This is a genomic window from Nocardia sp. NPDC006044 (assembly GCF_042871115.1).
Classification (GTDB): Bacteria; Actinomycetota; Actinomycetes; order Mycobacteriales; family Mycobacteriaceae; genus Nocardia.
Genome location: NZ_JBIAID010000002.1, coordinates 1 through 115,343 on the forward strand (window position 1 = coordinate 1; position 115,343 = coordinate 115,343).

Below are 115,343 nucleotides of genomic sequence, written 5' to 3' on the forward strand. Positions count from 1 at the left end.
CGAGTCAAAAGGTCGCTTTGGGAGATCAACTCGCGACCTTTTGACTCGACTCGATGACGAGGCCACCAACCCGACCCGGGGTGCGCCGCACCCCACCCCAGTTCCACTGAGGGTGCGCAGCACCCGCCACCCTCCACACCCGCCCCCAACAACAATGCACAGCCCACCCCTTCCTCCCCCCTCCCGGACGGACGGACGGACGCGCCCGAACCTCACCCCAAATGTTCGCGCAGATACTTCAAATCGTCGGCCACTCCCTCGCCCGGCGTCTCCAAAATGACCGGAGCCCCTGCGGTCTTGCAGACCTCCGCGAGCAGTTCGGGATCGATGGTGCCGTCCGAGAAGTTGGCGTGCCGGTCAGCACCAGAATTGAACTCGTCTCGCGAGGAGTTCAAGTGCACCAGGTCGATTCGGCCGGTAATGGCTTTGATTCGATCGACGACGCCGATCAGTTCCTCACCCCCGGCCCAGGCGTGGCAGGTGTCCAGGCAAAAACCAGCATCGAAATCGCCTACCGCGTCCCACAATCGGGCGATCGAGTCGAAATGCCGGGCCATGGCATGGTTGCCGCCCGCGGTGTTCTCGATCAGGATCGGTACGGCGAAGCCGCCCTTGTCCTGCTGACGCTCGAACAGCTTGCGCCAGTTGTCGACTCCGGTCTCCAACTCCGCGTCGGAGCGCACGTGTCCGCCGTGCACGACCAGGCCGAACGCGCCGAGATCGGCGGCCGCCTTCGCCTGCTGGGCGACCGCGTTGCGCGAGGGCATCCGCAGCCGGTTGTTCAGGCTTGCCACGTTGATCTGGTAGGACGAGTGCACCACCACATCGATCGGGCTGGCCAGGATCTCCTCGGTGCGCGGGTGCGGAGTGGGCTTGTCCCAGCTCTGCGGGTCGACGACGAACATCTGGATGACGTCGGCGCCGAGTTGCTCGCCGAAACCGATCGGGTCGCCGTCCTGCCTGACGTGTGCTCCAATCTGCATGCGGCCAGCTTAACGACCACCACCGACAGCATTGCGCGGATTGCCGACGGGGGTTTGTTGCATCGCGCGGGCCCGGCGAGATACATCGGTAGTATCCGCGCGCTCGACCCGTAGACGGGGGTGAACACCATGTTGCAGACCGGTCAGGTCTTCGCCGGCTATGTCATCAAACGCGTCCTCGGCCACGGCGGCATGGGCACCGTCTACCTGGCGCAGCACCCGCGCCTGCCCCGGCTGACCGCGCTCAAACTGCTCAAACGCGAGCTGTACCGCGAAACGGAGATCCGCAGGCGGTTCGAGCGGGAAGCCGACCTGGTCGCCGGGCTCGACCATCCCAACATCGTCACCGTGTTCGATCGCGGTACCGAGGACGAGCAGCTGTGGATCTCCATGCAGTACGTGCCCGGCGCGGACGCCTCCTGCGCGGACGTGAACGTGCTCGCGCCGGGGCGGGCCGTCCAGATCATCAGCGACACCGCGATCGCCCTCGACTTCGCGCATGCCAATCAGGTGCTGCACCGGGACGTGAAACCGGCCAACATCCTGCTGGCCAAGGCCCCGATCGGGCAACCGGAGCGGGTGCTGCTCACCGACTTCGGCATCGCCGGCGTGCGCGGCAGCGACACCACGATCGGCTCGGCGGGTTCGATCACCGCCACCCTGGCCTTCGGCGCGCCGGAGCAGCTGATGGGGCAGCCGCTCGACGACCGGGCGGATCAGTACTCGCTCGCGTGCACATTGTTCTGGCTGCTGACCGGGGTCGCGCCCTATCCCGGCGCGAATCCGGCTGCCGTAGTAAACAGCCATCTCTACGCGCCGATACCCGTGCTGAGCCGGATGCGGCCGGGACTACCGCCCGAGCTGGACCGGGTGCTGGCGCGAGCGATGGCCAAGCGGCCCGCCGATCGGTTCGCCGACTGCGCCGAGTTCGCCGCCGCGGCACGGCACGCGCTCGCCGCCGGCACCCCGCGCCGTCCCGCCGGTCCCGTGCACAACGCACGGCCCGGACCGATACCGCCTACTCGCACATTCCTCCCGCCAAGCCATTCGACAGTTCCGCCGGGCCAGACCGGCAGGCTGGCACCTGCGCCGCACGAATCGGCAACGCCGCCAACCACATCCACGCCACCGCCGCCGAGATCCGTTCCGCCGGGCCAGACCGGAAGACGAGTACCTGCGCCGCACGAACCGGCAACGCCGCCAACCAGATCCGCACCACCGCCACCGAGTTCCGTCCCGCCGCCGACATCCGTTCCACCGCCGGGAAGCCCCGTTCCGCCACCGCCGAGATCGGTTCCGCCGGACCAGCCCGGCAGGCGGGCACCCGCGCAGCACGAATCGACCACGCCGCCAACCAGATCCACGCCACCCCCGCCGCGATCGGTTCCGCCGGCGACGTTTCTCCCGCCGCGCCGCCCGGTCCGGCGCGGCACGATCGAGCTGCCCGACCTGCCGATGCGCCCCGGTGCGACACCGCGGCGGCAGGCTCCGCCGCCGGACGCGCGGCCTCCACCGATAGCTATCGGCTATCGAATGTCACTGGCGTGACCCCGCTTTCGCTGGGCCGCCGCCGGTTCAGTGACAACTGCTATGGTTTCGATGTTTTCCGTGGTCCGGCCCGTGCCTGATCACGTGTTCTTATGCTGTGCGCCTGTTCGTCGGTGGGTCCCGGCGGGCGGCGGGAAGTGGAGCAGACATGCTGGCCAGCGGTGACGTTTTCGCCGGTTATGTCATCGAGCGGCAACTGGGTCGCGGTGGCATGGGTTCGGTCTACCTGGCGAAACATCCGCGACTGCCGCGGATGACCGCGCTGAAGCTGCTGAACCGGGAGATGTTCTTCGACAAGGAGGTGCGGGCGCGGTTCGAACGGGAGGCGGATCTGGTCGCCCAGCTCGATCACCCGAACATCGTCACGGTCTACGACCGCGGGCTCGAGGACGAGCAACTGTGGATCTCCATGCAGTTCATCGACGGCATCGACGCCGCCTCGGTGCAACCGCAGGCGCTGCCACCCGAGCGCGCCGTGCAGATCATCAAGGAAACCGCGGACGCCCTCGACTACGCGCACGGCATCGGCGTGCTGCATCGTGATGTGAAGCCCGCGAACATCCTGCTGGCCCGCTCCGGCAGCGGCCGCGGCGAGCGGGTGTACCTCACCGACTTCGGCATCGCCCGGTTCCGGGACGACACCGGCCATCTCACCCAGACCGGAACCTTCACCGCCACACTGGCTTACGCCTCCCCCGAACAACTGACCGGCTCCGCGCTGGACCACCGGTCGGATCAGTATTCGCTGGCCTGCTCGTTGTTCTGGTTGTTCACCGGCACCGGGCCGTTCTCCGCGACCAATCCCGCTGCGGTCATCCAGGGACATCTGCAAGGCGCGCCGCCCGCGCTGAGCAGCCACCGCCAGGGCCTGCCCTATGCCCTGGACAGCGTGCTGGCCAAGGCTATGGCGAAACGACCGGACGATCGCTACCCCAGCTGCGCCGACTTCGCCGCGGCCGCGCGGCATGCGCTCACCAATCCCAGCGTGCCGTCGATGCCGGTGGTCGGCGGGCCGCGCCCGTTCACCGCGCCGCCGACGCCGGTGAACGGACCGCGCCCGGCGACCGGGCCGCGGCCGACCACGGGTCCGCGCCCGACCGCCGGACCGCAGACCCCCACCACGGGTGCGCCCTACCAGGTATCGCACGGTCAGGGTCAACCGCAGAGTGGGCCGAATTACCTTGCGGGGCCGAACTTCCAGACACCGCCCCCGGCCACCGTGGTGGCCCAGCCGCGCGGGACCGGACCGACGCCGCAGGCCAACCCGTACCCGGGACCGCAGGGCGGGTACAACCACGGTCCGCAGTCGGGCTACAACTACACCCCGCCCCCGCCCATGTCCCCGGTCGGGGTCGCCGGACAGCGGCCACGGAAATCGAATGTCGGCCTCATCATCGGCATCTGCGTGGCCGTGGTGATCCTGCTGGTCGTGGTGCTCGCCATCATCGGCGCGGTCAGCGATTCGGGCTCGTCCGCCGGCAGCACCACGACCACCTCGGCCGGCACCGGGCCGGGCGCCACCGTGCCCGCGACCGCGGACTCGATCAGCGCCGAATTCCCGCGCATGGTGCCTGCCACCAAGACCGAGACGGTCGGCTACAACGGCGCGAAGTGCTGGGAGACCGACACCAGCTACACACCGTCGCCCAGCGACGGCGACCCCGAGTTCGGTGCCTGGCAGTGGCAGTGGCGCTGCTACGGCGGCGGCGACAACTCGGATCCGCTGTATCGCATCTACGTCTACAAGTCCGCCGCGGACGCGCAATCGGTGCTCAAGACGCTGCCGAGCAACACCAAGTCGACCGACTCCAACGGCGGAAAGTCCTACACCAACTACAAATTCGACGCCGGCGGCCCCAAGATCGTCACCGCCTTCACCGGCGACCCGGACCGCGCCCAGTACCTGATGTTCACCGACGGCATCAGCTCCATCGATCAGACCCTGCGCTGGTGGCGCTCGGCGCCGCTGAACTGACAGTGCTGCACCCCGGGCCCACCCGTCACCCGACCACCACCCCTGAGCGGATCGCTACGCGATGCTTGAAGAATTTGCCGGGTACACCATCGAACGCCTGCTCGGCCGAGGCGGCATGGGATCGGTGTACCTGGCGCGGCACCCACGCCTGCCGCGTTTGACCGCGATGAAACTGCTCAACCCGGAAGTGTTCCACGACAAGGAGATCCGCACCCGGTTCGAGCGGGAGGCCGACCTGGTGGCCCGGCTCGACCACCCGAACATCGTGACCGTGTTCGACCGCGGCGTCGAAGACGAGCGGCTGTGGATCTCGATGCAGTACATCGACGGCACCGATGCCGCCGCGGTGGACTCCTGGTCGCTGTCGCCGCAGCGGGCTGTGCAGATCATCGCGGAGACGGCGAAAGCGCTCGATTTCGCGCACAGCCGCGGCGTGCTGCATCGAGATGTGAAGCCCGCCAACATCTTGCTCGAGGGCGCCGGGGGCACGGCCGAGCGGGTGTTTCTCACCGACTTCGGCATCGCCCGCTTCCGGGACGAGACCGGGCGGCTCACCCAGACCGGAACGTTCACCGCCACACTGGCGTACGCGTCGCCGGAGCAGCTTTCCGGCGCCATTCTCGATCACCGCTCGGATCAATACTCGTTGGCCTGCACACTGTTCCGGCTACTGACCGGAACGGTGCCGTTCGAGGCCACCAACCCGGTCGCGGTGATCCAGGGCCATCTCCAGGCTCCACCGCCGCCGGTCAGTCGCCTGCGCCCCGGCCTGCCGGTGGCGCTGGACGCGGTGCTGGCCAAGGCGATGGCGAAGCGAGCCGAGCACCGGTTCGACTCCTGTGCCGAATTCGCCGATGCCGCATGGCATGCGCTCACCGCGCCACCGCAGTTCGCGCCGTTCCCGGCCGTGGACCAGCCGTCCATGGTGCGGCAGCCACCCACGGTGGCGCAGCACTGGGGGCGCGGCACCGAAACCCCCGCCCCCGTCGCGCCGCTCACCGGTGGCCCCGGTCGCTCGCGGTCCACCGTCATGATCGGGAGCGTGATCGGTGTCCTGCTGGTCGCCGGCCTGATCGCCTCGATCACCGTATTCTCACGCGGCGGAACAGGTTCCGCGAGCCCGACGTCCACCGCCCCGACCTCGGCGAGCACCGTCCCGACCACGACACGCACCAGCGCGAGGACCACCACACCGTCGACCTCGCCGCGACCGACGCCCGACCGCAGCCAGGTGAGCGCCGACGCCGCGGCAATGAGCAACGAGTTCTCCGCCATGCTGCCGGAAACCACACCGCGGCAATTAGTTCCGGCCGGAACGGGCTACAACAAGGCGGGCTGCTTCGCCTATGCCCCAGGGGCTGCGCCCTCGCTCGACAACGACGACCCCGCCCTCGGCGACTGGCTGGTGCTGTGGCGCTGCTTCGGCGGCCCGAACAAGGCGTCGTTCTCGTTCTATCTGTACAACTCCCCCGCCGACGCCCGCGCCGCGCTCGACGGGCTACCCGCCAACGACCGGAGCACGGCGGCCAACCACGGTCACGAGTACACCAACTACACCCTGCACGGCAGCGACGAGCGACGCCCGCGCATGATCACCGAGTTCACCGCGGACCCACAGCGCGCCGCGATGCTCATGTACAGCGCGGGTTTCATCGCCGACCAAGCCGAACTCATGCAATGGTGGACCGCCGCCCCGCTGAACTGAGTTCACCGCAGCGGCGGCGCGATACCAAGGCGGCTAACCGAATTCGTGGTGCACGAATTCGTGGGTGGGATGGAAGCCGATGGCCTGGTAGATCTTGCCCGCGGTGCGGTTGGCTCGGTCGGCGAAGAGGCAGACGTCCAGGCTGTCGGCGCGCAGGACCTGCGAGATGTGCGCGGTGACGGCACTGGCGTAGCCGTGGCCACGCTCCTGCGGCGGGGTGTAGACGAGGCCGATCCGGGCCCAGCCGTTCACCGGGATCTGGTGGGCGGCAAAACTTGTCGGCCGACCGTCACGCTCCCAGAACCAGACCATGCCCGCGGCGACCCGTTTGCCGATGGCGGCCTTGTCCAGCGCGGCCGCCGGTATCCCGGCGTCGTTGTGCATGGCCGCGGCCCATTCCAGGCACAGCGGCAGCTCGGATTCGGTTGCCCGGCGGGCCTTCCCGGGCACGTCGGGGACGCGCAGCGCGCCGAGCCGGTACAGCCGGGTGGTGTAGGACGGCTGGAATTCGAGGTCGAAGCGGGCGCTCCAGCGCTCGGCGAAGGCCGTCGCGTCGGCGACAAGACCTTCCACGCCTTTGCTTTCCGGGACCACCTCGGCCAGCGCGTCGGCCACCGCGGGCGCGCTGCCCGCGGGCAGTTCCCCGAGATACACGTCCCTGCCTTCGATCCGCATCGCGACGCCGGTCACGGTGGCGTCGTCGGCGTATAACGATAGGAACCGTGAGGATCCGTCGTCGGCGTGCAGGCCGGCGACCTGGTTGGCGATGCTCGTGGTGATCACGGTGTGCCGCAGCGGATCACGGAGCAGGAACGATTCGGTGCGCGAGCGGAACTCGGCCGCGTCCGTGGTGATCTCGATCCTCATGATCATCCACGGTAGGCGTCGAAAACGTTGCGCGCCCGTATTTTTGGGCGACCAGCACGGACGGCCGGGCAACCGACCGACCAGTAGCGCCGACGGCCATGGCGTTCAGTGGTCCGGCGTCACTCCGTTTCGCTGCCGCCGCTACCACCCGTGCGGAGTTTGAGCAGGATCAGTCCTGCGGTGCACGCGAGAATCAATCCGGCGACGGTGATTTCGACGTGTAAGCCGGCGATGCCGAGGACAGCCCCGACGATTCCACCGACGAAGAAGAGCCAGGCGAAGGTCCGCGAAATGATCGTGGACAGCGAGCGCGCTGACTTGTTCGACATGAGCTGCTGCGAAGTAGCCGAGACCGCATCCTTGGCGGCTGCGGACGACGACTCCCGCTGCGACGTTGTCGAGTAAGCTCCCATCATCTACTCCTCGATGACGCCGATCAGAGAACCAATGCCGCGTTCATCACACAACGCTTCTCTCATCTGGGTACAGGCGTCTCACGCGTAACTTTGCTCACACGCTACGACCTGCCGCGCCGGATAATGGCGACACGTGCCCACGACACGCCGAAGATATCAATTCGAGATCTGAATTACCGATGTTTAAAATCGTGCCTGGTCGGCGCACCGATGGCGACCGTTCGCCTGGCTGCGTGGGCCGCGCTCGAGTAAGGTGATCCCGACTCGAACCGCAGCAGGAGTGAATCACCGATGGAGAGCACCAGGACCAAGCTCGCAGGTCCGGCGATCGCCGCAGGCGCGATCTCGGTCGGGCTCATCCTCATCGGCGCCTGCGGAATCGGCAAGCAGGACACCTACGTGGCGCCCCCGCCGTTGCAGTCGGACCCCAATGTCGCGCCGGTAGCGCACGAGGGCCCGACCCTGACCGTGCCCAAGGTGGCCATTCCGCCGTCACCGACCTGGCAGATCGCGCCCTACCAGGCGCCGCACGCATCGCCGTTCACCGGGTTCAGCACCACGACGCCCGGCGAAACCCCACCCCCGGAGGAGGCGCCGGGCGCCCTGCCGAACGGGAACCCGCCGCACGAGCGCCCGTCCGAGGACGCCAGGCCGACAACCGAATCGCCGACCACGACCGAGGCCACCACGACGCGGCGGACCACTCCCCGCCCGACGACCGCCAGGCCGCGGCCCACGACGACTTCGGACGAGCCGTCCACCCATCCGAACGGCAGCCCGTCCACCGACGACGAGTGACCCCGCGGTGGTGCGCGGATAACGCACCACCGCAAGGATTTACAGCTCGGGCAGGGCGTACTCGCCGACCCGCGCGCTGAGCACCCGCAGATGCTCGAGCCCGCCGCCGAGCGTGCGCTCGATCGCGGTCAGCCGGGCCACGTAGTGCCCGACCGGGTACTCCGCGGTGACGCCGATGCCGCCGTGCATCTGGATGGCTTCCTGACCGATGTGCCGCGCGGACCGGCTCACCTGGAGCCGGGCCCGCGAGGCGACGTGCGGGTCGCTCGAACCATCCGCGACGGCCGCGGTGGCGTACAGGCTCATGCTGCGCGCCAGTTCCAGGGAGACGTACATGTCGGCCGCCCGGTGCGTGAGCGCCTGGAACTTCGACAGCGTGACCCCGAACTGCTTGCGCTGCTTCAGGTAATCGGTGGTCAGCCGCAGCGCCTCCTCCATCGCCCCGACGGATTCCGCGCACAGGCTCGCCTGCGCGAACACCAGCGCCGACTGAATCGCCGCTGCCGCGTCACCATCGCCGCCGAGCAGCTCCGCCGGAGCCTGCTCGAACTCGAGCTGCGCGCCACGCTGGCCGTCCACCGTGCGGTAGGACTTGCGGGTGACGCCGGCCGCCTCGGCGCCGACCAGGAACAGCCCGGTCCCGCCACCCGGCAACTGCGCGCTGACCACCAGCTCGTCGGCACAGTCGCCGTGCGCGACCGGGTTCTTGACGCCGGTCAACGCGTACGAGTCGCCTTGCGGCACAGCCGTGGTGGCCAGTTCGGTGGACGGCCAGCGCACGCCGGGCTCGGCATGGGCGAAGGCGAGCAGCTTGCTGCCCGCGGCCACCTCCGGCAGCACTCGCTGCCGCTGTTCGGCGCTGCCCGCGGCGGTGATCAGCGCACCGGGCACCAGCACCGCGTCCAGGATGGGCTCGGGTGCCAGCCTGCGGCCGACCTCGTGCAGCACGACCATCGTCTCCACCGGGCCGGCGCCGACGCCGCCGTCCTCCTCGGAGAAAGTCAGGCCGAGCACGCCGAGTTCGGCCAGCTGCCCCCACACCTCGCGGCTCCAGCCGAGTTCGGTGTCGGTCACCTTCAGCCGGGTCTCCGGGTCGTAGTTGCGGGCGAGCAGGTCGCGCACGGTGTCGCGGAGCATTTCCTGTTCATCGGTGAGATCGAAATCCATGGCGGCGCCTCACAATCCGAGGATCGTGGAGGCGATGATGGTGCGCTGCACCTCGCTGGAGCCTCCGTAGATGGTTGTCTTGCGATAGTTCAGGTAGCCGGGGCCACTGCGCTGCGCCCAACCGGGCGAAGCGATGCCCTCGGCGCCGACCGGCAGCGCGTCCGGGCCCGCGATGTCGACCAGCAGTTCGGTGGCGGCCTGCTGCAATTCCGAGCCGCGCAGCTTCAGCACCGAGGACGCCGGATTCGGCTTGCCGTCGGTGGAATTGGAGACCACGCGCAGCTGGGTGAGTTCCAGGGCGAGCAGCTCGTTCTCCAGCTCGGCGATCCGAGCCGCGAACAACGGATCGGACAGCAGCGTGCCGTCACCCGACTTCGTCTGCGCCGCATACTCTTTGGCGATACCGAGCTTCACCTTGGTGCGGCCGACGCCGGTGATGCCGGTGCGCTCGTTGCCGAGCAGGAACTTGGCGTAGGTCCAGCCCATGTTCTCCTCGCCGACCAGCTGATCGGCCGGGACGCGCACGTTCTCGAAAAACACCTCGTTGACCTCGTAACCGCCGTCGATCAGCTTGATCGGGCGGATGGTGACGCCGGGCGACTTCACGTCGAAGAGCAGGAACGAGATGCCCGCCTGCTTCTTCGGCGCGCTCGGGTCGGTCCGCACCAGGCAGAAGATCCAGTCCGCGTACTGGGCCAGGGTGGTCCAGATCTTCTGGCCGTTGACGATGTAGGAGTCGCCGTCGCGCACCGCGGTGGTGCGCAGCGAGGCCAGGTCCGACCCCGCGTCGGGCTCGGAAAAGCCTTGGCACCACCAGATGTCGAGCGCGGCGGTGGGTGGCAGGAAGCGCTCCTTGAGCTCCTGCGAGCCGAAGTGCGCGATCACCGGGCCGACCATCTGCGCGTTGAACGTGAGCGGCTCGGGCACCGAGGCCAGCTGCATCTCGTCCTGCCAGATGTGGCGCTGCATCGGGGTCCAGTCCTTGCCGCCCCACTCGACCGGCCAGTTCGGCACGGCAAGGCCGTGCTCGTTGAGGGTCTTGTGCGAGCGGACGATGTCGGCGCGGGACAGCTCCTGGCCGTACTTGGCGCGCTCACGGATGTCCGCGGGGATCTCGGTCCGATAGATGTTTCGCAGTTCGTCGCGGAAGGCGACATCATCGGGGGACAGGCTTATTTTCATACGCAGCTCCGTCTGTGTCTCGTACGTCCGAGTCCAACCTACCCTCCGGTAATCCTCTACTGTCGAGTGGATCACACCGGCAGGACACGCTCGCGGGCGTCAACACCGGGTGAACGGCAGCGCTACCCGGGCGGTATTGCGAGCGAACTGGTACGTTGCTGCACGTGGGTTGGGGACCCCGAGACTTTGCGTATCGAGGAGTTCGAGTGAACGGCAGGACCATCGCACGCGCCGCCACGGCCGTGACGGCTCTCGGCATCGGCGCGGCGCTGACCATGGGTGGCACGGCGGGCGCGGATCCCGAACCGGCACCGCTGGACGCCGCGCTGACCTACCTCAACGAGACCGCAGGCCCCGACCCGACCGCGCAGGCGGGCGTCGCCGCACTGACGCAGTACACCAAGCTCGCCGATGTCGCCGGTCTGCGCCACGTCACCAGCGCCTTCACCCCTTTCGCCTATGCCGCACCCACTTTCGGCTGTGGCAGCATCGGCCCGGTCACCACGATCATCGCGGCCGCGACCACCGACGGTGTCGGCAACAGCCAGGATCTCAATGTCGCGCCGGGCTCGCTGCGGTTCAGCGCGACCCCCGCGCACACCGGCACGCCGCTTGCCTCCGGCCTCGTGGTGGCCTGGCTGAACATCAACAACGGCGCCAGCGGCATCGATTCGCTCGACGACATCACCGAGTACGGCCTGCCGTCGTTGTCCAAGACGGTGAACAGCGGGCCCGGCACGGTGATCGCGTCGATGTGGGGCATCATCGACTACCCGTTCGCGCACTGCGTGATGACGCCGACCGTCGGCACCTTCATGGTGCCCGACCAGCCGGTGGCGCATCCGGCGCCGTCCAACACGAATGCTCCCGGCGGACTGGTCACGCCCGGACCGAACGGGACCGAGACCGGCCCGCTGCCCGCGCCCGCGCCGACCACCGAGCAGAAGCCCGCCCCGGCGCCGCCTCCCGCGCCGGCCCCGGTGGCTCCCCCGTCGCCTGAGCCCGCTCCGGCGCCTGCACCGGCACCGCCGCCCGCACCGTCCGCCCCTGGTGCGCCCGCGGGCGCCGCCGTGCACGGCGAGTTCACCAAGCCGGCCCCGGCCAACTGACCCGACGGCACCGCCGCGAACGGCGGTGCCGCACCGCTCGATTCAGCGCACCTTGGCGAAGAAGGCCCGGATGTCGGCGACGTGCATCCGCGGAAGTTCCATCGCGACGAAGTGATTGCCGGAATTGCCCTCCGGCCAGTGCACGATGTCGTTGTCGCGCTGGGCAAGTCGCAGCATCAGCGCCGAGCCGCCGGCGTAAACACCGGTCGGAACCAGCTTTTGGCCCTTCGGCCAGGCGAATCCGTTGTCGCCCAGGCCGTTGTACATCGGCCAGGACGAGGTGGCCGCGGTATTGGTGAACCAGTACAGGCTGATGTTGGTCAGCAGGTGGTCGCGGTCGATGACGTCCTCGGCCCGGTCGGCGAGCGGGGTGAATTCGTCGAACTTGTGCGTCAGCCAGCCGAGCAGGCCGACCGGAGAGTCGGTCCACGCGTGCGCGAAGGTCTGCGGCGCGGCATGCAGCAGGACGTGGTGGTTCACCCCGGTCATCCATTTCTGCATCTGATCCCATTCGGCCCGCTCCTCCGGCGTCATGGTCGGCACATCGGCCGCGCTCGGCATGCCGATACCGCCGTCGATGTGCGCGCCCAGCACCCGGTCCGGTGCGGCGATCGCCAGCTCGGGCACCACATACGCGCCGAGGTCGCCGCCTTGGGCACCGAATCGCCGGTAACCGAGCCGGTCCATCAGCACCAGCCACATCTCGGCCACCCGGCGCGGCGTCATCCCCATGTCCTGCGGCGCTGCCGAGAACGCGAACCCGGGCACCGACGGCACGACCACGTGGAAGGCTTGCGCCGGATCGAGGCCGTGCTTGCGTGGATCGGCGAGCAACTCGATGGTCTTGGTGAATTCGACGAAGGTGTTCGGCCAGCCGTGGGTCAGGATCAGCGGCACCGCGTCCGGCTCGGGCGAGCGCACATGCACGAAATGCACGTCGAGGCCGTCGATCTCGGTGCGGAACTGGGGGAACTCGTTGAGCGCCGCTTCCTGTGCGCGCCAGTCGAATTCGGTGCGCCAGTAGTCGGCGAGCTCGCGCAGATAGTCGACCGGAACGCCGCGGTCGCGGCCCGGGCCCGGCAGCTGCGGTGACCAGCGGGCGCGGCGCAACCGGTCGTGCAGGTCGTCCAGGTCCGCCTGCGGGATGTCGATGCGGAACGGCCGAACGGCGGTGCGGTGGTCGGTCATCGGTGGGGCTCCTTGCCTGTCTGTCTTGCGATCTGTGCACCACGCTAGAACCCATGTAGGACCATCTATGTCCTAGTTATCTGGAATTCTCGGATCCATGAACGACACACCGGCACGGCTGCTTCGGCTGCTGTCATTGCTCCAGACTCCGCGCGAATGGCCGGGTAGCGAACTGGCCGAACGGCTGGGCGTCACCGATCGGACGGTGCGCCGCGACGTCGACCGGCTGCGTGAGCTGGGCTACCCGGTCGAGGCGACGATGGGGGCGGCGGGCGGGTACCGGCTCGTCGCCGGGGCGGCGTTACCGCCGCTGCTGGTCGAGGACGACGAGGCGGTGGCCATCGCGGTCGGACTGCGCGCGGCCGCGGGGTACGCGGTCGCGGGCATCGAGGAGTCGTCCGTGCGGGCGCTGACCAAGCTGGAGCAGGTGCTGCCGGCCAAGCTGCGCCGCCGGGTACGGGTGCTCGGCACCGCGCTGGCCCTGCCGACCGATACCGGTCCGCTGGTGGATCCGGAGGTGCTGACGGCACTGGCCGCGGCCGTAACCAACCGGGAGCGAGTGCGTTTCGGGTATCGCGACGGTGACGGCAGGCAATCGCGCCGGCATGCCGAACCGGTCGGGCTCGCACCATCGCGGCACCGGTGGTATCTCGTCGGGTATGACCTCGACCGTGACGACTGGCGGATCTACCGGGTCGATCGGATCGAACGTCCGCAGCCGACAGCGGCGCGCTTCACTCCACGCGCACTGCCCGCCACCGATCCCGCGGCGTATGTGGCCGGTCGCCGGACCGACTGGGGTACGCCCACTTTCCGGCTTTCGGTCACTTTCCACGCGGCGGCGCGGCGGATCACCGGCCGGGTGGGTGACGAACCGGGTGACATTGTCGCGATCGACGAGGACACCTGCCGCCTGGACACCCTCCGCGACGACTCACCGGAGTGGTTGGCGCACAGGCTGATCGCGCTCGGCGTCGAGTTCACTGTGCACGAACCACCGGAGCTGATCCGCGCGCTGCGTACGGTATCCGCGCGAATCGAACGCGCCGTCGGCCCGGAAGCTCAGCGCGGCAACTGAACTCGCAGGACCGCGCCGCCCTCGGTGCCGGCCAGGAGCTCGTCAGGCCGGCCGGGCGTGGCGACGACCGAGGTCAACGGTTCACCGGACAGCACCGCACAGGCCACGCCGGTGGCCGGATCGACGCGGACCAGCTGGCCGGAAAGCGTGGTGACGTAAAGGATTCCGCCGGCATCGATGAGCAGGTCGTCGGCGAAATCCGGGACGCCGGGCAACGCCGAGGCGAGGTTCGCGACCACGGTCTGGTTGCCCGGATCATCGATCGAGACTCGGAGAATCTGGCCGAGCGGGCCGCCATTGGCCGTCACATACAGCGAACGCCCCTGCGCCACAATCCCATTGGCACCCAACTTCGCCGCCTTCTCGGTCCACGCGGTGTCGACGCTCCCGTCCCGGCGCACTCGGATCACGCCGACGGTGGACGCGACATAGAGATCGCCCGTCTCATCGAAGGCCGCGCCATTGGGAAACGTGAACCCGGAAACGAAGACCTCCGGTTTCGGGTTCACGGCGGCCGGATCGAAACGGACGACACCACCGGGACGAATCGCGCTGGTCGGTGAGTCGCCGTAGACGACGTAGAGCAGTCCGTCCGGTCCGCTGCGCACGGCGCCGGGGAATTCGACGGGAACCGTCGCGGTCAGTGCGCCCGAACGGTCGTATCGCTGCACCTCGTTGCGGTAGAGCCGGGACACCCACAGGTTGCCCTGGGCGTCATAGCCGACGTTCTCCGACCAGTCGAGCATCGGCACCCCGGCGGGCATCGCGGTGGCCGCGAACGCGGGCGCGCACGCGGCGATCGGCGGCGCGGCGACGATCGGGTCCGCCGTAGCAATAGGTGCGGTACACGCCAGCGCGACGAGTGCGGCGGGCCACAGCAGCGAACCTGGGCGACGGAGTGTTCTCAACGGGCACCTCGGTCTCGGGTAAGACGGCACGACGATCGGCTGGCAGTCTAGCCACCTGAACAGAAGCAGTCCGTTCTCACACCAGGCGTGGCCGGGGCGAAAACGTGCCGCGCCCGCTCGGGCGCCGCATGAAGTCCCCTGAGCGGCAAAATATTTGGCAAGATCGGGGAATGCCATTTTTCGACGGCGAGCGCGGCCGGATGCACTATCGGCGGTGGCCGGTCGAAAACAGCGTCGCGACCGTGCTGTTGCTCCCGGGATCCGGTCAGCACAGCGGTCACTATCACCGGTTCGCGCGCACGCTCCGGACCGCGGACATCGGGACGTGGGCGCTCGATACCTACGGGCAGGGCCTCAGCGAGGGCGAGCACGACAATCCGGGCACCTTGGCCGAGCTGGTCGCGGACGCGCGGATGCTGTTCGATCTCGTCCGGGCCACGGAGCCGGGACCGCCGCTGGTCCTGATGGGGCATTCGCTCGGCGCGGTCACCGTGCTCGGCCTGTTCGGCGCGGCGGAGCCGCAAGCGCGCGGGACGACCGCGGACGCCGCCGCGGTGGAACGCGCCTACCCGCTGCGACCGGCGATCCCGGCGGACGCGGTGCGCGGCCTGGTGCTGTCCGGCGTCTCGAAACGGGCGCTCGGCGGCGGTACCCCGGACGCGCTGGGAACACCACTGCCGCGCGGGCTTCCGATCCTCGCGGTGCACGGCGTCGAGGACCGGCGGGCGCCGATTGATGCGGTCAGGGTATGGACTCAGCGCCACGAGTCGGTACATTTACGCGAGTACACCGATGCCGGGCACGATCTGCTGCACGAGCCGGTGCACGCGCGGGTCGCCGCCGACATCGCGGACTGGATGCAGGGTGCCGTCGTGGGGTTGGCTCGGCGCCCGTGAACTGAGCCTGCTCAGAGATGAGGAAGGGGGACGTCAGATGCCAGCTGAGGAGAACGCCAACGGGGTCGGGAGCCCGGATCTTTCGGCTTTCGCGGCGCCCGGAGCCAGTGCCGCGGGGTTACACAGCGCGGTCGACGACGGGGACCTGTGGATCGACCGCGTGCTCGTGGCGGACGGAGTGCACGAACGCTGCGCGCGCCGCTACGAGCAACTCGCCAATCAGATCGAGGACCAGATCCGCACGCTCAGCGCCGCCTCGTCGCTGCCCGGGTTCGGCGGATTCGCCTCCGGTGACGCGTTGCGCGCCGGCTTCGAAACCAAGGCGCACGGCGCACTCACCCGGATGTGGGAATACGCCGAAGCCGCCAGGGAACTCGCGCTGACCTTCCGGGCTGCCGGCGCGGCCTACCACCGGGCCGACCACGTACTCGCCTCGGCCGTCGGCCGGATCGACGCGGAGGGGGCGGCGCATGCGTAAGTTGCCCCGCACGCCCGAGCGGTTGCTCGCCCGGCGCAACGATCCGGCGTACGCGCCGAATGTCGAGGTCTTCGACAACCTGACCCATCAGGAAATCCACGACAAGGTCCGACTGCTCGATCCAGCGGTGCTCAGCGGCGGTCAGCAGGCCTGGGGTGACGCGGCGGCGGGGCTGGCCGAGGCGATCTCGCAGGCGCACATCGAGATTCGGGCGGACATCGCCGACGGCTGGCGCGGCAGCGCGGCGCAGCAGGCGGTCGAGGCCGTGTACGGGTTCGAACAGACCGGCCAGGATCTCGCGGACGTGCTCGCGGTGGTCTCGCAGCGGCTCGGCCAGGCGGCCGACGCGGCGGAGGCGCTGCGGGCCGCGGTATCCGCACCGTCCGGGAAGGCGCCCGATCTGGGTGCCGCGCTGCTGGATCCGACCGCGGCGACCAGCAATGTCGCCGACCAGAAGACGACCGAGCACACGCGGCAGGACATCGTGCGCTCGATGAACGACATCTACGCCGGGGTGTTCATTCCGACCGGCAACAACGTGCCCGCGTTCCTGGACGAACAGTTCGGCGAGGCGCCGGCCGCGCCGAGCGGGACCCCCGCCGCGAAGGTCACCGGGGCCGGCGTCGACGCCGGAACGCCGGTCGCGCAACAGCTTCCGGCGCAGATGCCGGAGGCCGCGACACAACCGGTCGACGCACCCGCCGCCGCACCGACGTCCGGGCAAGCCACGCCCGCGGATGACCAGCCCGCGGCGACCCCACCCGCGACGGTGGCGGCGTCGAGCGCGGTCACCGATGCCGGAGGTCCCGCCGCCCCGGCGGCACCCAGGGTCACCGCGGCCGCGGCGGACACTCCGGTCTCCCTGGCCCCGGCCGCGACCCGGCTGCACACCGCGCCCGCCACCGCCGCGGCACCGAACACCACCACCGCCTCGACGGCCGCACCGATCAGCGTGCCCGGCGCCCCGGGCACCGTGGGCGCGGGCACCCCGGACGAACAACGCAAACGCGATGAACGCCGGACCAACTCCCCCAGCGGCAGCGACGCGGTCGCCGGGCTCGGCGCCGGTGCGATGGGCGGCCTGATGGGCGGCGCGATGGCCGTCGGTGACGCGCCGCGCCACGGCGCCAGCGTCGCCGCCAGCGCCGCGGCGAACGCGCGCGCCCCGCGCTTCGACGACGAGGACGAGGACGACTTCCACTTCGACGACCTGCCGACCTACCTCGAACCGGCCGACGACAACGGCGAGCTGATCGGTTCCATCGATCCGACCACGCCGCCGGTGCTCGGCGAGTGGACCGAGCTGGAGTGAATTGGACGCTGACGCCGGACCAGTTCGCGCTGGCCTGGGCGCGTACCGACGGTGATCGCATTCCGTACCCGCTGGCCGTTCGCTTGTCCGCACGCGACACCGTCGAGCGGGACGCGCAGCTGCCGGCCTTACAGAGTTGGTGTGATCGGGTGCTCGACCCCGATCTGGAGGCGGCGCTGCGCGTGCTCGGCGCGCCGGAACTGCGGATCGAGGTGTTCGGCGAGCGCACCGTCACGCCGAGTTCGGATACGCCGACCGGACGGGCACTCCACGCCGCGGCCGGCGATATCGGTGCGGGAGACTCCGAGGCGGGGATGGTCCGGCCGGTGCGGGTGCTGGGTGCCGCGGCAGGCAACGTCGCGGTGGTGGCCGCGCAGCGTCCCGGCGCCACTGCGGATCGCGGCGGGGATATCCGGCTGTTCGTAGGGAGTGTGAAAAGCCTGACCGCCCGGGTCGTTTCGATGCTGCCGGAGCGCACACCGGGCACCACCCCGCGCCTGACCGCGCCGCTGGCCCGGGTCGGCGAGGACAGTCGCGACCTGGTCACGGTGCCGGTCGCCGGGCCGACCGTGCCCAGCCGGATTCGCAGAATGTTGCGGCAGCCGCGCGACGGCATCGGCCAGATCGTGGTGTCCGCCCGGCGCGGCGCGGGCGAGCTGCGGCCGTTCGGGGTGCTCTGCTGGATCGATGTGGTCGACGACGGCCGCTATTCGGTGCGCACCGGCACGGACGTGGACATCATTCCGGTGACCGCACACGGATTCATCGCACAGCTGCGCCCGATGGTCACCGCCGCCGAGCGGGCCGGGGCCTACGCCGACCGCTGGTAGTCACGGATTGCGTGCGGTCGGTCCCCCAAACCGTCCCGGACCGCGGCGCGCTCCCGGCGTTACGGTGGTCGGATGCCCCTCTATGAATTCGAAGGCAAACGCCCGCAAGTCGATCCGACCGCGTTCATCGCGCCGACCGCGACCCTGATCGGCGACGTGCGGGTCGAGGCGGGCGCCTCGATCTGGTACGGCGCGGTGCTGCGCGCGGACCTGGCGCCGATCATCATCCGCGAGCGCGCCAACATCCAGGACAACGCGGTGCTGCACGTGCCGCCGGACGTGCCGATGGAGATCGGGGCGGGCGCGACGATCGCGCACAGCGTGGTGTTCCACGGCGCGTCGGTCGGCGCGGAAGCCATTGTGGGCAACGGAACCACGGTGCTGGATCTGGCGAAGATCGGCGCCGGTTCGATGATCGCCGCGCACTCGCTGGTGCAGCCCGGCACCGAAATCCCCGACGGCGTACTTGCCGCGGGCTCCCCCGCCGTAGTGAAGCGCCCCATTGAAGGCACCCAGGCCCAGATGTGGATCCAACTCAACCCCACCTTCTACGCCGAACTCGCACAACGCCACCGCAAGGGGATCACCGAGGTCTGACAGACGCAGAACTCAGGCGAGCAGGGTGGTGACCTCGTCGTCCTCGAGCTGGTGGAAGTCTTCGTAGGCGGTGCCGACGCCGCCGAGGGTCTCCGGGACCAGGGGGCAGACGATCTGGTCGGCTTCCGCGGCGACTCTGCGCAGGGCCTCGGCCGAGGAGACCGGGATCGCGACCACGACCTGGGCCGGCCGATGCAGGCGGGCGACCCGGCAGGCGACCACGACGGTCGCGCCGGTGGCCATTCCGTCGTCGACGATCACCACGGTGCGTCCGTCGAGCGGGATCGGCGCCGAGTCGCCCCGCCACACCATCCGGCGGCGATCCAGTTCCGCGCGCTCGAGGTCTTCGATCCCGGCGAACTCCCGCGGCGTTATCCCGATGTGCGACAACACATCCGGGTTGAGCACCCGGATCCCGCCCTCGCCGATCGCGCCCATCGCCAGCTCCGGCTGCCACGGCACGCCGAGCTTGCGGACCAGCAGGATGTCCAAGTCACCGCCGATGATCTCGCGCACTCCGGCGGCCACCGGGACCCCGCCGCGAGGCAGACCGAGCAGCAGCGGATCGGCCGCGCGCAAGTGGTCCAGATGCGTGGCGAGCGCGCGACCGGCGGCCGTCCGATCGGTGTAGATCATCCACTGAAACGCTACGCCGACCGGTCGCCCGATCTGTCCGCTTCGCGATACTGCGCCGCTCGCGCCGCCGGTCCGGGTCAGCCGCGTTCGGTGATCGCGAATCGGCGCAGGGAAAGACTCGGATTGGTGGTGCGGACCTCGGCCAGCCGGTCGAGGTCGACGCCCGCGGTCAACACGCCCGGATCGTCACCCAGTTCGGCGAGCACAGCGCCGGTCGGATCGATGATCATCGACGCGCCCGCGCCGAGCGGCGCGGCCTGATCGGCGGCGGCCACATAAACGGTGTTCTCGATGGCCCGGGCGCGCAGCAGCGTCGTCCACTGATCGACCTTGGCCGGACCGGGAATCCACTGGGCCGGCAGCACCAGCACCTGCGCGCCCGCGGCGGCCACCCGCCGGATGCCCTCCGGGAAGCGCAGATCGAAGCAGGTCTGCAAGCCGAATGTCACGTCCGCCACAGTGAAGGTGGCCGGCGGCTCGATCGCGCCGGCCTCGATCACCTCCGATTCCAGGTGCCCGAAGGCGTCGTAGAGATGGACCTTCCGATACTTCGTGACCAGATCTCCGTCCGGCCCGAGGACGACCAGGGTGTTGCGGATCCGGCTACTGTCCGGCGCGATCTGTTCGACCGTCCCGGCCACCAGATGAACCCCGAATTCACGGGCTATCTCGCCGAGTCCGGCGACGAACGGCCCGGTCAGAGGTTCGGCGGCGGCCACGACGCGGTCATCGAGGCGGGTGACGGCAAACATCGAGTATTCCGGCGCGACCACCACCGACGCGCCCCGATCACGCGCCGCGCGGACGTGCTCGCGCAGCGCGGAAAGGTTGGCCGACGGGTCGGTGCCGGGGGCGAACTGGACGACCGCGACGTCCAGCTGGTTCGGTGCTGTGGTCTGATTCGTTTCGGAGCTATCCAGTTGCATAGGTCTCACCGTATTGGGGCGGTGGCCGGGCAAGCCAGCACGAGGCAGTAAACTCCTGGTCAATGAGTACCAATCAGGTCGACAGCGTTCCTGGCGACAACGACAGGGACACCGACGGCCCGACCTTCGCCGATCTCGGGATCGATGACCGCATCCTCGCGGCCATCGCCGATGTGGGCTATGAGTCGCCGTCGCCGATCCAGGCTGCGACGATTCCGCCATTGCTCACCGGCGCCGATGTGGTCGGCCTCGCGCAGACCGGCACCGGCAAGACCGCCGCGTTCGCGATCCCGATCCTGATGGGTCTCGAAACCTCCGGCAAACTTCCGCAGTCCCTGGTGCTCGCGCCGACCCGCGAGCTCGCGATCCAGGTGGCCGAGGCGTTCGGCCGCTATGCCACGCACATCCCCGGGCTGCACGTGCTGCCGATCTACGGCGGCCAGGCCTACGGCGTGCAGCTGTCCGGCCTGCGCCGCGGCGCGCATGTCGTGGTCGGCACGCCCGGCCGGGTGATCGATCACCTGGAGAAGGGCACGCTCGATCTGTCCCAGCTGAAGTATCTGGTGCTGGACGAGGCCGACGAGATGCTGAAGATGGGCTTCCAGGAGGACGTCGAGCGCATCCTCAAGGACACGCCGTCGACCAAGCAGGTCGCGCTGTTCTCCGCCACGATGCCCGCGGCCATCCGCAAGATCTCCAAGCAGTACCTGAACAATCCGGTCGAGATCACGGTCAAGTCGAAGACCTCCACCGCCACCAACATCACCCAGCGCTGGGTGCAGGTCTCGCATCAGCGCAAGCTGGACGCGCTGACCAGGGTGCTCGAGGTCGAGTCGTTCGAGGCGATGATCATCTTCGTGCGCACCAAGCAGGCCACCGAGGAGCTGGCCGAAAAGCTGCGCGCCCGGGGCTTTTCCGCGGCGGCGATCAACGGTGACATCGCGCAGAACCAGCGGGAGCGCACCATCGGTCAGCTCAAGTCCGGTGCGCTGGACATCCTGGTCGCCACCGACGTGGCCGCGCGCGGCCTGGACGTGGACCGCATCTCGCACGTGGTCAACTACGACATCCCGCACGACACCGAGTCCTACGTGCACCGGATCGGCCGCACCGGCCGGGCCGGGCGCAGCGGCGAGGCTCTGCTGTTCGTCGCGCCGCGCGAGCGCCACCTGCTCAAGTCGATCGAGCGGGCCACCCGGCATTCGCTGGAAGAGATGCAGCTGCCCAGCGTCGACGACGTCAACGCGCAGCGCGTCGCCAAGTTCGGCGACAACATCACCGAGAGCCTGACCTCGTCGAACCTGGCGTTGTTCCGCAGGCTCATCGAGGATTACGAACGCGAGCACGACATTCCGCTGGTCGACATCGCCGCGGCGCTCGCCGTGCAGTCCCGCGACGGCGACAACTTCCTGATGCAGCCCGAGCCGCCGGAGCCGGTGCGCGAGCGGCGCGAACGCCCGGATCGCCCGCGCCGCTTCGAAGGCGACGACGACCGTTCCGGTTTCGGCCAGCACAGCCGGGCCAACGGCACCGAGCTGGCCACCTACCGGATCAGCGTCGGCAAGCGGCACCGCGTGGTGCCCGGCGCGATCGTCGGCGCCATCGCGAACGAGGGCGGCCTGCGCCGCAGCGACTTCGGGCACATCAGCATCCGGCCCGACCACAGCCTGGTCGAGTTGCCCGCGAATCTCCCCCCGGAGACCCTGGAGGCGTTGCGTCGCACCAGGATCAGCGGCGTGCTCATCCAGCTCACCCCCGATCAGGGTCCGCCGGGACAGCGTTCGTTCGCCCGCGGAGCGCGCCGCGAGGGCGCGCCGGCGAAGCGGCCGGAGCGGCGTAAGCCACGCTCCTGAGCCGGGGAGGCTTCCCCGAGGTCAGCGGCGCTAGCTACAGTGTTGCCGTCCGGGCGTAATTAGTGCCGACGGCAGCGGGTGTCCCGCGAAAACTCGAGACGTGATGAGCGACAATGGCGCAGCCTGCTCTGGGCGACAGTTGCGCAGCCCGCTCATCACCGATCGGGTGCGGGTGTCCCGCAAGACACAGGAGGGCCGCGTTTGTTCGTGTTCGGTGATCGTGTCGTCTGCTCCGCCGTCGACCTCGTGCGCGCGGCGCGCTGTGAATTCGCGCTGCTTCGCGCCCTCGACACCGAACTCGGCACGATCGCGGCCGATCCGGAGACCGCCGCCGAATGGGCGCCTAGGCGGCGCACCTGGTTCGATGATGCGCGCGACCGCAGGCTCAGCGACTTCCGCGACCGGTTCGGCAGCTCGATGGTGGAGATCCCACGCCCGCAGCACAACTCGGACAGTCCGAAAACACTGATCGCCGCGTTGACCGCCGCGCACGCGGAGACCGTCGCGGCGTTGCGCGCCGGGGTGCAGGTGATCCACGGCGCCACCTTCTTCGACGGAACCTTCGACTGCTCCGGCGATTTCCTGGTGCGCGCGGATCATCGGGTGCGCTACACCGTGCACGGCACCGCGCACAGCAAGGCCGACCGGGTCGGCGCCGCACTGGAACTCGCCGCCTGCGCCGACGCGGTGGACCACAGCGGATCGCTGACCGGTCCGCTGCTGCGGCTACACCTCGGCGAGGACAACACCGCGTACGCGCTGAGCGATCTGCTGCCGGTGTACCGGGCGCGCAGGCGCAGAGTCGAACGCATCGTGGACGAGAAACTCAGCGAGCTGCTACCCGTGCAGTGGGGCGATCCCCGTTACCTCGCCTGCGGGCGCTGCGGAACCTGCACGACGGCGTCGGCGGCCGCACGGGATCTGCTGCTGGTCGCGGGCATGCCGACCACGACCAGGGCCCGGCTCCGCGAAGCCGGCGTGAGCACCATCGATCGGCTGGTCAGCACCGAGAACACCGTCCGCGGCGTGCCGCCGCGCACCTTCACCGCGCTGCGCCGCCAAGCCGAAATCCAGCTGCGCCGGGAGGATTCGGGCCTGCCGACGCACAGCCTGATCGATCCGATCGCACTCGGCGCCCTACCTGCGCCCTCCCCCGGCGATCTCTCGCTCACCGTCGACGGCGGCGGACGCACCCCGCTGGCCGTGGATGTCGGCGGGCCGGGCACCGTGCATCTCAGCTTCCGCGGACCGTTCGGCGTCGAGGGCGAGCCGGGCAGCGAGGCAGCCGGGCAGCGGCGCGCGCTGGAGGAGGTGCTCGACTATCTCGTGCAGCGCCGGCGGATGTATCCGGATATGCACGTCTACCACTACACCTCCGCGGTGCGCTCGGCGTTGCTGCACTGCGCCGGCAGTTCCGGCGTCGGCGAGGAGATCGTGGACGAGCTGCTCTGCGACGGCGTGCTGGTGGACCTGTATCCGATCGTGCGCAACGCGCTGATCATCGGCGAACGGTCCTACCGGTTGAGCAGGCTGGCGCGACTACTGCCCGGCGCGGCGCATTCGCCTGCGGCGGAACGGGATTGCCTGACCGTGCTCCGGCTGCGGGACTGGCTGCTGGATCGGGCGGCCGAGCAGCGCATCGATCCGCGGGCGATCACGCTGGAGCGGGCCGGATCCTGGTGCCAGGTGGCCGGACCCGACGGGCTGGAACCGATCCCGCCGTCGCGGCCGTCCTCGTTCGAGGCGGCGCTCGCGGAATACGCCGCGGCGCAGGACGAACCGCGCCACACCGCCGCCATGCTGGCCGCGGCGCTCGGGTATCACCGGCGGGAACGGCAGCCGCTGTGGTGGGCGCACGTCGATCGGCTGAGTCATCCGGTCGACGAATGGGCCGACGCGCCAGGGGTTCTGGTCGCCGAGTGGGGCACCGTCGACACCAAGTGGCATCGCAGCCCGGACCGGCCGACCATGCGCCGGTATCTCACGCTGACCGGGCGGATCGGGTCGAGCTGGAGCGCGGGCGGGCCCGGGCCGGCGACCGTGCTGACGCCTGGTGCCACCGTCTACACGTTCTACGACCGGCCCGCCGCCGCGGGGATGGTCACCGCGGTCGGACGCCGGGCCACCGCCGTCGCGACCGTGCTGGGCTGCTCGGTGGACGCCGAATTCGACGACGCCGTCCGGCTGGAAGAACTGCTGCCCGACGGCTGCGAACCCTACGACGAACTACCCACCGCGATCGCCCCCGGCCTACCCGCATGGGACTGGAATGCCGAGACCGCGGTCGAATTCGCCGCCCAGCAGCTGCTCGTCGCGCTCCCGGAGATTCCCGAAAGCGCCGTGTTCGACCTGCTCGCCCGCCGCCCGCCGCGCCTGCGCAACGGTGCCGCGCTGCCCGAAGTGCACGGCGACCATGCCGCCGCGATCACCGCCGCGATGCGCGAACTAGACCACTCCTATCTCGCCGTGCAGGGCCCCTCCGGCACCGGCAAGACCTCCACCGCCGCCCGCGTGCTGGAACGCCTGGTGACCCGGCACAAGTGGCGGGTCGGCATTGTCGGACAGACGCATTCGACGGTGGAGAACCTCCTGGACGCGCTCGTGCGAGCGGGCGTGCTGCCGGAGCTCGTCGCGAAGAAGGACGTCGAGTCGGTGGCGCCGGAGTGGGTCGTCATCGACGCCTCCCGCTTCTCGCGCTTCCTCGACAACGCCATCAGCGGCTGCGTACTCGGCGGCACGCCAACGGATTTCGCGAACGAGGAGATGGTGCCGCGGGAGTCGCTCGACCTGCTGGTGATCGCGGACGCCGGGCGGTTCCCGCTGGCCGACGCGGTCGCGGTCGGGGTCAGCGCGCGAAATCTGTTGCTGCTCGGCGATCCGGTGCCGCCGGTCACGCACAGCGCGCACCCGGAGCCGGTCGGTGAATCGGTGCTCGGCTGGCTCGCCGAGGGGCGGCACACGCTGTCCAGCACGCGCGGTTACTTCCTGGACCGCACCTGGCGGATGCATCCGCGGGTGTGCGACCCGATCTCCCGGCTCTACTACGACGGACGGCTGCGGTCCAACGAAACCGTCACCCTCGCAAGGGAACTCGACGGCGAGGCACCCGGGGTGAACACCGTCCTGGTGCCGCATCACGGCAATGCCACCGAATCCGCGGCCGAGGCGCGCGAGGTGGTCCGCCGGGTGCGCGCGCTGCTCACGATGAACTGGACCATCGGCACGATGACCAGGCGGCTGCATCCGCACGACATCTTCGTGGTCGCGCCGTACGCGGCGCAGGTCGGACGGATTCGAACCCTGCTCGCCCGGGCCAAGATCGAGGATGTGCTGGTCGGCACGCCGGACCGGTTCCGCGGACGGGAGGCGGCGGTGGTGCTGCTCTCGATGACCACGTCCAGCCCGGCCGACGCGCCGTACGGGATGCCGTTCCTGTTGTCCCGCGCGCTGATTCACGCGGCGCTGTGCCGCGCGATGTGGAAGGCCGTCATCATTCGCTCACCGCTGCTGAGCGAGTACCTGCCCGCCTCGCCGGAGGAACTGCCCGACCTGGCCGGGTTCCTGCGCCTCTGACCGATCCCGGCTCAGCCGAAGCACTTTCCTTCGCCACGGTAGGTGGGAACGGTGGTCCGGGTGCCGTCGGAATCGACCAGGTGCACCTGGTCGAAACGCTCGCACAGCTCGCCGGCCTTGGCGTGCCGGAACCAAACCCGGTCGCCGATGCGCAGTTCCGACGCACCGGTCAGCGGTGTCTGTACCTCGCCCGCGCCCTCGGTGCCGATCAGGCCTAATCCCTTCGGCCACACCGGCTTCGGCACCCGCGAGGCTCCGGTCGGACCGGACGCGATGTAGCCACCCGCGAAAACCGTCGCGATGGACGGGGCCGGGCGGCGCAGCACCGGCGTCGCGAAAAACAGTGCGGGCCTTGGGGTGAAGGACCGGTAGTGATCGAACAGCGTGGGCACATACAACCCGGAACCCGCGGTGACCTCGGTGACATCCGGATCGGCGGTGCTGACCTCGATGGACCCCGATCCGCCGCTGTTGACGATCTCCAGCTTGCCGGTCACCGCCCGCACCGCGTCGAGCACGCGCTTACGGCGCTTGGTGATCTCGGCCGCCGACGCCCGCTTCATCAGGCGCAGCGCGACATTGCTGTCCGGCATGCCGGCGATCTGCGCCTCGTAGGTCATCACGCCGACCACATCGAACCTGCGCCGCAGCGCCTCACCGGCCAGCGCGGCCGCCTGCTCGGGCGTGCGGATCGGCGAGCGGCGCACGCCGAGGTGCAGCGGCCCGATGCGGAGGGAGGCGTCGACGTCGAGACACACCCGCGGGCGCACCCGGTCGGTGCCGACGGCGGCGCGGATGAGGGTCAACTGGTCGGCATCGTCGATCATCAGGGTGATCGACCGCAGTAGCGTCTCGTCGGCGGCCAGCTCGGCCAGTCCGGCGCGGTCGGCGGTCGGATAGCCGAGCAGAATGTCCCGGGCGCCGCAGCGGACCAGCCAGATGGCCTCGGCCAGGGAGTAGGACATGATGCCGGCGAAGCCGCCTGCGGCGGTCAGCTCGTCGCCGAGGACTGTTTCGAGGATGGCGCGACAGCGCACGGATTTGCTGGCGACCCGCACCGGGACGCCGTTCGCGCGGCGCACCAGATCGGCGGCGTTCGCGTGTAGCGCGGTCAGATCGAGGGCGGCCAGCGGCGGGTCGAGCTCGGCGGTGGCCGCGTGCAGGCCCGCAATGGGAGATGTGTCATCGGTTCGCTCGCTGCGCTCGCTCACCAGGCCAACTCAACCATCAAACTGGTCAAACGTCCAGTATTTGCGGATTCCTCTTTCCCGAGGTCACCGCGGCAGGCGTACCGGCTAGACCTCGGCGGCCCTGGTCGCCAGGCTGCTCACCAGATCGTCGAGTACGACCAGCATTGTCTCGTCATTGCAGTCGGCGAGCCAGCGCAACACGGTGCCCTGCAGCACCGAGACCGCGTAGGCGGCGATCGCCTCGACCGGCTCCAGCCACTGCGCGCCCGAACGATCGGCGCAGAGCTGCAGGAAGGCGGCGACTTCGGTGTCCATCTCCCGGTAGACGGCGGACGCGGCCGGGTCGGCTATGCAGTCGGTCTGCACCGCCCACCGCTCGCGCAGGGTCTGCACCGTCGCCTCGTAGGCCTGAACCTGCTTGGCCGGCGCGGCCTTGACCAACGGCCAGTACGCGCTCACGCCGGCGTGCAGTAGCACCCGTAGGGCGCGCACACCTCCATGGTCCAGTGACGCGGCCGCCTTCTCGACGGCCTCGCAGATGGTCGGCCGCAGCCGAACCACTGCGGTGTCTCCTCGTACGCTCAACGACGACTCCCTCGGCGAAAAGATCTCGCGCACCCTCGTCGGCGCGACTCGTCGAACATGGCGGGCAATTCGCTGGAAACCCCAGGCTGCCCGGTCCAACGTTCATCAATGGTAGAGGGTTTCCGGGGTTTGAGAACAGGTTCAATGGGTAATTCCAGACTGAAAGAATGTTTTGTTACCCAAACGGAATGGTGGGGGGACCACTCCGCCCTGCCCGGATTTCCCTCCCCCGAGGTCACTCTCAGCCCTGCCCGGCCGATAAGCAGACCGTTGTCCACTGTACGGGCGGGCTCGAACGTGCCCCGAATCCTGTGGCCGATCACACAGCTGAACCGCACAAATCGGTCACCTACCGGTGTGCGGTTCGATCCGCGAACGACACCCGCCCGATACCGACGGGCGGATAGCCTTGGTCGGTGACTCTCTCGCCGCCTGCCGACCAGTACTTCATCTCCGGCACCTTCAACTTCCGCGACCTGGGTGGACTGCGCACCGTCGACGGCGCGAAGATCCGCCCCGGCGTGCTGCTGCGCTCGGCGCAGCTGACCGGCCTCGACGAGGCGGGCCTGGCCGCCCTGCGCACACTGCGGGTCAGCGACGTGCACGACCTGCGCGGCGAACGCGAGATCGACCACATCGGCCACGACCGGGTGCCCGACGGCGTACGGGTGAACGTCACCCCGTTCGACGCGCGGATGGCCGAGGCGCCGCCGCATCACACCGACGCGCAGGGCGCGTTCACCCACATGCTCGAGGTCTACCGGATGTTCCCCGCGCTGCCCGAGGCGCACGCCGCGATCACCGCGCTCGCCGAATCGATCGCGCTCGGCGACGGCGCGGTGCTGGTGCACTGCGCGGCGGGCAAGGACCGCACCGGCTGGGCCATTGCCACGCTGCTGCGCGCGGTCGGGGTGACCGAGGCCGACGTGCGGGCCGACTACCTGGAGAGCAACGGCGCCGTCCCGGCGTTGCGCGCCATGATGACGACGAAACTGCTGGGCGGCGAAGAACTTTCGATCGACCTGCTCGGCGTGCGCGAGGAATACCTCGACACCGCCACCGCATCGATGCACGAGTTGCACGGTGACGTCGACGCCTATCTGACGGCCGCCGGGTTCACCCCGGAGCTGCGGGCCCGGCTGCGCGAGCGGATGCTGGAGTGAGACAGCATCATTCGTCCTGAGCAGGGCCCCGGCGGACCAGGCCGTCGGCATCGATGGTGACCTGGTCGCCGGTGTGGAACCAGGTTCCGGTGAACCGGGCGGCGGTGGTGGTCGGGTCGTTCCAGTAGCGCGGGCAGACGTTCGGGCCGCGGCACAGCAGTTCGCCGTGGCCGACCTGCGCCTGCGGCCCCCACAGGGCCAATTCCGTGCCGCCGAACGGGAATCCGAGCACGGTGTCGCCGTCGTCGGCCGGCTCCGCGTCGTCCACGGCGAGGCCGATGCCGCTGGTCTCGGTGGCGCCCCAGATCGACCACTGCCGTGCGGCGGGGAACATCTCGCGCAGTTCGGCGGCCAGGTCGGCGGGGGTCGCGGGCGCGGCGGCCCGTTCGCCGCGGTGCCCGGCCTTGCTGACCCGGGCGATGCTCTCGGTGCGCACACCGTCCGCGCGCAACGCGGCGAGCTCGGGCAGCAGTCCGGCGAAGATCCGCGGCGTCGCCGAGACCATGTCGATCCGTTCGGCCACAATGGCTTCCGCGAGTCCGCGGCGGTCCCGGGCCAGCACGACGGTGCCGCCGACGGCGAAGGTCGGCAGCAGCTGATCGACGCAGCCGCTGGCATGCGCGAGCGGCAGCAGCAGCAGGTTGCGCAGGCCGTCGGTCGGCAGATCGAGCGCCGAGACCACCGAACGTATTGCCGACAACAGGTTTTCGTTGGTCAGCTCCACGCCCTTCGGCGCGGTGGTGGCACTGAGCTGAGTGCCGCTGGTGTAGCTGAGCAACGCCAGATCGCCCAGTGCCGCACCGTCATCGATGAACGCCGCGCCATCGGGCAACTCGGCTCCGCGGGCGATCTCCCGGCCGAGCACGAAATCCGCTCTGCTGTCGGCGATCACGCGCTCGGCCACCGCGTCGGGCAGGCCGTCGTGCACGAGCACCGGCACCGCGCCGCTGAGCAGGGCGCCGAGAAACGCCTGCACCCAGCGGACACCGCCGGGCATGTGCACGGCGACCCGGTCGCCGTAACCGATGCCGTGCTCCTGCAATCCGCCCGCGATGCGCGAGGCGGAATGCCACAGCTCCCGATAGGTCAGCCGCGGGCCGCCGATCTCGACCACGGCCTCGCGCTGGGAGAAGGCGTGCACCTGTAGGTCGAGCAACTCGGTGAGCGCCGGGGTGAGGTTGCCGTAGCGCAGCACGCCGTCGGCCCCGCGCGCCAGCGGGTTGGCGCTGGCATACGGGCGGGTCAGGGGGTATTCGACGAGCAACTGCGACATTCGTCCTCCGCGCGCCTCGAGTCAGCAGGCTCTGCGACTATATGACGCGAGTCACATTTTAGCCGGGAGAGGCGGAGAACGTGTCCGGTCTGTCACCGCCCGGTATAAGTCGCCTTCCCCGGACCGACCTCGAGGAAGCTGCGCACCGCGCCCTTCAGGTCCGCGGTGTCGAACAACGCGCCGGACACCTCGGGTGTCACCGAATCCGCGTGTGCGACACCGCCGGAACGCCAGGCCTCGATGATCTGCTTGGTGGCGGCGTGCGCCAGCGTCGGGCCGTTCGCCAGGCGGTGTGCCAATTCCCTTGCCGCCGTGTCGACGTCGTCGTGCACGGCGTTCACCACACCCCAGTCCGCCATGGTGGACGCCGCGTACAGGTCGCCGGTCATCACGAATTCGCGGGCCCGGCCCGAGCCGGCGCGTTCGGCGAGTCGCTGCGGTCCGCCCATCGACGGCGTCAGCCCGACCACGGTCTCCACCAGGCCGAACTTCGCCTTGGGCGCGGCCAGGATGATGTCGCAGGCCAGGGCGATCTCGAACGCGGCGGTCAGGGTGAGACCGTGCGCGGCGAACACCACCGGGCACGGCAGCGCCTCGATCGGATGGATGATCTGCGCGAACAGAGTCCGCCACAGTTCGGCGCCCTGCTCGACCGACAAACCGTCGAAGACGTGCACGTCCACGCCGCCGGAGACCAGCTTGCCCTCGGCGCGCAGCAACACCGCGCGTGGCGGGTTCGCCGACAGCTCGGCGACGTCCTCGATGAGCGCGTCGAGCATCGCCCGGTCGAAGAGGTTCAGCGGCGGATGGGCGAGCGTCAGCGTCGCCACCTCGGCGCCGCCGTCGGTGGTTTCGCGTTCCAGGCGGGTGGCCTTCGTATCGGTCATTCGGTCAGACTAGGTGCTGCGTCTGCGAGACTGTCCAGGTGACCAAGTCGGTGGAAAGCGGCTCCTACGTCGAGCCCGGCGAGTTCAAGCGGGATACGAACTACATCACCACGCGAATCACGGCCGACGGCCGCGATGGCTACCCCGTCGAGCCGGGCCGCTACCGGTTGATCGCGGCGCGGGCCTGCCCGTGGGCGAATCGGACGCTGATCGTGCGGCGCCTGCTCGGGCTCGAGGGGGTGCTCTCGCTGGGATTGTGCGGGCCGACGCACGACAAGCTCAGCTGGACCTTCGATCTCGATCCCGGCGGCGTCGACCCGGTGCTCGGCATTCCGCGGCTGCGCGACGCGTACCTGGCCCGGTTCCCGGACTATCCGCGCGGCATCACCGTGCCCGCGGTGGTGGACGTGCCGACCGGGCAGGTGGTGACCAACGACTACGCGCAGATCACCCTGGATTTCTCCACCGAGTGGACCGAGTACCACCGCGAAGGCGCGCCGCAGCTGTATCCGGAAGCGCTGCGCGCGGAGATCGACGAGGTGAATCTCGCGGTGTTCCGCGACGTCAACAACGGCGTCTACCGCTGCGGTTTCGCCGGATCCCAAGACGCCTACGAGGCCGCCTACGACCGGCTGTTCAACCGCCTGGACTGGCTCACGGAACGGCTTGCGACGCAACGCTATCTGGTCGGCGACACGATCACCGAGGCCGATGTGCGGCTGTTCACCACGCTGGCCCGATTCGACCCGGTCTATCACGGCCACTTCAAGTGCAACCGGTCCAAGCTGAGCGAGATGCCGGTGCTGTGGGCGTACGCGCGTGACCTCTATCAAACCCCCGGTTTCGGCGACACGACCGACTTCGGGCAGATCAAGGAGCACTACTACGTGGTGCACCGGGACATCAACCCGACCGGAATCGTGCCCAAGGGACCGGACCTGGAGAACTGGCTGACCCCGCACGGCCGGGAAGCGTTGGGCGGGCGGCCATTCGGTGACGGCACGCCGCCCCCGCCGCCGGTGCTGGCCGAGCGGGTGCCCGCGCTGCGCCAACCGGACTGATGGAACCGATCAGGCTGGGTACATCGTTGTCATGACGAGCTGAGGCCATACAGTTCAACCAGCAGTCCGAAGAGGAGGGTGCCGCCGATGTTCAAAGGCGCGTTCGAGAAGACGGTGGTCCAGCTACTCGATACCGGGTCTCGCTTGCAGGGGCCCGCGGTCGCCAAATATGTCGACCGGATCCGGCGTTCCCACCCGTCGGAAAGTCCCGCGCAGATCATCGAGCGGCTGGAGAACCAGTACCTGCTCGCGGTGACCGGGAGCGGCGGCGCGGTCGGCGCGACCGCGGCGGTGCCCGGCGTCGGCACGGTCGCGGCCCTGGCCGCGGTCAGCGCGGAGACCACCTTCTTCATGGAGGCCTCGGCCGTGTTCACCCTGGCGGTGGCCGCGGTGCACGGCATCTCGCCGGAGGACCAGGAGCAGCGCCGGGCGCTGGTGCTGGCCGTCGTGCTCGGCGAGGGCGGCATGGACATCGTGCAGAAGACCGTCGGCACCTCGGCGAAGAACTGGGGCACGGTGTTCGCCAACCGGATTCCCGGGCTCTCCTCGATGAACGACTCGCTGCTCAAGCGATTCATCGTCCGCTTCATCACCCGGCGTGCCGCGTTGATGGCGGGCAAGGTCGTGCCCGCGGGCATCGGCGCCGTGATCGGTGGCGTGGGCAACCGGGCCATGGGCAAGACCACGATCAAGAACGCGCGCGAGGCGTTCGGGCCCGCGCCGGTGGTCTGGCCGGCCGACCGGCACCTCATCGTCGATGCCGATCCGCTCACCGCGATCGACCCGACGAAGCCGCAATCGCCCACCAAGCCGTCGTGAGCGCGGTGTCGTCGCTCGCCTTCTCCGTTCGCGGCCTGACCAAGCGCTACGGTCTGGTTTCCGCCATCGAGAACGTGAGTTTCACCGTTGCGTCCGGCAGCACCGCGGCGCTGGTCGGGCCGCACGGCGCGGGTAAGACCACGTTGGCGCGGACGTTGCTCGGGCTGCTCGTGCCGACCTCGGGGACGGCGTCGGTCGGCGGGCCCGGATCGAACCGGGCGCGCGGTGATGCCGATCGCGACGTCAGTTCCGCCCGGGTGGTCGGCGGGGTGCTCGCGCCCCGCGGACTGCACCCCCGCCGGACCGCGCGCGACCATCTGCGGGTTTACGCCGCGGCGGTCGGCGTGTCGGATGGGCGGGTCGAGGAGGTGCTCGAGCTGGTCGGGCTCGGCGAGGAAGCCGGATCGAAGGGCAGCGCGTTGTCGGCCGGCCAGCAGACGCGGCTGGCGTTGGCGACCGCCGTGCTCGGCGATCCGCCGCTGCTGGTCCTGGACGAGCCGATGAACGGCCTCGACGCCGCGGAACGTGGCTGGCTGCAAGACTTTCTGCGCAGGCACGCCAAGCGCGGTGGCAGCGCGCTGGTGACCAGCGAGAGCCTCGCCGCGGTGCTGCCGGGGGCGGACAGTGTGATCGTGCTGAGCGAGGGCGCGGTGGTCTATCAGGGCACGCCGGCTCGGTTGCGGCGCGGCCATCCCGATCGTCTGGTCGTCGCGGCGTCCACGCCGATCGCGCTGGCCACCACACTGGCCGCGCGCGGCTTCACCGACGCGGTGATCCGGCCGGACGGGCGGCTCGCGGTGGCCGAGGCGACCGAGTCCGATATCCGGGACGCGGCGACGGCGGCCCAGGTGCGGCTGGACAGCGTCATCCCCGACCTGATCCATCCCGACCGGGTGCTCGCGTCGTTGACCAAACCGCAGGCTCCGGCCCCCTCGCCCTACCCCGGGCTGTCCGGGGCCGCTCATCATCCGACGCCGATGCCCTACGGAATTCCACGATGATCACGATTGTGCCCCCGGACCTGGTGCCCGCCATCAACTCCGAGGTCCGCAAGGTCGCCACACTGCCGCTGAACCGGATCCTCGCGGGCGCGCCGCTGGTGGTCGCGCTGCTCGCGAGCGTGACCAGCGCGCTGCTGGCGGGCAAGGCCGATCCGCGAAGCGAGCCGGTCACCGGCACCGCGACGATCGGGCTCTACGCCGGCATCGTGGTGGTGGTGCTGGCGGCGGCCGTGTTCGGCGCGGTCGGCAGCGGTGGCGAGTACCGGCATCGGACCATGGCGGTGACCGCGTTGTTCACCGCGGACCGCGATCGGCTCACCGCGGCGAAGCTGGTGGTGACCGGCGTGTTCGCGGTGGCCGTCGCGCTCGCGGTCGAGGCGGTCGCCGTCGTGACGCTGCTGGCGTTCGGGCGCGGCAAGTTCGACGTCGACCTGGAACTGGCGGCGGTGCTCGGCGGCGGATTGTTCGCCGCGGTCTGCTGGTCGGTGATCGGCGCCGGACTCGGCTTGCTGCTGCGTTCGTCGTCGACCGCGATCGCGGTGCTGCTCGGCTGGCTGGTCATCGCCGAGCCGCTGCTCTGGCTGATCGCCGACGGCGTCGGCGCGACCGGTTTCGTCACCCTCTTCCCCGGCTCCGCCACGATCAGCACCGTCGCCGTCGGCTCCTACCCGGACAGCGACTTCCTCGCCCCCACGCCCGCCGCGGTCGTGGTCCTGCTGCTGTGGACCATCGGCATCGGGGGCGCGGGCTGGTGGAATCTGCGTCGCCTCGACCTCTGAGCCATAGCGCGGGAACAAAAGACGTGTCGGTGCGCGTCGTTACCGTGGATGGTTATGGGCGGGGTTGTCGAAGCCAGTGCACACACCGAGTCGCCTGAGCGCGAGCCGGACGGCCCCGGCTGGATTCGCCGGCTGTGGGCCGAAAGCCGTTCGCACCCGGGCACGCTGGCGGGTCTGGCGGCGGCCGTGCTGGCGGGTGCGGCGGTGGAGATCGCCGGGCCGCTGCTGACCAAGCGCGCCGTCGATGCCGCGGGCACCGGCGAGACCGCGGTGATCGGCGTGGTCGCCGGGCTGCTGCTGTTGCTCGCGCTCGGCAGATTCGCGGCCGGATTCGGGCGGCGGCTGCTCGCCGGCAAGCTCTCGCTGGACGTGCAGCATTCGCTGCGGGTGGACCTGCTCGGGTCGCTGCAACGGCTCGACGGGGCGGGGCAGGACGCGATCCGGACCGGGCAGGTGGTGTCGCGGTCGATCACCGATCTGCAGCTGGTGCAGGGCCTGCTCGCGATGGTGCCGCTGTCGACCATGGCGGTGCTGGAGTTCCTGCTCGCCGCGGCGGTGATGCTGTGGTTGTCGCCGCCGCTGGCGGTGCTGGCGCTGCTCGTCGTGCCCGCGATCGCGGTGGTGGTCTACCGGGTCCGGCCGAAGCTCTACGCGGCCACCTGGTCCGCGCAGCAGCGCGCCGCCGATGTCGCGCAGCACGTCGAGGAGACCGTCACCGGCGTTCGCGTGGTGAAGGGGTTCGGGCAGGAGGCCCGGATGGTGGACGTGCTCGAAAAGCACAGTCGCACCCTCTATTCCGAACGGATGCGCGCGGCCGCGGTCGACTCCCGGTTCGCGCCGACGGTGGCCGCGATCCCGCAGCTCGGCATGGTCGGGGTCATCGTGCTCGGCGGGTTGCTCGCGTTGCACGGGACGATCGGGATCGGCACCTTCGTCGCGTTCGCCGCGTACGTCGCGACGATGACCGGGACCGCGCGGATCATGGCCGGCGCGCTGGTGCTCGCCCAGCTGACCCGGGCCGCCGCCGAACGGGTGTATCAGGTGATCGATACCGCGCCGATCGTCACCGATCCACCGGAGCCGACGCCGCTGCCTTCGGGTCCGCTCGGCATCGATATCGACGCGGTGACTTTCGGATTCGACCCGCAGCAGCCGGTGCTGCGCGAGCTGGACCTGACCGTGCGGCCCGGCGAGACCGTCGCGATCATCGGGCCGGCCGGGTCCGGGAAGACCACGTTGTCCCTGCTGCTCCCCCGGTTCTATGCGCCGGACTCGGGCCACATTCGTCTGTTCGGCACCGATGACGATCGCGTCGACCTCGCGGATCTGCGCGGCGCCATCGGCGTCGTGTTCGACGACCCGTTCCTGTTCTCCGACACCATCGCGGCCAATATCGCCATCGGCCGGCCGGAGGCGACCGACGCCGAGATCCGGCAGGCCGCGACCTCCGCCGCGGCGGATGAGTTCATCAGTGAACTTCCCGACGGCTACGACACGGTCGTCGGCGAACGCGGGCTGACGCTGTCCGGCGGGCAACGTCAGCGCATCGCGCTGGCCAGGGCACTGCTGGCTCAGCCGCGCATTCTCGTGCTCGACGACGCGACCTCCGCCGTCGACGCGATCACCGAGGCCGCGATCTTCGGCACGCTGCCCGATCAGGCCGGGCGCACCACCTTGATCCTGGCGCACCGGGAATCGACGCTCGCGCATGCCGATCGGGTCATCCGGCTGCCCGCACCGCTGAGCGCGCACCTGCCCGCACACGGCGCGGCCGCCGCGATTCCCACGACCGTCGCCAACGGCAGCGCGGGCCGCACCTTCGCGGCCGCGGCCGCCGATCTCACCGAAACCCCCGAGCTGCGCCGGAATATCGCGCTGCTGCCGCCCGCCACCGAGCAGCCGCTGCTCGACGCGCGGCGGATGCGGCAGCCCGATCCCGAGTTCCGGCTGACCAGGTTGTTGCGCCCGGTTCGCGGGCTGGTGTGCGCCGCGATCGCACTGCTGCTGCTGGACGCGCTGGTCGGGGTCGCCTTCCCGCCGATCGTGCGGTTCGCCATCGACAGCGGGGTCAGCGGGGACGACGCCGCTGCCCTGGGTGTCGCCGCCGCACTCGGTCTGCTGCTGGTCGCCGCGGGCTGGCTGGTCGGCGCGGCGAACACGCTGATCACCGCGCGCACCGGCGAACGGGTGCTGTACGGCCTGCGCATCCGCAGCTACGCGCACCTGCAACGGCTCGGGCTCGACTACTACGAGCGGGAACTGTCCGGCCGGATCATGACGCGGATGACGACCGATCTCGACTCGCTGTCCACGTTCATGCAGACCGGACTGGCGACCACGCTGATCGGCGCGCTGACCTTCGCCGGGATCGCGGTCGCGCTGCTGGTGATCGACCTGTCGCTGGCATTGGTGGTGCTGGCCACGCTGCCGCCGCTGTTCGTGGCGACCGCGCTGTTCCGCCGGTTCGCGTCGACCGCGTACACCGTGTCCCGGGAGAACGTCTCGACGGTGAACGCCGACTTCCAGGAGAACGTCGCCGGACTGCGTGCGGTGCAGGCCAATCGGCACGAGCCGGTCGCGGCCCGGCGCTTCGCCGAATACTCCGATCGATACCGGCGCAGCCGGATGCGCGCGCAGGCCTCGATCGCGCTGTACTTCCCGTTCGTCACCGCGTGGTCGGGCGTATCGCTGGCCGCGGTGATCTTCGTCGGCGCGCGCGAGGTGGCGGCGGGTACGACGACGGCGGGCACGCTGATCGCTTTCGTGCTGTATCTGGATCTGCTGTTCATGCCGGTGCTCGCGCTGTCACAAGTGTTCGACGGATATCAGCAGGCGCGCGTGGGTCTGCGCCGGATCGGCGAGCTGTTGCGCACGCCCTCGGCGATCGCGACCGATCGGCCCGACTCGGTGCCGATCGAGCGGCGCCTGCGCGGCGAGGTCGTCCTCGACAACGTGCGCTTCCACTACCCCGGTGTCGAAGCGCTCGCCCTGGACGACGTCTCGCTGACCGTTCCGGCGGGCAGCACCCTCGCCCTCGTCGGGCCCACCGGCGCGGGCAAATCCACCATCGTCAAATTGCTGGCCCGGCTCTACGACCTTCCGGCCGACGGCACCGGCGCGATCCGGGTCGACGACACCGACATCCGTGATTACCGTCTCACCGACTATCGCGCCCGGCTCGGCATCGTCCCGCAGGAGGCGCACCTGTTCAGCGGTGACGTCGCGAGCAATATCGCCTTCGGGAAACCGTCCGCGACCGAGGCCGATATCGCCGAAGCCGCGGCCGCGGTCGGTGCGAGCGAGATGATCGCCGCCCTCCCGCACGGCATGCGGCAGCCGGTCGGCGAGCGCGGTCGCGGCCTGTCCGCGGGTCAGCGGCAGCTGATCGCGCTGGCCCGCGCCGAGCTGGTCCGCCCCGACCTGCTCCTGCTGGACGAGGCCACGGCTACCCTCGACCCGGACGCCGAGGCCTCGGTGCTTGCCGCGAGTCGATCGCTGACCCGCGGCCGGACCACCGTCCTCGTCGCACACCGGCTCGGTACGGCCGCACGGGCCGATCGGATCGCCGTCGTCGAGCACGGCCGGATCGCGGAAATCGGGACCCACGCCGAGCTGCTCGCCGCGGCCGGACCGTATGCCGCACTGTGGTCGGCGGCACGTGAGACCGGGGGAATATTCTTGGTTACGGACAAGTCGTCTTCTATGAGGTGAGGTTTGTCGGGTGGTCAGTCGCTCCGTCGGTTTGCTGCTGGGCCTATCCTCAGATAGGGCGCATCGGCGCGATTCCGCTGATCCCCGTGCCGGGCACGTCACAAACGTCGCAGCGCGAAGAACGAAATGAGGCGAACACCTGCTGTGAGCAGCTCAACTTCCCAGTTCGGACAGAACCAGTGGCTAGTCGATGAGATGTATCAGAAGTTCAAGCAAGATCCATCTTCGGTCGATGAGAGTTGGCACGAGTTCCTCGCCGATTACACGCCCGAAGCCACGGGTGATTCCGGTAACAGCTCGGCCGCTCCGGCCGCGGCCGCTCCCGCGCAGGCGCCGACCCCGGCTCCGGCACCCGCGCCGGTGAACTCGGCCCCCAAGGCGAACGCGGCGCCCAAGGCCGCCGCGCCCGCACCGGCCAAGCCCGCGGCCGCCGCGCAGGCGCCGGCGAAGGCCACCGCGCGCACACCGCAGACCACCCCGGCACCGACCTCCAACGCGGCGCCCACCTCCGGCGCCCCGAAGACCGAGACCGCGGCCGACGAGTCCAAGGTGCTGCGCGGCGCCGCGGCGGCGGTAGCCAAGAACATGTCCGCGTCGCTGACCATCCCGACCGCGACCAGTGTGCGCGCCATCCCGGCGAAGCTGATGATCGACAACCGGCTGGTCATCAACAACCACCTGGCCCGCACCCGCGGTGGCAAGATCTCGTTCACGCACCTGCTCGGTTTCGCGATCGTCAAGGCGGTCAACGCCTTCCCGAACATGAACCGGCACTTCGCCGAGATCGACGGCAAGCCGAACGCGGTCACCCCCGCCCACACCAACCTCGGCCTCGCCATCGACCTGCCCGGCAAGGACGGCAACCGGTCGCTGGTTGTCGCGGCGATCAAGGGCACCGAGGCGATGACCTTCGGTCAGTTCCACACCGCCTACGAGGACGTCATCCGCCGCGCCCGCGACGGCAAGCTGACCTCCGACGATTTCTCGGGCGTCACCATCTCGCTGACCAACCCGGGCACCATCGGCACCGTGCACTCGGTGCCCCGCCTCATGCCTGCCCAGGGCGCCATCATCGGCGCGGGCGCGATGGAGTACCCGGCCGAGTTCCAGGGTATGAGCGACGAGCGGATCGCCGATATCGGCGTCGGCAAGCTGATCACGCTCACCTCCACCTACGACCACCGCATCATCCAGGGCGCCGAGTCCGGTGACTTCCTGCGCACCATCCATCAGATGCTGATCTCCGACGAGTTCTACGACGAGATCTTCCACGGCCTGGGAGTGCCGTACGAGCCGGTGCGCTGGCGCAAGGACATTCGCGAACGCGGCGTCGACAAGAGCACCCGCGTGCTCGAGATGATCGCCGCCTACCGCAACCGCGGCCACCTGATGGCGGACACCGATCCGCTGCGGCTGGTCAAGGACAAGTTCCGCAGCCACCCCGACCTGGACGTCACCCAGCACGGCCTGACCCTGTGGGACCTGGACCGCACTTTCAACGTCGGCGGCTTCCACGGCCAGGAGCAGATGAAGCTGCGCGAGGTCCTCTCGGTCCTGCGCGACGCCTACTGCCGCCACGTCGGTGTGGAGTACACCCACATCCTGGAAACCGAGCAGCTGCAGTGGATCCAGGAGCGGGTCGAGCAGAAGCACGTCAAACCGACTGTCGCACAGCAGAAGTACATCCTGAACCGGCTGAACGCGGCGGAGGCCTTCGAGACCTTCCTGCAGACCAAGTACGTCGGGCAGAAGCGCTTCTCGCTCGAAGGCGCCGAGGCCGTCATCCCGATGATGGACGCGACCATCGACCAGTGCGCCGAGCACGGGCTCGACGAGGTCGTCATCGGCATGCCGCACCGCGGCCGGCTGAATGTGCTGGCCAACATCGTCGGCAAGCCCTACTCGAAGATCTTCACCGAGTTCGAGGGCAACATGAACCCGGCCGGCGCGCACGGCTCCGGCGACGTGAAGTACCACCTCGGCGCGCACGGCACCTACCTGCAGATGTTCGGCGACAACGAGATCGAGGTCTCGCTCACCGCCAACCCCTCGCACCTGGAGGCGGTCGACCCCGTGCTCGAGGGTCTGGTCCGGGCCAAGCAGGACCTGCTGGACAAGGGCGACGGCGCGGAGGGCTACTCCGTGATGCCGCTGATGCTGCACGGTGACGCCGCGTTCGCGGGTCAGGGTGTGGTCGCCGAGACGCTGAACCTGTCGGGTCTGCGCGGTTACCGCGTGGGCGGCACCATCCACATCGTGGTGAACAACCAGATCGGCTTCACCACGGCGCCGGAGAACAGCCGCTCCACCGAATACTCCACGGACATCGCGAAGTTCATCGGCGCGCCGATCTTCCACGTGAACGGCGACGACCCGGAGGCCTGCGACTGGGTGGCCCGCCTCGCGGTCGACTTCCGGCAGAAGTTCCGCAAGGACGTCGTGATCGACATGGTCTGCTACCGCCGCCGCGGCCACAACGAGGGCGACGACCCGTCGATGACCCAGCCGGCCATGTACGACGTGATCGACACCAAGCGTTCGGTGCGTAAGGCCTACACCGAGAGCCTGATCGGCCGTGGCGACATCTCGCTGAAGGAGGCCGAGGACGCGCTGCGGGACTACCAGGGTCAGCTGGAGCGGGTGTTCAACGAGGTCCGCGAGCTGGAGAAGTACACCCCGGAGCCGAGCGAGTCGGTCGAGGACGACCAGCGGGTGCCGACCACCGTGCAGACGGCCGTGGACAAGACCATCCTGCAGCGCATCGGCGACGCGTTCCTGAACGTGCCGGACGGGTTCAACGTGCACCCACGGGTCAAGCCGGTGCTGGAGAAGCGTCGCGAGATGGCCTACGAGGGCAAGGTCGACTGGGCCTTCGCCGAACTGCTGGCCTTCGGCACGCTGATCGACGAGGGCCGCGCGGTGCGCCTGACCGGTCAGGACTCGCGGCGCGGCACCTTCACCCAGCGGCACTCGGTGATCATCGACCGCAAGACGGGCGAGGAGTACACCCCGCTGCACAACATCGGCAGCAAGGATCCGGGCTGGTTCGCGGTGCACGACTCCGCGCTGAGCGAGTACGCCGCCGTCGGCTTCGAATACGGCTACTCGCTGGGCAACGAGAACGCACTCGTGTTGTGGGAGGCGCAGTTCGGCGACTTCGTCAACGGCGCGCAGTCCATCATCGACGAGTTCATCTCCTCCGGTGAGGCCAAGTGGGGCCAGCTCTCCGACGTCGTGCTGCTGCTGCCGCACGGCCACGAGGGCCAGGGTCCGGACCACACCTCCGGTCGTATCGAGCGGTTCCTGCAGCTGTGTGCCGAGGGCTCGATGACGGTCGCCGTGCCGTCCACCCCGGCGAACTACTTCCACCTGCTGCGCCGCCACGCGCTGGACGGCATCCGCCGCCCGATGATCGTCTTCACCCCGAAGTCGATGCTGCGCAACAAGGCCGTCGTGTCGGATCTGAAGGACTTCACCGAGAGCAAGTTCCGCTCGGTGTTCGACGAGCCCTCCTACGAGCAGGGCATCGGCGACCGCAGCAAGGTCAAGCGGGTCCTGCTGACCAGCGGCAAGCTCTACTACGAGCTGGCGGCCGAGAAGGCCAAGCAGAAGCGTGAAGACGTCGCGATCGTGCGGATCGAGCAGCTCTACCCGCTGCCCACCTACCGCCTGAACGAGTCGCTCGACCGCTACCCGAACGCGACCGACATCGCGTGGGTCCAGGAGGAACCGGCCAACCAGGGCGCCTGGCCCTTCTTCGGCCTCAACCTCCCCGAGTTGCTCCCCGAGCGCCTCGGCAAACTGCGCCGCATCTCCCGCCGCGCCATGTCCGCACCCTCCTCGGGTTCGAGCAAGGTGCACGCGGTGGAGCAGGCGGAGATCGTCGCCGAAGCCTTCGAACCGACCAACTAGGTAGCTGTGCCCGGACGCCGGGCCGACTCCGCTTTCCGAGCGGAGTCGGCCCGGCGTCCGGCGTTTCCCGGCATCGACACTGGTGGGCGCGGTCAGTAAACTTCGCCACCATGAGCGACGGGGGTACGCCGGTAACCGCCGGCCAGCAGGTTTCGGTCGTTCCCGAGCAGGTTCGTGACGTCGGGAAATACGTCTACGAGTTGGCCGAGGCGCTGCGTTCGGCCTTGGATTCCGCCGCGAAAGACGTGGACGCGCTGACCAACGGGAGCTGGACCGGCGACTCGGCCACCGAGTTCGCCAACGGGTGGACCGACGTCCACGACGGCGGCGTGCAGATCATGTCCGCCCTCACCGGCATGGCGGAGAAGCTCGGCGTCACCGCCGACACGTATCAAGCCCGCGACGCGAACAATGCCGCCGCGTTGAATACCTCCACCCTGGACCTGCCATGAGCTCGGAATTCTCGGTCGACCTCGAGCATCTCGACCAGATCGTCTCCCGCCTTTCCGGGTTGGCCGGCTTCGTCGCCGACCATCTCGACGAAATCGACGACCGGGTCGCCGCCCTGCACGACACCGGCTGGGAAAGCGTTGCCGCCCAGGCCTATGCCGACGCCCATCGCCAATGGGCCACTGGTGCGCGCGAATTCGTCGAGGGAGTGCGGGAGATGAGCGACGCGGCGAAACAAGCGCACGGACGCTACACCCGAGCGATCGAACTCAACAGCAAGATGCTGCAAGGGGGTTGAGCCGTGCGCATCGACTGGCAGATCTACTACGACGCCGCCAAGAAATGCCACGACCTCGCCGCCGATCTCCGTCGCGCGGACAAACCGGTGCACGACGCCGTCAAAGGTGAATGCGCGGGCATGGCCGGTGACGCGCCCGGGTGCAAGGAGTGGGGCGAGAAGTACGACACCGCCGCGCGCGACACGATGCAGTCGTGCACCGACCTCGCGGACGCTCTCACCAATTCGGTTATGTGCTGTACGCGGCCGGATACAACTACGGCATCAACAACAAGAGCAATCCACCACCCGATCGGCCCGTTGTGCACGAGGTGTCGAAATACCAGGTCACCATTCCGACCTCGGTGCGCAACAACGGGATCGGCATCGAACACCACGGTGGTGTTCAGGAACTCTTCGACCTGCTGATCGCAAAAATCATCGAGCAGTTCGGCAAGCTGCCCAATGGCGATATCGCAAAGCTCGCGAAAGCATCATCGACCTGGGCCACTTTCGCCAACCACGAAACGGTTACGGGAGCGGCAGGCCAGCTCACCTCCATCATCGGCCTGTTCGACACCATCGATGACAAAACGAACCTGCCGCCCCTCCTCGACCACCTCGAAACCCTGCGCAACGGCGCGACCCAGGTCGCCGCCGCAGCCCAGAACCTGGCCGGCCCCGTCGCCGAATACCACACCGGCACAGTCGATGTGCGCGCCAACTTCGAATCCTCGATCACCAAGGCCGAATGGGCCATCGGCCTCACCGTGGTCGCCGCCGCAGCCGCCGCCTTCTTCACCTTCGGCGGCAGCGCGGCCGCCGGGGCAGGCGGCGTAGGCGTCATCGCCACCAACACCGTCAACACAATCCGCACCGTCTACCAAGGCAGCAACCTCCTCAAAGCAGTAGGCCTGGCCACCGCCGCCGCCGGAGCCATCGGCGTAGTCAAATCCTTCGACAAAGTCCCCGACCTAACCACCACCCTCACCTCCCTAGCCACCATCATCGCCATGCGCGTGCTGATCGATAACGATGGTCAGCCGAGGCCAGGCGCAAACAATCCTGCGGAGGATCCCAATATCGGCCGGCTCAGCGAGTCCGAACGTGCATCACTCGAGCGGGCACAGCAATTGCACCCTGAACTCGAGCTTCGGGCCGCAGCCGAAGAACGCGACGGCGAATACGTCGACAAAGACGGCAAAACATACGACCAGATGGGTAACCCGAAAACCTCCGAGTACTGGAGCCCCAAAGTGGAACAACAGTTCAAGGATGCCCTCGATGCGCACTTGAATAAATCCATTGACCATACACTGGTAGACTTGACCGGCTTCAGCGAAGAATCGAGGAGATCGATCAAAGAATACGTGGATTCGCTGTCGCCCCAAAAGCGCGAAAAAATTGTACGGATTGGATTCTGATGAGCGTAATAATGTTCTCCCAAGAGGATTCATTCTACGTCCGCAAGGCAGTATTTCGAATGATCCTCGATCGAGCCAAGTCCGAACTCAGTGACCCCACTGACATCGAGGAGCTGGAAATCGCCGAACTAACTGAAGGCATCTCGATGTTCAGGTTGCCGAGCGATCAAGGCTCACGGATTGGCACTGCACTCTTGCACGGGATTCAAACCCTACGGTCCGAGGTCACCTCAGGTAGTCCTACCGAGGAGCCGGTTCGCGAGGGGATAGAAGGCGTCCTCGGTGAACTTATCGAGTTCATGCAAATACACCTGCCATCGAGCCGATAGCCACTGGGATTTATCGGATGAATGAAATCATCGAATACGAGGATCGGTGGCTGCTGTGGCCGTTGCGGGGTAGTCGGGGTGCGCGTATCGAGTGGGGCGCGGATGAATTCGAGCTCTCGATGGATTCGGGGTTTCGGATCGTTGCCGGGTATGGGACAGAGTTGTCACCGCGTTTTTACCGAGGTTTTCCCGACCGGCGCGTGATCACTCACTGGTCGAAGACTGAGGTCGAGCGGATTCTTAAGGCGCCGATAAAAGCTACGGCGTTTTTCAAGAATGGGTGCGTACGACTCGGATTCGGGAAAGGGTGGGTCATGCTTACATCGGAGCATTACCCGGACGTCCCCTTCGCGGTATACTCCGGCGAGGATCTGCTGTGGCGTCGGTCAGGCTTGGTCGAGCAGACGAAATATCCTGTCATTCAAGTTGATCCGTGGACGGGCACTCGAATTACGGCACCGCCGTGGCCGTCTCGTCCGGATGATCTGAACATTGTTTACGATTCGGATGATATCAACGGTTGAGTGAGGCTGGCGGCGGCCTGAGAGTTGCCGGGTGGGGTTGGACGAAAGTTCTTGCGGCAGGGCACTACACGGGGTACCTGCTGGCCTCGATCTGAAATCCTCACTTCTGGGCCTACACAGCGACATCACCAGATGGAAGCAACCATTTGCGGCTTCGGAAGCCCCTGGAAGTGGGGGCATTTTGGTGAATCAATGTGGCGCTCGTCACATTAGTTCTGGTTCTGGGGGATCGTCGGATATGAATATCCCTGTCGATCAATATCAACGCTTCGATTCGTCTGGGGGACAAGGCGTTCCATAGCGGTCGGGGGCGGGAGAGAAAGCCTAAATGTTCCAAAAGACTGTCATGCGCGCGGGCCGCAACATCCTCACGGTCGTTCTGCCCTTCGCGGTAGTGGCAACCCTCGCCAACGCGGGCACCGCGTCGGCGACCGAACTCGCGGACCAGCAGGCTCGGTGGGCCGACAGCCTGTCGGCGACCGGCGCCGAGCAAGGCGTCGAATACAAGACGACCACGTCTGCGGACCTGAAGTCCGTCTCCACCGTGCTGAACAGTGGCAAGTTCACCCTGACTGCGGATTCGTCGGCGGTGCGGGTGGAATCCGCCAGCGGCGCGAAGGTCACCGAGTTCCCGATGTCGATGAAGTCGGCCGCGGGCAACACGATCGCGCTGGCCCCGCAGATTTCCCCGGACGGGAAGACCCTGACCGTCACCCCGCAGGTGACCCAGGAAATCGCCGGTGAACTGAAGAACGTCGCCGCCGGCGACCTGAAGCCCATCGCGACCAACCCGGACGCGCAGAACCACGACCCGGTGGCCAACGGCCTCGCGGCCGGCGCCCTCACGGGCCTCGGCGTCGCCGCCATCCTGTGCATCCCGGCCATCCTGGTCTTCATCGTCGGCTACTTCGCCTGCATCATCGCCAGTGGCATCAGCTACGTCGTGTTCGCCGCGGTGATCGGCGCGATCCTGGGCGCCGTCGCACCCCAGGTCATCCCGCAGGTTCTGCCCTGATGATCACCTGACCGGGATATTTACCCCGGTCGCAAGTATCGGCTCCGCACAGGGCCGGCGCAGCATCCCGGACGCCGGGTCGACACCGCCGAAAAGCGATATCGACCCGGCGTTCGGCATCTCCGAGGTCGGCACCGGCGACCGCGTTCAGCCGCCGAGCGGCGCCCACCGTCGCCAGTACCCGAATTTTCTTATTTGCGAGGATGTCACGGTGCATCTGTTGTTGCGGGTGGCCGTTGTCGCCGCCGTGCTCACCTCGGCCGGTTGCTTGCCGGACAATTCGAAACCACAAGCGGCCGAGACGACTACAACCAGCAACCAGCCGGGGGACCGACAGCGCACCGGGGCGCTCGCCGAGGGAGCACGAATGGCGGAAGCGCTTGTGTTACCAGCGGAAGTCGACCCGGCGCTGGTCCGTCCGGGTGAGTCCGGAGTCTTGACCAGGGCGATGCTGTTGGTCAGCGTCGGGCACAACCCGGTGATTCGAGACGCCGCGACGAAGAACGGGCTGGTAACCGGGTTCATCACCTCGGGCTCGGACGCGTCCGGTGGGTCGTCCGAAAAGGTTCTGACACAGGGCATCATGCGGTTTCCAGACAGCTCGGCGGCGATTCGCGCCGCGGAGGATCTCGGCGACGCGGCGCTGTCGTCGCGAGGAATGTTGGAAACGGATGCACGCCGGGCAGTTTCGATTCCCGGATCCCCCGGTATCCGATTCAGCCTGTACAGCATGCACAACACTTCGAACGGGACCGATCGCGTCGACAGCATGGCGTTCACTCCGCATGCCGAGTACGTCATCTTCACTCGCGTGTCCGCGCGGTCCGATGAACAAGCGGCGGCGGCGACGATACGAGCCACTGAACTACAACGCCCGCTGCTCGATTCCTTCGCCCCTACGGACGACGCGAAGCTAGCCGACCTCACCGCGGACCCAGAGGGGATGTTCGCGCTCTCCGTAGGAAAGGGCTCCGCCGAGTCCGGCAGTTACGGCCCGCGTGGCGCCGCGCTTTTCGCATTTGACCAACTGGTCGCCCTGAAGGTGTTCCAGGACACCGGAATGACGGCGGCGGGCGTCCGCGGTACCTACGTGTACCGCACACGTGATCCGGAAGCGGCGAAACGGCTCGGGCAGGCACTGGCGGATTCCGCGATTCGCCTTCGCAAGATTCGGGACGCCGGCCTCGTCCCCGCGGCAAACCCACCGGATGCCGGTGCCGCGCGCTGCTGGTCGATCACCGATGGCGGTAACAACAGCTGGCATTGTGTTGTGCCCGAAGGGCGTTACGTCGGTGAGATTTGGGCCCGTGATGCGACCGAGGCGCACGATCTGACGACAAAACAGCAGCGCGCCTTTGCTGCGGCTCGGTAAACGACTGAACCGACGAGCGCAGACTCAGTCGCGCAACGCCGCCGCCAGCGCCGGGCTGAGGGCAAGTGCGGGAAGCGATTCCACCAGCAGGTCGATGAGTTGAACACGAGGGATGGGTTTTTCGCTCATCCAGGTGAGGATCGTTTCCTCGACGAAGGCGATCCAGCCGCGTAGGGCGAGGGTCAGGCGGGGCAGGTCCGGATCGTCAGGCGGGATCGATAGTTCGGCGAGCACGAGTTCGGCTATCGCACTGCGGGATTCGTTGACGTAGGTGACCATGCCGGGGTTGTAGCTGGACGGTCCGCGCAGGATCGCGTGGTACGCGGCGCGATTGTCTTCGACGTAGTCGACGTAGCGTTCGACCGAATCGCGCAGCATGTCGAACAGTCCGAGGCTGCGGTCCGGCGCGGTGGCGGTGAGGAACTCGGCGCTGACGTGCCGCGCGATCGCCTCGTGGAATTCGCCGACGGAGGCGAAGTAGTGGAACAGCAACCCGCGGGAGATGCCCGCTTCCTTGGCGATGTCGTCGACGGAGATGTCTTGGAGCGCGCGCTCGGCGAGCATTTCGGCCCCGAGGGTGATCAGTTGCAGGCGGCGTTCGTCCGGGCTGAGCCGGACACGCTTGGACTCTCCCGGACCGGAACGACTGATACTCACACCGACATCCTACTGAACGTGATTCAATACTGTTGACTGATGCTCAATAAGCCTCTACGCTCGGGTACATGAGTCGCAAGGTTACAGACAAAGCTGTCGGCGACCGGCCAGTCCGCCGCGTCAAGACGATCATCATCGGCGGCGGGTTCTCGGGCCTCGGTCTAGCCATCCGGCTGAGCCAGCAGGGACGCAACGACTTCCTGGTGCTCGAGCGCGGCGGCGATGTCGGCGGCACCTGGCGCGACAACACCTACCCCGGTGCGGCCTGCGACGTCCCCTCACACCTGTACTCGTACTCGTTCGCGCTCAACCCGGACTGGTCGCGCTCGTTCTCCCGGCAGGGCGAGATCCAGAAGTACATCCAGGGTGTGGCGAAGAAGTACCAGGTCTACGACAAGCACATCTTCGACTGCGACGTGACCAGCGCCCGCTGGAACAACGACACCTCCCGCTGGGAGGTCGAATCGACTCAGGGCAGCTTCGTCGCCGAGACCGTGGTCTCCGCGGTCGGCGCGCTGTGCGAGCCCGCGCTGCCGGATATCAAGGGCATCAACGACTTCCAGGGTGAGACCTTCCACTCCGCCCGCTGGAACCACGACGCGGACCTGACCGGCAAGCGGGTCGCGATCATCGGCACCGGCGCCTCGTCCATCCAGATCGTGCCCGCGATCGCGAACAAGGTCGCCCACCTCGACGTCTACCAGCGCACCGCCCCGTGGCTGCTGCCCCGCCTGGATCGCCCGTACACCACACTCGAGCGGCTCGCGTTCAAGCACGTGCCCGGCTTCCAGCGCCTGTCCCGCGCGGCCATCTACGCCGCGCGCGAGACCCAGGTCGTCGGGCTGGCCAAGATCCCCGCGCTGATGGGTGCGTTCGAGCTGATCGCCAAGGCCAAGCTGCGCGCCGAGGTGCGCGATCCCGAGCTGCGCGCCAAGGTCACGCCGAACTTCCGCATCGGCTGCAAGCGCATGCTGATCTCGAACAACTACTACCCCGCGATCAGCAGGGACAACGTGGACGTGGTCACCGACGGCATCGCCGAGGTGCGGGCGAACTCGATCGTCACCCAGGACGGCACCGAACGCGAGATCGACGCGCTCATCGTGGCGACCGGCTTCCACGTCACCGACTCGCCGACCTACGAGACCATCTCCGGTCGCGACGGGCGCACGCTGAGCGAGGTCTTCGACGAGATCGGCCAGCAGGCCTACAAGGGCGCGACCATCGCCAACTTTCCCAACATGTTCTTCCTGCTCGGCCCGAACGTCGGCCTCGGCCACACCTCGATGGTGTACATGATCGAATCGCAGCTGAACTACGTCGCCGACGCGCTCGCCACGGTCGACAAGCTCGGCCTGCGAACGGTGGAGGTACGCCGCGACGTGCAGGACGAGTTCAACCAGGACCTGCAGCGCAAGCTGAGCAAGAGCGTCTGGCTCAACGGCGGCTGCGCCAGCTGGTACCTGGACAAGCACGGCAACAACACCACGCTGTGGCCCGACTTCACCTTCGAATTCCGTAGGCTCACCCGGTCGTTCGATGTGGACGCCTACCAGACCACCATCCAGTCCGAAGCCGACCTGAAAGTAGGGGCACCCCAGTGAGCAAAGACGCTTACTTCGAGAACAAAGTCTGTGTGATCACGGGAGCCGGCTCCGGCATCGGTCGTGCGCTCGCGGAGAACCTGGCCAAGCGCGGCGCGAAGCTGGCGCTGTCCGACATCGACACCGAGGGCCTGGCCGAGACCGTGCGCCGCTGCGAAACCCTCGGCGCCGAGGTCAAATCCGATCGGATCAATGTCGCCGAGCGCGAGGCCGTGCTGCTCTACGCGGACGCGGTGAAGGCGCATTTCGGCAAGGTGCACCAGATCTACAACAACGCGGGCATCGCCTACCACGGCGACGTGATCAAGTCCGAGTTCAAGGACATCGAACGGATCATGGACGTCGACTTCTGGGGCGTGGTCAACGGCACCAAGGCGTTCCTGCCGTTCCTGATCGAGTCCGGCGACGGCCACGTGGTCAACGTGTCCAGCCTGTTCGGCCTGATCGCGGTTCCCGGCCAAAGTGCTTACAACGCGGCCAAATTCGCGGTGCGCGGGTTCACCGAGTCGCTGCGTCAGGAGATGCTGGTCGGCAAGCACAAGGTCAAGGTCACCTGTGTGCATCCCGGCGGCATCAAGACCGCCGTCGCGCGCAACGCCACCTGGGCCGAGGGCATCGACGGCGCGAAGGCGGCCTCGATGTTCGACGCGAAGCTGGCCATGCACACCCCGGAGATGGCCGCGCAGACCATCACCGAGGGCGTGCGCAAGGGCCACGGCCGGGTGCTGATCGGCTGGGAGGCCAAGCTGCTCGACGTGTTCGTCCGCGTCACCGCCTCCGGCTACCAGCGCATCGCCGCCGTCGTGAACCGTCCGTTCCTACCCTGATTCGAGTTCGAAAGATTATGCGGGACATCAATCTTCCGCTGCCCGTCGCCCGAGCGGTGCTGCGTCCGATCTTCCGCGCCACGCTGAACCAGCGGGCGCCGTGGCGGATGCAGCGCCTGCTGCTCGAAGTGGGCTCGGCAGCGCAACTGGTGCCCGCGGGCACCATCATCGATCAGATCCGGCTCGGCGGCAGGCCCGCCGAGAAGATCACCGCCACCAAGACGCCCCGCGGCGCGGTGCTCTATCTGCACGGCGGCGGTTACGCGGTCGGCTCGCCGGCCACGCACCGGTCGCTGGCCGCGCGGCTGGCGCACCAAACCGGTTCGACCGTGTACGTTCCCGACTACCGGCTGGCCCCGGAGCACCCCTTCCCGGCCGCGCTCGACGACGCCGAGGCGGCGTTCCTGGAGCTGGTACAGGGCTCGGGCTACCTGCCGGGCCAGATCGCCCTGTCCGGTGATTCGGCGGGCGGCGGTCTGTCCCTGGCTACCGCGCAGCGCTTGATCGCCCGGCACGGGTATACGCCGGCCGCGCTCGGCCTGATCGCGCCGTGGACCGACCCGAATCAGATTCCCGAGCGGGACAGCGATCTGGTGATCAACCGCCGGTGGTCGCGCGCCTGTGCCGCCGCCTATCTCGGCGACGGGGATTCCAGTGATCCTGGTTACGCGCCGCTCACCGGTGAATTGGTCGGCCTGCCGCCGACCTATGTGCAGGTCGACGTGGACGAACTGCTGCACGGGCAGTGCGGCGATCTGGTCGAGGCCCTGCGCAATGCGGGCGTGCCGGTCCGGTTCACCGAGAGCAAGGGCCTGTGGCACGTCGCGCAACTGCAAGCCGCGCTGGTCGCCCCGGCCGCCGCGGCGCTGAGCGAACTGGCGGCGTTCCTGCGGGAAGCGATTCAGCCGGCCGAATTGCGGGACTTAGGATAACTACGACACGGGTCCGTACTCGGCGGTTACGCACGGATCCGGTTCTGGTGGTCGACCTCACGGCCCTGACCAAGGTGTCGTAGATTACTGGCGAGTAAACCCACGTGGAAGGGCACTGATGCGAGAGTTCGAAGTCCCGGCTTCCTACACCATTCCGGAAGACGCGAACAATTCCGACAACGTCTTCCGGCATGCCGAACAGTCGCCGGACGCGGTGCTGTTCAACGTGCCGAACGGCAGTGGTGGCTGGCAGGACGTGACGGCCGCGCAGTTCGCGAAGACCGTCACCGGCGTGGCCAAGGGACTGATCGCCTCGGGCATCGAACTGGGCGACCGGGTCGCCATCATGGCCCCCACCCGGTACGAGTGGGCCGTGCTCGACTTCGCCATCTGGGCCGTCGGCGGCTGCACCGTCGCCATCTACGACAGCTCGGCCGCCGAGCAGGCCAAGTGGATCCTGCAGGACTCCTCGACCAAGCTGCTGTTCGTCGACAGCGACAAGCACCGCGCGATCATCGATGAGATCGAGCCCGCGGCGCTGACCGAGCTGAAGGAGACGCTGCAAATCGACAAGGGCGTCGTCGACGAGCTGACCGCCCGCGGCAAGGACCTGGACGACCAGGCCGTGCACGATCGGCGCAAGCAGGTGAACGCGGCCTCCCCCGCCACCCTGATCTACACCTCCGGCACCACCGGGCGGCCCAAGGGCGTCATGCTCTCGCACGCCAACCTGTACGCCGAGTCCCGCTCGGACGGGATCGCGCTCGGCACGTTCATCCGGCCGGGCAAGAAGACGCTGATGTTCCTGCCGCTGGCGCACGTGTTCGCCCGCGCGGTCGCGCTGGTCGCGTTCGACGCCAAGGTGACCGTCGCGCACACCTCCGACTGGTCCACCCTGGTCGACCAGTTCGGCAGCTACCAGCCGCACTTCATCCTCTCGGTGCCGCGGGTGTTCGAGAAGGTGTTCAACAGCGCGAAGCAGAAGGCGCACGACGGCGGCAAGGGCAAGATCTTCGACGCGGCCGCGGAAACCGCCATCGCGTGGAGCGAGTCGCTGGACAACGGCGGGCCCGGGCTGGTGCTCAAGCTCAAGCACGCGCTGTTCGACAAGCTGGTCTACAGCAAGCTGCGCACCGCGCTCGGCGGCCAGTGCGAGGCCGCGGTCTCCGGCGGCGGACCGCTCGGCGCGCGCCTCGGCCACTTCTTCCGCGGTGTCGGCGTCACCATCTACGAGGGTTACGGCCTCACCGAGACCACCGCGGCAATCACCGTGAACACCCCGGAGAACATCCGGGTCGGCTCGGTGGGCCAGCCGATCGAGGGCCACGGCGCGAAGATCGCCGAGGACGGCGAACTGCTGTTGCGCGGGTCGGTGGTGTTCGACGGCTACTGGGGCAACGAGGAAGCCACCAAGGAAGCCTTCCAGGACGGCTGGTTCAAGACCGGCGACCTCGGCGCCATCGACGCGGACGGGTTCATCACCATCACCGGCCGCAAGAAGGAACTGATCGTCACCGCGGGCGGCAAGAACGTGTCCCCCGCGCTGCTCGAGGACTCGCTGCGGGCCAACCCGCTGATCAGTCAGGTGATGGTGGTCGGCGACGGGCAGCCGTTCGTCGCCGCGCTGATCACCCTGGACCCGGAGGCGCTGCCGGGCTGGAAGAAGAACCACAACCTGCCCGAGGACACCCCGATCGAGAAGCTGATCGAGAACCCGGAGCTGATCGCGGATGTCGACGCCGCGGTCGCCGAGACCAACAAGAAGGTCTCGCATGCCGAGGGCATCAAGAAGGTCCGCATCCTGCCGATCGACTGGACGCAGGAGACCGGGGAGCTCACCCCGAAGCTGTCGCTCAAGCGCGCTGTGGTGATGAAGCAGCACGCCGACGATGTAGCCAAGATCTACAACTGAGTAGCAATCCTGCGGACCGTACGCGAGTTCCCTTCGCCTACAGCGATTTCGACTCGACCAGCCGGCTGATTTCGTGAGAACATGGGTAACTCGCCGGGTACCGGCTCACCCAGCCGGCTGGTCGACCGCCAGCCGCCAACGCCACTACCGCGGCACATGGTCTGGCCTGAAAACGCGGAGAGGCGGGGGAGCGATGACTGACGGCGCAAGGAAATTGCTCGATGAAATCCAGGCGGAGCTGGCGCCGCGCGAGGCGGACAACCGGCTTGTTCCACTGATCGCCTCGGGCAAGGCGGCGCGGGCGGTGTTCGCCGCGATCGCCACCGAGGAGTGGCGGATCACCGGGAGCGACTGGCGAAGTTTTCACGAGATGGCGGCGCGGGCGGCGGACACGCAGGCCCGCGCGTTCTTCGGCATGCTCGCGCCCGGTGAGCAGCAGGCGCAGGGGATGCTGGACGCGCTCTTCGCCGCGGCCGGCGCGGATCCGGGAACCGAACTGCCGCGGGCCGGATGTCAGGCGTACCCCGCGTATGTGGCGTGGCTGGCGGTGAACGGCGAATCGTCCTCGGTCGCCGCCGGGATCTACGCGAACTTCGCCACCTTCGGCGCGTACTGCCGCGACGTGGCCGCGGGCATGCGCGAGCACTACGGATTCGACGACGCGGCCTGCGCGTTCTTCGACTTCTACGCCACCGACGTGCCCGAAATCGAACAGCAGGCCATTCGTGCCATCCAGGCCGGGCTCGACTCCGGACGCCTCAAACGCGACGAAGCGCACCTCTACGCCCGCCTCTTCCAAAGCTACGAACTCATGTTCTGGAACACCCTCGCCGACGAGTTCGCCGCTTGACGCGGTCGACAAGCGTCATTGAATGGTCACATTCCTGGGCCTATCCCGGCAGTACGCTCGGATTCATGGCCGATCTGCGATCGCGGGTGGCGGCCGGGATCGTCTCGGCAGCTGCGACGCTCGGCGTCGCGGAGCTGCTCGCGGCGTTCTTCGGCCCCGACAGCGCGCCCCTCAACGCCCTCGGCGCGACCGTGGTGGACCACACGCCGGACGGGGTGCGCGAATGGGCGATCACCACGTTCGGTACGAGCGACAAGACCGTGCTGTATATCTGCATGGCGGTGGTCGCGGTAGTGGTCGCCGGACTGGCCGGAGCGCTCGAACGTACTTCGCGCACAGCGGGTTCGACGATTCTCGCGATCTTCGGTGTGGTGGCGGCGATTGTCGCGGCCGGGCGGACCGGTTTGTCCGGGGCGTTACCGACCATCGTCGGTGTGGCAGTCGGTATCTATGCGCTGCGCGTCCTGACCCGCCGGATCGACGCGGTTGCCGAAGCATCCGAACCGGCCGGAGAACAGAGCCCTGCGTCGGAGGCGCCTCCGACGGGTGAAACCGACAGCGCCGGAACGAGATCCGCAGCAGCGGCGGCGCGCCCGACAACCACCGACAGCCCGGCCGAGTCAGCAGTGCCCGCAGATTCGGCAACGGTCAATAAAGCCGCGCACACAGGGGACAGCGCTGCCTCCGATAACACCGCCGATTCGCCAACAGCCGCTAAAGCCGAGCCCACAGGAGGCACCGCTGCCTCCGCCGATTCGGCAACGGTCGATAAGGCCGCATCCGCGGGAGGCCCAGCTGCTATCGGCAGCACCGATGACTCGGCTGCGGCGGGTGCGACCGAGCCGGGGGCAGCCACCGCGACGTCGGACTCCGCCACAGCTGAGCGAGCAGCGGCGGGACCCGAACGGCGGCGGGTGCTGCAAGGTCTGGCCATCGTCGGCGGTCTTGCCGTGGCCACCGGCGTCGGCGGCAAAGTGCTCGGGTTGCGGCGGCGGGACGTGTCGGGTGAGCGGGCGGCGGTCGAATTGCCGCAGCCGGTCGCACCCGAGGTGCCGATCGCTCCGGGCGCGGATCTTCGAGTGCCGGGGCTGACTCCGTACCTCACCGCCAACTCCGACTTCTATCGCATCGACACCGCGCTGATCGTGCCGCAGTTGTCCAAGGACGACTGGTCGCTGCGTATTCACGGCATGGTGGATCGCGAGATCCGGCTCAGCTGGGCGGATTTGGCGAATCGTCCGGTGCTGGAGCGGCTGGTGACGCTGGCCTGCGTGTCGAATCCGGTCGGCGGCGATCTGATCGGCAACGCGCGCTGGCTCGGCTATCGTCTGGACGAATTGCTGGCCGAGGCCGGTCCGCACCCCGACGCGGACATGGTGCTCTCGCGCAGCGTCGACGGCTTCACCGCGGGCAGCCCGCTGTCCGTGCTCACCGACGGTCGCGACGCCATGCTCGCGGTCGGCATGAACGGCGAGCCGCTGCCCGTCGCGCACGGCTACCCCGCCCGGCTGGTGGTCCCCGGCCTCTACGGTTACGTCTCCGCCACCAAATGGGTGACCGAACTGGAGGTCACCCGATTCGACCGGGCCACCGCCTACTGGACCCGCCGCGGCTGGTCCGCGCTCGGCCCGATCAAGACCGGCACCCGCATCGACACCCCGCGCGGCCGCGGCCGAATCCAGCCGGGCCGCACCACCATTGCCGGCGTCGCCTGGGCCCAGCACCGCGGCATCCGCGCCGTCGAGGTCCAGATCGACAACGGCAACTGGCAACCCGCCCGCCTCGCCGACGAACAATCCGTCGACACCTGGCGCCAATGGACCTTCGACTGGGACGCCACCCCCGGCCCGCACACCCTCCGCGCCCGCAGCACCGACGGCCCCGGCGACGTCCAAACCGCCGCCCGCGCCGACGTAGTCCCCGACGGCGCCACCGGCTACCCCTCCGTCACCATCCAGGTCGGCTGAATCGCGGTTCGCACCGCGAAACTGTCCCGTGTATCTACCGGATAGGATCGGCGGGAATCCGTCCCCCGCCCGGAGGAGCGCCGCGTGTCTGCCGTATTCGATTGGGCCAAGGAAGAGAACCTGCAACCAGCACCGATTACGGTGGCGATCTGGAAAGAGCTTCCTGAAGCCTTCTGTCGCCTTGTCGAGATCGTGAACGGTGAAGCTGTCCGGGCCGAGTCACCAACACGCGCGCATCAGAAGGCCGCGAGACGGATCGCTGAGCTGATCGAGACGGCTGCTGCGGCGCACGTGGATCAGTACCGCGATGGGTGCCTGGATGTGAACACAGACTTCGATGTCGTGCTGTGGGAGTTCCCCGAGGCCACCATCCGACGGCCGGATGTGGCGCTCTTCGACTGCGCCCCAGACGATCTCCGCCCGCTACCCGCGTCGATGGTCAAGCTTGTGGTCGAGGTTGTGTCACCAGGGTCTGAGAAGACCGATATCGCCGAGAAGAAGGCCGAATACGCGCTCGCCGGCATCCCTTGGTATTGGATTGTCTGGATCGCGGACAATCAGGTCTCATCGATCCAGATCCATGTCCTGGATCACGCATTCGGCCAGTACCGTCTACATGCCCAACTGAAGCCAACCACCGTGGAGACCATCGTGGAGATGCCGATTCAGATCGAGGTCGACTGGGAACGGCTCTCCGCCCTTACTCTTTGACTTCCTGTGCGTAGTCGCCGGAGCCCGGCGTCCACCTCTCCCAGGTAGCACTGCGCCCCAGGGACGAGGGTCCTTGGGGCACAGTGGTTTTGGGTGATCAGCCGACCAGGGACTCTTGCTTGGTGAGTTTGTCCTTCGGGCCGGGGGTGGCGGGTTTGCCGTGGCGGATGAAGAGGGCGGAGGCGAGGACGCCGATGAGCAGGATGCCTGCGGGGAGCAGGGTGGACTGGCCGAGGGCGGTGCTGAAGGCGTCCTTGACGAACTCCGGGATGGGGCCTTGGCCCGCACCGCCTTCGGCGACCTTGCCGCCGCCGAGACCGTTGGCCGACATGCGGGACGCGATGAGGGCGCTGATCGCCGCACTGCCGAGGACCGAACCGACCTGACGGGTGGTGTTGTAGACACCGGCACCGGCACCGGCCTGCTGAACCGGCAGGTTGTGCGTGGCGGTGGTGGCGAGCGGACCCCAGATGCAGGAGTTCGCGAAGCCGGCCAGCGCGGCCGCCAGCAGGAACCACACGATGGACGAGTCCGGCGACATCAGCGCGGAGAAGCAGAAGATCGACGCCGAGAACAACGCGAAGCCGATGGTCGGCAGCAGCCGCGGGTGCAGGCGGTCGGAGATCTTGCCGATGAACGGCGCGAAGATGAAGGTGACGACGGCCATCGGCGCGAACACCAGGGCCGACTTGGTCGGCGAGAGCTCACGCACCGCTTGCAGGTAGAAGTACGACGGCACCATGAACGCGGTGACCGTGGCACCCATCGCGGCGATGGCCACGTTGGACAGCGCGAAGTTGCGCTCCCTGAACAAGTTCAGCGGCAGCAGCGGTTCGCCGGTGTTGCGTGCCTGGTTCACGAAGAACGCGGCGAGCACGAGCACACCCGCGCCGATGATCAACCAGATCCGCAGCGACCAGTCGTAGCTGTTGCCCTCCTGGATGCCGAACACCAGCAGGAACATGCCGACACCGCTGAGCAGCACGCCGGGGATGTCGAACTTGTGCTGGTTGGTCGGCAGCGCGGGCACCAGCCAGACGGCGAGCGCGAAGGCGACCAGGCCGACCGGGACGTTGACGAAGAAGATCCACTTCCAGCTCAGGCCGTCGACCAGCACACCGCCGAGGATCGGGCCGACCAGGGTGGCCAGCCCGGCCACCGCGCCCCACAGGCCCATGGCCGCGCCGCGCTTGTCCGGCGGGAAGGTGCGGGTGATCACCGCCATGGTCTGCGGCGTCATCAGCGCGGCGCCGATGCCCTGCGCGGCACGCGCGGCGATCAGCATGCCGATGGTGCCGGACAGGCCGCACCACAGCGACGCGCCGGTGAACACGGCCAGGCCCATGAGGTAGATGTTCTTGGGGCCGAAGCGATCCCCGAGCCGGCCGGTGACCAGCAGCGGCACCGCGTAGGCGAGCAGGTAGGCGCTGGTCACCCAGATCACCTTGGAGATGTCGGCGTGCAGGTCGGTCATGATGGCCGGGTTGGCCACCGCGACGATGGTCATGTCCAGCAGGATCATGAAGAAGCCGACGACCAGCGCGGTGAGCGCCAGCCACGGATTACGTTGAGTGGTCATGGGTTCGGAGTTCCTATCTCGGATGTCCCCGAAGACGGGGGAAGTACGGCGGCTGCGTGCCAGCCGGTGACGTCGCGCGGGGGGCGAGCCAGCCGCCGGGCGTGCGGCGTCGGCGGTGGCTCGCTGTGCGTCTCGACGGTCCACGGGTTGTGGTGGTGATGCTTGGCGGCTCTGGTGCCGGTGGCCTGATCGAAGTCCTCCCATTGCAGGCCGCCGTCCTCGAGCTCGCCGAGAAAGCCGGTGACCCAGGCGATCTCGGCGCCGATCATGGCGTGCAGATACGGGAGAACGATGGTGTAGCGGCGCGGCACCTTCCGCTCGCCTGCCCAGTCGATCAGCATCCCGACCTCGCCGTGTTCGGCTTCGAGGTGCCCGATCCGCTCACGCAGCAGCGCGAGCACGTCCTCCTTGGGCAGGTTGTGCGCCTCGGCCAGCGCGACCGGGAAGATCGGGTACTCCGGCACGGGGGACCGCAGGATCTCGGTGATCCTGTTGCGCAGCGCCGCCCGGCCGTGCTCGGTGATCCGGTAGGTGGTGCGCTCGGGCCGGTTGCCCTCGCGGTCGACCCCCTCGGATCGGACCAATTCCTGCTCGGCCAGCCGCGCCACCGTGTGATACAGCGAGCCGGGGCGCACCTTGATCAGCGCGTCTTCCCGGCGCGCGATCAGCATTTGATACATCTCGTACGGATGCATGGGCTGCTCCTCGAGCAGCGCGAGCACAGCGATCGCCAGTGGCGTCACCACCGGCCGCGCCTGCTGCGCCATGTCCGTCACCTCCTGCTGATCGTGCTCGCGCGGTCGTCGAACGAGCCGGAACCATCGACCCGCGGGGCGAACATTAGCCCCGTCCTCCGACATGCTCCGCGCTTAATATTCCACACGGAATATACGGCGCGGAGCAATGCGCTCGCAAGGCCGGTCGATCGGCTAGAAAGGTGACTGTGCGCACAGCAAACCGGCCCCGACATCAGTCAGGGCCGGCCTGGCGCTGGGCTATTTCAGCAGGTCGATCCGCTCAGGTCACGCTGAGGTCGGGAGCGATCGGCAGCGCGTCGGTGCGCCGCAGCCGCCCGGTGCCCGGCGTACTGGCCCACACCGCGAAGGCGAGCAGGCCGTCCAGCACCATGGCCAGCACGGCGACCAGCAGCGCGCCGACCAAGACGCGGTCGTACTTGTAGAGGCTGATGCCGTCGAAGATGTAGCGGCCGAGGCCGCCGAGGTTGACGTAGGCGGCGATGGTCGCGGTGGCGACCACCTGGAGGGTCGCCCCGCGCAGACCGGTGAGCAGGATGGGCAGCGCGTTGGGCACCTCGACCCGGAACAGGATCTGGGTCTCGGTCATACCCATGGCGCGCGAGGCGTCGACGACATCGGCCGGGACGTTGGCGATGCCGGCGTAGGCCCCGGCCAGCAACGGCGGAATGCCCACGGTCACCAGCGCGAGCAGCGGCGGGATCAGGCCGAGCCCGAGGCCGAGCACCAGGAAGGTGAGCAGGCCGAGCGTCGGCAGCGCGCGCATGGCGTTGGCGAAGCCGACGAGCACCGCGGCACCGCGCTTGGTGTGCCCGATCACCAGGCCGAGCGGCAGCGCGACCGCGGCGGAGATGACGATGGTGAGGAAGCTGTACCAGAGGTGTTCGGCGACCCGGTGTTCGATTCCGGCCGGCCCGCTCCAGTTCGCACCCGCGGTGAGGTAGTGCCAGGCGTCGAGGAAAAGATTCATGCGGCAACGCCTTTCGCCCGCGCGGCCCTGGCATCGGCCCGCGCCCACGGTGTCGACCAGCGGCCGAGCGCGTAGACCAGGCGGTCGAAAATCAAAGCGAGCGCGAGGATCACGAGGATGCCCGCGATGATCTCGTCCGGGTAGTCACGCTGATAGCCCTGGGTGAACAGCTTGCCGACGCCGCCGACCCCGATCAGCGCGCCGACCGAGACCATGGCGATGTTGGTCACCACCACCACCCGCAGGCTGGACACGAAAACCGGGATGGCCAGGGGCATGTCGACGGTGAGCGTGCGCCGCAGCGGGCTGAACCCGACCGCGTCAGCGGCGTCGATCACCTCGGCCGGCACCGAATCCAGCGCCGCGGGCACCGCGATCACCAGCAGCGCGGTCGAATACAGCGTCAGCGCGATGATGACGTTCAACGGGTCGATCGTCGAAATCCCCACCAGCGGCGGGATGATCACGAACAACGCCAGCGACGGAATGGTGTAGGCCAGGCTCGCCGTGGTCACGGTCACCCGGCGCAGCCAGGACACCCGGCGCACCAGCGCACCCACCGGAATCGCGATGAGCAATCCGAGCAGCAAGGGCACCAGCGCCAGGTACAGGTGGGTTTTGGTGAACCCCATGATCTCGGCGAAATTGTCGATCAGGTATCTCACGCCGGTCCCCCGCCGCTCACTTCCTGTTCGAAGAAGTGCCGGTTGCGTTCGGCGTCTTCGACGGATCGCTGGTCGGCGAGCTGTTGCAGGATCTCGGTGGCCAGCACCCCGCCCCGGACCGCGCCCGAATCATCCACGGCCACACCGACTCCGGAGGGCGAGGAGATCGCGGCGTCGAGCGCCTGGCGCAGGTCGCCGGTCGGGGTGAACAGCGAGCCGCCCGCGGAGGTGCTGTCCGGCAGCGAACGTCCGCCGCGGACCGCCTCCACGCCGGTCACGTCGATCCAGCCGGACGGCTTGTGCTCCGCGTCGACGATCAGCACCCAGTCGCCGCGATCCAGCCGCAGCGCGGGGATCTGCGCCGCCGTCGCGGTCCGGATCTCGTGCAGGGGAACATCTTTCGCCGACCGGAAGGACAGTCCCCGGTACCCGCGATCGCGGCCGACGAAATCGGCGACGAAATCGGTGGCCGGTTGGGACAGCACATGATCCGGTGCGTCGTACTGCTGCAGGACCCCGCCGCGCCCGAACACCGCGACCCGATCGCCGAGGGTGATCGCCTCATCGATGTCGTGCGTGACGAACACGATGGTCTTCTGCAATTCGGCTTGCAACCTTTGCATTTCGCTCTGCAACTCGGCCCGCACCACCGGGTCGACGGCGCTGAACGGCTCGTCCATCAACAGCACCGGCGGGTCCGCGGCCAGTGCCCTGGCCACACCGACGCGCTGCTGCTGCCCGCCGGACAGCTGCGCCGGATACCGGGTGGCCAGCGCCCGGTCCAGGCCCACCCGATCGAGCACCTCCAGCGCGGCCGTCCGGGCGGCCTTGCGCGAATCACCGCGCAGCACCGGCACGGTCGCCACATTGTCGACGACCGTGCGGTGCGGCAGCAGTCCCCCGCTCTGGATCACGTAACCGATACCGAGCCGCAGCTTTACCGGGTCGACCGTCGAAATGTCCTGTCCGGCAATGGTGATCGAGCCGGAGCTGGGCGTGATCATTCGGTTGATCATCCGCATCGACGTGGTCTTACCGCAGCCGGACGGGCCGACGAACACGGTGAACGAGCCGGATTCGATGCGCAGATCGAGGTCGGTGACGGCCTTGGTGCCGTCCGGGTAGGTCTTACTGATACCGCGGAATTCGATATCGGACAACGGTTTTCCCCTAGCCGGTCGGTGTGTTCAGTCCCTGCGCGGCCACCCAGGCGACGGCCGCCGCCTTGGGCTCGGTCTTGCTGGACCCGGACACGGCCTCGTTCAACTTGATCAGCTCCGCGGTGGTCAGCTTGGCCGAGGCGGCGTTCAGCACGGCCAGTGCCTTGTCCGTCTTCTTGGCCGCGTTGAGCAGCGGGACCACGTTCTGCGCGGGGAAGTTGTGCTTCGGATCCTCCAGCACCACAAGGTTGTTCTGCGTGATGGCGGGCGAGGTGGTGAAGATGTCGGCCGCGGTGACCTGGCCTTCGACCAGCGCGCGCACGGTGGCGGGGCCGCCGCCGTCGGCGATCGGCACGAAGTTGTTCGCGGCGATGTCGAGGTTGTAGTTCTTCTTCAGGCCCGGCAGGCCGCCGGCCCGCTCCTGGAATTCGGCCGGCGCACCGAATTTCACCTCGGCGGCGTGTGCGGCCAGGTCGGCGATGGTGCGCAGGTTCCAGCGCTCGGCGGTGGCCTTGGTGACCACCACCGCGTCGGAATCCTCACCCGGGGCCGGGGTGCCGATGGCGAGCTCCGAGCCGAGCGCGGTGGCGAGCGCGCTGTTCACGTCGGCCGCGCTGGTGGCGGTCGCGTTCTTGTCCAGGTACTGGAGCAGGTTGCCGTTGTACTCGGGGATGACCGAGATCGCGCATTGCCGCACGGCCGGGACGTAGGCCTCCCGGCTGCCGATGTTCAGCTTGGTGTCGACCTTGAATCCGTTGACGCGCAACACTTCCGCGTATACTTCGGCTACCGTCTCGGATTCCGGGAAGTTCGCCGAACCGACGGTGAGCCCGTCGCCCTCGCAGCTGCCCTTGCTGGCCAGTGGGTCGGAGTTGCCGCCACACGCGGACAGGATCATGGCGACGGCCAACGCCGCGGCCGCGACGATGAACCGGGTGGCGCGCAGCGTGAGCCGCAGCGCCGACCGGCCATGCCGCGCCGCATGGGGGGTGATCGAGGTTTTCACTGGAGTCCTTCCGGCCTGACGGGCAGTGCGAGGTCCCGGGGCAGCACAGCCACCGGTACATTCTGGGTGTCCATACTGCCCGCTTCAGGGTGTTCGTGTTGGCTCTGTCGGTCTCTCGGAGAGTTGGTGTCGCCGGATGGTGTTGCCCGCGTCGCTGCGGATGCTGGCTCGAGTACTGGTCGTCGCGACCGCGACACTGGCCGTATCCTGCGGTAACAGTGATCAGGGCGCGCGGATCACGGTCGGTGCCGGTGATTCGGCCGAGTCGAGCGTGCTCGCCGAAATTTATGCGGGCGCGCTGGCGCGGGTCGGCGCGCGCACGTCGGTCACGCCCCATCTCGGTAGTCGCAGCGACTATCTCGGCGCCTTGGACGCGGGCCGGATCGATCTGATCGGTGAGCACAACGGCGCGCTGCTGGCGTACCTGGATCCCGCCGCGACCGACCGCGCGCCCGACGTCGAGAAGGTGCCGAGCGCGCTGAGCAGGTCGCTGCCGGAGGGACTGGTGATCAGCGATGCCGCCGACGGCACCGACCTGCGACCGCGGGTCGTGCTGAGCGCCGAGGCCGCCACCCGCGACAACCTGCGCACCATCGGCGATCTCGCGCCCCGCTGCGAGACGCTCACGGTCGGTGTGGCGCCCATCCCGGATCTGATCACGCTGCCGCCCGTGCTCGAGCAGGTGGCGGGTTGTCACTTCGCCGCGCGAGTGTCGTTCGCCGACCCGGGCGCGTTGCGAAAAGCCCTGCTGGACGGTGAGGTTCAGGCGGGTCTGCTGACCGGTCCGCCCGCCGTCGTCCCCGGCTCGACCGAGGGGCTGACGGTCCTGTCCGACGCCGACTACGCCGTACGCACCGAGAACGTGCTCCCCCTGTTCCGCAAGGGCGTACTCGATGACCGGCAGATCAAGAAGCTCAATTACGTTGCGGGCGAACTCACCACCGACGATCTGGCGAAGCTGATCCGCGAGGTCCGCGACGCCGGCGCGAATCCCGCGGACGTCGCTCGCAAGTGGCTCGACGACCACTCGCTGTAAACACCGCACGTTCGGCAGCGGAGCTGGCTAACGTCTGACCGGTGAGTATCAGGTTCATCGCCGGCTATGTGGCACTCGTGGCGATATTGCTGTTCGCCTGGACGACCTACTCGGACAAGAATCCCCTGTTCGCGGCGGCGTTGATCGTCGCGCTGTGCGCGATGATCGCCATGAACATCTGGATCCATCTGTCCTTGCGCAAGCACACCCCCAAGCGGAAGGCGCCCGGTCCCGAACGGGATGGGGCGCCTTCCGGCAAGTGAACCGACTTACTACGCAACGCCTTCGGCACGCGCGGCAGCCGCGACGGCCTCGGCGACCGCCGGGGCGACCCGCGGGTCCAGCGGGCTGGGCACGATCTTCTCCGGGCCGAGCTCGTCGGCGACCACGCTGAGGATCGCGTCGGCGGCGGCGATCTTCATGCCCTCGGTGATGCGGCGGGCGCCGGCATCGAGCGCGCCCTTGAACACGCCGGGGAAGGCGAGCACGTTGTTGATCTGGTTCGGGAAGTCGCTGCGGCCGGTGGCGACGATCGCGGCGTACTTGCGCGCGACCTCGGGGTGGATCTCCGGGTCCGGGTTCGACATGGCGAACACGATCGACTCCGGCGCCATCGAGGCGATGAGTTCCTCGGCGATCAGGCCGGCGGACAGGCCGAGGAAGACATCGGCGCCGTTGAGCGCCTCGGCGGCGCCACCGGTCAGCCCGCGCGGGTTGGTGCGGGTGGCCAGCTCGGCCTTCACCTCGTTGAGGTCGCTGCGCTCGCGGCCGATGATGCCCTTCGAGTCGAGCACGGTGACGTCCCGGACACCCGCGGCCAGCAAGATATTCGTGCACGCGACGCCGGCCGCGCCGGCCCCGGACACGACGACCTTCATGCCGTCGATGGAGCGACCCTGCACCTTGGCCGCGCCGTTCAGGGCGGCGAGCACCACTATGGCGGTGCCGTGCTGGTCGTCGTGCATGACCGGGCAGTCGAGCGCCTCGATGAGTCGCTTCTCCACCTCGAAGCAGCGCGGCGCCGAGATGTCCTCCAGGTTGACCGCGCCGAAGCTCGGGCGCAGCCGGACGACCGTCTCGACGATCTCGTCGACGTCCTTGGTGTCCAACACGATCGGGATCGAGTTGAGCCCGGCGAACTTCTTGAACAGCGCGGCCTTGCCCTCCATCACGGGCAGCGAGGCACGCGGACCGATGTCACCGAGGCCGAGCACGGCGGTGCCGTCGCTGACCACGACGACGAGGCGGTCGGTCCAGGTGTAGCGCTTGCAGAGCTCGGCGTCTTGCGCGATCGCCCGGCTGACCTGAGCGACGCCCGGCGTGTAGGCGATCGACAGGTCGCGCTGGGTCTCCAGCGGCGAGCTGAGTTCTACCGAGAGCTTGCCTCCGAGATGCCCCGCGAAAATCTCGTCGTGGGTGATTTCGGAAAGACTTGCAGTGGCATTCGGTGCGTCAGTCACAGGTGACACGATTTCACTCCTGCTCGGGCCGGGCAAACCGGGGGACGGTTACCGCCGGGTATATAGGTATAAGTGTCTATGGTCGCTCCGCAGGCTCCGCTCCTGCGGTTTTCATTACGCTCATCGAGTGCGCTGACCGGTACGTTTCGCTGTTACGGCGGGTCACGAAAAAAACCTGTAGCCGATTTCGCTGACGTGGCGCGGCACTGATCCGCGGAGCGGGAGCCGGACGGGTAGGTCCGGACAGAACATGCGGCGTGATCCCCGGGTCGCGACGGTGCGTCGCGAGGCGAAGATCTCCGTGACTCCAGTACCCGGCGGTGGCTTAGGTAAAGGAATCCGGCATATTCTGCCAGCACGGTCCGCGACTTGCCAAACCGGTCGGGTTCCCGCCGTGTCGCGCGCCGGTATCCAGCCTAGTGCGGCGGAATTACCCGGCGGTAAGGGAAAACTCGCAGGTGGCCGCGGCCGGACGGTGAGTTGTCACATCGCGATCGGGTCGGCCGGTGTGAGGTGCGGGACGGTGCCGTCCTCGTCCTCCGGCAGGATCGCCGGGGCATCCGGGACCGCCGCGGACCGCGCGCTCAGCACACCCGGATCGCGCAGATGGGAGACCGCGGGGCCGCGCGCGTCGAGCACGAGGGTCTCGCGCCGGCGGCGCGGAAACGGCTCGCGCGCCGGTGCCACGGAGGTTTCGGTCGCGCCGACCACGCCCGCGTCCAATGCCGCGATTTCCCGCGCGTCCGGGCGCACCCAGACGTTGTCCAGGCCCCCTGACATCAATCGCACCCGCCAGTCCGCCTCGGGCCCGGGATGATCGGTGCGCCGATGCATGCCACGGCTCTCGGTACGGGCGAGCGCGCTGTACTTGGTCCACCGCGCGACCGCCAGCAGGGCGGCGGCCTGCCTGGCCCGCAGGCGGTCCGATCCGGTGCCGCCGAGGTCGAATTCGGCGCCGGGCCACATCGCGTCGAGTTCGCCGATGCTGTCGACCAGGCTGCCCGCGCTGCGCCAGTAGCTGCGCCGCAGCGGCAGCGTGTGTTCCTGCACGAGGCCGACCACGGCGCGCGGATCGATCCGCGCCACCGCGCTGAGTCCGGCGCCGGCCACCTCGCGGGTGGGACTGCGCCGGTCGGCCGTGCGCGCGTGCCTGGCCGCGCCGGCGCCGGCCCACACTCCCGAGGCGATGGCCCACGCGCCACCCTGACCGCCGAAACCACTGACCGCGCCGGTGATCGGTTCCCTGGTGGTCACGTCGCCCGCGCCGAAGAGCCCGTGGACCGTGGTAGCGCAATCCGGCCCTACCAGGCGCAGGCCGCCGGTGCCGCGCACGGTGCCCTCGAGCACGGCGCGCAGCGGCACCCGCCCGGTGCGATCGACCAGGCCCTGCCCGATCAGCCACCCACGCATCGCGGCGGGCACGTCGTCGAGCGCGGCGAACACCCGGCGGCCGTCGGCGATCGCGGCGAAGGCGGCCGCGCGCTGGCCCGCCAGGATCGTGCCGGACTCGTCGTAGAGGGTGGCGAAATGCCATCCGAGGCCCGGCGCGGAATGCGGCGGCGCGGCCGGGTGCGGCACATTCACCACCGGCGTCAGGCCGTACGCGCTGGAGAATTCCATGCCCGACAGTTGCGCCCCGGCCTCCGCGGCGAACAGCAGTCCATCGCCGGTGTCCACGTCGGTGCCCGCGCCGCCGGACAGGAACGCGCAGCCTCCCGTGGCCACCACCACGGCGCCGGCCCGGACGGTCCACGCCCGGTACTGATTGTGCTGCTGCACACCGGTCGCCCCCGCGACCTTGCCGTCACGATCGATGAGCAGTTGCAACGCGGGATGGTGATCGAGAATGCGCACGCCCGCGCTCAGCACGCTGCGGCGCATCCGGCGCAGGTAGCTCGCCCCGTCGAGGTACACCCGCAGCGAGGAGCCGGGGCCCGCGCCCGGAAACCGGTAGCCCCAGCTGGCCAGCTGCTCGACGCGCAGGTGCGTCTCCTCCAGCACCCGGTGCATCCAGTCCGGGTCACCGAGGCCGCCGCCGTGCGCGTAGCCGCGGTGCACCGCCTCGTCCCTGGCCGGGCCGGGTGGGATGTTCCACAACGAGGTGGTGCCGTGTGCGGTGGGGCCGCTGGTGCCACATCTGGCCTTGTCGGCGAGCACGACCCGGGCTCCGGTGGCGGCGGCGGATACGGCTGCCCAGGTTCCGGCGGGCCCGCCGCCCAAAACCAGTACGTCCGTCTCGAGTTCCGCCACAAAGAGAAATATTCGGCCACAATTCACGGAACCGCAACCATTAACGAAATATTTAGCGCTGCTGTATTCGATCCGTTGCCGGCGAAGCGCCGCTGATCAGCTCCACCACTGGGTCCACAGCAATAAACCGGCGGCGATAAAAACAACCGCAGATCCAGAAAAAGCGGCGAAACCACGACGCTTGTCCGAATAAATCTGTGCCGCAACGGCAATCACCGCGGACAGCACGTGCCACGCCACCGATTCGGCGCCCGGCCCGGGGAACTCCCGCCGGGCCGCGATGACCGCGGTGCCGATGACGACGAGCGCCAGCGCCACCGTGCCCGCGGCGACGATGCCGCTGAAGCCGCGCAGCAGTTTCACGAGCCGATCACCGGTACGCCGGTCGCCTTGCCCGTCAGCACCTCGAATTGCGCGGGGTCGGTGGTGAACTGGCCGAGCTGGATGGTCTTGTTCGAACCGTGGTAGTCCGACGAGCCGGTGGTGATCAGGCCGAGCTCGGCGGCCAGCTCGGCGAGCACGGCACGATCGGTCGCCGAGTGGTCCGGATGGTCGAGCTCGAGTCCGCCGAGGCCGAGGGCGGCCAGCTCGCGGATGTCGTCCAGGGCGAGCAGCCGGCCGCGCTTGCGGGCCCGCGCGTGCGCGACCACGCTGACCCCGCCCGCGGTGGCGATCATCTCGACCGCGCGCCGCAGCGGCGTGTCGGCCTTCTCCGCGTAATAAGGCCCGTGCGGCGCGAGCAGTTCCTCGAACGCGGCATCGACGCTCGGCACCACGCCCGCCGCGACGAGCGCCCTGGCCAGGTGCGGGCGCCCCGCGGACGGCCCGGCCGAGGCCAGCACCGCGTCGGGATCGATCGGCAGGCCGTCGGCCACCATCCGGTCGGCCATGGCGCGCACCCGCTGGATCCGTTCGGCGCGCAGCCGCTCACGTTCGTCGGCGAAGCTGCGGTCGGTCGGGTCGAAGAGATAGGCCAGCAGGTGCACCGGCACCGGCCAGCCGTCCTCGCCCATGCCGATGCAGGACATCTCCATGCCGCGGACCAGCGTCAGCCCGTTCGGCAGCGCGTCGACCGCCTCGGCCCAGCCGGACGTGGTGTCGTGATCGGTGATCGCGACGACGTCCAGGCCTGCCGCGGCCGCGTTCCGGACCAGTTCGGCCGGACTGTCGGTGCCGTCGGACGCGGTGGAGTGGGTATGCAAGTCGATGCGCACGCCCTCAGTCTTACCCTGTCGGCGCGGCGAACCGCACGCGCAGGCGACGTAGCATCACCGTGTGCCATCCATCCCGCCGCTGCCGTCGTTCCGTGGGTCCGGCCGCGGACCGCGACAGCTGCCGCGCATCCCGATCCCGACCGCGCGGGCGATCGTCGACTGCGGCGTGTATGTCGAAGGTCGGCGGCTGCCCGGCAGATTCACCCATCGGGACGCGCTCGCGGAGGTGCGCAACCGGGGCGCGGGCTTCGTCTGGGTGGGCCTGCACGACCCGGACGAGGCGCAGATGGCCGACATCGCCGAGACTTTCGGGCTGCACGCGCTCGCGGCCGAGGACGCGGTCAAGGCACATCAGCGACCGAAGCTGGAACGCTATGACGACACGCTGATCCTGGTGATGCGCACGGTCGCCTACGTCGAGCACGAACTGCACAGCATCAGCGAGATCGTGGAGACCGGCGAGATCATGGTGTTCACCGCGCCGGACTTCGTGGTGTCCGTGCGGCACGGCGAGCATTCCGAATTGGCCTCGCTCCGTAAGGAACTGGAGGCCGACCCGGCGCAGCTGATGCTCGGCACCGGTGCGGTGCTGCACGCGATCGCCGACCACGTGGTGGACTCGTATATCGAAGTGACGCAGTCGATCGAGCTCGACATCGACGCGATGGAGGAAGAGGTGTTCACCCCGCGCAGCCGGGTCACCATCGAGTCGATCTATCAGCTCAAGCGCGAGGTGGTGGAGCTGCGGCGCGCGGTGAACCCGCTCGCGGTGCCGCTGCAGGTGCTCGGGCACAAGCCGGACGTGCCGCTGCCCAAGGAGATTCGGCGTTACATGCGCGATGTGGCCGACCATCACGCCGGGGTCGCCGAGCGGGTCACCGACTTCGACGAGGCACTGAGCGCGCTGATCAGCGCCGCGCTGGCCAAGGTCGGCGTGCAGCAGAACACCGACATGCGCAAGATCTCGGCCTGGGTCGCGATCGCCGCGGTGCCGACCATGATCGCGGGCATCTACGGCATGAACTTCACCCACATGCCGGGATTGGAAGCGAGCTGGGGTTTTTGGCTGGTGATCGTGATCACCCTGGCCATCTGCGTCGGCCTGTACGCCAATTTCCACCGCAACGATTGGCTGTAGCCCGAATTACATTCTGGCCGCACCGCGTTCGGGGTCGCGCACGTCGATTCCCGCCTCCGCCCAGGCATCTCGCAGCGCCTGCGCCCCGCGCACCCGCACCCAGGCCGCCTCGGTGGCGGTCACCGGCGTCACCGCGAAGTAGCGCACCGGATCGGCCGGCGCGGGCAGCACGACCTCGGGAATCCCGCTCTCGCCCAGCAGCACCGCGGTGAACGGCGCGCCCTGCCACATCTGCTCGCCCAGGTCCATCAGCGCATCGGCTTGCAGCACAACACCTTCCACCGCGGGCGCGGCGGCGAGCACACCGAGCGACTTGGCCAGCCCCGAGCTCGCGCCCGCCGAACCGCGCAGCGTGAGCACCAGTTCCGCGCGCGGCCCCTGCACCGGGTCGGCAAGCAGCGCGGTGGGATCGCCCATCGGGTGCCGGGAACCGCCCACCGTCGCGTAGTGCACCAGGTCGCCGTCGACGATCCGCAGGATCTCGATCGGCTCCACCCCGAGGAACGTCACCGACGCCGAATCGACGCCGGTCGCAGGCACACCGAAATGGTCGAGCACACCGGTGCGGACCGTCGACAACACCTCCATGCGTCAGATGGCCAGCCGCGCCAGCATGTCCCGCGCCTGCTCCGCGGACTTCGGGTCGCACAGCACGTCGTAACGCCCGGCCACCAACTGCATGGTGGAGGCGAAGTCGCGCTGCCCCTTGGTCGCCGCGTACGGGATCGAGGTGGAGATGACGCCGAAGATGACGCCGCCGACCAGGCCGACCAGCAGCGGGCCGAGCGCGCCGCTGGTGGTGAACAGGCTCAGCAGCAGGCCGAGGAACAGGCCCAGCCAGGCGCCGCTCACCACGCCGCCGCCGATGACCTTGCCCCAGGTGAGCCGGTAGAGGACCCGTTCGACCTGCATGAGGTCGACGCCGACGATGGTCACGTCCTGTACCGGGAACTCCCCGTCGGCCAGGTAGTCGACGGCCTTCTGCGCCTCGGCATAGGTGGGATAGGAGCCGACCGGCCAGCCGGACGGCGGCGTCGGCAGGGCCTGCCGGGCGCGATTCGAGTTCCCCAAGGGATTCGTCATGTCTCTATTCTGCTATTTCGCGCGGTTTTCCGGGGGTGTGAAACGCGTGGTGCGCGTCATTGCCGCCGCCCGGCCCTTTTCCGCGATCACCTGAGCCATTTTCGCGCTCGCCTCGTCGATCATTTCGTCGCCGAGCATGACCGCGCCGCGGGCGCCGCCCTCGGCCGAGGTGTGGAAGGCGTACGCGTCCAGGATCAGCTCGGCCCGGTCGTAGTCGGACTGACGCGGGCTGAAGATCTCGTTGGCCGCCTCGATCTGGCCGGGGTGCAGCACCCACTTGCCGTCGAAGCCGAGCGCGGCGGTGCGCCCCGCGGCCCGCCGGAAGCCGTCGACATCCCGAATCTGCAGGTACGGACCGTCGATCGCCTGCAGGCCGTGCGCGCGGGCGGTGAGCAGGATGGTCATCAGGATGTGGTGGTAGGCGTCGCCGGTGTCGTAGCCCTCCGGCTGTTCGCCGACCACCAGGGTGCGCATGTTGATGCTGGCCATGAAGTCGGCCGGGCCGAACACCAGCGCCTGCACCCGCGGGCTCGCGGTGGCGATCTCATCGATGTTGCGCAGGCCCGGCGCGTTCTCGATCTGCGGCTCGATGCCGATCCGGCCGACCTCGAGTCCGGTCGCCTTCTCCAACTGGGTGAGCAGCAGATCCAGCGCGCGCACCTGGCCCGCGTCGGTCACCTTCGGCAACAGGATCGCGTCCAGCGCGGTGCCCGCACCCTCGACGACGGTGATCACGTCGGTGTAGGTCCACTGGGTGGTCCAGTCGTTCACCCGGACCACGCGTAACTGGGATCCCCAATCGGAGTCGTTGAGTGCCGCCACGATATTCGCGCGCGCCTCCGCCTTGGCCTGCGGTGCGACCGCGTCCTCCAGATCGAGAAACACCTCGTCGACGGGCAGGCCCTTGGCCTTCTCGATCATCTTCTTGCTGCTGCCCGGACAGGCGAGCACCGAACGACGCGGCTTCAAGATCACTCCCATCGATCGTGGCGTGGTACTTACACCCGGCCGCGAACCTCTAGCCTGGCAAGCATGGCAGCTACCAGGGTGTACGTCGCCAGGCTGGCCGGCCTGGTGGTGCTGGGACCGGACGGCGAGTCTATCGGCCGGGTCCGTGACGTTGTGGTGGCCATCCGGTATGACCGCCAGCAGCCCCGTATCCACGGCCTCGTCGTCGAATTGCCCACCAGGCGGCGGATTTTCGTGCCGATCCTGCGGGTCACCGCGATCGAACCCGGCGTTGTGACATTGAACACCGGGACGGTGAGTCTGCGCCGGTTCACCCAGCGGCCGGGCGAGATGCTGGCGCTGGCGCAGATCGTGGATTCCTCGGTGCGCGTGGAGGATCCGGACCTGCCCGACCTCGCCGGGGTGGACGTCGTCGTGGTCGATCTCGGCATGGAGCAGACCCGCACCAGGGACTGGCGGGTCACCAAGGTCGCCGTGCGCGGACACCGCCGGATCGGGCGCCGTCGCACCGTGCACGTGGTGGATTGGATCCATGTCTCGGGTCTGACCCCGAGCGGCATCGACCAACCCGGACAAGAGGTCACCCAACTGCTCGAGCAGTTCGACGGCTTGCGCGCCGCCGACGTCGCGCACCTGCTGCGCGAGTTGCCGGAGAAACGCCGCCTCGAAGTCGCCGTCGCGCTCGACGACGAGCGGCTCGCCGATGTGGTGCAGGAGCTGCCCGACGACGAGCAGGTCGACCTGCTCGGTCACCTCGAGGTGCGCCGCGCGGCCGACGTGCTCGAGGCGATGGACCCGGACGACGCCGCCGACCTGCTCGGCGAGCTGCCGGTCAGCGAGGCCGAATCGCTGCTGGCGCTGATGGATCCGGAGGAGTCCGAACCGGTCCGCAGGCTGCTCGAGCATTCGCCGTACAGCGCGGGCGGCCTGATGACGCCGAAGCCGGTGATCCTCACCCCGTCCACCACGGTCGCCGAGGCGCTGGCCCGGGTGCGCAACCCCGATCTGACGCCGGCGCTGGCCTCGATGGTGTTCGTGGTCCGGCCGCCGACCTCGACGCCCACCGGCCGGTATCTCGGGTCGGTACATATCCAGCGGCTGCTGCGCGAGCCGCCGGCCCATCTGGTCGGCGGCATCCTCGACGCGGGCCTGGCCCCGCTGCGCGCCGACGTCCCGCTGGCCGCGGTGACCCGCTATTTCGCCACCTACAACCTGGTCTGCGGACCGGTGGTCGACGAGGAGAACCACCTGCTCGGCGCGGTCAGCGTCGACGACGTGCTCGACCATTTGCTCCCCGATGACTGGCGCGATCAGGAAGAGCTGCACGAAGGGATAGCCGGACATGAGTGACAAGGTCGGCGGCGCGCGGCAGCGGCTGGAGACGCCGGTCGAGTCCCGATTCCGCATCGATTGGGACGCGGACGCCCTCGCACGCAGCAGCGAACGCGTGGCGCGGTTCCTTGGAACCGGCCGCTACCTGGCCATTCAGACGTTGGTGGTGGTCGTTTGGATCACGTTAAATGTCGGCGTCATCGCGTTGCGCTGGGATCCATATCCGTTCATTCTGTTGAATCTGGCGTTCTCCACCCAGGCGGCCTACGCCGCGCCGTTGATCCTGCTGGCGCAGAACCGGCAGGACAACCGCGACCGGGTCTCGCTGGAGGAGGATCGGATGCGGGCCGCGCAGACCAAGGCGGACACCGAGTTCCTCGCCCGCGAACTCGCAGCGTTGCGGATCGCGGTCGGCGAAGTCGCGACTCGCGACTATTTGCGCAGGGAGTTGGAGGAGATGAAGGAGATACTCGATCGGATCGAGGGCGCCGGCCCGGCCAGTCCGCGACGCAAGAAGAGTTCCGGCCAAAAGCAGTCCCCAGCCCCGGTTTCACCGGCTGTTGCTGATGATTGACCGGAAATACCGAACAACTACCTGACTGGTGGGTAACCTGGACAGCGTTGTCCCGAGCGGTACTGGGAGGGGATGTCCCAGAAAGCCGTCTCACACGACGTAGAGGATTGGTGTGGCTGAATGCGTATATCTGCTCCGATAACCGTCTCGGCCCTGGTCGTAGCCGGTCTGGTCGCTTCCGGCTCAGCCTCCGATCCCTCCACTCCCGCCGGCGCGCCCACGGCACCCGAGGCTTTGCTGGCCGCGGCCACGAATCCCGCCGGATCCGCGGACAGCTCGGCCAAGTCGAGCGAGACCGGACTGTCTAAGACAGTCGGCTTGCTCCCGGTGACCCAGGAGTCGCCCCGCAAACTACGGGCAATGACCCCGTCCGACGGTTCGGCGCCGTTTGCCGGCCGGGTGCCGTTGCAGGAGATCTCGCTACCGCTCATCGGCGGCGCGCTCGGCATCCCGGAGGTCGTGCTCGCCGCGTATCGCAACGCCGAACTCGCGCTGGAGTCCTCCACGCCGGGCTGCGGGTTGTCCTGGAGCCTGCTGGCCGGCATCGGCCGCATCGAGTCCGGGCACGCGGGTGGCGGCCGCACCGACGCCGCGGGCACCACGGTCTCCCCCATCTACGGCCCCGCGCTGGACGGCACGCTGCCCGGCAACGAGGTGATCAAGGCGGCCAGCGGCGGTTACGTGCGCGCGGTCGGGCCGATGCAGTTCCTGCCCAGCACCTGGGACCACTACGCGGCCGACGGCAACGGCGACGGCGTCGCCGACCCGAACAACGTCTTCGACGCCGCGCTCGCCGCGGGCAAGTACCTCTGCTCGGGTGGGCTGAACCTGCGCGATCAGGCCCAGGAACTCCAGGCCGTGCTGCGCTACAACAACTCGACGGCCTACGCGGCCAACGTGCTGAGCTGGGCCGCGGCCTACCGCACCGGTGGCGCGCCGACTCAGGTGACCATCTCCCCGGACCTGATCCCGCCGGGCAGCAGCACCGGCGCGCCTATGCAGATCCCGGACATGACGGCGGTGACCTACACCAACAACACGCCGACCACGACGGCTCCCGCGGCGCCGCAGACCACCACCACCACGACGCCGACGCCGACCGAGGTGATGATCACCATCCCCGGCCTGCCGCCGATCCCGTGTGGCATCTTCTGCCCACCGCCGCCGAAGCCGCTCAATCCCTGTGAGCCCGCGGTCATTCCGGCCCCCATGCCGCAGCCCGGCGAGGCCGGGGCGCCCGCCGTGGTGCCCGGCGCGCCCGCCCAGACCTTCGGTGCGGGTGTGGCCCCGAAGGACCCGGCGGCCGCCGGCGCGAAGGATCCCGCGCGCCCGGACCAGCCGCCCGTGGCGCCGGTCTGCACGCCGCCGGACGCGGCTCAGCAGCAGGCTCAGCCGCCGCAGGCGCCCGCACCCGGCCAGCAGGCCGTACAGACGCCGGAAGCGACCCCGGAGGCCCCGCCCACGGTCACGGCCGAGCCGGCCCCGCCCGCGGAGGCCGCGCCGACCCAGCAGCCGGGCATCACATTGCCGTTCGGCATCGTGATTCCGCTGCCGCCCGCCCCCCAGGGCTGACGCCACACTCGAAGTAGGTCACGAAGCAGTAACAAAAAGGTCTCGGGTGCGGTAGTCTCCTCTTCGTCAGATCACGAAGGGCTCATCGAGCCGTTGGAGGGTCACCGCACAGTGGGGCGTCACCGAAAGCAACCGGCTGTCACCGTTAAACGCAGCTCGGTTATCGCATTGACCGGATTGGTTCCCGCTGGACTGATGGCATGTACTGCCGCGTCCAACGTGGGCCACGGAACCACCGCGAACGCGGTGGAACAGCATCTTCCGGCGGACGATCAAGGCGCACTGGGTGCCAAGCCCGCCGCCCTGATGACGGATCCGGGCGCGACGACGGAGTTCGTCGCCAACAAGATGGCCAAGCCGAGCGGACCGCCGGTGGTGAAAAGCGTTGCGCTGGCCGACAATCGGCAACTCGCCGCGCTGCCCGCCGGGCCGATGGGCGTGCCGGGCATCGCGGTCGCGGCGTACGAGAACGCCGAGCGCGTCCTCGCCGAGGAGAACCCCACCTGCCACATGCCATGGTCGATGCTCGCCGGAATCGGCCGCGTCGAATCCACCCACGCGTACGGCAAGGCCGACGCCGACGGCAACCCGATCAACGCGGTCTACGGCCCGGTGCTCGACGGAAGCCTCTACGGCAACAACATCGTTCGCGACACCGACGGCGGTGAGCTGGACGGCCTGGCCGGATACGACCGGGCGATCGGCCCGATGCAGTTCCTGCCGCAGACCTGGAAGCGCTACGCCGCCGACGGCAACGGCGACGGCATCGCCGATCCGCAGAACCTGTACGACGCGGCGCTGACCGCCGGAAAGTACCTGTGCGACGGCGGTTTGAACATGCGCGACCTCGCCCAGCAGTCGAAGGCGATCCTGCGCTACAACAACTCGATGGCCTACGTCGCGAACGTCATGGCCTGGGAGACCTCCTACAGCAGCGGCGTCGCACCACGGGCCGGGGACCTGCCCAGAATTTGACACGCCTAAAATTCCTGCCATGCCAGTAGTTACGGAATCGGATGTGCGGGGCGCGCTCGCGAAGGTCGACGATCCGGAGATCCGCAAGCCGATCACCGAACTCGGCATGGTGAAAAGCATCGCGATTGCCCCGGACAGCAACGTCCACATCGAGATCTACCTGACCACCGCGGGTTGCCCGCTGCGCACCGAGATCGTCCAGCGGGTCACCAAGGCGGTCGCGGACGTGTCCGGCGTCGGCGCGGTCACCGTCGATCTCGACGTGATGAACGACGAGCAGCGCACCAACCTGCGCAAGCAACTGCGCGGCGACTCGGCCGACCCGGTCATCCCGTTCGCTCAGCCGGGTTCGCTGACCAGGGTGTACGCGGTCGCGTCCGGCAAGGGCGGCGTCGGGAAGTCCAGCGTCACGGTCAATCTCGCCGCCGCCCTGGCCGCGCGCGGGCTCTCGGTCGGCGTCCTGGACGCCGACATCTACGGCCACTCGATCCCGCGCATGCTCGGCACCGACGCGCGGCCGACCCAGGTCGAGAAGATGATCATGCCGCCGCAGGCGCACGGCGTGAAGATGATCTCCATCGCGCAGTTCACCCAGGGCAACACGCCGGTGGTGTGGCGCGGCCCGATGCTGCACCGCGCTCTGCAGCAGTTCCTCGCCGACGTGTTCTGGGGCGACCTGGACGTGCTGCTGCTCGACCTGCCGCCCGGCACCGGCGACATCGCCATCTCGATCGCCCAGCTGATCCCCGGCGCGGAGATCCTGGTCGTCACCACCCCGCAGATCGCCGCCGCCGAGGTGGCCGAGCGCGCGGGCGCCATCGCGTTGCAGACCCGGCAGCGGATCGCCGGCGTCGTCGAGAACATGTCCTGGCTCGACCTGCCCGACGGCAGCCGGATGGAGCTCTACGGTTCCGGCGGCGGGCAGGTGGTCGCCGATCGCCTCACCCGCGCGGTCGGCGCCGACGTGCCGCTGCTCGGGCAGGTGCCGATAGAGCAGGCCGTGCGCGAGGCGGGCGACGACGGCACACCGATCGTCCTGAGCGCCCCGGACTCCCCCGCGGGCAAGGCGCTGATCGACATCGCCGACAAGCTGGCCGTCCGCCGGCGCGGGCTGGCGGGCATGTCGCTGAACATCGACACCACGCGGCACGGGTAACCAGACCTCGACGACCGATTTCCGCGTGGGCGTTGTTCGCTCGGTGTCGGTGGGTGGCAATAAGCTCGGGGTCATGCTCACGTTGCTGTTGTACGTGCTGATCGTCGGTCTCGTCGCCGCGGTGCTGTTCCTGCTCGCCAGTGCGGTATTCGGCCGGGCCGAGGAGCTCGGGCCGCTGCCGGAGGGCACCACGGCGACCGTGCTGCCCGCCGAGGGAATCGCTGGCACCGATGTCCGGGCGCTGCGGTTCCAGCAGGTGGTGCGCGGTTACAAGGCGTCCGAGGTGGACTGGGCGCTGGCCCGCCTCGCCGCCCGGATCGACGAACTACAGCATCAACTGGCCGAGGCGCAGGCCGCGCGCTGGCAGACCCCCGTCGCGCCGGAATCGAAATGAGCCCGGCCGCCCTGGCCGTCGCCGAGGACGACGGCCGGATCCGCTGCGCCTGGCCGCTGGAAACCCAGTTGTACCGGGACTACCACGACTTCGAGTGGGGAAAGCCGGTGCACGGCGACGACGCGCTCTTCGAACGGCTGTGTCTCGAGGCGTTCCAGTCGGGGCTGTCCTGGATCACCATCCTGCGTAAGCGGCCAGCGTTCCGGGCGGCGTTTGCCGGGTTCTCGATCGAGCGGGTGGCCGAGTTCGGCGACGCCGACGTGGCGCGGTTGCTCGCCGACCAGGGCATCGTGCGGAACCGGCTGAAAATCGATGCCGCGATCGGCAACGCCCGGGTTGCTCGCGACCTCGATATCGGCCTGGACGAGCTGCTCTGGTCGTTCGCGCCGGACCCGCGACCACGCCCGCGAACCGGTGCCGACGTGCCCGCCAGCACACCCGAATCCGTAGCTCTGGCAAAAGAATTGAAGCGGCGCGGGTTCCGTTTCGTCGGCCCGACCACGGCCTACGCCATGATGCAGGCGACCGGAATGGTAGACGATCACCTGGCCGATTGCTGGGTCGGCAGTGACGTGTCCGACACAGTCCGACCGGTCACTTTTTGAACTCAGGTATCCGTCCACATCCGCGATAGGGAAGAATGGGACAGGTGTAGCTCGCCAAATGCCGGCGAGCTCGCTGGTTGGTGACAACTGGAGTTCCAAGAAAGTGCGCAGCATATCGCGCAGATCTGGAGGGAGCAGAGGATGGCGGCCATGAAGCCCCGTACCGGGGACGGTCCCCTCGAGGCAACCAAGGAAGGGCGTGGAATCGTCATGCGGGTTCCACTCGAGGGTGGCGGGCGTTTGGTCGTCGAACTCACGCCGGACGAGGCCGCGGCGCTCGGCGACGAACTGAAGAGTGTCACCAGCTGATACCTCGGCGCTGGCCGCTGTGGCCGGTCTGCTGGCTTGCCCGGAATGCGCGCTCGAACTCGAGCCGCGTGATCGGGTACTGCGCTGTGGACACGGGCACAGTTTCGACATCGCCAAGCAGGGCTATGTCAGCCTGCTGACCGGCGCGTCGACCAAAATGACCGGTGACACCGCGGCGATGCTGGACGCGCGTGCCACCTTTCAAGGTGGGGGACATTTCGCACCGATCGCCACCGCGGTAGCAGCGGCGGTCGGGCCGGACGAGCATGCGTCCGGCACCGTACTGGAGGTGGGCGCGGGCACCGGCTATTACCTGGCCGGTGCGCTCGACGCCGCACCTGCTACTTCGGGCATCGCGCTGGACGTGGCCAAACCGGCCGCCAAGCGCTGTGCCCGCGCTCATCCGCGGGCGGCCTCGGTCCTGGCCGACGCCTGGCGTGGGCTGCCCGTACGCGATGGCGCCCTGCGCGCCGTGCTGTCGGTGTTCGCGCCGCGCAACCCGGGCGAGGTCGCGCGCGTACTCGCCGACGACGGCCGATTCGTCGTCGCTACCCCCACCGAACATCACCTGCGCGAACTGATCGGCCCGCTCGGCATGGTGACCGTCGACCCGGACAAGGATCGCCGCCTCGACACAGCCATGTCCGGCCACTTCACCGCCACCAATCGCGTCCTGGTCGAGTACCCGATGAAACTCACCCGCGCCGACGTGGCCAACATCGTCGGCATGGGCCCCTCCGCCCACCACACAATGGCCGAAAACCCACGCATCGCCACGCTCCCCGACATCACCGAGGTCACCGCCTCAGTCGTGGTGTCGACCTATCTGCACAGCGACCGAAACACCCCACCCGCCCCCTGACTCCGTCGGAGTCCGCGCGCACGGCCTGCCCGCTCTGGCATCGAGTCGAGTCAAAGGTTGCTGTTGAAGATCTTTCAGCGACCGCATGACTCGGCTCGATGAGGGTCTCACCGGGCGGACGCGGCCCGGATCTCAGGCTTTGCGGACCTGTTCGTAGACATCGACGGTCTGCTCCGCGATCTTGGACCAATCGAATTCCGCGATGGCTCGCGCACGCCCGGCGGCGCCGAACTCGGCGGCCAGCACGGGATCGCCGGCGACCTCGTTGATCGCTGCGGCCAGTGCGCGCTCGTAGTCCTCGGTCGCCGCCGGGTCGTAGTGCACCAGACGGCCGGTGCCGCCGTCGACCACCACCTCGGGGATGCCGCCGACATCCGAGGCGACCACCGCGGTCGCGCAGGCCATCGCCTCGAGATTCACGATGCCGAGCGGCTCGTACACCGAGGGGCACACGAACACCGTCGCGGCAGCCAGGATCTGCCGGATCTGCTCGGTCGGCAGCATCTCCCGCACCCAGAACACATTGCCCCGGCTGCGCTGCAACTCCTCGACCGCGGCGGCCGTCTCGGCTTCCAGCTCCTTGGTGTCCGGCGCGCCCGCGCACAGCACCAACTGAATATCCGGATCGAAGTCGCGGGCCGCGGCGAGCAGGTGCCCGACGCCCTTCTGCCGGGTGATCCGCCCGACGAACGCCACCATCGGCCGGTCCGTGCGCACCCCGAGCACCGCCAGCACCGGCCGCGCGCCGGCCGCCACCGGTCCCGGGTACCAGACGCCGGCGTCGATACCGTTGTGCACGACGTGAACCCGGTCCGGGTCGACCGCGGGGTAGGCGTCGAGCACGTCGTGGCGCATGCCCTCGCTCACCGCGATGATCGCGTCCGCGTGTTCGACCGCGTTGCGTTCCGACCACGAGGACAGCCGATAGCCGCCGCCGAGCTGTTCGGCCTTCCACGGCCGGCGTGGCTCCAGCGAATGCGCGGTGAGTACGTGCGGGATGCCGTAGAGCGTCGCGGCGAGGTGCCCGGCCAGGCCGGTGTACCAGGTATGGGAATGCACGACGTCCACGTGTCCGGCGGCGTCGGCCATGCGCAGCTGCGCGGACATCATCTGCAACGCGGCGTTGGCGGCGTAGAGCTGCGGATCGGGTTGGTGCACTACGGCATCGGTGCGCGCGACACCCATGCAATGCACGGTGACCTCACACAGCCGGCGCAGCTGGGCGGTCAATTGCGTCACATGTACCCCGGCCCCGCCGTATACCTCGGGTGGGTACTCGCGGGTCAGCATCGCGACCCGAAGCCGGTCGTGCGCGCCGGAATCCGCCGTCGAGCGCCCGGTGTCCGTGCCGAAACTCACCAGGTTCAAAGTAGACGTTCACCTCCGCTGAGGCCACTCGCGCGCCGGTTACCCGGTAGTTTGGCAGGTGTGAGGAGCCAGCCGCACGTACTCGGGATCGTGCTCGCCGGTGGCGAGGGCAAGCGACTCTTTCCACTCACGGCGGATCGTGCCAAACCAGCGGTGCCATTCGGCGGCGCGTACCGACTGATCGATTTCGTGCTCAGCAACCTGGTCAACGCGGGTTTCCTGCGCTTGTGCGTGCTCACGCAGTACAAGTCGCACTCGCTGGACCGGCATATCTCGCAGACCTGGCGGCTGTCCGGTTTCGGGGGCGAATACATCACGCCGGTGCCAGCGCAGCAGCGTCTCGGTCCGCGCTGGTACACCGGCAGCGCCGACGCGATCATGCAGTCGCTGAACCTGATCTATGACGAGGACCCCGACTACATCGTGGTTTTCGGCGCGGATCACGTGTACCGGATGGATCCGGAACAGATGGTCAACCATCACATCGAGTCCGGCGCGGGCGTCACCGTCGCCGGGATCCGGGTGCCGCGCAGCGAGGCCAGCGCGTTCGGTTGCATCGACTCCGACGAGTCCGGCCTGATCACTCAGTTCCTGGAGAAGCCCGCGCATCCGCCCGGCACGCCCGACGATCCCAATGTCACTTTTGCGTCAATGGGCAACTATGTCTTCACCACCAAGGTGCTGGTGGATTCGATCAAGGCGGACGCGGACAACTCCGATTCCGATCACGACATGGGCGGCGACATCATTCCGTCGCTGGTGTCCGCGGGACAGGCCGGTGTCTACGACTTCGCCGACAACGAGGTGCCCGGCGCGACCGAACGCGATCGCGGCTACTGGCGCGACGTCGGCACCATCGACGCCTTCTACGACGCGCACATGGACCTGGTCTCGGTGCACCCGGTGTTCAACCTGTACAACCGGCACTGGCCGATCCGCGGCGCGGCGGAGAACCTGCCGCCGGCCAAGTTCGCCCAGGGCGGGCTGGCGCAGGAGTGCATCGTCGGCGCGGGCAGCATCCTGTCCGCCGCGACGGTGCGAAATTCGGTGCTCAGCTCGAACGTGGTGATCGACGACGGCGCGACCGTCGAGGGCAGCGTGCTGATGCCCGGCGTGCGGATCGGCCGGGGCGCGGTGGTGCGCCGGGCGATCCTGGATAAGAACGTGGTGGTCGGCGAGGGCGAGATCATCGGGGTCGATCTGGAGCGCGATCGCGAGCGGTTCGCGGTCAGCAATGGCGGCGTTGTCACCGTCGGCAAGGGCGTCTGGGTGTAGCGAAACATTGGACAGCACGAACATTCGGGCCGCAAAATTGGTCCTATGATCAGGCGCGCGCAGTCCGATCCCGCGCTGAGACAGGTGCGTGCCCTCGTCGCGTCGCTCGATATTCCACGGCCGTGGCGCCTGGCGACGTTCGTCGATCATGTCGCGACGCGACTCGGCAAGCCGATCATGCTGCTGCCCCAGCCCGAGCTGACGGCGAAGGGTTTTCCCTGCGGGGTGGTCATCGAACGGCCGGACAGTTTCGCCGTCGCCTACGACGCGGCGAGCTCCGGCTATCACACCGACCACATCGTGCTGCACGAGCTGGCGCACCTGCTGCTCGATCACGCGGGCTACGTCTCCCCGTCCGCGCACCTGCGCACGTTGCGCCAGTTGTTCACCGAACTGGACACCGAGATCGTGCTGCGCGTGCTGGCCCGCACCGACTACGACGACATCCTGGAGAGCCAGGCGGAGCTGTTCGCCTCGCTGGTGATGTCGGAAACCGACGCGCCCCGTTCGGGTTCCGTGCTCGGCCGCGCGATCTTCCACCGGTAGCGGGCCGATGCTGCCGAGCGCCGTCACCCTGCCGATCACGCTGACCGCCTGGTTCCTGCTGATCGTCCGCCTGCTCCGGTTCCGCACGTCGCTGGTCGAACGTCGCTTCAATATGCTGCTGGCCCTGCTGACCGTCATCCTCACCACGCACGAACCGACGCTGCGCCACCAGCTCAGCACACTCACCGGCGGCCACCTGAGCGAGGGATTGATCTACCAGCTCGGCGCGATCGGGTTCATGTTCACCACGGCGGCGAGCCTGCTGCTCGCCGCCGCGATGCTCGGCCGCGCGCCGTCGGCCGCCGCCGTCTACGCGCTCGCCGGCGGGTCCTGTGCGGTGGCGCTGCTGTGCAGCGGACTGGCTCAGGGGCCGAGCCCGCAGACGATGTACGAGCAGCCCGGATGGGGGCAGTTCGGCTTCTGGCTCGCGCTGGCGCCGATGTCCTACTGGATGGTCTTCTACTTCGGCGGCGTCTGCCTGGCCGAGTTGCGCAAGCAGCACGACCGCGACGAACGCACGCTGCACGCCATGGTGCTCGGCGCCAGTGGCACGGTGTTCCTGATGTTCAGCCTGACCCTGGTCAGCGCCGGCCTGCGCGCGTTCGGCCACGAAAGCGGGCTGACCCGAGCGCAACTCGTCATCGACAACAACGCCGTGTTCTTCCAGGCACTGCCGTTCCTCGGCATCGGCGCGGTACCGGTGCTGGCCCGGCTCATCGACGCGACCGAGCTCGACGCCTGGTCACGGCGCCGAAAGCGATTGCTGCCGTTGTGGTTCGACCTCACCGCGGCCTGCCCGGAAATCGTGCATCGCACCGCGACGCCGGTGGGCCCGCACCGCAACCGGTACATCCTGCACCGCACCGTCATCGAGATCCGGGACAGTGTGCTCATCCTGGCCAGGCACGCCACGCCCACGCCGGCGGACCTGCGCGCGGAGATCGCCGCGGCGGGCGCGCAGCGCGAAGCACTGGATCTGGCCGTGCGCTTGACCCTCGCCTGCGCCGCCAAGACCCGCGGCGACGCACCGGCGGGCACCGGTTCGTTGCAGCACTGCGCCGGGGACAATCTGGCGCAGGAGGCGGCCGAGCTGGCCGCCATCGCCGCGCAGTGGTCGCGGGCGCGCGCCCTGGTGGACGCCGCCGCGATCAGAGCCGCGGCGCGGGCGTAGCCGGGCAGAACGGCGCGCAGGGGCCGGGCGTGCGCGGCACCGTGGATTTCGACGGTTGACCGAAGTCGGCCGTGCTGACCAGATAGACCACCAGCACGGCGGCGACCAGAACCAGTGCGAACGCGACCATCGCGCCACCCCAGTGAATCTGCGGGCGACCGTCGTCATCGTTGTTGCTGTTGTTCAGGATGTAGTAGAGCACTCGGCTCGCACCTCTTCCGCATACCCGTCGCCGGGCAGCACCGCTCTGCTGTCGGACGTGCTCTGAGCAGCATGCGCCTCGCGTCGCCGCGATGTAGCTGTTTGGTCCACCCGGCGGAACGGCGCCGGTGACCGGCCCACCCCTCCCGGGTCGGTCACCAGCGATCCGGCTTGCCTTCGTGCGCGTCCGTCATCGGCCTCCCCGCCGCGGACCCGACCTCTCGAAGGCGAACCGGTCATCGTACATCCGTTGCGGGACTTCGTATTCCGTGACATGTCCCACACCGGGACGAGCTACCGGCTAGGCACCGGCGGAGCGGGCGAGGCGGTACAGAACGGTTCGCACGATCCGTGCGTCGGGGTGACTTTCGCCGGGCCGGTATCGAAATCGGCGTTACTCACCGCCACCATCGCGATCACCGCGGCGAGAATGATCAACGCGAAGAAGATGAGCGCGGGCCGCAACCAACTCGATCGAGTTTCGAAGACGGTGTGGCCGATGTGGCCGATTTCGAACAGTTCGTGCCCACGCATTGCGATACCTCCGCAGGCGGAATACCCCGCGCGCGAGCAGGAAACCGCGATGTCGGTACGGACTAACCGCGCGAAGCGCAGAGCAATCCGTCGCCGACCGGAATCAGCACGCTGGTCAGTTCCGGGTCCTCGGCGATCGCCCGGGTGGCCGCCCGCACCGCCTGGGTGGCCGGATCCCGTTGTGCCGCATCGGGTACCCGCCCGCCGAGCAGCGCGTTGTGCAGCAGGATCGCGCCGCCGGCGCGCAGCAGCCGCACCGCCTGGGTGACGTACTGCGGGTGCTCGAGCGGCGCGGCATCGATGAACACCAGGTCGTAGGCGCCGTCCGCGAGGCGGGGCAGCACGTCGAGCGCGCGGCCGTTGATCAGCCGGGTGCGCGCGGGCGGGATCTCCGCGGCGCGGAACGCCTCCTTCGCCGCGCGCTGGTGCTCCGGCTCGGAATCGATGGTGGTCAGCGTGCCGTCCTCGCGCATGCCGTCGAGCAGCCACAGTCCGCTGATCCCCGCGCCGGTCCCCACCTCCACCACGGCTTTGGCGTCCAGCAGCTGCGCGTACATGCTCAGCAGCGCCCCCACCGACGGTGGCACCGGCACCGCACCGAGTTCGGTGGACCGTTCGCGCGCGCTGACGAGGATCTCGTCTTCCACGACGGATTCCTCCACGTAGGCGAGATTTCGCTCCAAATTCGATGCCACGCCTATGAGGTTAATGCTGGGCGCCTGGTATGGGCGTTCCGAACTACTCGCCCCGCCGAGCAATCTCCGCGCAGTTTTTCTCAGGTGTCCCTCAGCATCTCCATATCCAGGCCATATCCGGACAGGAAAGAGTATGGGCAACGCAAGACCAACAGACCGGCTCGACACGGGACGCGGGAACAACGACAGACATCTTGTCGGTTGTATCCCAACGTAACGGATTCCGGCCCGAAAGAGATTTCGGATCGGAGCCTGGTTCCGAGTTTACGGTCCCTAGTAGGAGGTAGCCCCATCCACATGGTCGATGCGGCGCGTGAGCACGCCACCCTGCCAGAGCAGATTCTGCCGATCGAATCCGACGCCGCCGAGGAGGCCGCCGATCTGACCGGTACCGCTGCTTTCGATGCCACCGGTGACCGGGCGGCCATGCCGTCCTGGGACGACCTGGTCCGCGAACACGCCGACCGTGTCTACCGTCTTGCCTACCGTCTTTCCGGCGACGCCCAGGACGCCGAGGATCTCACTCAGGACACCTTCATCCGGGTGTTCCGCTCGCTGTCCAGCTACCAGCCGGGCACCTTCGAGGGCTGGTTGCACCGCATCACCACGAACCTGTTCCTGGACATGGTCCGGCGCCGCAACCGCATCCGGATGGAAGCGCTGCCCGAGGATTACGACCGGGTCCCGTCCGAGGGTCCCGACCCGGAGCAGGCCTATCACGACGCCCGCCTCGACCCGGATCTGCAGCGCGCGCTCGATTCGCTCGCGCCGGAATTCCGCGCCGCGGTGGTGCTGTGTGACATCGAAGGACTCTCCTACGAGGAAATCGGCGCTACGCTCGGCGTGAAACTCGGCACCGTGCGCAGCCGGATTCATCGCGGGCGGCAGGCACTGCGCGACTACCTTGCGCATAATGGAAGTGAGCAGCGGTTCGCCGCTGACGCGGCAAGTATCGGGTGAGCTGGACGAAAGCCGGCATCACCCCACGGTTCGGATGATGTCGGTTGGAAGGGTGAGCACCGAATGAGTGGCGACTCCAGCACGCCCGGTCGTCGTCCGCCTCGTTTTCGTCCCACCGAGCATCTGGCCAGCGAAGCGATCGCGGCCTATGTGGACGGCGAGTTGCGGATGAATGCCTATCTGCGTGCCGCCCAGCATCTTTCTCTGTGCCCGGAATGCGCGGCCGAGGTCGACGCACAGCAGCAGGCGCGTATCGCGCTGCGCCAGTCGGGCCCGATCTCGATTCCGCACGGCCTGCACGACAGCCTGACCCGAATTCCGCTCGCCGATCTTCCCGGCGCCGCGTCGAGCCAAACATCGGGTACCACCGGGACTCCGCGCAACGAGGCAGTTTTCGGCTTTCTCACCGATTCGTTCGCCGCGACTCGGTGGACAACGTGGTGGCGCAAGTAGAGTTTCCCCCGTGACGGAGCGGAGCGAAGGAACCACAGGCACAGCACGCCTCGGCGCGGCGGAGCCGAGCGCTGGCGAGGCGGCCGACAGAGGCACCCTGAGGCCGCCGGACGCGCCCGTCCTGGGCCCCCGGCCGGTATACCGTCCGCATGTCGACAACCACACCGCGCAGGCCTTCCGCAGGCCGGCCGGCCAGCGCGGGTCGTTCGCCGAGCCGCTGCCGCGCGGCGCGCAGCCGGCGCCGGGACCGGACGTGCAGAACCGCCCGCCGGATGCCGTGCTCGCCGAGGCGTTCGGTCGTCCCGACGGTTCCACCGAACTGCTGCAACGTGATCCCGACGCGGCCGACGGCGCCGCACCGGTCGCGGGCCCGGTCGACCCGTGGCGTGATCCGGATTCCGCCGCCCGCCTCGGCGCCCCCGCGGTGCCGACCCCGAAAGCCCAGCCGCTGCCGCAGGCGCAACGCCTCAGCGCGCGTGAGGTTCTCTTCGGCGCCAGGGTCGCCCCCAAGGCGCTCGCCTTGCTCGCTTTGGTCGCACTTGCCATAGGCGTGCTCGGCGGGCTGGTCGGCAGGCTGACGGCCGAACAGGGCTCCACTCTCACTTCGCGCAACGCGACGCTCGAGCAGAGCTCCGACACCACCCAGCCGCACAGCCAGATCGCCAAGGTCGCCAACGCCGTGCTGCCCGCCGTCGTGTCCATCCGGGTCACCGTCGGCGACAACGGCGCGACCGGCTCCGGTGTGGTGATCGACGGCCTCGGCTACATCGCGACGAACAATCACGTGGTCTCGATGGCCGCTCAGGACAAGTCCAACCGGGCCGTCATCCAGGTCCAGTTCTCCGACGGCACCAGGGTGCCCGCGCACATCGTCGGCCGCGACCCCAAGTCCGACCTGGCCGTGCTCAAGGTCGATGTGAAGAACCTCACCGTGGCCAGGCTGGGCAAGTCCGGCGACGTTCAGGTCGGCGACGAGGTGCTGGCCATCGGCTCGCCCCTCGGCCTGAGCAAGACCGTCACCTCCGGCATCGTCAGCGCCCAGCACCGCCCGGTGAAACTCCAGGGCGAGGGCAGCGACACGAACGCGGTGATCGACGCGGTGCAGACCGACGCCTCGATCAACCCCGGCAACTCCGGTGGCGCGCTGGTGGACATGGAAGGCCGCGTGATCGGCATCAACACCGCCATCCGCAGCGAGACCGGCGGCTCGGTCGGCCTCGGCTTCGCCATCCCGGTCGACCGGGTGACCCAGGTCGCGCAGATCCTGATCAGGGACGGCCAGGTGCACCACGCCACGCTCGGGGTGTCCAGCCGGAACAAAACAGTCAGCAACGAGGTTTTCGCCGGCGCCCAGGTGGCGGATGTCGTAGCCGGCGGGCCGGCCGACCGGGCCGGGATCGTCGAGAACGACGTGATCGTCAAGGTAGGCGATCGTGAGGTCACCAGCGCCGAGGAACTGACGGTCGCCGAACAGTTGAACGAGATCGGCAAGACCGTCACCGTGCAACTGATCCGGGACGGCCGCCTCGTCGACGTGTCGGCGACCCTCGGCTCCGATTGATCGCGCGGGCGGTCGCCGGTAAGGCGACTGCCTGCGGTTCGTCCGCGGCTCCCCACACCACTCGATGCGAGATCGCCTCCGCGAACCGGTAGCCTGATTAGGTGTTCAGCAATATCGGCTGGAGCGAGATGATGATCTTGCTCGTCGCCGCCCTCGTGATCCTCGGACCGGAGCGACTGCCCGGCGCGGTTCGCTGGACCACGCGCAGCCTGCGGCAGGTGCGCGATTACGCCAGTGGCGCGACCTCGCAACTGCGCGAGGAGCTCGGTCCGGAGTTCGAGGATCTGCGCAAGCCGCTGGCCGACCTGAACGAACTGCGCGGCATGACGCCGCGCGGCATGGTCACCAAACACCTGCTGAACGGCGACGATTCGATCTTCCGCAACATGGAGGACGCGCTGCCGGACAAGAAGGACTTCCTCGGCGCCAACAGCGGCATGCCGGACTTTCCGATGCCGAAACTGGAAAAGCCGTTGGAACGCAACGAACGTCCCCCGATCGACACAGACGCAACGTGACCTGGCGTCACTGCGTCACGAAAAGGGTGCAGTGTCAAGAGTTCTAGACACTTTGCCCTGTCCAGCTGTCTAGACTTCCCACATGTCGGCCGATGACGTGGCGCGCGTTTTCGCAATCGAAGACAAGGTCGAGCGACTCAAAGCGGCCACCGATGGTGTGGCTGCGGCCCAGCAGACCATCAACGAGCTAACCAGGATCCGTCGTGCGGTCATCCGGGAGCTACACGCCGAAGGCTGGACCTTCGCCAGAATCGGTGCGGCAGCCGGACTTTCCCGTGCGCGCATCCATCAGGTGAGCACGCAGGGTCCGGCGCCGGAGGGTCTGTTCTTCGGGCACGGGACGCTCACGGTGCTGGTGCCGGAGGTGCGCGCGGGCCGGGTGATCGGCGCACCGGATCCCGCGGCGGCGCACCGGCTCGTCGAGTTGCTCCGCGAGCTCGGCTTCACCGCTTCGGTCGAGCACTTCCTGCCCGGGCGACCGGTGGACCTGAATCGGGACGGCCTGATCGTGCTGGGCGGGCCGGAACTCTCGCCGAGCGTGCGGCAGCTGATCGCCGCCGACCCGCGGCTCCGGCGCGCGGTGGCCAGGGCAGGCGACGCGCGGCGCGGCATCGAGGATCGGGCCGCGCGCCGGGTCTATCGGCCGGGTGGTCCCGATCCACACGACATCGCCTACCTGGCCCGGCTACCGCGCCCGGACGGGCGTGGTTCGGTGCTGATGATCGACGGCATGCACCCGCCGGGCTCGCTCGGTGCCATCCGGTTGCTCGCCACCCGGTTGGCCACCCTGCACGAACGCGCGGGCACCCACCTGTTCTCGGTGCTGGTGGCCTGCCGGTTCGATCGGGCGACCGGTGAACCCCTGGAAGCCGAGCTGCTCACGCCGGTCTATCGGCACGACCCCGAAAACCGTTTGCCCGCACCGGGTATTCGTCGCTGAAAAACGCGGGCCGCCGGTGCGTGGCCGAACGCTGCCGATGATCATCGTGACCGAATTGTGTCGCGGGTCACTCGCCTCTTCCGTTCGGGAAATGTTGATGCAATGCTTGAATAGCTAGAAGGTAACTATGCGTGATAGGTGAGCTCGATGAGTGTTGAACTTTCGACGGCGGCCAGTTCCGCACCCACGATCCGGACGGTGCGGCCGAAGCCGACACAGTCCGGCGCTGTCGATGCGGCCGACCCGATCGTCACCACCCACCGGGTCACCTACAGCGACCGCTTGAAGCTGTTCATCGGCGCGGGCGAGACCATCGACAACTTCCTGCGCCCGCTGCGCAGGCTGGACGGCTACCACCGCTTTTCGATCCAGCTGTCCCGGCTGCCCGCGCCCATGCGCTCCGCCGACATCACCCCCGCGATCAGCTCCGCTCCCGGGGGGAACTACCTCCAGTGCATCGGCTCGGCCGACGCGCTGGTCATCGAGTTGCGCACCGTCCTCGACGGTGTGGCGCGCCGATGTGTCGTCGGCCGCGGCACCGGTCACGACGGCGAACCCGGTATCTGCGTGCAGGTTCCGGAAAGCATGCCCGCGCCGTGGATCTATCCGGACGAGGTATTCACGGCCGAGGACGCGGCCGAGATCTTCGCCGTCTACTTCCGTACCGGCACGGTCCCACCCGGCCTCGCGCTCCGCGAGACGTCGGATTGATGCGTGACCAGAGGAGGCAGTGATGAATCTGCTCGTCACAGTCGGCGGCGCCGTCCTGGCGCTCGGCCTGCTCATCCTGGTCGTCACCGTGCTGAGACGGCCGGCCAAGTCGCCAGGACAACTGACCGTCGCCGCCTTGCAGGCGCGACTCGCCGAAGAGGGAAACCCCGCGCCGACGGAGGCCGAGGAACGCCTCGCCGACCACGTGTCGGCGGGTTCGAATCAGCCGCACACGTCCTGATTTCCCGCACCCGCGATAGTCGGCGATTCGGTATGCGCGAAATCAGCAGGTGTGCGGTGCCGCGCGGCCGGATAGCTTTCGGATAGCTAGGCTGGGAGGGGCCCGGTCTACTCCGGTGTGTGCTCGCTCGAGAGAGGAACCGTGCTGATGCGCGCAATGCTCGAGCAATTGATAAAGCTGGCGGGGCGGGGGCCGGTGGCCTTGGCGCGGGTTGTGGACACGACCGGGCCGGGGCCGCGTGAGCTGGGTGCCGCGATGATCGTGACCGGCTCCGGCGAGGTGTTCGGGTCGGTGTCGGGTGGGTGTGTGGAGGCCGCGGTCGTCGAATCGGCACGCCAGGTGCTGGCCACCGGGCATGCGGTGACCGACCGGTTCGGGTACGCCGACGGTGACGGCATCGCGGTGGGGTTGACCTGCGGTGGGGAGATCGAGGTCTTCGTCGAACGGCTGGGGCCGGATCAGGTCCCGGTGCTGTCCGCGCTGCGGGAGCGGATCGCGAGCGGCGTGCCCGTGGCGCTGGCGACCAGGCTGGATACCACCGCGGAGTGGAAGCTGCTGGCGGCCGGGTCGCAAGATACGTGGCACGACGTAGATCGGGACGCGCTCGCACTGCTCGCCGCCGGGCGCAGCGGGGTGGTCGGCGCCGACGAATGCGAGATCGACGCCTCCCCTCGTCCACGCGTCTTCGTGCAGGTGTTCGGCGCGCCCGCACGGATGATCCTGGCCGGCGCCAACGATTTCGTCCGCGCACTGAGCCGCACCGGGCGGCAACTCGGCTACCGGGTGACCGTGGTCGACGCTCGCGAGACCTTCGCTACTGCGGCGCGATTCCCGTCCGCGCACGAGGTCGTCGTGGAGTGGCCGCACCGGTATCTGCGCACGGAGCACGAGGCGGGGCGCATCGACGGGCGCACCGTCGTCTGCGTGCTCACGCACGACACCAAGTTCGATGTGCCGACGATCGCGACGGCCTTGGATATCGACGACATCGCCTTCGTCGGCGCCCTCGGTTCCCGCCGCACGCATGCCGAACGCACCGACCGCCTGCGCGCCGCAGGCGTCACCGAGAGCAAGCTGGCCCGGCTGAAAAGCCCACTCGGCCTGGACCTCAACGCCCGCACCCCCGACGAGACCGCGATCTCCATCGCCGCCCAGATCCTCGCCGACCGAGGCAACGCCTCGGCCCGCCCACTCGATCGCACCACCGGCCCCATCCACCGCTGAGCCGTCAGAGCAGGTGCTCGATGCGCAGCGGGATGTCGCGGAGGCGGCGGCCGGTGGCGTGGTGGACGGCGTTGACGATGGCGGCGGCGGCGCCGATCATGCCGAGTTCGCCGATTCCCTTGACGCCCAACGGGTTCACCACGGTGTCGTCGACCTCGACGAAGGAGATGTCGACCTCGGGTGCGTCGGCGTTGACCGGCAGCAGGTACTCCAGCAGGGACGCGTTGGCCCAGCGGCCGTCCCGGGTGTCCGGCAGCGAGCCCTCCATCAGCGCCTGGGACATGCCCCAATTCATACCGCCGAGCACCTGACTGCGGGCCAGCTTGATATTGAGCACCCGCCCGGGCGCGAACGCGCCGACCATGCGGCGCACTCGAATCAACCCCAGCTCCGGATCGACCGCGACCTCCGCGAACTGGGCACCGAAGCTCATCTTCCCGTACGGCGCCGCGGGCGAGGCCGGTCGCCAGCTGCCGGTGGTCTCGATGTCCGAAAGGTGGTTGCGCTCCAGCACATCGGCGTAGGCGTCGGTCACCGACGGATCGTCGACGAGCCGCAGCACGCCCTCGACGCCTTCGATCTCCTCGGGCGTGCGACCGCGCAGCGGCGAGTCGATATCGGCGACCGCGATCTCGATGAGCTGGGCGAGCAGTTGCGTGCACGTCGTGTGCACCGCGGAGCTGACCGCACTGGCACCGATCGAGCCGACGGTCGCCGCGATGTTCGGATAGTCGGTATTGCCGATCTCGAAGCGGATCCGATCGAACGGCATTCCCATGGCGTCGCAGGCGACCTGCGACATGGCGGTCGCGACACCGGTACCGAATTCCTGCGTGCCGGCCTGCACGACCAGTGAGCCGTCCGACCGCAGCCGGGCATGGGCGCGCTGCGGCTGTCCGGGCTCGTATACCGGGTAACCGGCCGTGCCGACGCCCCAGCCGAGCAGCCAGCGGCCGTCGGTGTGCGATCCGGGGGTCTGGATCCGGCCGTCCCAGCCGAACCGCTCGGCGGCGAGCTGGAGGCATTCGACGTAACCGTCGGAGCTCCACGGGTTTCCGCTCTCCGGATCGACGGCCGCGTGGTTGCGCAGCCGGAGTTCCACCGGGTCCGCGCCGAGCTGTTCGGCCAGCTCGTCGATGGCGCATTCCAGCGCGACCATGCCGGACGCCTCGCCCGGCCCGCGCATGAAGGTCGGCGTCATCGTGTTGCCCTTGATCAGCCGATACTGCCCCTCCCAGTGCGGAATTCCGTACGCCTTGCTCGCGACCTCCAGCGACGGTTCGGCCCAGTCGTCGAAATGCGAAGTGACGGAGAGCTTGTGGTGGCGCAGCCCGGTGAACCGCCCGTCGGCGTCGCTGACCAGGGTGACCCGTTGTTCCTGCTCTTCACGTAATCCGGTGCCGTAGAACATCTGTTCGCGATTCAGAATCACCCGCAGCGGCCGGCCCAGTTCCCGCGCGATCAACGGGGCGAGCGTCACGTGCGGCCACATCATGGCTTTCGCGCCGAACCCGCCGCCGACATAGTCGGTGACCACCCGCACCTTGCTCGGCGAGATGCCGAGGTGCGCCGCGATAGTCAGCTGGCTGGCCACGATGCCCTGGGTGGCGTCGTAGACGGTGACCGAGTCGCCGTTCCACATCGCGGCGGTCACCGAGCATTCGATCGGATTGTGGTGATTGGCGGCGAACCGGAACGTCGCGTCGACGGTGTGCGCGGCGTCCCGGCTCGCGCTCGCGAAGTCACCGCGCGACTGGGCGGCGGGGATCTGACCGGCGAAGATGCTGTCCGGCAGGTACTGCTCGTCGCGTCCGTCGTCCAGGCGCACCAGCGGGGGTCGCGCGTCGTAGGTGGCCTCGACCAGGCGGGCGGCTTGCTGCGCGACCTCGAAGGTGTCCGCGACGACCACCGCGATCGGCTGACCGAAGTAGTGAATCGTGGTGTCCTGCATAGGAAAGAAGGTCTGTCCGGGTGCGGGCTGACCGAACATCGAGGGCAGCAGCGGCACCGCGGGGACCTTCGGCAGGTTCTCGTGGGTCAGCACCGCGACCGCGCCGGCGCGCAACGCCCGGCTCACATCGATGGATGTCAGTGTGCCGTTGCCGATCTCGGCGCCGACGAGCACGCCGTAGGCGGCATTCGGCATCGGGATCTCGGCGGTGTAGCGGGCAGCTCCGGTGACCTTGGCGTGCCCGTCTATCCGGTCCAGTCCCTGGCCGACCAGCCCGGGAACGGCGGGTGCGCTCATTTCGCGCCTCCCAGCCGCTCGGCGACGATCTCCAGGGTGCGCACCATGGTGCGTTGTGCCAGTTCGATTTTGAACCGATTCATCGCATGGCTGTCATCGGCGGCGGCCAGCTCGGTGGCGGCCGCCGCGGCGAAGTTCTCCCGCGTCGCGGGCTTGCCGACCAGCAGCGCCTCGGCCATCCTGGCCCGCCACGGCTTGGTCGCCACCCCACCGAGACCGATGCGGACATCGCGCACCTGACCGTCCGCCACATCCAGTGCGACCGCCGCGGAAGCCGCGGCGAACTCATAGGATTCGCGGTCGCGCACCTTCAGATAATGCGAGTTCACCGCGAACGGCAACGGCGGCACATCGATGCGGACGATCAGCTCGTCGGCGGTGATCGGATGTTCGAGATGCGGTGTGTCACCGGGCAACAGGAAGAAATCGTCGAACGCGATGGCGCGGGCGCCGCGCGGCCCCTGTACATGCACCACGGCGTCGAGCGCGGTCAGCGGAATCGCCATATCGGACGGGTGCATGGCGAAACAGTGCTCGCTGGTACCCAAGACGGCGTTGCCGCGGTGCAGCCCCTCGTGCGCACCGCATCCGCTGCCCGGCGCCCGCTTGTTGCAGTCGAACGCGGTATCCCGGAACTGCGGACAGCGCACCCGCTGCATCAGGTTGCCGCCCATCGACGCCATATTGCGGATCTGCGCGGACGCGCCCTTCCACAGGGCGATGGACAGGAACGGAAAGCGTTCCACCACAACGGGATCGGCGGCCACCTCGCTCATCCGGACCAGCGCGCCGATGCGCAGGCCGCCATCGGGCCGGTGCTCGAGCTCGGTGAGCGGCAATCGGTTGATATCGACGACGTTGTCCGGTTCCATCGCGCCGATCCGCAGCATGTCCACCAAAGTGGTTCCGCCCGCGAGGAATACGGTATTCGGGCGGGCGGCCACCGCGGCGAGCGCCTGATCCACCGTCTCGGCGCGGGCAAACGCGATGGGCTTCACCGGTTCTCACCCATCTCGTCGCGCGCGCTCCTTATCGCGTCCCGGATGTTCTGATACGCCGCGCAGCGGCAGATATTGCCGCTCATCCATTCGGCGATCTCCGCGTCGTCACCGGCGTGGCCCTCTTCGATGCATTTGATCGCCGACATGATCTGTCCCGGCGTGCAATACCCGCATTGGAAGCCGTCGCAGCTGATGAACGCGCGCTGCACCGGATGCAGCTCCTCCCCCTTCGCGACCCCCTCGATGGTGGTGATCTCACGCCCCTCCACGCTCAATGCCAAGGTGAGGCAGGACAATTCGCGCTTGCCGTCGACCCAGACCGTGCACGCGCCGCAGGCCCCCTGGTCGCACCCCTTCTTGGTGCCGGTGAGCCGGAGGTACTCGCGGAGGGCGTCGAGCAGGCTGACCCGTGGTTCCAAGGCCACCGGGAAAACGTGGCCGTTCACCCGCAGTGTCGCCAGCGTGTAGTCGGGACCGGCAAACTCTGGTTGCCGCGTGCCCTGCTTGGGTAGCTCACCGATAGTCATAAACGTATCTCCTGCTCATGAGCGCGCGATGGACGGCGTCTTGAAGTACAGAATGCGAACGTAAGACCAAAACAACACTCTAGCGTCCACTCAGCAACCATGCTCGCTAACTACCGAACGAGCAGATCGCATCCTTTGTCGGCGCATGGTTTTCGGCAGCACGCAACGAACCCGGGCACCGCGGGCACCCGGGTTCGCGCGTCGAGATATCGGTCAGGCAGCCGCCCACTCGGGGCGCAGCGTCTTCATCGGCGGCCGATCGGCCAGCGACACCTCGGTGCTCTGCGCGGTGAAGGCGTCACCGACCAGCGGGAACTGGGTCAGCGCGGCCCCGGAGTCCTGCACGCCGCTGCGACCGAGCACGGTGCCGAGGATCTGCCTGCTCATCACGCCGAGATCGGCCAGCGGGCGGTTGCGGTGCGTGCGCACGCCCAGGTTCACCTGGCCGATCGCGGACAGCCCGAGCTGGTCGTAGGTATCGAGCAGCAACCCGATCTCCACGCCGTAGCCCGGCGCGAACGGGACCGAGGTCAGCAACTCGCGGGTGCCCGCGTATTCGCCGCCGAGCGGTTGCAGCACCTGGGAAAGCTCCGGGCGCAGCGCGGCGAGCAGCGGCCGGGCGACGAGCTCGGTGACCCGGCCGCCGCCGTGGGCGTCCACCGCACCCCCCTGGTGCAGCGGCCTGCGGTAGTACGCCTTGACCAGGTGCATCGCCTCGACCATGAGCAGCGGTCCGAGCAGTTTCGGCACGAATTCGGGATCCGGGTCGATCAGGTCGGAGTCGACGAAGGCGATCAGATCGCCGCTGGTCACGGCCAGCGAGCGCCACAGCACCTCGCCCTTGCCCGGCACCGGATCCAGCTCCGGCACCGCCTGCTCGCGGGTGATCACCTCGGCGCCCGCGGCCAGTGCCCGTTCGGCGGTGGCGTCGGTCGAGCCGGAGTCGAGCACGATCAGCTCGTCGACCAGGGTGCCGAGCAGCGGCATGATGCTGCCCACCACGTCGGCGACGGTGTTCTCTTCGTTCAGCGCGGGCAGCACCACCGAAACGGTGCGGCCGTCTTTGGCGGCGACGAGCTCGTCGACCGACCAGTGGGGGCTGTCCCAGGTGTTTGTCGTCGCCCACGGGGGGCGGTCTTCGCGGCTGTGGGGGTGGTGGAATTTCATACCAAACCTCGCAGGGTGCGTGCTGGGGGCCGGATGCCTTGGATCGCGGCGATCATGTCCACCACCCGCCGGGTCGCGGCGACTTCGTGGACGCGGAAGACTCGGGCGCCGGCGGCCGCCGACCAAGCTGTTGCTGCCAATGTGCCCTCCAACCGTTCGGAAAGATCGACACCTAGAGTCTCCCCGATGAAATCCTTGTTGCTCAGTGCCATCAGGACTGGCCACCCGGTATTTACAAGAACGTCCACTCCGCGCAACAAGTCGAGCCCGTGATAAGTGTTCTTGCCGAAATCATGGGTCGGATCGATCAGAATCGAATCCGCGCGCACCCCCGCCGCGACCGCGTTCTCCGCCGCGCGCACCAAGGTATCGGTCACTTCGGCCACGATGTCGGCGTAGCGGACACGATGCGGCCGGGTGCGCGGGACCGCCCCGCCGGTGTGACTGCACACGAGGCCGACGCCCTGTTCGGCGGCGACCGACACCAGGTCGGGGTCGGCGCCGGACCAGGTGTCGTTGATCAGGTCCGCGCCCGCCCGGACCGCGGCCAGCGCCACCTCGGCCCGCCAGGTGTCGATGCTGATCAATAACTCCGGGTACTTCGCCCGGATGGCCGCGACGAACGGGACCACCCGCCGCGTTTCCTCGGCCGCGTCGACCAGCGATCCCGGCCCGGCTTTGACCCCGCCGATATCGACCAGATCCGCGCCCTCGACGACCGCCCTGGCGACGGCCGCCATGGCCGCCTCGTCAGTGAACGTGGCACCTTTGTCGTAGAACGAATCGGGGGTGCGATTCACGATCGCCATCACCAGCGCCCGATCGGTCGCCACCGGCTTGCCGCATAAGGTAGGAAGCGGCGTTGCGGTGGTACTGAACATCCCCCGACTGTAGCTAACCCGCCTCTCCGCGAACTTAGGCCATACAAGTCGGTGCCGCGCAATTGGCGTTCAGGTCAGGCGTACGGCTGAGGCTGGGCGTGCCCGACGAGTTACCCATGTGCCGACGAAATCAGTCGTTGGGTTTATCAGTTCTTCGGCGCGCGCCCCGCGGCCACGTCGGCGGCGTAGTCGTCGTACGCGGGGACGTAACCGTCCGAGCGGCCCGCGAGAACGTACAGGTTGCCGTCGCCGTCGGCGGCGTACCCCTGCTTGCGCAACTCGACCTTGCGGCTCTTGAAGGTGGAGGTCTGCTCCAGCTCCTTGACCACGCGGATGAACAGCGGGACGGCATAGCCGGGCAGCTGTTGATAGACCTCGCCGGCGATCGCTTTGCCGTCGAACTCGGCATCCGGGGCCAGCGTCACCGCGGCCATGCCCGCCTTGCCGTCGGCGCCCGGCACATCTACGCCGTAGACGACCGCCTGGGAGAGCGCGTGCGAGCGGGTCAGCGCGCCCTCGACCTCGGTGGTCGCCACGTTCTCCCCCTTCCAGCGGAAGGTGTCGCCGAGCCGGTCCACGAACGCGATGTGATGCCAGCCCTGATCGCGCACGAGGTCGCCGGTGTCGAACCAGACGTCACCCTGCGCGAAGCCGTCGCGGACCAGCTTCGCCTCGGAGGCGTCCCGGTCGGTGTACCCGTCGAACGGCGAGCGATCGGTGACCTTGGACAGCAACAGCCCGACCTCGCCGGTACCCACCCTGCGCAGCCGGCCGTCCTTGTCCCGCTTGGCTTTTCCGGTCTCGTCGTCGTACTCGACCACGGCATACGGGAGCGGCCCGAAGCCGGCCGTGCGGTCGACGCTGAACGCGTTGATGAAGGCGATGTTGGCCTCGCTCGCGCTGTAGAACTCGACGATCCGGTTGATGCCGAACCGCGTCTTGAACTCGTCCCACAGTTCCGGGCGCAGCCCGTTGCCGACCGCGAGCCGCACCCGGTGCTGCCGGTCGGTGGGCGTCGCCGGTTGATTCAGCAGATAACGGCACAGTTCACCGATGTAGATGAAACCCGTTGCCTGCTCACGGATCACCTCGTCCCAGAACCGGGACACGGAGAACTGCCTGCCGAGGGCAAGCGTGCCGCCGGCGCCGATCACCGCCGACAGCGCGACGGTGATCGCGTTGTTGTGATAGAGCGGCAGGCAGCAGTACAGGGTGTCGTTGCCGCGCAGGCGAATTCCGAGTCCGGCGATGCCGGCCAGGCTCTTGGTCCAGCGCAGGTGCGTCATCACGCTGGCCTTCGGCAGGCCTGTCGTGCCGGAGGTGAAGATGAGGAAGGCACGTTCCTTGGCGGTGACCTCCGCGCACGCCTGCGGATCGGTCGCGTCCGCGTGCCGGGCGGCGTCGTGCAAGTCGTTGGCAGACAACACGTTCGGCAGGGGCTCGGCCAGCGAGTCCAGTGCCGCCGCGCATTCCTCGCCGACCACGTCGAGCACGCTGTTCAGCAGGCCGAAGCTGTGCGCGAGCACCTGGCCGCGCTGATGATGGTTGAGCAGGCCCGCGGTGGCGCCGAGTTTGACCGAAGCCAGGATGACGAACAAGGTTTCGGGCCGGTTGGTCATCAGCACGCCGACCACGTTCCCGCGCCGCACGCCCCGCTCGGCGAGCACCGCGGCGTAGCGATTCACCTCGGCATTGGCCTCGCCGTAGGTGTAGGCGGCGCCCTCGAAGCGCAGGAAGGTCCGGTCCGGATGCCGGTGCGCGGCGCGCTGAAAGTACAGCCCCACCGAGGATGTGTCGTCCGGCCCGACCAGCATGCCTGCCGCGTTGCGCAGCATGGCCGGCACGTCGAGCGCCATCGCGGGCAAGTTTCTGGCCAGGCTGAATAGGCTCACCGTCGAGCGGCCGTCGGAACTCACTGTCTAGCTCTCCTCATCAGGAAGGTGTTGCTCGCGCCTCCAGTGCCGTGAAGGCGGACGAAAGATCGGTGACCACGGTGATGCGGTCCATGGCGGGCTGGGGCACGAACTTACGGTCGTAGAGTTCGTCGAGCCACTGGAAAAGGCCTCGGTAGAAGCCATTCGGGTCCAACAACACCACCGGCTTATTGTGCTGTCCCAGATACCCTCCGGTCCAGGTTTCGAAGAACTCCTCGAGCGTGCCGATGCCGCCGGGCAGGGTGAGGAAGGCGTCGGCGCGGTCCTCCATGATCTGTTTGCGCTGCCGCATGGTGTCGGTGACGACCAGTTCGTCGGCGTCCACGTCCGCGACCTCGCGGTGCACCAGATGCTTCGGGATCACCCCGATGGTGTTCGCGCCGCCGGCCCTGGCCGCGGTCGCCACCTCGCCCATCATCGAGACGTTGCCGCCGCCGGACACCAATTGCCAACCGCGGCGGGCGATCTCGGCGCCGACCTCGGCGGCCAGCGTGAGGTAGGCCGGATCGGCGGTGCTGGCCGAACAGTAGACACAGACGGCGTAGGGCTGCTGTTCGGTCACCACTGGTCCTCCGTGCCGAGTGCTTCCTCGGCGGCGCCCGCCTCGGCGTAGGACAGGATGATCTGCACGATCTCCTCCACGCTGTCGGTGACATGGATCAACCCGAGGTCGCCGGGCGAGATCTTGCCGGAGCCGCCGAGCGAATCCCGCAGCCAATCGACCAGGCCGGACCAGTACCTGCTGCCGAACAGGATGATCGGGAAGCGGGTGATCTTGCGGGTCTGCACCAGGGTGAGCGCCTCGAACAGCTCGTCCAGGGTGCCGAAGCCGCCGGGCAGGCAGATGAACGCCTCGGAGTACTTCACGAACATCGTCTTGCGGACGAAGAAGTAGCGGAAGTTGATGCCGAGATCGACCCACTCGTTGAGGCTCTGCTCGAACGGCAGCTCGATGCCGAGGCCGATCGAATAGCCGCCCGCCTCGCAGGCGCCGCGGTTGGCCGCCTCCATCGCGCCGGGACCGCCGCCGGTGATCACCGCGAAACCGGCCTTGGCCAGCGCGGCGCCGATCGCCCGGCCCGCCTGGTACTCCGGATGATCCGGGCCGGTGCGCGCCGAACCGAAGACGGTGACCGCGCGCGGCACCTCGGCGAGCGCGCCGAAGCCCTCGACGAACTCGGCCTGGATGCGCAGCACGCGCCACGGGTCGGTGTGTACCCAATCGGTGTCGCCGCGCCGATCCAGGAGATTCCGGTCGGCCGTGCCGGTACCGTCCTTGCGGTCGCGCCGGAGCATGATCGGCCCGCGAAACTTGGCTGTCGACTTCTGCGTGTTGGCAACCTCGCGGTCAGCGGCGTCGGTGGACATGCCGACCACGCTACCGGGGACCGCACGAAGCAACGGCCCGGAGGCGAGAAGTCGTCCCACGTTCAATGGCCCGACCCGAGAGCGAGGCCGGCCCGCAATCTACGGGCCGGCAAACCTCGCGGTAGGTCAGCTCGACCTGCCGGTGAGGTAGTTGCGCAGCATCGCGGTGACCGCCGTGATCTGGTCGACGGGGACGTGCTCGTCGCGCTTGTGCGCGAGGTTGGGGTCGCCGGGGCCGAAGTTCACCGCGGGTATGCCGCGGGCGGCGAAGCGGGCGACGTCGGTCCAGCCGAACTTGGCCCGCACCCCGCCGCCGCCGTGGCTGTTCACCGAGGCGATCAGGTCCTTGGCGGCCGGAGCGGTCAGGCCGGGCAGCGCGCCGGGCGCCGAGTCGGTGACCTCGAAGGTCAGCTCGAGGCCGGCGAAGACCTCGCGGACATGCTCGACGGCCTGCTCGACCGTGCGGTCCGGGGCGAAGCGGAAGTTCACGTCGACCTCGGCGGCGTCGGGCACCACATTGCCCGCCACCCCGCCGGAGACGCGCACCGCGGACAGACCCTCGCGGTAGGCGCAGCCGTCGATGTCGACCTCGCGGGCCCGATAGTCGGCCAGCCGCTGCAGGATCGGAGCCAAGCGGTGAATCGCGTTGTCGCCCAACCAGGCTCGCGCCGAATGCGAGCGCACGCCGGCGGTGGACAGCCGAACCCGCAGCGTCCCTTGGCAGCCCGCCTCGATCCAGCCGCCGGACGGTTCGCCGAGCACCGCCAGGTCGCCGTCGAGCCAGTCCGGGAATTCACGTTCGATGGTGCCGAGCCCGTTGAACTCGGCCGCGATCTCCTCGCAGTCGTAGAAGATCAGCGTCAGGTCGTGCACCGGCTCGGCGATCGTCGCGGCCAGGTGCAGGAACACCGCGTCGCCGGACTTCATGTCGACCGACCCGCAGCCGTAGAACACCCGCTCCCCCGCCGCGTTCTCGGTGAAGTGGCCCGGCACGTTGTCGGCGATCGGCACGGTGTCCAGATGCCCGGCCAGCACCACCCGGCTGGGCAGCCCCCGATTCGTCCGCGCCAGCACCACATTCCCGTGCCGCAGCACCTCGAACCCGCTCGTCTGCTCCCGCAGCGCCCGCTCGACGAGGTCGGTGATGGCCTGCTCGTCGCGCGAGACACTCGGGATATCGACGAGGGCGGCGGTCAGGGTGATCGGGTCAGCACGCAGGTCGAGGGTCACGCCCCCACCCTACGACCGTGTGGTGTGGCACATCGGCGGAGCGGGCTCACCACGTGCCCGAGCGGGTCGGTAATCTCTGTTGACGTGAGTATTCAGGGAGCAGCAGCAGTCGGTATCGCCAATGTGACCGCGGACGGGACCGTCCTGGACACCTGGTACCCGAGCCCGGAGCTCGGCGAGTTCGCCGAGACCGGGACCAAGCGCCTGGATGACGCGCCCGCGGAGTTCGCGGCGCTGCTCGGCTTCGACGAGGCGCGCGGGGTCGACGTGGTCGCGGTGCGCACCACGATCGCCGACCTGTCCGCCGCTCCGGTCGACGCGCATGACGTCTACCTGCGGCTGCATCTGCTCTCGCACCGGCTGGTCCGGCCGCACGGGGTGAGCCTGGACGGTCAGTTCGGGCTGCTCAGCAATGTGGTGTGGACCAACCACGGCCCGGCGGCGGTAGAGGGCTTCGAGACCACCCGCGCCAAGCTGCGCGCCCGCGGCCCGGTGACCGTGTACAGCGTCGACAAGTTCCCCCGCATGGTCGACTACGTCATCCCGTCCGGCGTGCGCATCGGCGACGCCGACCGGGTCCGGCTCGGCGCGCACCTCGCCTCCGGCACCACCGTCATGCACGAGGGCTTCGTGAACTTCAACGCGGGCACCCTGGGCAACTCCATGGTCGAGGGCCGCATCTCGGCCGGCGTGGTGGTCGGCGACGGCTCCGATGTCGGCGGCGGCGCGTCCATCATGGGCACCCTGTCCGGCGGCGGCACCACGGTCATCTCCATCGGCGAACGCTCGCTGCTCGGCGCCAACGCGGGCGTCGGCATCCCGCTCGGCGACGACTGCGTGGTCGAGGCGGGCCTCTACCTGACCGCGGGCACCAAGGTCACCACCCCCGACGGCGCCGTCGTCAAGGCCGCCGAGTTCAGCGGCCAGAACAACCTCCTGTTCCGCCGCAACTCGGTCACCGGCGCGGTAGAGGTGGTGCCCCGCAAGGGAACCGGCATCGAACTCAACGCCGCCCTGCACGCCAACGACTGAACCGTCAGGTCAGGCGTTTCTTCTGGACCTTGCCCATGGCGTTTCTGGGGAGGGAGTCGACGACGCGGATCTCGCGCGGGCGTTTGTGGGTCGAGAGTTGGTCGGCGACGTGGGTGATCAGGTCCTGTTCGATGGAAGGCGGTGCGTCGCCGCGTAATACGACGAAGGCGACGATGCGCTGCCCGAGGTCGGGGTCGGGCAGGCCGACCACGGCGGTCTCGGCGACGGCGGGGTGGCCGAGGAGTACGGTCTCGACCTCGCCCGCGCCGATGCGGTAGCCGCCGGATTTGATCAGGTCCACCGATTCTCGGCCGACGATGCGGTGGAAGCCGTCCTGATCGATGGCGGCGACGTCGCCGGTCCTGAACCAGCCGTCCTCGGTCCAGGTATCGGCGTCGGCATCGGGACGGTTGAGGTAGCCGTCGAACAGCATCGGTCCGGAAACCTGGAGGCCGCCGATGCTTTCGCCGTCGTGCGCGACATCCGCGCCCGCCTCGTCACGCAACCGGGTCCGCACGCCGCGCACCGGGGTGCCGACCCAGCCTGGACGGCGCTCGCCGTCGGCCCGGGTGGACAGCGTGATCATGGTTTCGCTCATGCCGTAGCGCTCGATCGGCGCGTGGCCGGTGAGTTCACGCAACCGCTCGAAGACCGGGACGGGCAGCGGCGCGCTGCCCGACACCAGCAGCCGGGCATCGGCCAATTGCTTTGCCGCTTCGGGATCTTCGACGACGCGCGACCACACGGTCGGCACGCCGAAGTACAGCGTGCCGCGCGCGGCGGCGTACGCCTGCGGGGTCGGCTTGCCGGTGTGCACCAGCGGGCTGCCCACCCGCAGCGGGCCGAGCACGCCGAGGATCAGGCCGTGCACGTGGAACAGCGGAAGCCCGTGCACCAGAACATCGTTCGCGGTCCAGGCCCAGGCGTCGGCGAGCGCGTCCAACCCGGCCGCGATCGCGCCGCGGCTGAGCACGACCCCTTTCGGCAGACCGGTGGTGCCGGAGGTGTAGAGCACGAAAGCCGTTGCGGCCGGGTCGGGTTCGGGATAGGTGTGCCACGATCGGGCGTGCACCCGCACCGGAACCACCGGCAACTCGCTGCCCGCCGGCGCCTTACCGAGCCACGCCTGCGCCCCGGAATCGGCCAGAATGTGGGCCAGCTCAGCGGTTCCCGAGTCCGGCGGCACCGGCACGACGGTCACGCCGGCGATCAGGCAGCCGACGATCGCGAGCACCGTGGTCACGGTCGGCTCGGCCAGGACCGCGACCCGGTCGGCTCGGGCCACCCGCTCGGCGACCGAGGTCGCGGCCCCGAGCAGATCACTGCGGGACAGCGTCACCCCGTCGATGGTGACGGCATCCGGGATGTCCGCACCGCCGGCGACGGCAAGCGGATTCAGGGAACTGAGCAGCAGCGGCGGACCGAACGACATGCGCCCAAAGTACTTCGCTCAACCCATCCGGCCCGCAATGCCTCGGCCGATCACAGACGAATGAACCACCGATGTGACCGTTGACACATCCGATGAGGCGGTGAGACAGTGAATGCATAGCCTTCTCAATGAGATAGAGGTCGACGATGACCAGGCCACTTCGCGCAACGACGCACGAGACCGTACCGCCGGACGAGCTCGACATCACCCAGTTCATCGATGGCATCGCCGGCCTGCTCGGCGGCGCCGCGAACGTCATCATGCAGCTCAGCTCCCGGCCGGTCGGCTACGGCGTGGTGGAGAGCACCGTCGACTGCGGAAAGGTCATGCTGCACCCGGTCAAACGGCTGCGGACCACGATCACCTACTTGGCCGTCGCCATGCTCGGCACCGAGGACGAACGCGCCGACTACCGCGAAGCCGTCAATCGTTCGCATCGCCCGGTGCATTCGACCGCGTCGAGTCCGGTGCGGTACAACGCCTTCGACCCGAGTCTCCAATTGTGGGTGGCCGCTTGCCTTTACTGGGGCGCGAAGGATCTCTACGAGCGCATGCACGACCCGATGGACGAGCAGACCGCCGACGCTTTCTACCGCTACAGCGCCCGCCTGGGCACCACTTTGCAAGTGCGCCAAGACATGTGGCCCGCCGATCGGCAGGCCTTCGCCGCGTATTGGGACACACATCTGGCCGGCACCACGATCGATCCACCGGTGCGCGACTACTTCAACGACCTGATCGAGCTGAAGATGCTGCCCCGGCCGGTGCAACTCGCCTGCGCCCGCCCGCATCGGTTCTTCGTCGCGGGCCTGCTCCCGCAGCACCTGCGCGACCAGATGGGTTTCACCTGGACCGCGCGCGACGAACGCGTCCTCCAGCACATCATGCGTGCCCTCGGCACCGCGCAGACCTGGCTCCCCCGCCAGGCCCGCATGTTCCCGATGAACGCCTACCTGCTCGACCTGCGCCTGCGCCGCCGTCTCGGCCTGCCCCTCGTCTGACCGTCCCATGGCGAGCACAACAGGTTGCTGAACGTTTGCGTGTCGCGACCACGGTTGCGCGTCGAGCGGTGTTATCTCGAAGTGCACCTGGGGGGCCGAGCCAGGAGGAAACGATGGGCTATCGGACTGTTGCGACCGCGGCCGCCGCCGCGGCGACCTACTGCGCACTGTTCGCGCCGATCGCCTGCGCGGAACCGCCCGCTCCGGACGTGGTCCCGCCGCGCACCTCGATCTCCATCCGCTCCACCCTCGGCCCGCACTGGAGCACCGCGAACGAACACGAATCGCGCACCAGCCTCTCGCTGACCAAGCTCTACCTGGCCGACTACGCGCTGCGGCACGGCGACGGCTCGCGCGCGGACCGCGACCTCGCCGAGCGGATGATCCGTTACTCCGACGACGGCGCGGCCACCGCCATGGAGGCCAAGTATCCGCAGGCGCTCAAAAGCATTGCGGCGGAATACCGGCTGACCGAAACACACTCCGCGGGCAGCTGGGGCGCGGCATACACCAGCACCGCGGACCTGACCGGCTTCCTGGACGCCAAGCTGCGCACCGACCCCGGCTCACCGATCTTCGACTGGATGGCCGCCGCGGGCCAGAGCGCCGCCGACGGCACCGAACAGGACTGGGGCACAGCGCGTGTGCCGTTCGTCCTCGGCACCAAGTGGGGCTGGTCGGATATCGGCGAACCCGATGTCGCGTCGGCCTCCTACGGCCCCGGCTTCACGGTCGCGGCGCACACGCACGGCACCGCGACCGAGCAGACCCTGGACATCCTCGGCGCACTCCCGCTGGCCGCCGTGGAACTGCTGACCGGCCGCTGACCCGGGTCAGGGCACCCGGAACGACACCACGATGTGATCGCGGGCGAACTGCCGGATCGCCACCTCGTCGCCGAGCGGAATCACCGTCTGCGGCGTCAAGGCCAGCGACAACGCGGTCCGCGCGATCATCTCCGCGAGCGGCTCCGGGTCATAGGCGGGCAGCTTGCCTTCCCGCTGCAACCGAGAGATGAACTCGGCCACGTAGTCTCGGCCGAGTTCGAGCACCGGCGCACCCTTGATGGTGAGATACGGCAGCACCAGCTCGGGCTCGGTCGCCAGCAATCGGTGCACGAGCCGGTTGTCCCGCAACCCGGTGATGAACGCGGCGAACAGCTCGACGATCTGTTCCTGCGCGCCCGCGTCGCGATCGACCTGCCGCTGCAAGGCGGCGTCGACGTCCTCGACGAACTCCCGGGTCTGCCGCAACCCGACCGCCTCGATCAGGTCGGACTTGCTGGCGAAGCGGCGATACAGCGTGGCGAGGGAGAGCCCGCAGCGCCGGGCCACCTCGACCATGCTGGTGCGTTTGATGCCGAAGTCGAGGAAGGCCAGCAGCGCGGCGTCGAGCACGCGCGTCTGATTGCCGTCTTCCGGACCGGCGCTTCGCACCAACGGCAGCAGTCTGGTCAGCCTCGCCATGCCGCCAGCCTATCCGGATCGCCGAAACGATGACACAAGAATCATTGCAGCGCATCATTGACACAGTTGACGAGACGATGAGAAAGTGAAATGAGAACCTTCTCATCCGTTCGCCGGTCCGGAGACCACCTCGGGCCCAGAAAGTCGAGGTCAACGATGACCGCACCGCTGCATCGGGTCGAGCCGCCGGCCCCGCCGGCCCTCACGCCGGAAACCGTCGAGCCGTACATGGACGGCATCGCGGCCTTCCTCGGCGGCACCGCCAACGTGATCATGCAGCTGAGCCTGCGCCCGGTCGGCCGCGGCGTGCTGGAGAGCCCGGTGGACAGCGGCAAGGTCACGCTGCATCCGGTCAAGCGGTTGCGCACCACGCTGACCTACATCGCCGTGGCGATGATGGGTTCCGACGAAGAACGCGCGGCCTACCGCGAGGCGGTCAACCGCTCGCACCGCCCGATCCACTCCGGACCGCAGAGCCCGGTGAAATACAACGCCTTCGATCCGAAGCTGCAACTGTGGGTGGCGGGCACCATCTACTGGGGCATCGAGGACCTCTACACCCGGATGCACGGACCCCTGGATCCGGCCGCGGCCGAGGCGCTCTACCAGTACAGCGCGCGGCTCGGCACCACCTTGCAGATGCGGCCGGACATGTGGCCGGCCGACCGCGCGGAGTTCTATCCGTGGTGGGAGGAGAACCTTGCGCGACACCGCATCGAGCCCGCCCTGCGCGCGTACTTCGATGACCTGATCGATCTCCGGATGATGCCGCTGCCGATCCGGCTCACCTTCGCCAAGGTGCAACGATTCATCGTGGCGGGGCTGCTGCCGCAGCACGTGCGCGACGAGATGCGGATGACCTGGACCGAGCGGGACCAGCGCCGATTCGACCGGCTGCTGCGCGGCATCTCGGTGGTGAACACCAGGCTGCCCAAGCAGGCGCGGCTGTTTCCGCTGAACCTCTACCTGTTCGACCTGCGCCGGCGGATGCGGCTGGGCAAGCCACTGGTGTAAGGCCTTTCAGGACTTGCTGACCAGGGCACGCAGGAAGAACGTGAGGTTGGCCGGCCGCTCGGCCAATCGCCTGGTGAGATAGCCGTACCACTGGCTGCCGTACGGCACGTAGACCCGCACCGCCCGGCCTTCCCCAGCCAGCCTCGACTGCTCGGCGTCGCGGACGCCGTACAGCATCTGATACTCGAAACGGTCAGGGCCACGGTCACTTTCCGCCGCGCGATCCTCGGCGTCGGCGATCGGCTCCGGATCATGGGTGGCCACCATGGGATAGCCGTCACCGAGCATGAGCGCGTCGAGGCAGCGCAGATAGGACTCGGTCACCTCGTACGCGCGCTGGAAGGCGACGTCGTGCGGCTCGCGATAGGCGCCCTTGCACAACCGGATTCGCGATCCCGGCCCGGACAGTTCACGGCAATCCGCCTCGGTCCGGCGCAGGTACGCCTGGAGAACCGCACCGAGCCAAGGGAATTCACCGCGCAGCTCACGGACGGTGGCCAGCGTGGCATCGGTCGTGGTGTGATCTTCGGCGTCGACGGTCACCCACACATCGGCCTGGGCGGCCTTGGTGCACAGGATGCGCAGGTTCTCGGTGGCGGTCGCGGGTCCGTCGTCCGGCAGGGCCTGGCCGAGCGCGGACAGCTTCACCGACACCTCGACGGGCGGTGCGTCGATCCCCGGCAGTGCCGATCGATTCAGCGCGGCGAGGTCGTTGATCAGCGAAAGATATTCGGCCACTGTGGCATCGGCCTGACTCCGGTCGGTGGTGTTCTCCCCGAGGAAATCCACGCTGACCATCCGGCCGCTGTCCAGCAGCGCCTGCGCCACCTCGATCAGCTCGGCCCGGGTTTCCCCCGCGACGAACCGCCGCACGATGTCGGCGGTGATCGGGATGCCGGTGAGCGCACGCTTCAGCCGCGGCGACTCCGCCGCCGCGAGGATGAGGGGACGCAGCGGATTCACCGGTCACTCCCCCATGTGCGGGTAGCGGTAATCGGCGGGCGGGACGAAGGTTTCCTTGATCGTGCGCGCGGCGACCCAGCGCAGCAGGTTCAGCGGGGAGCCCGCCTTGTCGTCGGTACCGGATGCGCGCGCGCCGCCGAACGGCTGCTGACCGACCACCGCGCCGGTCGGCTTGTCGTTGATATAGAAGTTGCCGGCCGCGAATCGCAGTGCGGCGCCGGCCTGTTCGATCGCCTGGCGATCCTGCGCGAACACCGCGCCGGTCAGCGCATAGGGCGCGGCGGCGTCGACCTCGGCCAGAATAGCCGCGTAGGAATCGGGCCGGGCGTCGTCGTAGACGTACACCGACAGGATCGGGCCGAAATACTCGGTGGCGAAGGACTCGTCGTGCGGATCATCGGCCAGCAGCACCGTGGGCCGGACGAAATACCCCTCGCTGTCGTCGTAGGTGCCGCCGACCGGGATGGTGATCCCCGCGTCCCTGGCCCGGCGGATCGCGGCGGCGTTCTTGTCGAACGAGCGCTGATCGATCAGTGCCCCACCGAAATTGGACAGGTCGGTCACGTCGCCGTAGGTCAGCCCGTCGGTCAGGTGCAGGAACTCCTCACCCATCTCGCGCCAGACCGACCGCGCGATATAGGCGCGTGAAGCCGCCGAACACTTCTGCCCCTGATACTCGTAGGCCCCGCGAATCAGCGCGGCCCGCAACGCATCCGGATCGGCCGACGGATGCGCGACGATGAAGTCCTTGCCGCCGGTCTCCCCGACCAACCGCGGATAGCCGTGATACCGGCCGATATTCGTGCCGACCTGCTGCCACAGGTACTGAAAGGTCTTGGTGGAGCCGGTGAAATGAATCCCGGCCAGCTGCGGATCGGCCAGCGCCACTTCCGACAGATCGATACCGTCACCTGTGACCAGGTTGATCACGCCCGGCGGCAACCCGGCGGCCTCGAGCAGCCGCATCGTGTAGTACGCCGACAACGTCTGCGTCGGCGACGGCTTCCACACCACCGTATTGCCCATCAACGCGGGCGCGGTCGGCAGATTCCCGGCGATCGCGGTGAAGTTGAACGGCGTGATGGCGTAGACGAACCCCTCCAGCGGCCGGTAGTCCAGCCGGTTCCACACCCCCGCACTCGACTCCGGCTGCTGCTGCATGATCTGCCGCGCGAACGCCACATTGAACCGCCAGAAGTCGACCAGTTCGCACGGCGCGTCGATCTCGGCCTGCTGCGCCGACTTCGATTGCCCGAGCATGGTCGCCGCGGCCACCGTTTCCCGCCACGGCCCGGCCAGCAGATCCGCCGCGCGCAGGAAGACCGCCGCCCGCTCGTCGAACGGCAAGCTCCGCCATCCCGGCGCCGCCGCCATCGCCGCGTCGATCGCGCCTTGCGCTTCGGACCGCGTGGCGTCGGTGTAGGTCCCCAGTACCTGACTGTGCCGGTGCGGCGCGACGACAGCATGCCGCTCGCCACTGCCCGGCCGGTGTTTTCCGCCGATGACCAGCGGAATCTCGACGGTCTCCGCGGCGATCTCGGCCAGCTTGGCGACCAGCCGTTCCCGCTCCGGACTGCCGGGCGCGTAGGTATGCACCGGCTCGTTGCTAGGGGTAGGAACAACCGTGACAGCGTCCATACTTCAGGCTAACGCCGCCCCGCGCCCCGTGCCTTTGCCCGTCGTGCGTGTCGGGCGTCCGTCGGCCGAGCGCCACGAAAGGCGATCGTCGTGCTGGGGCCGTGGTGCGAGCTGATTACGCCGCGGCGGTCAGGCGTTCAGCGGCCGCGGCGATGCGTTCATCGGTGGCGGTCAGGGCGATGCGGACATGCTCGGTGCCGGTCGGCCCGTAGAAGTCGCCGGGCGCGGCGAGGATGCCGCGATCGGCGAGCCAGTCGAGGGTGGCGCGGCACGGTTCGCCGCGAGTCGACCAGAGGTAGAGGCCCGCCTCGGAGTGATCGATGCGGAAACCGGCCTGCTCCAAGGCTTTTCGCAGAACCTCACGCCGGAGCCGGTAGCGCTCGCGCTGCTGCGCCTCGTGCGTGTCGTCGCTCAGGGCCGCGGTCATCGCGGCCTGGATGGGGAACGGCACCATCATGCCGGCGTGCTTGCGCACCTCCAGCAGCTCGGTGACCAGCGCCGGGTCGCCCGCGACGAAACCGGCACGGTAGCTGGCCAAGTTCGAGGTTTTCGACAGCGAATGCACGGCAAGCAGATTCGTGTGGTCGCCGTCGCAGACCTCGGGGTCGAGGATGGAGACCGCCCGGCCCTCCCAGGTGAGCCCGAGATAGCACTCGTCGGAGGCGATGATCACGTCGCGTTCGCGCGCGAATTCGACGACCTTGCGCAGGTGATCCACGCCGAGCACGCGACCCGTCGGATTCGACGGCGAGTTCACGAACATCAGCGCGGGCGTGCGCGGACCGAGCTGGGTGAGCCCGTCGGCGCGCGCGATCTGCGCGCCCGCGAACAGCGCGCCCACCTCGTAGGTCGGGTAGGCGACCTCGGGGATGACGACCAGGTCGTCCGCGCCGAGGCCGAGCAGCCGGGGCAGGCCGGCGATCAGTTCCTTGGTGCCGATCGCAGGCAATACCGAGGCCGGGTCGAGACCGGTGATCCCGTAGCGCCGCTTGAGCGCGTCCACCGCGGCCGCGCGCAGCTCAGGGGTGCCGTGTGTGGCCGGGTAACCGGGTACCGCCGAGGCCGAACTCAAGGCCGTGCGGATGAGCGGATCGACCGGGTCCACCGGGGTGCCGACCGACAGGTCGACGATCCCGCCGGGATGCGTCGCCGCCTTCGCCTTCACCGAAGCGATGGTGTCCCAGGGAAAGTCGGGGAGCAGACTGCTGACCCGGTTACGCGCGGACACGGCAGAGCTACTCGCTCGCCATCGGCGGCAGTTCCTTGATGAACGGCGGGTCGTATTCGACCTGGCCGACCTTGGTCGCGCCGCCGGGCGAGCCCAGCTCGTTGAAGAAGTCGACGTTGGCGTTCACGTAGCCGGACCACTGGTCGGGGGTGTCGTCTTCGTAGAAGATCGCCTCCACCGGGCACACCGGTTCACATGCACCACAGTCCACGCACTCGTCGGGATGGATGTACAGCATGCGACCACCCTCGTAGATGCAGTCCACGGGGCATTCCTCGATGCATGCCTTGTCCTTCACGTCAACGCACGGTTCAGCGATGATGTACGGCACTGCCGCTCTCCTAGTCTGTCCTCACCTTGCGGGGATAGTCCGCCCAGCGAAACCCTATCCGGACACCCCACGCTACTCCGGGTCAGTCTTACCTAACTTCAGATGTTCCGCACGCCACTCTCGCCGTCCGAAACCCCGGTCAGGACCAGGCTGTTCGGAGCCGTCCCACGTCATCGCGGGTACGGCCCCGGCTGTTCGGAAACCTCCCGGTCGGGCTACCGGTATTCCGGCAATCCGACCAGATCCGAATTCGATCGCCGCGTGGCGCCTTGTCTATCACCGCCACCGGCAGTTACCGGAAGCCTACGCCGCTATCCCACGGTGAGGGGCAACGCCGAAACCCTGTGCTGCGGAACGCCGTACGTGGTGGTCCGTTCCCGGGCCGGACGGCCGATGCCCGCGGCGATGTCGACCAGCTCCGCGACGGTCTTCGCCGAGCCGTGCTGCGAGCCGGCCATCCGGGAGATGGTCTCCTCCATCAGCGTGCCGCCCAGGTCGTTGGCGCCGCTGTTCAGCATCACCCGGGTGCCGATCGTGCCGAGCTTCACCCAGCTGGTCTGGATGTTATCGATCCGCCCGTGCAGCATGATCCGCGACAGCGCGTGCGCGGCCTGGTTGTCCCGGTTCGTCGGCCCCGGTCGCGCGGCGCCCGCCAGGTACAGCGGCGCGCTCTGATGCACGAACGGCAGCAGCACGAATTCGGTGAAACCGCCTGTCTCGTCCTGGATTCCGCGCAGCACGCGCAGGTGCCCGACCCAGTGCTTCGGGTTGTCCACGTGCCCGTACATCATGGTCGAGCTGGAGCGCAGGCCGATCTGATGCGCGGTGGTGATCACCTCGATCCAGGCCGAGGTGGGCAGCTTGCCCTTGGTGAGCACCCAGCGCACCTCGTCGTCCAGGATCTCCGCGGCGGTGCCGGGGATGGTGTCCAGGCCGGCTTCCTTCAGCGCGACCAGCCAGTCCCGGATGCTCTGCCCGCCGCGGGAGGCGCCGTTCACGATCTCCATCGGGCTGAACGCGTGCACGTGCATCGACGGCACCCGCCGCTTCACCGCCCGGACGATGTCGGCGTAACCGGTGACCGGCAGGTCGGGGTCGATGCCGCCCTGCATGCAGACCTCGGTGGCGCCGTCGACGTGCGCCTCCCAGGCCCGGTCGGCGACCTCGTCCATGCTCAGGGTGAACGCGTCGGCGTCGCCCTTGCGCTGGGCGAACGCGCAGAAGCGGCAGCCGGTGTAGCAGATGTTGGTGAAGTTGATGTTCCGGTTGACCACGTAGGTGACGTCGTCACCGACGGTGTCGCGGCGCAGCTGATCGGCCAGCGCGGCCACTGCCTCCAGGTTCGCGCCGTCGGCCGTGGCCAGGGCCAGGTATTCGGCATCGGAGAGTCCGGCCGGATCCTTCTCCGCCGCCCGCAGCGCGGCGAGCACCTCGGAGTCGAGGCGTTCCGGCGCGACCACCGCGAGGTCGCGGGCCTGCTCCCGGATGGTGTCCCAATCCCCGAACGCGCCCACCACGTCAGTGCCTGATTGGCGACGTTCACGGTGCCCTTCGTGGTCACGCAAGCTACCGCCTTCGGGCCCGTCGCTCACGCCGCGGCCGATCGCGGAATCGCTGCGACTCTCGGTGTTACGCCCCTCGGTGTCGATCGAGGTGTTGAGGTCGACTCGACCGGCGGACTCCCAGGACTGGTCCGGTTCCTGCCAGGGCAGACCGACCGGCATCGCGTCCGGGTTTGCCAGTCCGGTCACCGGATCGCTGAGCGCGGCGACGTGCGCGCCGATCCGCGGATCGATCCACGGGCTGCCCGCACGCACATACTTCGGGTGCGCGGAGGTCCGCTCGACCAGCTGGTAGCCGGCCGCCTCGGTGATCTCGCGCAGGGTGTCCAGGTTCGGCCAGGGCCGTTCCGGGTTCACGTGATCCACCGTCACCGGCGACACGCCACCCCAGTCGTCGATACCCGCGTCGATCAGCGCCAGGCAGTCCTCGTGCGACACCAGATTCGGCGGCGCCTGCACCGGCACGTCCGGGCCGAGCAGCAGCCTGGTCACCGCGATGGTGGCCAGGAACTCCTCGATGCCCGCGTCCGGGACGTCGCGCATGGCGGTGTCGTCCTTGGCCCGGAAGTTCTGGATGATGACTTCCTGGATGTGCCCGAAA

At 68.5% G+C, this 115,343-nt stretch carries 107 protein-coding genes (1 of these 107 running past the window's edge); 60 read left to right on the plus strand and 47 right to left on the minus strand.

Features of this window, described 5'->3' with window-relative positions; genetic code table 11:
- Positions 1–212 precede the first annotated feature (212 nt).
- Positions 213–983 carry a deoxyribonuclease IV gene (locus tag ACFYO1_RS17540; protein WP_387231951.1) on the minus strand — a complete coding sequence of 257 codons (771 nt, stop codon included), beginning with the start codon at positions 981–983 and terminating at the stop codon, positions 213–215.
- A gap of 129 nt (positions 984–1,112) precedes the next feature.
- Between ACFYO1_RS17540 and ACFYO1_RS17545 the strand changes: the two genes are divergently transcribed.
- The 3 genes from ACFYO1_RS17545 to ACFYO1_RS17555 all read left to right on the plus strand — a co-directional run bounded on the left by ACFYO1_RS17545 (position 1,113) and on the right by ACFYO1_RS17555 (position 6,211).
- The gene (locus ACFYO1_RS17545) at positions 1,113–2,531 is read left to right on the plus strand and encodes a serine/threonine-protein kinase (protein WP_387231953.1); all 1,419 of its coding nucleotides are present in this window, start codon (positions 1,113–1,115) and stop codon (positions 2,529–2,531) included.
- Between the two features lie 148 nt (positions 2,532–2,679).
- On the plus strand, positions 2,680–4,506 hold the full coding sequence (locus ACFYO1_RS17550) for a protein kinase (RefSeq protein WP_387231955.1): 1,827 nt from the start codon (positions 2,680–2,682) through the stop codon (positions 4,504–4,506).
- 61 nt (positions 4,507–4,567) lie between these two features.
- Positions 4,568–6,211 carry a serine/threonine-protein kinase gene (locus ACFYO1_RS17555; RefSeq protein ID WP_387231957.1) on the plus strand — a complete coding sequence of 548 codons (1,644 nt, stop codon included), beginning with the start codon at positions 4,568–4,570 and terminating at the stop codon, positions 6,209–6,211.
- 33 nt (positions 6,212–6,244) lie between these two features.
- Here the strand turns inward: ACFYO1_RS17555 and ACFYO1_RS17560 are convergent, their stop codons facing one another.
- Both ACFYO1_RS17560 and ACFYO1_RS17565 read right to left on the minus strand, forming a co-directional pair.
- The gene (locus tag ACFYO1_RS17560) at positions 6,245–7,078 is read right to left on the minus strand and encodes a GNAT family N-acetyltransferase (RefSeq protein WP_387231959.1); all 834 of its coding nucleotides are present in this window, start codon (positions 7,076–7,078) and stop codon (positions 6,245–6,247) included.
- A gap of 119 nt (positions 7,079–7,197) precedes the next feature.
- Complete coding sequence (locus tag ACFYO1_RS17565) at positions 7,198–7,407, minus strand: hypothetical protein (RefSeq protein WP_387231961.1); 210 nt, start codon at positions 7,405–7,407, stop codon at positions 7,198–7,200.
- Between the two features lie 378 nt (positions 7,408–7,785).
- Between ACFYO1_RS17565 and ACFYO1_RS17570 the strand changes: the two genes are divergently transcribed.
- The gene (locus ACFYO1_RS17570) at positions 7,786–8,292 is read left to right on the plus strand and encodes a hypothetical protein (RefSeq protein ID WP_387231963.1); all 507 of its coding nucleotides are present in this window, start codon (positions 7,786–7,788) and stop codon (positions 8,290–8,292) included.
- A gap of 39 nt (positions 8,293–8,331) precedes the next feature.
- On the opposite strand, the gene ACFYO1_RS17575 is transcribed toward ACFYO1_RS17570, so the two are convergent.
- The gene (locus tag ACFYO1_RS17575) at positions 8,332–9,459 is read right to left on the minus strand and encodes an acyl-CoA dehydrogenase family protein (RefSeq protein WP_387231965.1); all 1,128 of its coding nucleotides are present in this window, start codon (positions 9,457–9,459) and stop codon (positions 8,332–8,334) included.
- Between the two features lie 9 nt (positions 9,460–9,468).
- Entirely contained in the window at positions 9,469–10,641 is a 1,173-nt protein-coding gene (locus ACFYO1_RS17580; RefSeq protein ID WP_378720852.1) for an acyl-CoA dehydrogenase family protein, read from the minus strand.
- A 206-nt stretch (positions 10,642–10,847) separates the two neighbouring features.
- Here ACFYO1_RS17580 and ACFYO1_RS17585 point away from each other — a divergent pair, with 206 nt between their 5' ends.
- Complete coding sequence (locus ACFYO1_RS17585; RefSeq protein ID WP_387231967.1) at positions 10,848–11,750, plus strand: hypothetical protein; 903 nt, start codon at positions 10,848–10,850, stop codon at positions 11,748–11,750.
- A gap of 42 nt (positions 11,751–11,792) precedes the next feature.
- Here the strand turns inward: ACFYO1_RS17585 and ACFYO1_RS17590 are convergent, their stop codons facing one another.
- Positions 11,793–12,938 carry an epoxide hydrolase family protein gene (locus tag ACFYO1_RS17590; RefSeq protein ID WP_387231969.1) on the minus strand — a complete coding sequence of 382 codons (1,146 nt, stop codon included), beginning with the start codon at positions 12,936–12,938 and terminating at the stop codon, positions 11,793–11,795.
- Positions 12,939–13,035: 97 nt separating this feature from the next.
- Here ACFYO1_RS17590 and ACFYO1_RS17595 point away from each other — a divergent pair, with 97 nt between their 5' ends.
- Positions 13,036–14,016, plus strand: coding sequence for a helix-turn-helix transcriptional regulator (locus ACFYO1_RS17595; RefSeq protein ID WP_387231971.1), 981 nt, complete (start codon positions 13,036–13,038; stop codon positions 14,014–14,016).
- On the opposite strand, the gene ACFYO1_RS17600 is transcribed toward ACFYO1_RS17595, so the two are convergent.
- Positions 14,001–14,924 (minus strand): SMP-30/gluconolactonase/LRE family protein, encoded by a 924-nt coding sequence (locus ACFYO1_RS17600; protein ID WP_387231973.1) that lies wholly within the window; start codon positions 14,922–14,924, stop codon positions 14,001–14,003. The two genes, ACFYO1_RS17595 and ACFYO1_RS17600, sit on opposite strands and share 16 nt — an antisense overlap.
- Positions 14,925–15,094: 170 nt before the next feature.
- On the opposite strand from ACFYO1_RS17600, the gene ACFYO1_RS17605 reads away from it, so the two are divergent.
- The 5 genes from ACFYO1_RS17605 (at position 15,095) to ACFYO1_RS17625 (ending at position 19,037) form a co-directional block, all read left to right on the plus strand.
- Entirely contained in the window at positions 15,095–15,820 is a 726-nt protein-coding gene (locus ACFYO1_RS17605) for an alpha/beta hydrolase (protein ID WP_387231975.1), read from the plus strand.
- A 37-nt stretch (positions 15,821–15,857) separates the two neighbouring features.
- Complete coding sequence (locus tag ACFYO1_RS17610) at positions 15,858–16,298, plus strand: hypothetical protein (RefSeq protein ID WP_387231976.1); 441 nt, start codon at positions 15,858–15,860, stop codon at positions 16,296–16,298.
- A complete protein-coding gene (locus tag ACFYO1_RS17615; protein ID WP_387231978.1) occupies positions 16,291–17,610 on the plus strand; it encodes a hypothetical protein in 1,320 nt (439 codons plus the stop codon). Before ACFYO1_RS17610 ends, ACFYO1_RS17615 begins: the two co-directional genes overlap by 8 nt.
- Complete coding sequence (locus ACFYO1_RS17620) at positions 17,607–18,440, plus strand: ESX secretion-associated protein EspG (RefSeq protein WP_387231980.1); 834 nt, start codon at positions 17,607–17,609, stop codon at positions 18,438–18,440. The genes ACFYO1_RS17615 and ACFYO1_RS17620 overlap by 4 nt, the downstream gene beginning before the upstream one ends.
- Positions 18,441–18,512: 72 nt before the next feature.
- On the plus strand, positions 18,513–19,037 hold the full coding sequence (locus tag ACFYO1_RS17625; RefSeq protein ID WP_387231982.1) for a gamma carbonic anhydrase family protein: 525 nt from the start codon (positions 18,513–18,515) through the stop codon (positions 19,035–19,037).
- A 12-nt stretch (positions 19,038–19,049) separates the two neighbouring features.
- On the opposite strand, the gene ACFYO1_RS17630 is transcribed toward ACFYO1_RS17625, so the two are convergent.
- Together ACFYO1_RS17630 and ACFYO1_RS17635 are read right to left on the minus strand one after the other, a co-directional pair.
- A complete protein-coding gene (locus ACFYO1_RS17630; RefSeq protein WP_387231984.1) occupies positions 19,050–19,673 on the minus strand; it encodes a phosphoribosyltransferase in 624 nt (207 codons plus the stop codon).
- A gap of 77 nt (positions 19,674–19,750) precedes the next feature.
- Positions 19,751–20,599 (minus strand): carbon-nitrogen hydrolase family protein, encoded by an 849-nt coding sequence (locus ACFYO1_RS17635; protein WP_387231986.1) that lies wholly within the window; start codon positions 20,597–20,599, stop codon positions 19,751–19,753.
- A gap of 62 nt (positions 20,600–20,661) precedes the next feature.
- On the opposite strand from ACFYO1_RS17635, the gene ACFYO1_RS17640 reads away from it, so the two are divergent.
- Complete coding sequence (locus tag ACFYO1_RS17640; RefSeq protein WP_387231988.1) at positions 20,662–22,452, plus strand: DEAD/DEAH box helicase; 1,791 nt, start codon at positions 20,662–20,664, stop codon at positions 22,450–22,452.
- Between the two features lie 207 nt (positions 22,453–22,659).
- A complete protein-coding gene (locus tag ACFYO1_RS17645; RefSeq protein WP_387231990.1) occupies positions 22,660–26,025 on the plus strand; it encodes an AAA domain-containing protein in 3,366 nt (1,121 codons plus the stop codon).
- An 11-nt stretch (positions 26,026–26,036) separates the two neighbouring features.
- Here ACFYO1_RS17645 and ACFYO1_RS17650 read toward each other — a convergent pair whose 3' ends face one another.
- Both ACFYO1_RS17650 and ACFYO1_RS17655 read right to left on the minus strand, forming a co-directional pair.
- On the minus strand, positions 26,037–27,236 hold the full coding sequence (locus ACFYO1_RS17650; protein ID WP_387231992.1) for an amino acid deaminase/aldolase: 1,200 nt from the start codon (positions 27,234–27,236) through the stop codon (positions 26,037–26,039).
- An 84-nt stretch (positions 27,237–27,320) separates the two neighbouring features.
- Positions 27,321–27,800 (minus strand): TetR family transcriptional regulator, encoded by a 480-nt coding sequence (locus ACFYO1_RS17655; RefSeq protein ID WP_378720868.1) that lies wholly within the window; start codon positions 27,798–27,800, stop codon positions 27,321–27,323.
- A gap of 416 nt (positions 27,801–28,216) precedes the next feature.
- Here ACFYO1_RS17655 and ACFYO1_RS17660 point away from each other — a divergent pair, with 416 nt between their 5' ends.
- The gene (locus ACFYO1_RS17660) at positions 28,217–28,963 is read left to right on the plus strand and encodes a tyrosine-protein phosphatase (protein ID WP_387231993.1); all 747 of its coding nucleotides are present in this window, start codon (positions 28,217–28,219) and stop codon (positions 28,961–28,963) included.
- A 7-nt stretch (positions 28,964–28,970) separates the two neighbouring features.
- Here the strand turns inward: ACFYO1_RS17660 and ACFYO1_RS17665 are convergent, their stop codons facing one another.
- Both ACFYO1_RS17665 and ACFYO1_RS17670 read right to left on the minus strand, forming a co-directional pair.
- Complete coding sequence (locus ACFYO1_RS17665) at positions 28,971–30,236, minus strand: class I adenylate-forming enzyme family protein (RefSeq protein ID WP_387231995.1); 1,266 nt, start codon at positions 30,234–30,236, stop codon at positions 28,971–28,973.
- A 92-nt stretch (positions 30,237–30,328) separates the two neighbouring features.
- Positions 30,329–31,123: an enoyl-CoA hydratase/isomerase family protein gene (locus ACFYO1_RS17670; RefSeq protein ID WP_387231996.1), complete on the minus strand. Its 795-nt coding sequence runs from the start codon at positions 31,121–31,123 to the stop codon at positions 30,329–30,331.
- A gap of 38 nt (positions 31,124–31,161) precedes the next feature.
- On the opposite strand from ACFYO1_RS17670, the gene ACFYO1_RS17675 reads away from it, so the two are divergent.
- The 12 genes from ACFYO1_RS17675 to ACFYO1_RS17730 all read left to right on the plus strand — a co-directional run bounded on the left by ACFYO1_RS17675 (position 31,162) and on the right by ACFYO1_RS17730 (position 47,797).
- On the plus strand, positions 31,162–32,184 hold the full coding sequence (locus tag ACFYO1_RS17675) for a glutathione S-transferase family protein (protein ID WP_387231998.1): 1,023 nt from the start codon (positions 31,162–31,164) through the stop codon (positions 32,182–32,184).
- Between the two features lie 87 nt (positions 32,185–32,271).
- A complete protein-coding gene (locus ACFYO1_RS17680; protein ID WP_387231999.1) occupies positions 32,272–33,003 on the plus strand; it encodes a hypothetical protein in 732 nt (243 codons plus the stop codon).
- Complete coding sequence (locus ACFYO1_RS17685; RefSeq protein WP_387232001.1) at positions 33,000–34,004, plus strand: ABC transporter ATP-binding protein; 1,005 nt, start codon at positions 33,000–33,002, stop codon at positions 34,002–34,004. The genes ACFYO1_RS17680 and ACFYO1_RS17685 overlap by 4 nt, the downstream gene beginning before the upstream one ends.
- Positions 34,001–34,783: an ABC transporter permease gene (locus ACFYO1_RS17690; protein ID WP_387232003.1), complete on the plus strand. Its 783-nt coding sequence runs from the start codon at positions 34,001–34,003 to the stop codon at positions 34,781–34,783. Before ACFYO1_RS17685 ends, ACFYO1_RS17690 begins: the two co-directional genes overlap by 4 nt.
- 54 nt (positions 34,784–34,837) lie before the next feature.
- On the plus strand, positions 34,838–38,494 hold the full coding sequence (locus ACFYO1_RS17695; RefSeq protein ID WP_387232004.1) for an ABC transporter ATP-binding protein: 3,657 nt from the start codon (positions 34,838–34,840) through the stop codon (positions 38,492–38,494).
- A 126-nt stretch (positions 38,495–38,620) separates the two neighbouring features.
- Positions 38,621–42,406, plus strand: a complete 3,786-nt coding sequence (locus ACFYO1_RS17700; protein ID WP_387232005.1) for a multifunctional oxoglutarate decarboxylase/oxoglutarate dehydrogenase thiamine pyrophosphate-binding subunit/dihydrolipoyllysine-residue succinyltransferase subunit — start codon at positions 38,621–38,623, stop codon at positions 42,404–42,406.
- 110 nt (positions 42,407–42,516) lie between these two features.
- Positions 42,517–42,858: a WXG100 family type VII secretion target gene (locus tag ACFYO1_RS17705; RefSeq protein WP_387232007.1), complete on the plus strand. Its 342-nt coding sequence runs from the start codon at positions 42,517–42,519 to the stop codon at positions 42,856–42,858.
- Positions 42,855–43,154 (plus strand): WXG100 family type VII secretion target, encoded by a 300-nt coding sequence (locus ACFYO1_RS17710; RefSeq protein WP_387232009.1) that lies wholly within the window; start codon positions 42,855–42,857, stop codon positions 43,152–43,154. The genes ACFYO1_RS17705 and ACFYO1_RS17710 overlap by 4 nt, the downstream gene beginning before the upstream one ends.
- Positions 43,155–43,387: 233 nt before the next feature.
- The gene (locus ACFYO1_RS17715) at positions 43,388–44,557 is read left to right on the plus strand and encodes a hypothetical protein (protein ID WP_387232011.1); all 1,170 of its coding nucleotides are present in this window, start codon (positions 43,388–43,390) and stop codon (positions 44,555–44,557) included.
- Between the two features lie 346 nt (positions 44,558–44,903).
- Positions 44,904–45,410: a hypothetical protein gene (locus ACFYO1_RS17720; RefSeq protein WP_387232012.1), complete on the plus strand. Its 507-nt coding sequence runs from the start codon at positions 44,904–44,906 to the stop codon at positions 45,408–45,410.
- A 328-nt stretch (positions 45,411–45,738) separates the two neighbouring features.
- Positions 45,739–46,425, plus strand: a complete 687-nt coding sequence (locus ACFYO1_RS17725) for a hypothetical protein (protein ID WP_387232014.1) — start codon at positions 45,739–45,741, stop codon at positions 46,423–46,425.
- A 211-nt stretch (positions 46,426–46,636) separates the two neighbouring features.
- A complete protein-coding gene (locus ACFYO1_RS17730) occupies positions 46,637–47,797 on the plus strand; it encodes a hypothetical protein (protein ID WP_387232015.1) in 1,161 nt (386 codons plus the stop codon).
- A 24-nt stretch (positions 47,798–47,821) separates the two neighbouring features.
- Here ACFYO1_RS17730 and ACFYO1_RS17735 read toward each other — a convergent pair whose 3' ends face one another.
- Positions 47,822–48,448, minus strand: a complete 627-nt coding sequence (locus tag ACFYO1_RS17735) for a TetR/AcrR family transcriptional regulator (RefSeq protein WP_387235170.1) — start codon at positions 48,446–48,448, stop codon at positions 47,822–47,824.
- Between the two features lie 74 nt (positions 48,449–48,522).
- Here ACFYO1_RS17735 and ACFYO1_RS17740 point away from each other — a divergent pair, with 74 nt between their 5' ends.
- The 7 genes from ACFYO1_RS17740 to ACFYO1_RS17770 all read left to right on the plus strand — a co-directional run bounded on the left by ACFYO1_RS17740 (position 48,523) and on the right by ACFYO1_RS17770 (position 57,257).
- On the plus strand, positions 48,523–50,058 hold the full coding sequence (locus tag ACFYO1_RS17740; RefSeq protein ID WP_387232017.1) for a flavin-containing monooxygenase: 1,536 nt from the start codon (positions 48,523–48,525) through the stop codon (positions 50,056–50,058).
- On the plus strand, positions 50,055–50,885 hold the full coding sequence (locus ACFYO1_RS17745; protein WP_387232019.1) for an SDR family NAD(P)-dependent oxidoreductase: 831 nt from the start codon (positions 50,055–50,057) through the stop codon (positions 50,883–50,885). The genes ACFYO1_RS17740 and ACFYO1_RS17745 overlap by 4 nt, the downstream gene beginning before the upstream one ends.
- A gap of 17 nt (positions 50,886–50,902) precedes the next feature.
- Positions 50,903–51,817, plus strand: coding sequence for an alpha/beta hydrolase (locus ACFYO1_RS17750; protein WP_387232021.1), 915 nt, complete (start codon positions 50,903–50,905; stop codon positions 51,815–51,817).
- 118 nt (positions 51,818–51,935) lie between these two features.
- Complete coding sequence (locus ACFYO1_RS17755) at positions 51,936–53,729, plus strand: AMP-dependent synthetase/ligase (protein ID WP_387232022.1); 1,794 nt, start codon at positions 51,936–51,938, stop codon at positions 53,727–53,729.
- Between the two features lie 193 nt (positions 53,730–53,922).
- Positions 53,923–54,579: a hypothetical protein gene (locus ACFYO1_RS17760; protein ID WP_387232024.1), complete on the plus strand. Its 657-nt coding sequence runs from the start codon at positions 53,923–53,925 to the stop codon at positions 54,577–54,579.
- 65 nt (positions 54,580–54,644) lie between these two features.
- The gene (locus ACFYO1_RS17765) at positions 54,645–56,546 is read left to right on the plus strand and encodes a molybdopterin-dependent oxidoreductase (protein ID WP_387232026.1); all 1,902 of its coding nucleotides are present in this window, start codon (positions 54,645–54,647) and stop codon (positions 56,544–56,546) included.
- An 84-nt stretch (positions 56,547–56,630) separates the two neighbouring features.
- Complete coding sequence (locus ACFYO1_RS17770) at positions 56,631–57,257, plus strand: Uma2 family endonuclease (RefSeq protein WP_387232028.1); 627 nt, start codon at positions 56,631–56,633, stop codon at positions 57,255–57,257.
- 97 nt (positions 57,258–57,354) lie between these two features.
- Here ACFYO1_RS17770 and ACFYO1_RS17775 read toward each other — a convergent pair whose 3' ends face one another.
- The 6 genes from ACFYO1_RS17775 to ACFYO1_RS17800 form a co-directional block, all read right to left on the minus strand.
- On the minus strand, positions 57,355–58,836 hold the full coding sequence (locus ACFYO1_RS17775) for a DHA2 family efflux MFS transporter permease subunit (protein WP_387232030.1): 1,482 nt from the start codon (positions 58,834–58,836) through the stop codon (positions 57,355–57,357).
- A complete protein-coding gene (locus ACFYO1_RS17780) occupies positions 58,833–59,603 on the minus strand; it encodes a PadR family transcriptional regulator (protein ID WP_387232032.1) in 771 nt (256 codons plus the stop codon). Before ACFYO1_RS17780 ends, ACFYO1_RS17775 begins: the two co-directional genes overlap by 4 nt.
- A gap of 250 nt (positions 59,604–59,853) precedes the next feature.
- Complete coding sequence (locus tag ACFYO1_RS17785; RefSeq protein ID WP_387232035.1) at positions 59,854–60,561, minus strand: ABC transporter permease; 708 nt, start codon at positions 60,559–60,561, stop codon at positions 59,854–59,856.
- The gene (locus ACFYO1_RS17790) at positions 60,558–61,226 is read right to left on the minus strand and encodes an ABC transporter permease (protein ID WP_387232037.1); all 669 of its coding nucleotides are present in this window, start codon (positions 61,224–61,226) and stop codon (positions 60,558–60,560) included. Before ACFYO1_RS17790 ends, ACFYO1_RS17785 begins: the two co-directional genes overlap by 4 nt.
- Complete coding sequence (locus ACFYO1_RS17795) at positions 61,223–62,386, minus strand: ABC transporter ATP-binding protein (RefSeq protein WP_387232039.1); 1,164 nt, start codon at positions 62,384–62,386, stop codon at positions 61,223–61,225. Before ACFYO1_RS17795 ends, ACFYO1_RS17790 begins: the two co-directional genes overlap by 4 nt.
- 10 nt (positions 62,387–62,396) lie before the next feature.
- Positions 62,397–63,284 (minus strand): ABC transporter substrate-binding protein, encoded by an 888-nt coding sequence (locus ACFYO1_RS17800; RefSeq protein ID WP_387235173.1) that lies wholly within the window; start codon positions 63,282–63,284, stop codon positions 62,397–62,399.
- Between the two features lie 244 nt (positions 63,285–63,528).
- On the opposite strand from ACFYO1_RS17800, the gene ACFYO1_RS17805 reads away from it, so the two are divergent.
- Both ACFYO1_RS17805 and ACFYO1_RS17810 read left to right on the plus strand, forming a co-directional pair.
- A complete protein-coding gene (locus ACFYO1_RS17805) occupies positions 63,529–64,428 on the plus strand; it encodes an ABC transporter substrate-binding protein (protein WP_387232041.1) in 900 nt (299 codons plus the stop codon).
- A gap of 41 nt (positions 64,429–64,469) precedes the next feature.
- Positions 64,470–64,691 (plus strand): hypothetical protein, encoded by a 222-nt coding sequence (locus tag ACFYO1_RS17810; RefSeq protein WP_387232043.1) that lies wholly within the window; start codon positions 64,470–64,472, stop codon positions 64,689–64,691.
- Positions 64,692–64,700: 9 nt separating this feature from the next.
- Here ACFYO1_RS17810 and ACFYO1_RS17815 read toward each other — a convergent pair whose 3' ends face one another.
- From ACFYO1_RS17815 to ACFYO1_RS17830, 4 genes are all read right to left on the minus strand, one after another.
- Positions 64,701–65,897, minus strand: a complete 1,197-nt coding sequence (locus tag ACFYO1_RS17815; protein ID WP_387232045.1) for an NADP-dependent malic enzyme — start codon at positions 65,895–65,897, stop codon at positions 64,701–64,703.
- 474 nt (positions 65,898–66,371) lie between these two features.
- Positions 66,372–68,138 (minus strand): FAD-binding protein, encoded by a 1,767-nt coding sequence (locus ACFYO1_RS17820; RefSeq protein ID WP_387232047.1) that lies wholly within the window; start codon positions 68,136–68,138, stop codon positions 66,372–66,374.
- A gap of 96 nt (positions 68,139–68,234) precedes the next feature.
- Positions 68,235–68,501 (minus strand): hypothetical protein, encoded by a 267-nt coding sequence (locus ACFYO1_RS17825; RefSeq protein ID WP_387232049.1) that lies wholly within the window; start codon positions 68,499–68,501, stop codon positions 68,235–68,237.
- A complete protein-coding gene (locus ACFYO1_RS17830; RefSeq protein ID WP_387232051.1) occupies positions 68,498–69,352 on the minus strand; it encodes a PHP domain-containing protein in 855 nt (284 codons plus the stop codon). Before ACFYO1_RS17830 ends, ACFYO1_RS17825 begins: the two co-directional genes overlap by 4 nt.
- Positions 69,353–69,413: 61 nt before the next feature.
- Between ACFYO1_RS17830 and ACFYO1_RS17835 the strand changes: the two genes are divergently transcribed.
- Complete coding sequence (locus ACFYO1_RS17835; protein WP_387232053.1) at positions 69,414–70,490, plus strand: magnesium and cobalt transport protein CorA; 1,077 nt, start codon at positions 69,414–69,416, stop codon at positions 70,488–70,490.
- Positions 70,491–70,496: 6 nt separating this feature from the next.
- On the opposite strand, the gene ACFYO1_RS17840 is transcribed toward ACFYO1_RS17835, so the two are convergent.
- Genes ACFYO1_RS17840 through ACFYO1_RS17850 form a run of 3 tightly spaced genes read right to left on the minus strand, consistent with a single transcriptional unit; the run spans position 70,497 to position 72,554 of the window.
- Positions 70,497–71,078, minus strand: a complete 582-nt coding sequence (locus ACFYO1_RS17840) for a suppressor of fused domain protein (RefSeq protein ID WP_387232055.1) — start codon at positions 71,076–71,078, stop codon at positions 70,497–70,499.
- A 3-nt stretch (positions 71,079–71,081) separates the two neighbouring features.
- The gene (locus tag ACFYO1_RS17845) at positions 71,082–71,573 is read right to left on the minus strand and encodes a general stress protein (protein WP_378716638.1); all 492 of its coding nucleotides are present in this window, start codon (positions 71,571–71,573) and stop codon (positions 71,082–71,084) included.
- Positions 71,574–71,585: 12 nt separating this feature from the next.
- Complete coding sequence (locus ACFYO1_RS17850; protein WP_387232057.1) at positions 71,586–72,554, minus strand: HpcH/HpaI aldolase/citrate lyase family protein; 969 nt, start codon at positions 72,552–72,554, stop codon at positions 71,586–71,588.
- Positions 72,555–72,605: 51 nt separating this feature from the next.
- Here ACFYO1_RS17850 and ACFYO1_RS17855 point away from each other — a divergent pair, with 51 nt between their 5' ends.
- From ACFYO1_RS17855 to ACFYO1_RS17895, 9 genes are all read left to right on the plus strand, one after another.
- On the plus strand, positions 72,606–73,892 hold the full coding sequence (locus ACFYO1_RS17855) for a magnesium transporter MgtE N-terminal domain-containing protein (protein ID WP_387232059.1): 1,287 nt from the start codon (positions 72,606–72,608) through the stop codon (positions 73,890–73,892).
- Complete coding sequence (locus ACFYO1_RS17860; protein ID WP_387232061.1) at positions 73,885–74,448, plus strand: DUF1003 domain-containing protein; 564 nt, start codon at positions 73,885–73,887, stop codon at positions 74,446–74,448. The genes ACFYO1_RS17855 and ACFYO1_RS17860 overlap by 8 nt, the downstream gene beginning before the upstream one ends.
- A gap of 120 nt (positions 74,449–74,568) precedes the next feature.
- Positions 74,569–76,020 carry a lytic murein transglycosylase gene (locus ACFYO1_RS17865; RefSeq protein ID WP_387232062.1) on the plus strand — a complete coding sequence of 484 codons (1,452 nt, stop codon included), beginning with the start codon at positions 74,569–74,571 and terminating at the stop codon, positions 76,018–76,020.
- Between the two features lie 111 nt (positions 76,021–76,131).
- Positions 76,132–76,995, plus strand: coding sequence for a lytic transglycosylase domain-containing protein (locus tag ACFYO1_RS17870; protein WP_387232064.1), 864 nt, complete (start codon positions 76,132–76,134; stop codon positions 76,993–76,995).
- Between the two features lie 19 nt (positions 76,996–77,014).
- Positions 77,015–78,151, plus strand: coding sequence for an Mrp/NBP35 family ATP-binding protein (locus ACFYO1_RS17875; protein ID WP_387232066.1), 1,137 nt, complete (start codon positions 77,015–77,017; stop codon positions 78,149–78,151).
- A gap of 73 nt (positions 78,152–78,224) precedes the next feature.
- Positions 78,225–78,545 carry a DivIVA domain-containing protein gene (locus ACFYO1_RS17880; protein WP_387232067.1) on the plus strand — a complete coding sequence of 107 codons (321 nt, stop codon included), beginning with the start codon at positions 78,225–78,227 and terminating at the stop codon, positions 78,543–78,545.
- Entirely contained in the window at positions 78,542–79,150 is a 609-nt protein-coding gene (locus ACFYO1_RS17885) for a DNA-3-methyladenine glycosylase I (protein ID WP_387232069.1), read from the plus strand. Before ACFYO1_RS17880 ends, ACFYO1_RS17885 begins: the two co-directional genes overlap by 4 nt.
- 141 nt (positions 79,151–79,291) lie before the next feature.
- On the plus strand, positions 79,292–79,459 hold the full coding sequence (locus tag ACFYO1_RS17890; RefSeq protein WP_011211259.1) for a DUF3117 domain-containing protein: 168 nt from the start codon (positions 79,292–79,294) through the stop codon (positions 79,457–79,459).
- Positions 79,446–80,321 (plus strand): putative RNA methyltransferase, encoded by an 876-nt coding sequence (locus tag ACFYO1_RS17895; RefSeq protein WP_387232071.1) that lies wholly within the window; start codon positions 79,446–79,448, stop codon positions 80,319–80,321. The genes ACFYO1_RS17890 and ACFYO1_RS17895 overlap by 14 nt, the downstream gene beginning before the upstream one ends.
- A 132-nt stretch (positions 80,322–80,453) precedes the next feature.
- Here ACFYO1_RS17895 and glgA read toward each other — a convergent pair whose 3' ends face one another.
- The gene (glgA, locus tag ACFYO1_RS17900) at positions 80,454–81,611 is read right to left on the minus strand and encodes a glycogen synthase (protein ID WP_387235176.1); all 1,158 of its coding nucleotides are present in this window, start codon (positions 81,609–81,611) and stop codon (positions 80,454–80,456) included.
- 138 nt (positions 81,612–81,749) lie between these two features.
- Between glgA and glgC the strand changes: the two genes are divergently transcribed.
- From glgC to ACFYO1_RS17915, 3 genes are read left to right on the plus strand one after another with little or no spacing between them, the layout of a single operon-like run.
- Positions 81,750–82,964, plus strand: coding sequence for a glucose-1-phosphate adenylyltransferase (gene glgC / locus ACFYO1_RS17905; RefSeq protein ID WP_378716625.1), 1,215 nt, complete (start codon positions 81,750–81,752; stop codon positions 82,962–82,964).
- 45 nt (positions 82,965–83,009) lie between these two features.
- Complete coding sequence (locus ACFYO1_RS17910) at positions 83,010–83,510, plus strand: hypothetical protein (RefSeq protein WP_387232073.1); 501 nt, start codon at positions 83,010–83,012, stop codon at positions 83,508–83,510.
- A gap of 7 nt (positions 83,511–83,517) precedes the next feature.
- Entirely contained in the window at positions 83,518–84,681 is a 1,164-nt protein-coding gene (locus tag ACFYO1_RS17915; RefSeq protein ID WP_387232074.1) for an MAB_1171c family putative transporter, read from the plus strand.
- Here ACFYO1_RS17915 and ACFYO1_RS17920 read toward each other — a convergent pair.
- From ACFYO1_RS17920 to ACFYO1_RS17930, 3 genes are all read right to left on the minus strand, one after another.
- Positions 84,659–84,883 carry a hypothetical protein gene (locus ACFYO1_RS17920; RefSeq protein ID WP_387232076.1) on the minus strand — a complete coding sequence of 75 codons (225 nt, stop codon included), beginning with the start codon at positions 84,881–84,883 and terminating at the stop codon, positions 84,659–84,661. The genes ACFYO1_RS17915 and ACFYO1_RS17920 overlap by 23 nt on opposite strands.
- Positions 84,884–85,176: 293 nt before the next feature.
- Positions 85,177–85,416: a hypothetical protein gene (locus tag ACFYO1_RS17925; protein WP_387232077.1), complete on the minus strand. Its 240-nt coding sequence runs from the start codon at positions 85,414–85,416 to the stop codon at positions 85,177–85,179.
- A 62-nt stretch (positions 85,417–85,478) separates the two neighbouring features.
- The gene (locus ACFYO1_RS17930; protein ID WP_150402856.1) at positions 85,479–86,117 is read right to left on the minus strand and encodes an O-methyltransferase; all 639 of its coding nucleotides are present in this window, start codon (positions 86,115–86,117) and stop codon (positions 85,479–85,481) included.
- Between the two features lie 291 nt (positions 86,118–86,408).
- Between ACFYO1_RS17930 and sigE the strand changes: the two genes are divergently transcribed.
- The 8 genes from sigE (at position 86,409) to ACFYO1_RS17970 (ending at position 92,719) form a co-directional block, all read left to right on the plus strand.
- On the plus strand, positions 86,409–87,071 hold the full coding sequence (sigE, locus tag ACFYO1_RS17935; RefSeq protein WP_387232079.1) for an RNA polymerase sigma factor SigE: 663 nt from the start codon (positions 86,409–86,411) through the stop codon (positions 87,069–87,071).
- A 63-nt stretch (positions 87,072–87,134) separates the two neighbouring features.
- Complete coding sequence (locus tag ACFYO1_RS17940; RefSeq protein WP_387232081.1) at positions 87,135–87,524, plus strand: hypothetical protein; 390 nt, start codon at positions 87,135–87,137, stop codon at positions 87,522–87,524.
- 10 nt (positions 87,525–87,534) lie between these two features.
- The gene (locus tag ACFYO1_RS17945) at positions 87,535–89,085 is read left to right on the plus strand and encodes a trypsin-like peptidase domain-containing protein (protein WP_387232083.1); all 1,551 of its coding nucleotides are present in this window, start codon (positions 87,535–87,537) and stop codon (positions 89,083–89,085) included.
- Between the two features lie 101 nt (positions 89,086–89,186).
- A complete protein-coding gene (gene tatB, locus ACFYO1_RS17950) occupies positions 89,187–89,603 on the plus strand; it encodes a Sec-independent protein translocase protein TatB (protein ID WP_387232085.1) in 417 nt (138 codons plus the stop codon).
- 82 nt (positions 89,604–89,685) lie between these two features.
- Positions 89,686–90,543 (plus strand): hypothetical protein, encoded by an 858-nt coding sequence (locus ACFYO1_RS17955; RefSeq protein ID WP_150402328.1) that lies wholly within the window; start codon positions 89,686–89,688, stop codon positions 90,541–90,543.
- A gap of 147 nt (positions 90,544–90,690) precedes the next feature.
- Complete coding sequence (locus ACFYO1_RS17960) at positions 90,691–91,254, plus strand: hypothetical protein (RefSeq protein ID WP_387232087.1); 564 nt, start codon at positions 90,691–90,693, stop codon at positions 91,252–91,254.
- A 22-nt stretch (positions 91,255–91,276) separates the two neighbouring features.
- Positions 91,277–91,495 carry a hypothetical protein gene (locus tag ACFYO1_RS17965; protein WP_387232089.1) on the plus strand — a complete coding sequence of 73 codons (219 nt, stop codon included), beginning with the start codon at positions 91,277–91,279 and terminating at the stop codon, positions 91,493–91,495.
- Positions 91,496–91,642: 147 nt separating this feature from the next.
- Positions 91,643–92,719, plus strand: a complete 1,077-nt coding sequence (locus ACFYO1_RS17970; RefSeq protein WP_387232091.1) for an XdhC family protein — start codon at positions 91,643–91,645, stop codon at positions 92,717–92,719.
- A gap of 4 nt (positions 92,720–92,723) precedes the next feature.
- On the opposite strand, the gene ACFYO1_RS17975 is transcribed toward ACFYO1_RS17970, so the two are convergent.
- From ACFYO1_RS17975 to dapE, 9 genes are all read right to left on the minus strand, one after another.
- Positions 92,724–94,967: a xanthine dehydrogenase family protein molybdopterin-binding subunit gene (locus ACFYO1_RS17975; protein WP_387232092.1), complete on the minus strand. Its 2,244-nt coding sequence runs from the start codon at positions 94,965–94,967 to the stop codon at positions 92,724–92,726.
- Positions 94,964–95,965: an FAD binding domain-containing protein gene (locus tag ACFYO1_RS17980; RefSeq protein ID WP_387232094.1), complete on the minus strand. Its 1,002-nt coding sequence runs from the start codon at positions 95,963–95,965 to the stop codon at positions 94,964–94,966. Before ACFYO1_RS17980 ends, ACFYO1_RS17975 begins: the two co-directional genes overlap by 4 nt.
- Entirely contained in the window at positions 95,962–96,429 is a 468-nt protein-coding gene (locus tag ACFYO1_RS17985) for a (2Fe-2S)-binding protein (protein WP_387235179.1), read from the minus strand. The genes ACFYO1_RS17980 and ACFYO1_RS17985 overlap by 4 nt, the downstream gene beginning before the upstream one ends.
- 279 nt (positions 96,430–96,708) lie before the next feature.
- Entirely contained in the window at positions 96,709–97,662 is a 954-nt protein-coding gene (locus ACFYO1_RS17990) for a glucosyl-3-phosphoglycerate synthase (RefSeq protein ID WP_387232096.1), read from the minus strand.
- Positions 97,659–98,543 (minus strand): dihydropteroate synthase, encoded by an 885-nt coding sequence (gene folP, locus ACFYO1_RS17995; RefSeq protein WP_387232098.1) that lies wholly within the window; start codon positions 98,541–98,543, stop codon positions 97,659–97,661. Before folP ends, ACFYO1_RS17990 begins: the two co-directional genes overlap by 4 nt.
- A gap of 146 nt (positions 98,544–98,689) precedes the next feature.
- Entirely contained in the window at positions 98,690–100,459 is a 1,770-nt protein-coding gene (locus ACFYO1_RS18000) for a long-chain-acyl-CoA synthetase (RefSeq protein WP_387232100.1), read from the minus strand.
- A 16-nt stretch (positions 100,460–100,475) separates the two neighbouring features.
- A complete protein-coding gene (locus ACFYO1_RS18005; protein WP_387232102.1) occupies positions 100,476–101,039 on the minus strand; it encodes a TIGR00730 family Rossman fold protein in 564 nt (187 codons plus the stop codon).
- A complete protein-coding gene (locus ACFYO1_RS18010) occupies positions 101,036–101,845 on the minus strand; it encodes a TIGR00730 family Rossman fold protein (protein WP_387232104.1) in 810 nt (269 codons plus the stop codon). Before ACFYO1_RS18010 ends, ACFYO1_RS18005 begins: the two co-directional genes overlap by 4 nt.
- Before the next feature lie 126 nt (positions 101,846–101,971).
- Positions 101,972–103,075 (minus strand): succinyl-diaminopimelate desuccinylase, encoded by a 1,104-nt coding sequence (gene dapE, locus ACFYO1_RS18015; protein ID WP_387232106.1) that lies wholly within the window; start codon positions 103,073–103,075, stop codon positions 101,972–101,974.
- Between the two features lie 84 nt (positions 103,076–103,159).
- On the opposite strand from dapE, the gene dapD reads away from it, so the two are divergent.
- On the plus strand, positions 103,160–104,107 hold the full coding sequence (dapD, locus tag ACFYO1_RS18020; RefSeq protein ID WP_387232108.1) for a 2,3,4,5-tetrahydropyridine-2,6-dicarboxylate N-succinyltransferase: 948 nt from the start codon (positions 103,160–103,162) through the stop codon (positions 104,105–104,107).
- Between the two features lie 4 nt (positions 104,108–104,111).
- Here the strand turns inward: dapD and ACFYO1_RS18025 are convergent, their stop codons facing one another.
- Complete coding sequence (locus ACFYO1_RS18025) at positions 104,112–105,539, minus strand: acyl-CoA synthetase (RefSeq protein ID WP_387232109.1); 1,428 nt, start codon at positions 105,537–105,539, stop codon at positions 104,112–104,114.
- Positions 105,540–105,685: 146 nt separating this feature from the next.
- On the opposite strand from ACFYO1_RS18025, the gene ACFYO1_RS18030 reads away from it, so the two are divergent.
- Both ACFYO1_RS18030 and ACFYO1_RS18035 read left to right on the plus strand, forming a co-directional pair.
- On the plus strand, positions 105,686–106,540 hold the full coding sequence (locus tag ACFYO1_RS18030; RefSeq protein ID WP_387232111.1) for an oxygenase MpaB family protein: 855 nt from the start codon (positions 105,686–105,688) through the stop codon (positions 106,538–106,540).
- 113 nt (positions 106,541–106,653) lie between these two features.
- On the plus strand, positions 106,654–107,367 hold the full coding sequence (locus ACFYO1_RS18035) for a hypothetical protein (protein WP_387232113.1): 714 nt from the start codon (positions 106,654–106,656) through the stop codon (positions 107,365–107,367).
- A 6-nt stretch (positions 107,368–107,373) separates the two neighbouring features.
- Here the strand turns inward: ACFYO1_RS18035 and ACFYO1_RS18040 are convergent, their stop codons facing one another.
- Positions 107,374–108,006, minus strand: a complete 633-nt coding sequence (locus tag ACFYO1_RS18040) for a TetR/AcrR family transcriptional regulator (protein ID WP_387232115.1) — start codon at positions 108,004–108,006, stop codon at positions 107,374–107,376.
- A gap of 156 nt (positions 108,007–108,162) precedes the next feature.
- Here ACFYO1_RS18040 and ACFYO1_RS18045 point away from each other — a divergent pair, with 156 nt between their 5' ends.
- The gene (locus tag ACFYO1_RS18045; protein ID WP_387232117.1) at positions 108,163–109,020 is read left to right on the plus strand and encodes an oxygenase MpaB family protein; all 858 of its coding nucleotides are present in this window, start codon (positions 108,163–108,165) and stop codon (positions 109,018–109,020) included.
- A gap of 6 nt (positions 109,021–109,026) precedes the next feature.
- Here the strand turns inward: ACFYO1_RS18045 and ACFYO1_RS18050 are convergent, their stop codons facing one another.
- From ACFYO1_RS18050 to cofH, 5 genes are all read right to left on the minus strand, one after another.
- Positions 109,027–109,983: a proline dehydrogenase family protein gene (locus tag ACFYO1_RS18050; protein WP_387232118.1), complete on the minus strand. Its 957-nt coding sequence runs from the start codon at positions 109,981–109,983 to the stop codon at positions 109,027–109,029.
- Positions 109,984–109,986: 3 nt separating this feature from the next.
- Positions 109,987–111,621 (minus strand): L-glutamate gamma-semialdehyde dehydrogenase, encoded by a 1,635-nt coding sequence (pruA, locus tag ACFYO1_RS18055; RefSeq protein ID WP_387232120.1) that lies wholly within the window; start codon positions 111,619–111,621, stop codon positions 109,987–109,989.
- Positions 111,622–111,736: 115 nt separating this feature from the next.
- Positions 111,737–112,849: a succinyldiaminopimelate transaminase gene (dapC, locus tag ACFYO1_RS18060; protein WP_387232122.1), complete on the minus strand. Its 1,113-nt coding sequence runs from the start codon at positions 112,847–112,849 to the stop codon at positions 111,737–111,739.
- Positions 112,850–112,856: 7 nt separating this feature from the next.
- On the minus strand, positions 112,857–113,180 hold the full coding sequence (fdxA, locus tag ACFYO1_RS18065) for a ferredoxin (RefSeq protein WP_150402310.1): 324 nt from the start codon (positions 113,178–113,180) through the stop codon (positions 112,857–112,859).
- Between the two features lie 311 nt (positions 113,181–113,491).
- A protein-coding gene (gene cofH, locus ACFYO1_RS18070; RefSeq protein WP_387235182.1) for a 5-amino-6-(D-ribitylamino)uracil--L-tyrosine 4-hydroxyphenyl transferase CofH crosses the window boundary here: on the minus strand, positions 113,492–115,343 show its 3' portion. Its footprint extends 758 nt past the window's final position; only the last 1,852 of its 2,610 coding nucleotides appear in the window; its start codon lies beyond the right edge, outside the window; it ends in the stop codon at positions 113,492–113,494.

Bases quoted from the DNA above. Each gene is read 5' to 3' on its own strand.
- ACFYO1_RS17540 (WP_387231951.1), bottom strand. From the start codon at position 983: ATGCAGATTGGAGCACACGTCAGGCAGGACGGCGACCCGATCGGTTTC.
- ACFYO1_RS17545 (WP_387231953.1), top strand. From the start codon at position 1,113: ATGTTGCAGACCGGTCAGGTCTTCGCCGGCTATGTCATCAAACGCGTC.
- ACFYO1_RS17550 (WP_387231955.1), top strand. From the start codon at position 2,680: ATGCTGGCCAGCGGTGACGTTTTCGCCGGTTATGTCATCGAGCGGCAA.
- ACFYO1_RS17555 (WP_387231957.1), top strand. From the start codon at position 4,568: ATGCTTGAAGAATTTGCCGGGTACACCATCGAACGCCTGCTCGGCCGA.
- ACFYO1_RS17560 (WP_387231959.1), bottom strand. From the start codon at position 7,078: ATGAGGATCGAGATCACCACGGACGCGGCCGAGTTCCGCTCGCGCACC.
- ACFYO1_RS17565 (WP_387231961.1), bottom strand. From the start codon at position 7,407: ATGTCGAACAAGTCAGCGCGCTCGCTGTCCACGATCATTTCGCGGACC.
- ACFYO1_RS17570 (WP_387231963.1), top strand. From the start codon at position 7,786: ATGGAGAGCACCAGGACCAAGCTCGCAGGTCCGGCGATCGCCGCAGGC.
- ACFYO1_RS17575 (WP_387231965.1), bottom strand. From the start codon at position 9,459: ATGGATTTCGATCTCACCGATGAACAGGAAATGCTCCGCGACACCGTG.
- ACFYO1_RS17580 (WP_378720852.1), bottom strand. From the start codon at position 10,641: ATGAAAATAAGCCTGTCCCCCGATGATGTCGCCTTCCGCGACGAACTG.
- ACFYO1_RS17590 (WP_387231969.1), bottom strand. From the start codon at position 12,938: ATGACCGACCACCGCACCGCCGTTCGGCCGTTCCGCATCGACATCCCG.
- ACFYO1_RS17595 (WP_387231971.1), top strand. From the start codon at position 13,036: ATGAACGACACACCGGCACGGCTGCTTCGGCTGCTGTCATTGCTCCAG.
- ACFYO1_RS17605 (WP_387231975.1), top strand. From the start codon at position 15,095: ATGCCATTTTTCGACGGCGAGCGCGGCCGGATGCACTATCGGCGGTGG.
- ACFYO1_RS17610 (WP_387231976.1), top strand. From the start codon at position 15,858: ATGCCAGCTGAGGAGAACGCCAACGGGGTCGGGAGCCCGGATCTTTCG.
- ACFYO1_RS17615 (WP_387231978.1), top strand. From the start codon at position 16,291: ATGCGTAAGTTGCCCCGCACGCCCGAGCGGTTGCTCGCCCGGCGCAAC.
- ACFYO1_RS17625 (WP_387231982.1), top strand. From the start codon at position 18,513: ATGCCCCTCTATGAATTCGAAGGCAAACGCCCGCAAGTCGATCCGACC.
- ACFYO1_RS17630 (WP_387231984.1), bottom strand. From the start codon at position 19,673: ATGATCTACACCGATCGGACGGCCGCCGGTCGCGCGCTCGCCACGCAT.
- ACFYO1_RS17635 (WP_387231986.1), bottom strand. From the start codon at position 20,599: ATGCAACTGGATAGCTCCGAAACGAATCAGACCACAGCACCGAACCAG.
- ACFYO1_RS17640 (WP_387231988.1), top strand. From the start codon at position 20,662: ATGAGTACCAATCAGGTCGACAGCGTTCCTGGCGACAACGACAGGGAC.
- ACFYO1_RS17665 (WP_387231995.1), bottom strand. From the start codon at position 30,236: ATGTCGCAGTTGCTCGTCGAATACCCCCTGACCCGCCCGTATGCCAGC.
- ACFYO1_RS17670 (WP_387231996.1), bottom strand. From the start codon at position 31,123: ATGACCGATACGAAGGCCACCCGCCTGGAACGCGAAACCACCGACGGC.
- ACFYO1_RS17680 (WP_387231999.1), top strand. From the start codon at position 32,272: ATGTTCAAAGGCGCGTTCGAGAAGACGGTGGTCCAGCTACTCGATACC.
- ACFYO1_RS17690 (WP_387232003.1), top strand. From the start codon at position 34,001: ATGATCACGATTGTGCCCCCGGACCTGGTGCCCGCCATCAACTCCGAG.
- ACFYO1_RS17695 (WP_387232004.1), top strand. From the start codon at position 34,838: ATGGGCGGGGTTGTCGAAGCCAGTGCACACACCGAGTCGCCTGAGCGC.
- ACFYO1_RS17700 (WP_387232005.1), top strand. From the start codon at position 38,621: ATGAGGCGAACACCTGCTGTGAGCAGCTCAACTTCCCAGTTCGGACAG.
- ACFYO1_RS17705 (WP_387232007.1), top strand. From the start codon at position 42,517: ATGAGCGACGGGGGTACGCCGGTAACCGCCGGCCAGCAGGTTTCGGTC.
- ACFYO1_RS17710 (WP_387232009.1), top strand. From the start codon at position 42,855: ATGAGCTCGGAATTCTCGGTCGACCTCGAGCATCTCGACCAGATCGTC.
- ACFYO1_RS17720 (WP_387232012.1), top strand. From the start codon at position 44,904: ATGAATGAAATCATCGAATACGAGGATCGGTGGCTGCTGTGGCCGTTG.
- ACFYO1_RS17725 (WP_387232014.1), top strand. From the start codon at position 45,739: ATGTTCCAAAAGACTGTCATGCGCGCGGGCCGCAACATCCTCACGGTC.
- ACFYO1_RS17740 (WP_387232017.1), top strand. From the start codon at position 48,523: ATGAGTCGCAAGGTTACAGACAAAGCTGTCGGCGACCGGCCAGTCCGC.
- ACFYO1_RS17750 (WP_387232021.1), top strand. From the start codon at position 50,903: ATGCGGGACATCAATCTTCCGCTGCCCGTCGCCCGAGCGGTGCTGCGT.
- ACFYO1_RS17755 (WP_387232022.1), top strand. From the start codon at position 51,936: ATGCGAGAGTTCGAAGTCCCGGCTTCCTACACCATTCCGGAAGACGCG.
- ACFYO1_RS17760 (WP_387232024.1), top strand. From the start codon at position 53,923: ATGACTGACGGCGCAAGGAAATTGCTCGATGAAATCCAGGCGGAGCTG.
- ACFYO1_RS17765 (WP_387232026.1), top strand. From the start codon at position 54,645: ATGGCCGATCTGCGATCGCGGGTGGCGGCCGGGATCGTCTCGGCAGCT.
- ACFYO1_RS17775 (WP_387232030.1), bottom strand. From the start codon at position 58,836: ATGACCACTCAACGTAATCCGTGGCTGGCGCTCACCGCGCTGGTCGTC.
- ACFYO1_RS17780 (WP_387232032.1), bottom strand. From the start codon at position 59,603: ATGGCGCAGCAGGCGCGGCCGGTGGTGACGCCACTGGCGATCGCTGTG.
- ACFYO1_RS17785 (WP_387232035.1), bottom strand. From the start codon at position 60,561: ATGAATCTTTTCCTCGACGCCTGGCACTACCTCACCGCGGGTGCGAAC.
- ACFYO1_RS17800 (WP_387235173.1), bottom strand. From the start codon at position 63,284: ATGATCCTGTCCGCGTGTGGCGGCAACTCCGACCCACTGGCCAGCAAG.
- ACFYO1_RS17805 (WP_387232041.1), top strand. From the start codon at position 63,529: ATGGTGTTGCCCGCGTCGCTGCGGATGCTGGCTCGAGTACTGGTCGTC.
- ACFYO1_RS17840 (WP_387232055.1), bottom strand. From the start codon at position 71,078: ATGGAGGTGTTGTCGACGGTCCGCACCGGTGTGCTCGACCATTTCGGT.
- ACFYO1_RS17845 (WP_378716638.1), bottom strand. From the start codon at position 71,573: ATGACGAATCCCTTGGGGAACTCGAATCGCGCCCGGCAGGCCCTGCCG.
- ACFYO1_RS17850 (WP_387232057.1), bottom strand. From the start codon at position 72,554: ATGGGAGTGATCTTGAAGCCGCGTCGTTCGGTGCTCGCCTGTCCGGGC.
- ACFYO1_RS17855 (WP_387232059.1), top strand. From the start codon at position 72,606: ATGGCAGCTACCAGGGTGTACGTCGCCAGGCTGGCCGGCCTGGTGGTG.
- ACFYO1_RS17860 (WP_387232061.1), top strand. From the start codon at position 73,885: ATGAGTGACAAGGTCGGCGGCGCGCGGCAGCGGCTGGAGACGCCGGTC.
- ACFYO1_RS17865 (WP_387232062.1), top strand. From the start codon at position 74,569: ATGCGTATATCTGCTCCGATAACCGTCTCGGCCCTGGTCGTAGCCGGT.
- ACFYO1_RS17875 (WP_387232066.1), top strand. From the start codon at position 77,015: ATGCCAGTAGTTACGGAATCGGATGTGCGGGGCGCGCTCGCGAAGGTC.
- ACFYO1_RS17880 (WP_387232067.1), top strand. From the start codon at position 78,225: ATGCTCACGTTGCTGTTGTACGTGCTGATCGTCGGTCTCGTCGCCGCG.
- ACFYO1_RS17885 (WP_387232069.1), top strand. From the start codon at position 78,542: ATGAGCCCGGCCGCCCTGGCCGTCGCCGAGGACGACGGCCGGATCCGC.
- ACFYO1_RS17890 (WP_011211259.1), top strand. From the start codon at position 79,292: ATGGCGGCCATGAAGCCCCGTACCGGGGACGGTCCCCTCGAGGCAACC.
- glgA (WP_387235176.1), bottom strand. From the start codon at position 81,611: ATGCTGACCCGCGAGTACCCACCCGAGGTATACGGCGGGGCCGGGGTA.
- ACFYO1_RS17910 (WP_387232073.1), top strand. From the start codon at position 83,010: ATGATCAGGCGCGCGCAGTCCGATCCCGCGCTGAGACAGGTGCGTGCC.
- ACFYO1_RS17915 (WP_387232074.1), top strand. From the start codon at position 83,518: ATGCTGCCGAGCGCCGTCACCCTGCCGATCACGCTGACCGCCTGGTTC.
- ACFYO1_RS17925 (WP_387232077.1), bottom strand. From the start codon at position 85,416: ATGCGTGGGCACGAACTGTTCGAAATCGGCCACATCGGCCACACCGTC.
- sigE (WP_387232079.1), top strand. From the start codon at position 86,409: ATGGTCGATGCGGCGCGTGAGCACGCCACCCTGCCAGAGCAGATTCTG.
- ACFYO1_RS17940 (WP_387232081.1), top strand. From the start codon at position 87,135: ATGAGTGGCGACTCCAGCACGCCCGGTCGTCGTCCGCCTCGTTTTCGT.
- ACFYO1_RS17955 (WP_150402328.1), top strand. From the start codon at position 89,686: ATGTCGGCCGATGACGTGGCGCGCGTTTTCGCAATCGAAGACAAGGTC.
- ACFYO1_RS17960 (WP_387232087.1), top strand. From the start codon at position 90,691: ATGAGTGTTGAACTTTCGACGGCGGCCAGTTCCGCACCCACGATCCGG.
- ACFYO1_RS17965 (WP_387232089.1), top strand. From the start codon at position 91,277: ATGAATCTGCTCGTCACAGTCGGCGGCGCCGTCCTGGCGCTCGGCCTG.
- ACFYO1_RS17970 (WP_387232091.1), top strand. From the start codon at position 91,643: ATGCGCGCAATGCTCGAGCAATTGATAAAGCTGGCGGGGCGGGGGCCG.
- ACFYO1_RS17975 (WP_387232092.1), bottom strand. From the start codon at position 94,967: ATGAGCGCACCCGCCGTTCCCGGGCTGGTCGGCCAGGGACTGGACCGG.
- ACFYO1_RS17990 (WP_387232096.1), bottom strand. From the start codon at position 97,662: ATGAAATTCCACCACCCCCACAGCCGCGAAGACCGCCCCCCGTGGGCG.
- folP (WP_387232098.1), bottom strand. From the start codon at position 98,543: ATGTTCAGTACCACCGCAACGCCGCTTCCTACCTTATGCGGCAAGCCG.
- ACFYO1_RS18010 (WP_387232104.1), bottom strand. From the start codon at position 101,845: ATGTCCACCGACGCCGCTGACCGCGAGGTTGCCAACACGCAGAAGTCG.
- ACFYO1_RS18025 (WP_387232109.1), bottom strand. From the start codon at position 105,539: ATGTCGTTCGGTCCGCCGCTGCTGCTCAGTTCCCTGAATCCGCTTGCC.
- ACFYO1_RS18030 (WP_387232111.1), top strand. From the start codon at position 105,686: ATGACCAGGCCACTTCGCGCAACGACGCACGAGACCGTACCGCCGGAC.
- ACFYO1_RS18035 (WP_387232113.1), top strand. From the start codon at position 106,654: ATGGGCTATCGGACTGTTGCGACCGCGGCCGCCGCCGCGGCGACCTAC.
- ACFYO1_RS18040 (WP_387232115.1), bottom strand. From the start codon at position 108,006: ATGGCGAGGCTGACCAGACTGCTGCCGTTGGTGCGAAGCGCCGGTCCG.
- ACFYO1_RS18045 (WP_387232117.1), top strand. From the start codon at position 108,163: ATGACCGCACCGCTGCATCGGGTCGAGCCGCCGGCCCCGCCGGCCCTC.
- pruA (WP_387232120.1), bottom strand. From the start codon at position 111,621: ATGGACGCTGTCACGGTTGTTCCTACCCCTAGCAACGAGCCGGTGCAT.